The sequence below is a fragment of the Bradyrhizobium sp. ERR14 genome, assembly GCF_014198235.1.
In the GTDB taxonomy this organism is placed as follows: Bacteria; Pseudomonadota; Alphaproteobacteria; order Rhizobiales; family Xanthobacteraceae; genus Bradyrhizobium.
Map to the genome: position 1 here is coordinate 1 of NZ_JACIHD010000001.1, position 112,652 is coordinate 112,652.

Below are 112,652 nucleotides of genomic sequence, written 5' to 3' on the forward strand. Positions count from 1 at the left end.
GGGCGCCAACTACAGATCTCGGCCTGACGATCGGCGTCAACACAGCCCTCTCTCCTTACGTCTCCTGCCTCAAAAGGCCGTAGCGCAACAGGCCCCTTGTGGGAGAGGGCAGCTCCGTTCGTAGACAAAAGCTCACTTGGGTGAGGGGTATGTCTCCGCGCGCGAATCTCTAGTTTCGTGCGTGCGGATAGATACCCCTCATCCGGCGCTTCGCGCCACCTTCTCCCACAAGGGGAGAAGGAAGAAAGAGAGCGTCGCCCGGTGAGCTAGCCGTCTTCTTTCACGCGTTCGAATATTTCTTCAGCTCGAACCGGGCGATCTGGTTCCGGTGGACCTCATCCGGTCCATCGGCAAGCCGCAGCAGACGCGCGGTGGCATAGGCCTGGGTCAAACCGAAATCGTTCGAGGTGCCGCCGCCGCCATGGGCCTGGATCGCCCAGTCGATGATCTGGCAGGCCATGTTGGGCACGGCGACCTTGATCATCGCGATCTCGGCCTTCGCGACCTTGTTGCCGACCGTGTCCATCGCGTAGGCCGCGTTCAGCGTGAGCAGCCGGGCCTGCTCGATCATGATGCGGGATTCTGCAATGCGCTCTTGCGTCACCGTCTGTTCGGAGACCGGCTTGCCGAAGGCGACGCGGCTGCGCACGCGGCGGCACATCTTTTCCAGCGTGCGTTCGGCAAGGCCGATCAGCCGCATGCAGTGATGGATGCGGCCGGGCCCCAGGCGGCCCTGTGCGATCTCGAAGCCACGGCCTTCGCCGAGCAGCATGTTCTCCTTGGGGACCCGCACATTGGTGAAGACGACTTCCGACGCCCGGTCAGGCACGCCGTAGAAGCCGAACACGGGCAGGGGACGTTTCACCTCGATGCCAGGCGTGTCCATCGGCACCAGGATCATCGATTGCTGCTTGTGGCGGTCCGGATTGTCAGGATCGGTCTTACCCATGAAGATGCAGATCTTGCAGCGCGGGTCGGTCGCATTGGTCGTATACCATTTACGGCCGTTGATGACGTAATGGTCGCCATCGCGCAGGATCGAACTCTCGATGTTGGTCGCATCGGATGAGGCGACCGCAGGCTCCGTCATGGCGAAGCAGGAGCGGATTTCACCTGCGAGCAGCGGCTTCAGCCAACGCTCCTTGTCCTTCTCCGAACCGTAACGCTCCAGCACCTCCATGTTGCCGGTGTCGGGCGCGGAGCAGTTGAACACCTCCGGCGCCAGATGCGAGCGGCCCATCACCTCGCAGAGCGGGGCGTATTCGAGATTGGTCAGGCCTGCGCCATGGCCGGACTCCGGCAGGAACAGATTCCAGAGGCCTTCCGCACGCGCGAGCGGCTTCAACTCCTCGACGACGGGATAGACCTTCCAGGGTCCCAGCTCTTCCGCCTCGCGATAGAAACGCTCCTCGTTCGGGTAGATGTGCCGGTCCATGAAGCTCTCGAGCTTGCGCTTGAGCTCGACGACTTTTGGCGACATCGGGTAGAGCATCTCTGGTCTCCTTGATTGATCGGCGGCAGGATCAGCCGATTTCGAGATAATCCGGGCCGGGCAGTTTCGGGAAGAGCGCCGTCGGCAGGGTCTGATACCAGAACGCGACGGAGGCGATATCGTCCTGCAGCGGAAGGTATTTGGCCTCCTTGGTGCCCGGCAACCAGCCCAGCGCCTGGATCGTCACGCGCAGATCGGAGCGGAAGCGCACGGGATCGGGGATGTGCCAGCGATACATGCCGAAGCGTTGCTGCGATTTGTAGACGCCGTCGGGGCGGATCACCTGGGCAGGCCGGCATAGGGCGTGGTGAATTCCTGGTAGCGCGATTGCTGGCCCTGGCCGGAACGGGCGACATAGGGATCGAAATTATAGGCACCGCAGAAATAGTCCTCGGTGTCGGTGCCGCAGATCGTCGGGAAGTCACCGTCGCCGTCGATGAAGAACTTGATTTCGCCTTCGCCCCACCAGCCGTTGTTGTTGACGCCCCAGGCCATGTATACGGAACGGCCCGCATGTGATCGCGTGCCGTTCATGCGACGCGATACTCCCTGAACTTCTCGCGCAGAGCCGATTTCAACACCTTGCCGGTCCCCGTCATCGGGAACTCGTCGAGGAATTCGACGGCGTCCGGCATCCACCAGCTCGCGACCTTCGGGCGCATGTGGTCGAGCAGCGTCTTGCCGTCGACGGTCGCGCCCTTCTTGCGGACGACGAGGAGCAGGGGACGCTCCTGCCATTTCTCGTGGTTGATTGCGACCACGGCTGCCTGAAGCACATCGGGGTGAGACAAGGCAACGTCCTCGAGCTGGATCGAGGAGATCCATTCGCCGCCCGACTTGATCACGTCCTTGGAGCGGTCGGTGAGCGTGACGTGGCCCTGCGGGTCGATCACGGCCATGTCGCCGGTGATCAGCCAGCCGTCGCGGTCGAGGCCTTCCTCCAACTTCATGTAGCCGGAGGCGACCCAGGGACCGCGGGCGCGCAAATGGCCGACGGACTTGCCGTCGCGTGGCAGCTCGACGCCGCTGTCGTCGACGATGCGAAGAGCTGTACCGAAACAGGCGCGGCCAGACACCTGGCGCCGGTCGAACTTCTCCTTGTCGGTGAGGTGCTCCGAGCCCGGCCGCAAGCCCGGCATGGAGCAGCCCAGGGCCTCGGTCATGCCCCAGGCCTGGATGTAGTCGATATTGTAGTCGCGCTTCAGCTTCTCGACCATCGCGCGCGGCGGCGCCGAGCCCGACGACAGCGTTGCCCGCAGCGTGGAGAATTTGTTGCCGGTGCGCCCGAGCCAGTCGAGCAGGATCAGCCAGAAGCTCGGCACGCCCGCCGACAGCGTCACCTTCTCGCCTTCGAGCAATTCGTAGAGCTTGTCGGGCTCGTAATTGCGGCCCGGCAGCACCAGCTTCGAGCCGGTATAGGGCGCTGTGAACGGCATGTTCCAGCCATTGCCGTGGAAGAGCGGCGCCATTGGCATCATCACCTCGCGCACGCCTTCGACATGCCCCGGCAGGAAGTCGAAATTGCAGCACGTCATGGTCTGCAGGATCGCGGCGCGGTGCGAATAGATCACGCCCTTGGGATTGCCCGTCGTGCCTGAGGTGTAGCAGATGGTCGAGGCGGACTTTTCGTCGAACTCCGGCCAGACGAAGCCGGCGTCGTTCTCTTGTTCCAGAAGCTCCTCGTAGCAATGCACGTTGGCGAGCTTGGTTTCGGGCATCCGCTCGCGCGACGACATCACGACATAGGCTTCGATCGTCTTGAGCTGCGGCGCGATCGCCTCGACCAGCGGCAGCGTGGCGCGGTCGATGAACAGCAGGCGGTCTTCGGCGTGATTGATGATGTAGATGAGCTGCTCGGGAAACAGACGCGGATTGACGGTGTGCAGCACATAGCCCATGCCCGGCGCGGCATAGAACATCTCGAAATGACGATGCGTATTCCAGGCCAGCGTGCCGACGCGATCGCCGGGATTCATGCCGAGCCGCTTTAGCGCCAGCGCCATGCGCTTGATGCGCGGATGGGCGTCGGCATAGGTGTAGCGATGGATGTCGCCTTCGATCTCGCGCGCGACGATCTCGGCCTCGCCGTGATAGTCCGCGGCATACTGGATCAGGCCGCTGATCAGAAGCGGCATGTCCATCATCAATCCCTGCATGGTCTCCTCCACGGCCACGTCGTTGCGTGGCGTTGCGCTTGTGATTTGCGCGTGAGGTTAGCGGAACGTCACGCGGCGTTCACGCAAAAAACATTGGACGCGATTGCATGCGTCACTTTTTCAGGGCTAACTGATCCGAGCTGCCGGCGAAGCAGCGTTCTCCTTGGAGGAAATGCATGTCAGCGGAAAGACACAAGACCGGTGCAGCCGGCGAACCTACCGTCGATATTGCAGCCCTCCGCGCGCGCTATCGCGACGAGCGCGACCGCCGTCTGCGTGCCGAAGGCAAGGCCCAGTATGTCGAGGTAACAGGGGAATTCGGCCGCTACCTCGACGACCCCTGGGCCGATCCCGGATTTGCGCGCGCAGCTGTCAGTGAAGTGACTGAAGTGCTCGTCGTTGGTGGCGGCTTTGGCGGGCTTCTCTGCGCCGCGCGTTTGCGCGAAGCCGGCATCGATGATTTCCGCATCGTGGAAAAGGCTGCCGACTTCGGCGGCACCTGGTACTGGAATCGCTATCCTGGCGCCGCCTGCGATACCGAGAGCTACATCTATCTGCCGCTGCTGGAAGAGACCGGCTACATGCCGGTGCGCAAATATGCTCGCGCGCCGGAGATCTACGAGCACTCCCGCCGCATCGGCCGCCATTTCGGCCTCTACGACCGCGCGCTGTTTCAGACCGTCATCTCGCGGATGGCATGGCAGGAGCAGGAGGCGCGTTGGCTGGTCGAGACCGATCGGGGCGATCGCATCCGTGCGCGCTTCGTCATTCTCGCCGGAGGTCCGCTCAGCAGACCGAAGCTGCCGGGCATTCCCGGCATCGAGACCTTCAAGGGCCACAGCTTCCATACCAGTCGGTGGGACTACGGCTACACCGGCGGCAATGCGGATGGTGGTCTGACCGGACTTGCCGACAAGCGCGTCGGCATCATCGGCACCGGCGCCACCGCCGTGCAATGCGTGCCGCATCTCGGACGCGCTGCGAAGGAGCTTTATGTCTTCCAGCGCACACCGTCAGCGATCGGCGTGCGGGACGACCGGTCGACGGATCAAAACTGGGCGCAGAGCCTCAGGCCCGGCTGGCAGCGCGAGCGCATGGACAATTTCACCGCCGTGATCTCCGGCGAGCCGGTCGAACGGGACCTGGTGCAGGATGGCTGGACCGGCCTGCTCGGCGAGATCCTGCTGGCGCCGCGCCGTCAGCCGCAGCCGGTGACCTCGATGGAAGAGGCGCTGAAAGTCATCGAGCAGGCCGATTACCGCAAGATGGAGGAGATCCGCGCCCGCGTCGATGCGGTGGTCAAGGACACGGCGACCGCGGACGCGCTCAAGCCCTGGTACAAGGCGTTCTGCAAGCGGCCGTGCTTCCACGACGAATATCTCGATGTCTTCAATCGTCCCAACGTGCATCTCGTCGACACCAAAGGGCAGGGCGTCGAGCGCATCACCGAGAACGCCGTCGTGGCTGGCGGCAAGGCTTACGAGCTCGACTGCCTGATCTATGCCAGCGGCTTCGAGGTCGGCACCGATTACGCCCGCCGCATGGGCTTCGAGGTCTACGGCCGCGACGGCATGAGCCTGACCGAGCGCTGGCAGGGCGGCGTCAAGACGATGCATGGGTTCTACAGCCGCGGCTTTCCGAACTGCTTCCTGATCGTTACGGTGCAGGCTGGCCAGAGCGCCAACTTCCCGCACATCATCGACGAGCAGTCACAGCACATCGCCTATGTGATCGCCGAAGCGCGCAAGCGCAAAGCCCGAACGCTGGAGCCGACGCTGGCCGCGGAAAACGCCTGGGTCGAGGAGGTCGTCAAGGCCGCGCTCGGCCGCCAGACCTATCTCGCCGAATGCACGCCCGGTTACTACAACAACGAGGGCGTGTTCGATCCGATCGCGGCGAGAAACAGCCAATATTGGCGCGGACCGGTGGCGTTCCTGCGGCTGCTCGACAAATGGCGGAAGGAAGGCAATCTGGACGGCCTGGAGTTGACCTATGGGACCGCGGCGGAGGCAGGCGGCTCTCCGTTGTCGGCTTAAGCGGCATGATCCCGCCACCCACGGGCGCCACGCGCCTCTATGTCATCGTCGGCGATCCCATCGCCCAGGTGCGCTCGCCCGCAGGCGTGACCGCAGCCTTCGCGGCCCGCGGCCATGACGGCATTCTCGTTCCGGTTCAGGTCTCGGTCGCGGATCTGCCGGATTTCCTCTCATTGGCACCGCGCCTGAAGAATCTCGACGGCCTCGTCGTGACCATCCCGCACAAATTAACCTGCTACCAGGCTTGCATGAGTGCGACGGAGCGCGCTCACTTCCTGCGCAGCGTCAACCTCATGCGCCGGCGCGCCGACGGCGCATGGCATGGCGACATGGTCGACGGCCTTGGCTTCGTCGGTGCGGCGCGGGCGAAAGGGGTCAACCCTGCGGGCCTGCGGGCGCTGCTCATCGGCGCTGGCGGCGCGGGCTCGGCCATCGCGCTCGCGCTGGTGGAGGCCGGCGTGAGCGAGCTCGCCATTCACGATAGCGCAACTGAGCGCCGCGACGCGCTGATCGGGCAACTCAACGGGCTCGGCAAGGCGCTAGTGCGGGCCGGCAGCACGGATCCCACCGGCTTTGAATTTGTCGCCAATGCGACACCGGCAGGGATGAAAGAAGGCGATCCGCTGCCGGTCGATGTGGCGCGGCTTGCGCCCTTGGCCTATTGCGGCTGTGTCATCACCAAGCCCGAAATCTCGCCCTTCATCGCGGCGGCCCGAAAGGCCGGCTGCGTGACCGGGACCGGCACGGACATGTACGAGCAGCACCAGGGGATCATGGTGGATTTCCTGCTCGGCCGTGGCGAAGGGCGGTGATCCGCCCGGATGTCAAGGCGCCCGTTGCGCTCCGCGGGGCTTGAGCGATCAAAGCCGACGTAGGATCATGCGCTCGCGCGAGCCGGTCGCGTATTTGAGGAGAGGATAAGAGGAATGACCAAGGGCAGGACCGTTGCGACGGCCATGATCGGCGCCACAGCGCTGGTGCTCTCTCTGGCGCCCCGCGCCGAGGCCGCCACCTGCGGCAACGGGCCGGGCGGGTTCGAGGCCTGGAAGCGCGAGTTCAGCGCGGAGGCGCAGGGCAAGGGCATCGGCCAGACCGCGCTCTCGGCGCTGATGCAGACCAACTACGCCAGTGCCACCATTGCGGCCGACCGCGGCCAGCGCAGCTTTTCGCTGACGCTCGACCAGTTTCTCGCCAAGCGCGGCGCCACCACTATCGTCGCCAAGGGGCGGCAGCTCAAGCAGTCGCAGGCTGCCTTGTTCGCCTCCATCCAGCAGCGCTATGGCGTCCCGCCCGGCCCGCTGATCGCGATCTGGGGCATGGAGACCGGTTTCGGCAGCCAGCGCGGCAACCAGAACATGCTGTCGTCGATCGCAACCCTGGCCTATGACTGCCGGCGTCCTGAATTCTTCACCGACCAGCTCTACGCGGCCTTGAAGCTGGTCGACCGCGGCACGCTGTCGGGGGCGACCCGCGGCTCCATGCATGGCGAGGTCGGCCAGACCCAGTTCATGCCCAAGAACATCCTGGCCTATGGCACCGGCAACCTCGAGGTGGCCGCCAACGCGCTGAACTCGACGGCGAATTTCCTCAAAGGTCATGGCTGGAAAGCAGGAGCCGGTTACCAGCCGGGCGAGCCGAATTTCGCCGCCATCGAGGCCTGGAATGCGGCCGGTGTTTATCAGAAGGCGATCGCGCTGATGGGCCGGCAGATCGACGAGGGCGGCGGAGCGGCGGCCTCGCGCTGACGAAAACCCGTCCACTTCGCTCGAAAACGCTCCTGCTCAGCAAGGCGTGATGGGCCGGCATGAGAAAGTTGTTGCCATCAGGAACCGAGGGCACGAGGTTTGCTTTGATCAGATTCAGGGCTGGGCATGAGGAGACTCAACATGGCAACCCAGATCGTGATGGACCAGACTGGCGATACGCGCCACGAGTTTGATCCTGGCAATGCCGAAGCGCTGGCGCGAGCCGAACGGCGCTTTCGGGAGCTGACCGGAGCCGGCTTCACCGCGGCCCTTCGCAACGGACCCGGCGAAGTCACTCGTATCAGATCGTTCGACCCGACCGCGCAGGAAACGCTGTTCTATCCCCGCCTAGTCGGCGGTTGATCTGAGCTGCTCATGATTACGGCGGTTTGGCTCCGCGCGCCGGCGCGTGCGCGTCTGCATGCGCTGCGTGAACTGTACCGGCGCTTCTTCGGCGAGAACACGCCGGATGCCCGTGGTCGCCGGCTGCTCTTCGATTGGCTCTCGCCCGCACAGCGCGCCCAATTCGAAGAGCACCGGTATTTCGACGTCATCGGATGCGACACCGGCAAGACCTACCGCATTCACTACGGCACCGCCGCCAATGTCCACGAAATCGACGGCGAAGGCCGCGCGACGATGGGATGGTGCTTCGTCCCGTCAGGCTTCCTGGTGCCGGGCGACGTCATGCTGGCGCAGAAGATCGCACTCGAGACGGATGAGACAGGCGCGCTCTCTCTCGCCAACCGGTTTCCGCCGGCAACGCATTCGGAGCACTTCTACCGGCGGCCTTTCTAGCGGCTGAAATGGCGAAGCGGTCGGTGGTTAGTGGTGCGTAGTGCGGTAGGCGTCCAGCGCGTGCGCCGCGAAGACACCGGCGCTGCAAAGGGCGAGCAGGCCCGAGATCAGCTCGATCATAGCTCGTCCTCCCGTAGTGAATGGGCAACGAGGTTGCGACAGCAGGAATAGTCGTAGATCAGGTCGAGAAGGAATTGCATGGTAGCCGTCCCTGTATTTATTTTGACAACGACTTAAGCGGCGATCTGTTTCAGCGGTGTTTCGTCGCCTCGGGAAAGGGGTTTCGCGGGGAACCTCGGGGCTGGTTTTGTGCGCTGCGGTCCCGCTATTGCTGGAGCCCTTTGGCCGCCTCTTCGAAGGCGGCGCAAGACATTGCGAGGCAAAATCATGGCGCAGGTCGAATGGTTCGATGATCTGGCGATCGGAATGCGGTTTAGGTCCCCCGAGGTCGTGGTCACCGAAGCCGACATCAAGCGCTTCGCGGCCGAGTTCGATCCCCAGCCGATGCATCTCGACCACGAGGCGGCCAAGGCGACCCTGTTCAAGGGCCTTGCTGCATCGGGATGGCACACCGCGGCGATTGCCATGAACCTCGCGATCCAGACCCGCCCATTCGGCCCGCACCCGCTGATCGGCGCCGGCGTCGACGGCCTGCGCTGGACGATGCCGGTACGGCCCAATGACCGCCTGCATCTGGTTGGGGAGGTCATGAGCCTGACGCCCTCGAAGTCGAAGCCGCAGGGTATCGCGCTGGTGAAATGGACCATGTTCAACCAGAGCGGCGAGGAGGTTTACACCTTCACCCCCATCGCGATCGTGCCGCGGCGAGGATAGGCACAAGCGCCGCCGTTCTGCCGGGGTAAGCCCTTGCGGCCCTCCCGCGGAGGTGGTCATCTCGGCCCGGGGAACGCGCTGGAGGCTGACATGAAACGATTCCTTCTTGCCGCTTTGCTGATCGCGACGGGCGCCTTAAGCGCCGGGCCGGCGCATGCGCAACAATCCAGGGTCGGCGACTGGACCATCGAAAAGCGCACGCAGGACACGCATTGCAATGCAAGCCGCGGCTACAAGGACAAGGATGACGAGAACCGCGACTACGTCATCGTGATCACCTATTCCGAGAAGGCGATCGTGATCGTGATGATCTACGATGGCTGGGAATGGGAGAATGTCGGCGAGATCCTTCGGGCCGATGTCGGCACTGACGATGCGGACATCATGAAGAAGGCGAAGTGGGAGGTCATGGACAAGACCACCGTGCGTGGCATCTTCGAGTACGACCAGTCGATGATGGACCGCCTGTCGAAGGCGAGGCGCCTGACGCTCGATTTCGAGGACGATGACGACGACAGTATCGAGATGCAGATACCGCGTGCCGGCGAAGCGCTGGCGGCGTTGAAGTTCTGCGAGGAGAACCGGAAATAAGTTGCCGCTGCCGGCCGTGAAAGCGGCAGGACGTCGGCAACGAAGTGGGTGGCAGCGAACCGGCGCGTGACTCAACGCACACAGTCCACGCGCTGTTCGCATTTATCCTAGTCTTTGGCGAAACAGTCCAAGCCGCACCCTGCGGTTGACGTTACGCAAGGACGATGTTCGATATTCCAGCATCTGGCTGCAACGTTTTTTCCTCGTCGAAGGCGGCAATTGACCGGCCCGTCTTCTCCGTCAGTTCCCGGATCGCGGGCTCTCCGTCCCGGACGGGCCGCACGCAGATGGCGTCGCCCGTCCGATGACGACCCACCAGGCAAATCGGTTCTCGTCTCTGATCGGCGAGATCTACGACGCGGCGGTTGACCCCGCCTTGCGCAGCGGCGCGTTGGAGCAGGTTTCGCAGTTCGTCGGTGGTTGCGCCGCGATGATCCTGTCCAGGGACTCAGCGCGGCTTTCGATCGAGATTCACCAGCATTTTGGAACCGACGCCCGCTTCCGTCAGCTTTATCGCGACCGGTATGTGGAGCTCGATCCTCTGCTCGACCGTCATCTCACCCTCGCGCCCGAACAGACGATCGGCGTGACCGACATCATGCCCCATGCGGACTTCCTCGAGACGAGCTTCCACCGCGAGTGGGTGGAGCCACAAGGGGCGATAGACCTTGCGACCGTCGCGCTCGAGAAGACGGCCGCGCGCACCACGATCCTGCAGGTGCTGCGCCATCGCTCCCGCGGAACCGTTGACGAGGCGATGCGCGAGCGCATGCGGCTGCTCGCTCCGCACATCCATCGGTCGCAGATCATGGGCCGGCAGATCAGGGCACGCTCGCATACGGTGGACGACCTTGCCGACGTCCTCGACGGATTGAACACGGCGATCTGCCTGCTCGACGCGGACGGCCGGGTCGTCCATGCCAATGCGGCATGCCGTCAGTTGTTCGCCGATGCCAATCTGCTTGCGATCGTCGGCGACCGGATCGTGGCCCGCAACACCCGAACCGACAAAATATTCCGCGGCCTGTGCGAATTCGATGAAGGCACACATTCCGCCGCTCGTCGTCAGATCGAACTTGCGACATCGGCCGATGGGCAGCATTATCTGCTCCATGCTTTTCCGCTGAAGCGGGATCGCAGCCTGCCGCGGGACATTGCAGCTACGATGCTCTTCGTTCAAAGAGCTTCCATGCTGCCGCTGCTCGCAGCCGACGCGATCGCCGCAGCCTTCAGGCTGACGCCGTCCGAATTGCGCGTGCTGATGGCGATCATCGAGATCGGCGGTGTCCCCGACATCGCCGCAAAACTCGGCATCGCCGAGACGACGGTGAAGACGCATCTCGGTCGCCTGTTCGAGAAGACGGGCGCCGGCAGGCAGGCTGATCTGGTGAAGATCGCCGCCGGCTTTGCCGTGCCGTTCGCGCGGCGAACGAGCGGCGATGACGGCGCCGCGTGATTCATTTCACATGCCTCGATGTTACGTGCCGCGTTCTCAATCCATTGTGATGATCGGCGCTCGCGGGTCATCCGAATGCAGGACGCGAGTCATTCAGGACTTTCGTATATCGCGCTTCGGATAATTGAAGAGCAGCGAGCGCCGCGAAGCTTGCCACAACGGCACCGAACGCGCGTCTGAGGAAACGACAGCGTGTGGCGGGTCTGCTCGTCGGCTGGAGAGATTGCAGTGAGCAGCATGGTTGATTTTTCCGTTCTCAATGTTTCAACGAACGAAATTCCCGAAAACGAGCGCATCCCGTTGCTCCGCGATTTCTACTGCCGCGGGGTGCTGAAGGCGGAGGTCGAGGCAAGGGAAGGAAAGCCGGCCGCGGCGAGCTTCACCTCTCATGTCTTGCCCGAAGCCCAGTTGTTGATCGGGGGCCTGTGCGGAGCGCGGGTCATTCGCACCAAGCAACTGGTGGCCGACGGCGACGACAGCCTCGCCCTGATCGTGAACAGGTCCGGCGTTCTCGGCATATCCGAGCGGGGGCACGATCTAAGGCTTCATGCAGGGGAGGCGGTGTTGACGAGCGCGGAGGACGTCACGACGTTCGAGCGGCTGTCGCTGGGAAGCTGCTTCTCGCTGCGCGTGCCGAGGCGCGTGCTGGCGCCGATGATCGTGGACGTCGACGATGCCGTGATGCGTGTCATGCCGGAAAGCTCCGCCGGACTGAGGCTGCTGGTCGACTACGCGGTGACGCTGGTGCGGGAGAAGGCGTTCGCGACACCCGTGCTGCGGCAGCTCGGGGTCGGGCATCTGCACGATCTACTGGCGCTCGTCCTCGGTGCCACCGGTGAAGCGCGGGAGCTGGCCGGACGGCGTGGCGTCAAGGCGGCGCGGCTCCAGAAGGCGAAAGTCTCCATCGCCAACAATTGCTGGCGGCAGGATCTGTCGGTGGCCTCGGTCGCCCAGGAACTCGGCGTGACGCCGCGCTATCTCCAGCGCCTGTTCGAGGCCGACGGCAAGACGTTCTCCTCATTCCTGATCGAACAACGCGTCAAGCGCGCGCATCGCATGCTGCGGGAGCCCGGATACGCCGAGCGAACGGTGAGTTCGATCGCCTACGATGTCGGCTTCGGCGATCTCTCTTATTTCAACCGCTGCTTCCGGCGCACCTATAACGCGACGCCGAGCGACATCAGGAGCGGCGAGATGCCGTGACCGCGCGCGACTGAATTTCTGCCAACTGCCGATTTCAGCCAATAGACAGGGATCCGACGTGATCCCTGATTGCGAAGCCATGACCCAAGCGTTGCGTGCGGCATCCGCAGCCGGAGTATTGAATGCGCCGTTTCTTTTTCGACCTCCTGGTCGGCAACATCGTGAAGATCGACCCGGGCGGCATGGTGTTCGAATGTGCGGAAGCGACATTCGTGGTGGCCAACGAGATGGCAAGCCATCTCTTCGTCTGGCGTGATGATCTGCGTGACCGCGACGCCTGGATCCGCGTCAGGGACAACAGCGGCCGCGAAATCTATCGCGCCCCGGTCTGGTCGGAATGCGCGGAGAAGCAGGGCTGGGACCAGGCGTGAGCGCCGCTTCGGTGCAGCAACTCTGCACCAGTTCGACGCGGGGCGCATTCATCGGCGCGGTGGCCGGCCTCGGCTTCGACTACCGCACCGGGGCCAATTTGTCCGTGTTCGGCGCGGTCGAGGGCATGATGATGTCCGACCAGAGCCGCACCGGCACGGCCAAGGGTGGCGTTCGCGTCGCGTTCTGAGCCGGCATCAGCCCTGGCGGCTCGAACGCGATGCCCGCCGGCCGGGCTCCATCCGCCCGGCCGGCACCTCCTCCGATCGGAGGATGTCGCATGCTACGGTTGTGTTAGGCTCGCCGGCATTGATCATTCAGTGCCATTTTGAGCCATGCACGGATCGCAAAAGCTGCCAGATCTCGTCGAGTCCATCTACGATGCCGGGCTCGATCCCTCGCTGTGGAATAACGCGGTGGCCGGCATCCGGGATTTCGTCGGCGGCCAGGCCTGCGGGCTGTTCTCGAAGGATTCGATCAGCAAATCCGGTGTCACGCACTACTATTGCGGAGCGGACCCGCACTACATCCAGCTCTATGCCGAGACCCATTCGAAGTTCGATCCGCTGACGGTGCTGCCGCCACACGGCAAGATTGTGAGCATTCCGGATCTCGTCAATTTCGAAGAATACCGGCGCGGGCGCTTCTACCAGGAATGGATGCAGCCGCAGGGGTGCAGCGATGCGGCCAATGTCGTGCTCGAGATATCGAATGCGAGCTGCCCGGTGATGATGACCGTGCTGTCAGGCCGCCGCATGGTCGATCGCGGCATGAAGCAGCGCCTCTCGCTGCTGGTGCCGCACGCCAGCCGCGCGCTGCTGATCAACCGCGCCATGACCGCGCAACTGACGCTGGCGACGGCACTTGCTGATGTCCTCGACAGTTTGACGGTCGGGATCTTCCTGCTCGACGGCCTCTGCCGCCTGGTGCATGCGAATTCGGCCGGTCAGGTCCTGCTCGCGGCCGATGACGTGGTCCGGTCCGTTGCCGGGCAACTCGTGACCGGCAGCGCTGAAGCCAATCAGACCCTGCGCAAGGCGTTTGCGGACCATCGCGACGGTGCAATGCTTGCGGCGAGCGGTCATGCGATTCCGCTGTCGTCCGCCACCGGCGAGCGTTATGTCGCTCACATGCTGCCGTTGTCGTCCCTGCTGCGCAACGGCAGCGAGCGCGTGGCCGACGCCGCCGGTGCGCTGCTTGTGCGCAAGGTCTCGCTCGGCGGACAGTCCTGTGGCGAATTGATCGCGCGGACTTTCGAGCTGACGCCGGCGGAGCTCCGCGTGTTCCTGTCGATCGTCGAGGTCGGCGGCATCCCCGAGACGGCGGCAGCGCTCGGTATCGCGGAGACGACTGCGAAAACGCATCTGCATCGCGTCTTTGCCAAGACCGGCGTGTCCCGGCAGGCCGATCTCGTCAAGCTCGCCGCGGGTTTTGCCAATCCGCTCGTCCACTGAAGCTCGCCGTCGGCGTTGAACCTTTTTCTCCCGCGACAGACTCACAGGAGCCGCCGGGCACGAAGAAATCCGCAAATCTTCGAATTTGACCATTGGCTCTTCCGATGCCCCGACTTCCAAGACATTCCGAACTGATCGAGAGCATCTATGATGCCGGGCTCCACCCTGAGTTGTGGACCGAGGTCGTCGTCATGCTCAATGCCTTCATCGGCAGCCAGGCCTGCGGCCTGATTTCGAAGGATACGGTCAGCAAGTCCGGCGCGACCCATTATTATTGCGGGGTCGATCCGCACTACATCCAGCTCTATTCAGAAACCTACTCCCGGTACGATCCGCTCGCCCGGCTTCCCGGATATGGCGAGGTGCGCAACATCCCGGACCTCGTGAATTTCGACGAGTACCGCCGCGGGCGATTCTACCAGGAATGGCTGCAGCCCCAGGGCTGCGTCGACGTCGCCAACGTGGTGCTGGAGCAATCGAAGTCGCCGTGCCCGATGTTACTGACCGTCATCCCGGGCAGGGAGATGCTCGATGCCGAGCAGCGCGCGCGAATGCAGTTCCTGGTCCCGCATGCCAGTCGGGCGCTGATGATCAACCGCGCGATCGAGCGGAAGCAGCAACGCGCGACCGCACTGGCCGACGTCGTGGATCGCCTGAATGCCGGCGTCATCCTGCTCGATGCGGCCTGTCGGATCGTCCACAGCAATCCGGCGGCCGAGACGATCCTGGCCGCGGACGACGTCCTGCGCTCGATCTCGGGCCGGCTGGTGACGAGATCCTCCGAGGCCAATCTGGCCCTCCGCAATATCTTCCGCGATCCGGGAGAGGTGGCTCTGGCTGCGGCCGAAGGTCGAAAGATCCCTGTGACGTCGCACGACGGTTCGCACTACGTCGCGCATGTGATTGCGCTGCCCTCGCTGCTGCGCGATGGCGCGGCCGAGCGCACCTCAGCCGTTGGAGCCTTGCTGGTCTGGAAGGCGGAACTCGACAGCCGCTCATGTGCCGGCCTGATCGACCGCACGTTCGAACTGACGCCCGCGGAACTGAGGGTTCTGCAATCGATCGTCGAGGTCGGCGGTGTGCCGGAGACCGCGGCCGCCCTCGGGATCGCCGAGACCACGGTGAAGACGCATCTGCATCGTGTCTTCGCCAAGACCGGCGTGTCCCGTCAGGCCGATCTGGTCAAGCTTGCGGCGGGATTTTCCAATCCGCTTCTGAACTGACGCGCACGCGCCTCGCGTCGCTCTTCGCGGCAGCACGCGGATAGGTTCAAACAGAGACATCATTAGAAAGTTATCGCGCGTCATTCGATCGAATGACGCGTTTTTTTGCGTTTCCTTCTACAGACGCGTCACACGATTTCTTGTTCGACGTATCAGACTTCTTTGTGAAGCAACTCACAGCAGGCTGGGGTGAATCTCACCATTCTCGCGCACAGGTTGAGAGGAGGTCGTCATGCGAAGGACGTCACTTGCGATGGCCGACAGGTTCCGCGACATCGTCGCTCACGTCGGCGCCGTTTTCCGTGAGCAGCGCAAGATCGACGCGCAACGCGCATTGCAACGCTATCACCACTTGCTGTCCCAGCCCGGCGAAACATTGCCTTTGAACGAAATCATTCCGGTCAGCAAGCAAGAGGATGTTCCAGGAAATGCCCACGGATCTGATGCGCGCGAGCGCGCCGCCGGCGAGCCCGCCTACGAGCGCGCGTAATTTCAACATCGTCGCGATTGCGCTGACCGGGGCGCTCGTCACCCTTCAACTGGTCGGGCTGGCGCTTCTGGAACGATCCCGCGCCCATGCGATGCAAATGTCGTTTCCGCGCGAGGCGGCCGCCTGCACCGAGAACCCGGATGCTGTCGTTCCGCAGATCCCCTATGATTGACCGGAGGACGGTCCGTGCCTGACGTCACGACTCTGATTCTGCTTAGCGTTGCCGTATTCGCCGGCGCCTTCGTATCAGGACTCTCGGGTTTCGCGTTTTCGGCCGTCGCAGGCGCGATCCTGCTGCGGGTGTTTCAGCCGCTCGAAGCCGTGCCGCTGATGATGGCGTGCAGCATCGGCGTGCAGGCGACCAATCTGTGGGCGCTCCGGCGCAGCATCCGCTGGGAAGGCAGTCTGCTGCTGATCGTCGGCGGATTGATCGGTGTGCCCATCGCGGTGTCGCTGTTGCAGAGCGCGGATACGCATCTGCTCAGGCGCGGCTTCGGCATCATCGTCGCGCTCTATGCGGCCTATATGCTGCTGCGGCCGACGCTGGTGACGGCAGGCGAGGCGGTCGGCCGGCACTGGGTGGCGCTGATCGGATTTGGGGGAGGGCTCGTCGGCGGACTCACCGCGATGCCGGGCGCGATCCCGACGATCTGGTGCGACATGCGCGGCATGCCCAAGAGCGAGCAGCGCGGCCTGGTGCAGCCCTTCATCGCGGCAATGCAGCTGTTTGCCATCGCACTGTTGGTCGGGCATCAGGACCTGTCGTCGAAGGTCTTCGTCGACCTTGCCGTCAGCCTGCCGGCGTTGTTCGCCGGCTCGGCGCTCGGCGTGATCGCTTTCCACCGGGTCAACGAGACGGTCTTTCGCAAGACCGTGCTCGTTCTGTTGCTCGTGTCGGGGATATCCCTGATCTAGTGTCCTTGGACTTCGTGAAGTCCCTGGACCGGCGCCGCGCTGATGTCGCTGCCGTGATGCACCAGCGGCTTGTTACCGGTCACGGTCCGCAGCAGCACATAGAACACCGGCGTCAGGAACAGGCCGAAAACGGTGACGCCGATCATGCCGGAGAACACGGCCACGCCCATGGCTCGCCGCATCTCCGAGCCCGCGCCGGTCGACAGCACCAGCGGCAGCACGCCCATGATGAAGGCCATCGACGTCATCAGGATCGGGCGAAGCCTTAAGCGGCTCGCCTCGATCGCGGCGCGGATCGGCGTGCGCCCGGCGAATTCGAGCTCACGCGCGAACTCGACGATCAGGATCGCGTTCTTGGCCGAGAGTCCCACGAGAACGATCAGGCCGATCTGGGTGAAGACGTTGTTGTCGCCCTTGGAGATCCAGACGCCGAACATGGCGGCAAGCAGGCCCATCGGCACGATCATGATGATCGAAAGCGGCAGGGTCAGGCTCTCGTAGAGCGCGGCCAGCACCAGGAACACCAGCAGGATCGCCAGCGGAAACACCCAGAGACCGGAATTGCCCGCGATGAACTCCTGATAGGTCAGGTCGGTCCACTCGAAGGCAAAGCCGGGTGGCAACGTCTCCGCCGCGATCCGGGTTGCCGCCTCCTGCGCCTGGCCCGACGAGAAGCCGGGCGCGGCGGCGGCGTTGATGTCGGACGACAGGAATCCGTTGTAGCGGATCGCACGCTCCGGTCCCGCGCTCTGGCGGATATTGAGCAGCGCCGACAACGGCACCATGTCGCCCGAGGACGAGCGCACCTTCAACTGCCTGATGTCGTCGGCGCGTGCACGGAACGGCGCGTCGGCCTGCACATAGACCGAATAGGTGCGGCCGAACTTGTTGAAGTCGTTGACGTAGTAGGATCCGAGATAAATCTGGAGCGTGTTGAAGACTTCAGTGACGGGCACGCCAAGCTGCAGCGCCTTGGTGCGGTCGATGTCGGCGAAAAGCTGGGGCACGTTGACTTGGAAGCTCGAGAACACGCCCGCGATCTCCGGCGCCTTCTGCATCGCCGCCATGAACGCTTTCGTCGCTTCGTTCAGCGCCTCATAGCCGAGGCCGGCGCGGTCCTCGATCTGGAGCTTGAAGCCGCCGATGGTGCCGAGGCCGTTGACCGGCGGCGGCGGGAACATGGCGATGAAGGCCTCCTGGATGCCGGCATATTTCTTGTTCAGGTCGGCCGCGATGGCATTCCCGCTCAGGGCCGGGCCCTTGCGCTCGTCGAATGGCTTCAGCGTCGAGAACACGATGCCGGCATTGGACGAGTTGGTGAATCCGGAGATCGACAGGCCGGGGAAGGCCACGGAGCTCTCGACGCCAGGCTGGGTCAGCGCGACGTCGCTCATCTTGCGGATGACCTCTTCGGTGCGGTCGAGCGTTGCGCCATCGGGCAGGCGCGCAAAGCCGACCAGATATTGCTTGTCCTGGCCCGGCACGAAGCCGCTCGGCACCTGCTGGAACAAGAGGGCGGTGAGGCCGACCAGGACCACGTAGAGCCCCATCACCGCGGCCTTGCCCGAGATCACCTTGGTGACGGTGCCGCTGTAATTGTCCGAGGAGCGCGTGAAGGCCTTGTTGAAGCCGCGGAAGAACCAGCCAAGGCTCTTTTCCATGATAAGCGTCAGCCGGTCCTTCGGCTCGTTGTGGCCCTTGAGCAGCAGCGCCGACAGCGCCGGCGACAGTGTCAGCGAGTTGACCGCCGAGATCACGGTCGAGATCGCGATTGTCAGTGCGAACTGCTTGTAGAACTGCCCGGTGAGGCCGGAGATGAACGCCAGCGGCACGAACACCGCGATCAGCACCATGGCGATGGCGATGATCGGGCCCGACACCTCGCGCATCGCCTGATAGGTGGCGTCGCGCGGCGACAGCCCGGCTTCGATGTTGCGCTCGACATTCTCGACCACGACGATGGCGTCGTCGACGACGATGCCGATCGCGAGCACGAGACCGAACAGGCTAAGCGCGTTGATGGAGAAGCCGAACACGTGCATCACCGCGAACGTGCCGACGATCGACACCGGCACGGCCAGCAGCGGGATAATCGAGGCCCGCCAGGTCTGGAGGAACAGGATCACCACCAGCACCACCAGCGCGATCGCTTCGAGCAGCGTGTGGATGACGGCCTCGATCGAGGAGCGTACGAACTGGGTGGGGTCGTAGACGATCTGGTAGGACACGCCTTCCGGCATGTTCTTCTTGATCTCGGCCATGGTGGCGCGGACGTTGTCGGAAATCTGCAGCGCATTGGAGCCCGGCGCCTGGAAGATCGGAATCGCGACCGCCTGCTTGTTGTCGAGCAGCGAGCGCAGGCCATATTGCGAGGCTCCGAGCTCGATCCGCGCGACGTCGCGCAGCCGAACGACCTCGCCGCGCGTGCCGGTCTTGACCACGATGTCGCCGAACTGCTCTTCGCTGGACAGCCGGCCTTCCGCATTGACGGACAGTTGCAGGTCGATGCCCTGCACGTTCGGGGAGGAGCCGACGACTCCGGCGGCGGCCTCGACGTTCTGCGCCTGGATCGATTTGACGATGTCGCTCGCAGTCAGGCCGTGCTCGGCCGCCTTCTGCGGATCGACCCAGACCCGCATCGAATAGTCGCCGGCGCCGTAGAGCTGGACGTCGCCGACGCCGTCGATCCGCGCCAGCCGGTCCTTGACGTTGAGCACCGCGTAGTTGCGCAAGTACGTCATGTCGTAGCGGCCGTTTGGTGACAACAGATGCACGACCATGGTGAGGTCGGGCGAGGACTTCTTGGTGACGATGCCGAGCTGGCGCACCACGGCCGGGAGGCGCGGCTCGGCCTGCTGCACGCGGTTCTGCACCAGCTGTGTCGCCTTGTCGGGGTCGGTGCCGAGCCGGAACGTCACCGTCAGCGTCATCGCGCCGTCGGTGGTCGCCTGGCTCGACATGTAGAGCATGTTCTCGACGCCGTTGATCTGCTCCTCGATCGGGGTCGCGACCGTCTCCGCGATCACCTTGGGATTGGCGCCGGGATAGGTGGCGCGCACCAGGACCGATGGCGGCACCACGTCCGGATATTCCGAGATCGGCATTGCGAACAGCGAGATCAGGCCGGCAAGGAAAATCAGGACCGACAGCACGCCGGCAAAAATCGGACGATCGATGAAGAACTTTGAGAGATTCATGGCTTTGCCCTGGGCAATATCCTGCGTGTCTCCGCCAACTCATCCCGTCATTCCGGGGCGCGCACTCAGCGCGCGAACCCGGAATTCGGAGGTGAGATGGATCGGAGTTTCCAAACTGCTGGATTCCGGGTTCGCGCTACGCGCGCCGCGGGATGACGGAAAACATTAGCGTTGCACCACGTCTTGGTTGCTGTGGTTCGATGCCTGTTGCGGTCCACGCGCGCCCATCGCTGCGACCTCCGTCTTGAGGAGGGCGCCGGGACGCACGCGCTGCAGGCCGTTGACGACGATACGATCGCCGGACTTCAGGCCCGAGGTGACGATGCGAAGCCCGTCGACGGCGCTGCCGAGCGTGATCGGACGGTAGACCGCGCGGCTGTCGTCGCCGACCGCCATCACGAACTTCTTGTCCTGATCGGTGCCGATCGCGCGCTCATCGATCATGACCAGCGTCTGCTGCTTCGGCTGGCCCATGCGCACGCGGGCGAACTGGCCGGGGATCAGACGCCCGTCCTCGTTCCGGAACACCGCGCGCACCCGGATGGTGCCGCTCTGGCCGTTGACCTGGTTGTCGATGAGCTGGATGTGGCCTTTCGCCGAGAGGCCGCCGGAGGTCGCCATCTCCACGGGGATCTGGTCGAGCTTGCCGCGTCCGCCCTTGGCGTCCGCGATCGAGTTCAGCGCACGCAGCACGACCTCTTCGTCCGCATCGAACGACGCATAGATCGGATTGACCGAGACCAGCGAGGTCAGCACCGGGGAGGCGGTGCCGGCAGCGACGAGATTGCCGACGGTGATCTCGATCTTGCCGACGCGGCCGTCCACGGGCGCGCGCACCTCGGTGTAGTCGAGATTGAGCTTTGCGGTCTGGAGCGTTGCCTCGGCCGCCTTCACGCTGGCGATCGCTTCGCGGTTGGCGTTCTCGCGCTGGTCGAAATCGCGGCGTGTCACGACGGCGTTGCCGACCAGCTGCGCGCCGCGTTCGACCTCGCTGGTGGTGAACACCACGCGCGCCTTTGCGGCCTCGAGTTGGGCGTTGGCCTTGTCGACCTCGGCGGCGTAAGGCGCCGGATCGATCTTGAACAGCACGTCGCCAGCCTTAACCAGCGCGCCTTCGGTGAAGTTGGTGGAAAGGATCGCACCGGCAACGCGCGGGCGAAGCTCGACACGGTTGATGGCTTCCAACCGGCCGGAGAAGTCGTCCCACAGCGCCGTCTGCCGCGGCTCGATCATGGCGACGGTGACGGGCACCGCCTGTTCAGCCGCGGCGGCGGTTGCGGTTGCCTGGGCGGAACGAAGATAGTGGCCGGTCGCGATCGTACCGGCTACGGCGAGGGCGCCCACGATGGCGACGCCGCCAAGAAGGCGGCCAAGGCGGCCGGCGCGGGAGGTATTTTGGGAGGGGGGCATTTGCGCGCTCCAGATATGTAGTGTTCACTACAGATGTGGAGCTGGATGTCGCGGTGCAAGATACTTATGTACCATTCACTAAGAAAAATGTACGTCAATACCGCGACGATTGGAAGACACAAGAAAAAGAAAGCCAGAACAAATAGATAGGACCGGCGTTAAGCTGACACAGGCCGCCGATTCCGAGGAGACAGGCACATGCGCATGGGACGCCCCCGCGAATTCAACGCCGAAACGGCGTTGGACCAGGCGATGGAAGTGTTTTGGCGCCATGGCTATGAGGGCGCCACGATCGCGCAGCTGACCGAGGCCATGGGCATCAATCCGCCGAGCCTCTACGCCTGTTTCGGCAACAAGGAAGGTCTGCTGAAGGCTGCGCTCGACCGCTACACCAAGCTGCGCGGCGTCTGGATGGACGAGGTGGTGGCCGCATCCACCGCCCGCGACGTCGCCGAACGGATGCTGATGGGCATCGCCGAGAAGCAGACCGATCCCGCCAATCCGCCCGGCTGCCTGCTCGTGCAGGGCGGCATCGCCTGCGGCACCGGCTCCGAAAACGTCCCCTTCGAGCTCGCCGCCCGCCGCGCCCAGAACGAGGACCAGCTCCGCGACCGCTTTGTCCGTGCCAAGGCCGATGGCGATCTCAAGGAGAGCGCCGATCCCGCCGCGCTCGCGCGCTACGTCTCGGCCGTCGCGGTCGGCATGGGCGTGATGGCATCCTCGGGCGCAGATCGCGAAGCGCTGCGGCAGGTGGCGAGCGTCGCCGTGCAGGCGGTCGAGGCGCAGTCGGCCGACCGAACGTGATGGCCGTAAGCGCCGCCCGCGTCATCCCGCAGCTTATGCAGACAGCGCCGGCGGCGGCACGAAGCCGCCGAACTCGCGTTCGATCAGGTCGGCCAGCGCGATCGTCGTACGATCCTCCAGATAGGGCCCGATGATCTGGACGCCGACCGGCAGGCCCGACGACGTACGCTCGATCGGAACGGCGGTCGCAGGTAACCCGCAGGTGGACGCGGGGTCGGCCCAGATGAAGCACGCATCGGAGTAATTATAGAGCTTGCCATCGATGTCGAGCTGCCGTGCGTCGAACGGTTCGGAATGGTCATGCGGAAAGGCCGGCACGGCGGCGGCCGGGTAGATCACGGCGTCGAACTCACGGAATAGCTGCTGCCACCGTCGTTGCAGCTGCAAGCGCGCCGCATCGGTCGCAAGCCATTCGCGATGGATCATGCCCCAGCCGCGGGCGCGCTCGGCCTGCAGGCTGCGGTCGTCGGGGGAGAGTGCGGCGGCAGCTTCTTGCGCCTCGGCGAGGGCGGCCGGTGTCAGGCGCGGGCTTCGCGCGGCGTTGAGCAGCTTCATGTAGAGCCGCGCAGACTCGGCGAGATCGGGCAGCAGCGTGCTCGAGCGCGCCACCTGTGCGCCCGATCTGCCGAACCGCTCGGCCAATCGTCCAATGGCTGAACGCACGGCCTCGCCCGTCGGCATCAACGGGTGCGTGTCGACCACGAGGATCCTGAAATCCCCAAGATGATCATGGCGCGGGGCGGGCAGCGCAAGCCGATAGCCGATCCCGTCGCGCGTCTCGTCCGGGCCGGCGATCACGTCGAGCGCCAGTGCAAGGTCCGAAGCTGTACGCGCCATTGGCCCAACGACCGCGAGGTCGCCCTGGCTGGGGACGGGCGGTGCCGGCGGCAGGCCGTATCCGCGGAGCGGGACCAGGCCGAGGCTCGGCTTGTGGCCGAACACGCCGCAGAAATGCGAGGGGACCCGGATCGAGCCGCCGATATCCGACCCGATCGAGAGTGGACCGAAGCCTGCGGCCAGCGCCGCGCCGCATCCGCCGGAGGAGCCGCCGGGCGACCGGCCGAGGTCCCACGGGTTGTTAGTCGTCCCGTAGATCTCGTTGTAGCTCTGGAAATCCCTGAGGCCGATCGGAATGTTGGTCTTGCCGATGACGATGGCGCCGGCCGCCTTCAACCGCGAGACGACGAGGGCATCCTCTGCCGGCTGGAAATCCCTGAAATGCGGAAAGCCCCAATTCGTCGGCAGGCCCGCGACGTTGAAGGGCTCTTTCAAGGTCACGGGGATGCCGAGCAATGGCCGTTGCTCGCCGCCGCCAAGCGCGGCATCGGCGGCGCGCGCCGCCGCTCTCGCGCGGTCGAAATCGCGCACGATGACCGCGTTGATCCGCCCGTCCAGTTCCTCGATGCGCGCGATGGTGTGCTCGAGCAATTCCGACGCAGATATCTTGCGGGCGTGCAGGGCGCTCGCCAGTGCTCTGATCGAGCCGTAGTTCAAGTCAGCAGCATCTGCGGTCATCACGAACTCCAATGTATCTCATCGCGGTGTCGACGCTACCCCGCTGCAGATCGCTCGGGGCACCGAACATGCGATTTTGAAAGGGGGATGAGGAGGCGGCGCAACGGACATCAGATCTGCTTGCCGGGGGCACCGATGCGGAGGCTGGGCTTCGAAGCAGCTATGCCTTCCGACCCGTTAACGGACCGGCGCGCTGGCGGGATTCGCAATCGGCCATCAGGCGAGTCAGCGCCTTCTTTGCCCGACGTGTCAAACGTCCGCGGCGGCAGGCCTTGGCGGCGTGCGGCGCGAAATTCTTCAATGATTTGTACTTTGCATGGGGTTGTTTTCGCGTTTTTTGTTTGGGCGTCCCCCGGGCCAGGGCATCAGCCGTCAAAGGCCGTATCGATACGGGCGCTCCTAAGAATTCTTACACACAGTTCTGGCACGCTCCCGCGCGTCAAAGTTCCCGCAACCTGCATCGTCGCGTCTCATTGCGCGCACGAAAAGATGGGGCCCGCGGAGATCAAAGGGGCGTTGCTCATGACCGCATTTGCTTCGGACGCCGGTTGCGCGAAGCGGGGGATCGTGCCGATCCTGCTGTGCGTCGTGCCGTTCAGCCAAATTCCGCTCGATGCCTATACGCCCGGCCTGCCGCAGATGGTGGTGGATCTCGCCGCCGATCCCGCCTCGATGCAGAACACCGTCACCGCCTACATGCTCGGCATGAGTCTGGCGCTGGTGCCGGTCGGCATCGCCTCCGACACGCTGGGCCGCCGCAACGTCCTCCTCGCGGGCCTTTCGGTGCTGATCGCGATGAGCATCGCCTGCGCGCTAGCCACCAGCGCCTCGCTGCTGCTCGGCTTGCGTTTCCTGCAAGGGATCGGCGGCTGCACCTGCCTTGTCGTGGCCTATGCGGTTGCGGCCGATTGCTATCGCGGCCGTGAGCTCACGGCGATCTCCGGCCTGCTGGGCGCTGCCTGGGGACTCGCGCCGGTGCTTGCGCCCGCGGCCGGCGGCTTCATCGTCGAGCTGACGTCATGGCGTGGTGTCTTCGTCATCATTGCGATCGCCGCGGCCATCGTCGCTGCGATCGTCGTGTTTCTTCTGCCCGAGACATTGCCGGCCGAGCGGCGCGCGCCGTTCGATCCGCGCCGCACCGCCGGCATCTTGCGCGAGGCGGTGGTCCGCCCGGGCTTCCTGGCTTTCGTGCTGGTGTTCGCTGCGGCCGCGAGCGCGCAGCTGGCATTCGGCGTCGTCGCACCGTTCTTCTACCAGACCGGCCTCGGTTACTCGGCGGCGATCTACGGCCTCGTCGCGCTCGGCCTCGGCGGGGTCAACCTCGCCGGCGAGCTCGGCTGCGCGCATTTTGCGCGCGTCATGCCGGCCCGCATGCTGGGCTTCGGCGCCTTCGCGCTGTTTCTCGCAGGCTCCGCGGTGCTGACCGTGACAGGCATGGTCGTCGGTCTCGATTTCGCGTCGATCACGATCGGCGGCGCGCTGGTGCTCGGCGGCTGCGGCGTGCTGTGTCCGATGATGTACGGCATGGCGCTCGGCCTGTTCGAACGCGACCACGGCCTGATCGGCGGCCTCATCAGCGCGCTCTGCTATCTCGCCGTGAGCGGCGCCATGGCGATCGCGGCGGTGTTGCCTGAAGCAACGCAGGCGCCGATCGGATGGCTCTATCTCGGCCTCTGCGCCATCGCGGGCACGCTGCTCGCGATCTCCTTGCCGTCAGTGCGCCAAGCTACACAGTCTTAAGGAAGGGACCCAATCATGACCACGGTCGGTATTCGCGGCACGTTCTTCGACTTCGTCGACGATCCCTGGAAGCACGTCGGCAACGAGCAGGCCGCCGCGCGCTTTCATCAGGACGGCCTCATGATCGTCACTGACGGCGTCATCAAGGCGTTCGGTCCTTACGAGACGATCGCCGCCCGCCATCCGGGCGTTGAGATCACCCGTATCAAGGACCGCATCATCGTCCCCGGCTTCATCGACGGCCACATCCATCTGCCGCAGACCCGCGTGCTCGGGGCCTATGGCGAGCAGCTGTTGCCGTGGCTGCAGAAATGGGTCTATCCGGAAGAGCTCAAATACCGGGATCGCAACTACGCGCGCGAGGGCGTCAAGCGTTTCCTCGACGCGCTGCTGGCCTCCGGCACCACCACCTGCCAGGCCTTCACGAGCTCCTCGCCAGTTTCAACCGAGGAGTTGTTCGAGGAAGCGGCCCGCCGCAACATGCGCGTGATCGCGGGCCTCACCGGCATCGATCGCAACGCGCCGGCGGACTTCATTGATACCCCGGAGAACTTCTATCGCGACAGCAAGCGGCTGATCGCAGAGTATCACAACAAGGGCCGTAACCTCTACGCTATCACGCCGCGCTTCGCCTTCGGCGCCTCGCCGGAATTGCTCAAGGCGTGCCAGCGCCTTAAGCACGAGCATCCGGATTGCTGGGTCAACACCCACATCTCCGAGAATCCGGCTGAATGCAGTGGCGTGCTGGTCGAGCACCCGGACTGCCAGGACTATCTTGGCGTCTACGAGAAGTTCGACCTTGTCGGGCCGAAGTTCTCAGGCGGTCACGGCGTCTATCTCTCGAACAACGAATTCCGGCGCATGTCGAAGAAGGGCGCGGCGGTGGTGTTCTGCCCGTGCTCTAACTTGTTCCTCGGCAGTGGCCTGTTCCGCCTCGGCCGCGCCACTGATCCGGAGCATCGCGTGAAGATGTCGTTCGGCACCGATGTCGGCGGCGGCAATCGCTTCTCGATGATCTCCGTACTCGACGACGCCTACAAGGTCGGCATGTGCAACAACACGCTGCTCGACGGCAGCATCGATCCCACGCGGAAGGACCTTGCGGAGGCCGAGCGCAACAAGCTCTCGCCCTATCGCGGTTTCTGGTCGATCACGCTCGGCGGCGCCGAGGGCCTCTACATCGACGACAAGCTCGGCAATTTCGAGCCCGGCAAGGAAGCTGATTTCGTCGCGCTTGATCCGAACGGCGGGCAGATCGCCCAAGCGTGGCATCAATCGCTGATCGCCGAGGGCGCCGGCCCGCGCACGATGGACGAGGCCGCGAGCATGCTGTTCGCGGTGATGATGGTCGGCGACGATCGCTGCGTCGACGAGACCTGGGTGATGGGCAAGCGGCTCTACAAGAAGAGCTGAAGCGGACCGCGATGATGAGCACGTCTCCGGATACAGCCGGCAAGCCGGTCGCCGTCGTCATCCAGCGCCGCATCGCTGATGACGGCTTTGCCGCGTTCGCGCGGTGGAACGGCGAGGTGGGCGAGGCGCTCAAGGCCTGGCCCGGTTTCCTGGGGCAGGACGTGGTGCCGCCGCAGCCGCCGGCGCATGTCGACTGGGTGACGATCCTGCGCTTCGCCAGCCCGGCCGCCGCGCGCGCCTGGCTCCAGAGCGAGGTGCGAGCGAAGCTGATCGGAGAGGTGCAGCGCTTCTTCGTCGGTTCGGAGGATGTTCATATCCTGCCCGACACCGGCGTCCAGCGCGACAGCGCGGTGTCGGCCGTCATCTCCTTCAAGGTGCCGGATGGACTCGAGGACGCGTTTCTGAAATGGCAGCAGCGCATCCAGGCTGCCGAGGCCGAGTTCAAGGGGTTCTTGCGCCACAAGATCGAGCGGCCGATTCCGGGCTTGCGCGACGAATGGATCGTCATCCTGTCGTTCGACAGCGATGCCAACCTCAATGCGTGGCTGGGCTCGCCCGTCCGGCAGACCCTGCTGAAGGAGGGCGAGCGCTTCAACGCCGGCATGAACGTGAAGCGCGCGAGCTACGGCTTCAATTTCTGGTTCCCGGCCGGCAAGAGGGGGGCTCCCGAGCAGGGCCCGGCCCTGATCTGGAAGAGCAACCTCATCGTCCTCCTGGTGCTCTATCCCGTGGTCTATCTCTGGGGCACTTTCATCAGCCGGCCGCTGATCGACAGTCATGGCGCGCCGATCTGGCTGTCGCTGTTCGTCGGCAATCTCGTCAGCACCCAGTTGCTCGGCTGGTGGCTGGTGCCCGCCGCCTTCAAGGCACTCGACTGGTGGGTCGCGCCGAAGGCCGCGATCAGTCGCCAGATCGCGGGCTACGCACTTCTTGCCGCACTCTACGCCGCGTCGATGGGGCTGTACGCGCTGTTGCTCGCGTGGCATTGGGGACGGTGAGACCGTTCACCGTACCGTCGCGGAGAGGGGCGGTCGCTGGATAGCGACGACCATGTTTGCCCTGACATTCCTCGGCACCTCGGCGAGCGTTCCTTCCGCGGAGCGCAACCATCCGGCCCTGCTGATCGAGGCCGCCGGACAGCGCATGCTGGTCGATTGCGGCGAGGGCACGCAGCGCCAGTTGCTGCGCAGTGGCGCAGGTTTTCGACGGCTCGACCGCATTCTGCTGACGCATGCGCATCTCGATCATGTGCTCGGCATCCCCGGCCTGTTCTCGACGCTGCGCTTGCGGCAGAGCGCCGAGGTGATGATGGTTCATGGCGGTCCAGCGACGCTCGAGACGGTCATCCAGATGCTGGCCGGGTTGTGGGGTGCGGGCAGGGCGCCGCTTCCGGTGGAATTCGCTCCCTTGGCCGCAGGACGGTTCGTCGACGCCGGCGACTTCACCATCGACTGTTTTCCGGTCCGCCATCGCGACACCGACAGTTTTGGATTCGTCTTCCAAAGCCCCGCTCGCCGCCACCTTCAGCCAAATCTGCTGGCGGCGCTGGACGTTCCCGACGGTCCCTTGCGCGGCGAGTTGGCCGCAGGCCGGGCGATCGTGATCGACGGCGATCGAACGATCGATCCGGAATATGTCCTGGGACCGCCGAGCGGCGGCAGGAAACTTGTCGTGATCGGCGACACCGAAACCACCGAGGGGCTGGCGCAACACGTCGTCGACGCCGACATGCTGGTGATCGAGGCAACGTTCCTCGATCGTGACGCCTCGACCGCGCGGGATTACGGCCATCTCACCGCGGCAGAAGCGGCGTCGTTTGCGGCAGCGAGCAATGTGAAGCAGCTCGTGCTGACCCATATGTCGGGACGCTATGAGGACGAAGAGATTCTCGCCGAGGCGGCGAGGATCTTTCCGAACACCCGGATCGCCGCCGACTTCGATCACATCGTGGTCTAGCCGTCGCGACGAAACATCGCCAGTCGCGGTCTCGTCCGGCTCTACAGACCGGCGGCAACACCGAGGCGGCCGATGCCCGGCAGCTTGACGGCGGGCCGGCGGATGTCGAGGCCGAGCACGGCACCGAAGAAGTTGATCTCGAGGCCTTCGACCCAGCCGAGGGTCAGGCCGAGATAGCCGAAGAGCGAGGCATAGAAGCCGGTGCGCGAGGCGGTCAGCCCAATCCATTCCCCGGAATAGGGATAATCCTTGCCGATCGCGGTCGGTGGCAGAACCGCGCGAAGTTCCGGCACGGCATCAAGAGCGGCTTGAACGAAGGTGTTTGAATTCGGTCCCGGCCAGGCGCTGTAGTCGCCGTAGGTTCGAAACTTGTAAGTCTCGATCACAGTCCTAATCCTGGGAATGAGGAGCTCGGCCCGTGACCCATCTACGGCGACGACGGTTTCCGGCAGGGCGCCGAACCACCTTCCATCGGGAGCAAAGCCGTTGCTCCGGATCGGTTCGCCCCACGCGGTGTAGTCGTATCGGCTGTAGCTGGTCGCATCCTTTTCCTTGACGACGATCCACGTGTGGACGGCGAAGATGCTTCGCCACCGGACCGTTCGGGCCGCATAAACCCGGATCAGGGCATCGGGATGGGAAGAAGCCGGCGGCAGCAGGCCTGCGCTGGAACGGTCAGCCGTCTGCCAATTGCCGCGGCCATCTCCAAGCCAATAGTACCGCGCGGCCGATAGGCCGATCGGCACGAACAGGAGCAGGAAGAAAATGAGCACGGCTCTTCGCAAGGGGAAATCGGGTTTCGGAAGGAAGCCTTGACGATATAGGTCGCGAAAGCGTTTTCACAATGATCTTCGAATGCAGATCGTCAGCTGTGACGTCGCACGGGACACGTCCGCGAAGAGATCGCTCAGCTCGTCAATCCCGACTTGATCGCGAGATCCTGTACCTGGCTGGTCAGCTCCATCAGCCGCGGCAGTGCCTGGTCGCGGAAGGCCGCCATGTCCATGCGCATGGCATCGACCGTGATGCTCAATCCCCCGATCACCGAGCCCTGGGCGTCGAAGATCGGCGTTGCCAGCGTGCGCAGGCCGTAGGCGTTCTCGCCGTCGGAGACGGCATGGCCTTTTCTCTTCACCTGATCGAGCCGGGCGAGCAAGGCATCGAGATCGGTCAGCGTCCGCTCCGACAGTTTGACGCGAGGGCGCGATTCCAGTCGCTCGATCTGCTCGTCCCGCGCCAGATGCGCCAGCATGACGTGACCGAGCGCGGCGCTGTAGGCGGGAATGCGCGTGCCCGGCCGGCGATCCATCTTGTGGCGGTCGAGGCCCGCGCCGACGCGCGCGAGATAGACCACGTCGCCGCCGTCGAGGATGCCGAGCGAAGCCGCATCGCCGACATCGGGCACGAGATCGCGCAGCAACGGCTCGACCATTGGGCGCAACGATCCATGCGATAGCACGGTGTAACCGAGGTCGAGGCAGGCAACACCGAGGCGGAACCGGCGGCTCTGCGGCACGGTCTGGAGATAGCCGATCTCGGTCAGGGTCTGAATCAACCGGAACGCCGTTCCGCGATCGAGATCGGCCCGTGCGGCAATCTCACTCAGGGTGAGCTCGAAGGCCTCGCTGCTGAAGCTCTTGAGCACGGCAAAGGCCTTGCCGACGGACGCCACATGATTCTTGGGGTTTTTCGGGGGCGATTCCGATTTGCGCTTTGTGGCCTTCTTTTCGACCTTGGCCATGCCCGAATGCCTTGCCATGACAGCCACCGCCCTTGACGCGGCGGCAAGCTGATTTTACGACTGGTCAAGCCAATAACAAATGTTCGCATTCCGAACAACTGATTTGACGATCGGAGGAAGTTTGTCGACACCATCGCTGCACCCTCATGGCGTGTTTTCCGCCGCGCTGACCCCGCTCGACTCCCAGCTCGCTCCGGATCATGCGCGCTTCATCGCGCATTGCCGCTATCTCCTCGATGAGGGCTGCGACGGTATCGCGCTGCTCGGCACGACGGGCGAGGCGAACTCCTTCTCCGCGGCGGAGCGCATGGCGCTGCTCGAGGCGGTGGTGGCTGCCGGCATCGCGCCGCAACGTCTTCTGCCGGGCACCGGCGTGGCCGCGCTCAGCGAGACCATCGCCCTGACGCGCCACGCACTCTCGGTCGGCGTCGACACCGTCGTGATGCTGCCGCCGTTTTATTACAAGGGTGTCACGGACGACGGCGTTTACGCGTCCTATAGCGAAATCGTGCAGCGCATTGGCGATGCCAGGCTCAAGGTCGTGCTCTATCACATCCCGCAGATGTCGGCGCAGCCGATCTCGCATGCGCTGATCGAGCGGGTGCGAACGGCTTATCCGGCAACGTTCGTGGGTATCAAGGATTCCTCCGGTGACTTTGCGAACATGACCGCGATGGTCGAGCGCTTCCCCGGCTTTTCGGTCTTGGTCGGAGCCGATCCGTTGCTGCTGCCGCTGCTGCGCAAGGGCGGCGCCGGCTGCATCACGGCGACCTCCAATCTGGTCGCGCGGGACCTTGCCTATGTCTACAAGCATTTTCGCGATAGCGACGACGACGCGGCGCTCAAGACGGCGCAGGCGCGCATCGTGAAAGCGCGCGAGCTGGTTTCGCGCTTCCCGCAGATGGCCTCGCTGAAGACATTGGTGGCAGAGCGCACTGGCCACGCCGGATGGCAGCGCCTGCGACCGCCGCTGGAGTCGTTGCCGCCCGAGCAGGTGAAAGAGCTGCTCGCGAATGCTGCGGCATTCGCAGCCGCTTTGTAGCCGGCGCGACGACGAGGCGATCAGATGTCGGACTCCTTCCAGGGCGCGCTTTCCGGGCTTGCCGCGATCGTCGGGGACAAGCAAATCATCGCGGTTGGACCCGACCAGGAGCCTTATGTGGTGGACTGGCGCGGGCGTTATCACGGCCGCGCGGTTGCGGTGGTGAAGCCCGGCTCCACCGCCGAGGTCGCCGCCGTCGTCAGATTCTGCGCGGCCCTGCGGCTCGCGATCGTGCCGCAGGGCGGCAACACCGGCATGTGCGGGGCGGCAACGCCGGACGATCGCACGGGCAATATCGTGATCCGGCTCGACCGGATGCGGGCCGTGCGCGACGTCAGCCCGCTCGCGAACACGATCACAGTCGAGGCCGGCTGCATCCTCGCGGAGGTGCAGAATGCGGCGCGCGAGGTCGATCGCTACTTTCCCTTGAGCCTGGGTGCCGAAGGCTCCTGCCAGATCGGCGGCAATATCTCGACCAATGCCGGCGGCACAGCGGTGCTGCGCTACGGGCCGACGCGCGATCTCGTCCTCGGGCTGGAGGTCGTGCTGCCCGACGGGCGAATCTTCAACGGCCTGCGCGCACTGCGCAAGGACAATACCGGCTACGCGCTCAAGCAGCTGTTCATCGGGGCGGAGGGGACACTCGGCATCGTCACCGCGGCGGTGTTGAAGCTGTTCGCGCCGCCGCGCAGCTCGGCGCTGGCGCTGCTGAAATTGCAGGGCGTGGAGCAGGCGCTCGAGATCATGCAGCGCCTGCGCGGCGCGGTCGGCGACCGGCTCGGCAGCCTCGAGATCATGTCGCGCGCGCAGATCGAGGCGATCGCAGAGTCCGTGCCGCATGTCACGATCCCCTTCGAGCTGACGACGCCGTGGTATCTGATCGTCGAACTGACCGACACGCTCGCCGGCGTCGACCTTGATGAGCCGCTCGCCACGGTGCTGGCGGATGCGATGGAAGCCCACCTTGCCGAGGACGTGATCCTGGCCTCCAACCTCGCGCAGGCGAAGGCGATCTGGGCTGTCAGGCACAGCGTGTCCGAAGGCAACAAGCGTAGCGGCTATGTCGTCTCGCACGACAGTGTCGTTCCGCTGGAGCGCCAGGCCGCCTTCGTCACCAATGTCGAGGCCCGGATCAACGCCGCGGTACCGCACGCGCGGGTCGTGATGCATGGCCATATCGGCGACGGCAACATCCACGTCATCGCCCTGATCGACCGCGCGCGTTGCCAGGACCCGGCGGCGACCGCTGCGCTCGTGGCTGAAATCAACGAGATCGTTGACGACGAGACCGCAGCGCAGGGCGGTGCGATCAGTGCCGAGCACGGCATCGGCATCACCAATCGCGGCCGGCTTGCCCGTGTGGCCGATCCTCTCGACATCGAGCTGATGCGCGATATCAAGAAATTGCTCGATCCGAAGGGCTTGATGAATCCCGGCAAGATTTTTGGTGCGGGAGCGGCATAACCATGACGAGCGTCCGCCTGCTTGCCGACGATCTCACCGGTGCGCTCGACACCGCGGCGGAGTTCGTCGGCCTGTGCGGTCCGTTCGATGTCGTCTGGTCGGGCGCGCTTGCGCCGCTGGAGTCCGGGAGCCTGGCAATCGATAGCGGCACCCGTGAGCGGTCGAAGGCCGAGAGCGTCGAAATCGTTGGGCGACTGGCGCCCCACCTTCAGGGCGGGACGATCGCCTACAAGAAGGTCGATAGCCTCCTTCGGGGCGCGTGGGCGGCTGAGCTCGACGCCTGCCTGCGCAGCGGCCATTGGGCTTCTTGCGTGGTCGCGCCGGCGTTCGATTATCAGGGACGCCGCACTGTCGGTGGCCAGCAATTCGCCCGCACCGTGCATGGCGATTGGCACAGGGTCGGCGACAATTTGCTGGATCAGTTGCGGCAAGACGGCATCGAAGCACGACAGGGCACGGCCGAAACGCTCTCGCAAGGCGGCGTTCAGGTGTTCGATGCCGAGAGCGACCTCGACCTCGATCGCGTCGTCGAAATGGCGCAGCGCATGCCGGGGCCCGTGTTGTGGTGTGGCAGCGGCGGCCTCGCCGGTGCGCTTGCCCGGGGTCAAGGCTCCTCTGCGTCCTCGCAACTGAAGCGGCCGGTGCTGGGGCTGTTCGGCTCCGACCAGGCCGCCACCGCATCCCAGCTGGCGGCATGTGGTCACGCCACCATCGCGCTGGCCGAGGGGGAGGGCGGCGCGGGCGTTCGACGCAAGCTGGCCGACGAGGGCGTGGCGCTGGTCAAATTCGCCCTCGCTGACGGCTTGACGCGAGCCGAGGCGGCGCGGCGGATCGCGCACGAGATGACCCGGCTGATCACAGCACTCGAACCACCGGGCACGCTGGTTGTTGCCGGTGGAGAAACACTGAAGGCCGCATGCCTTGCCCTTGGCGCGCATGCGCTCGAGGTGACAGGACGTATCGTGCCGGGATTGCCGCGCTCGACGTTGCAAGGCGGCCGCTGGGCCGGCGTCGATGTCATCTCGAAGTCCGGCGCCTTCGGTCTCAGCGAGCTGTGGCGCGACCTGCTTCGGGATAATCATTTGCTCAGCAAGGGGAGTCCGACATGACCTCTCGTCATCTTGCCATCACCATGGGTGATCCCGCCGGGATCGGGCCGGAGATCATCGTCAAGGCCTGCGTCGGGCTGAAGGACCGGATCGCGAACGGCGATCTGCGGATCCTGATCATCGGCAGCGGCGCGGCGCTCGATGGTGCGAAAGCCGCGCTCGGTGCCGGCATTGCGATTCCCGAAGTGCGCAGCGAGGATCGTGACTGGCCGAACCTCTGCTTCCTCCAGGCCGACATCGAGGGCGACCCGATCAAGCCCGGCGTGCTCAGCGCCGATGGCGGCCGCTTTGCCTACAAGGCGATCGAGCAGGGCGTGCGCCTGACGCAGGCGGGCCGGACCGCGGCGATCGTCACGGCGCCGCTCAATAAGGAAGCGCTCAACAAGGCCGGCTATCATTTCCCTGGTCATACCGAGATGCTGGCGCATCTCACCGGCGTGCGCGGCTCGGTGATGCTGCTCGCCCATGGCAATATGCGCGTCAGCCATGTCTCGACCCATGTGGCGCTGGAGGACGTGCCGAAGCGCCTGACGCCGGAGCGTCTGCGCATGGTGATCGACCTCACCAACGATGCCCTGCTGCGGCTCGGAATCGCCAAACCGAAGATCGCGATCGCGGCGCTCAATCCGCATGCCGGCGAGGGCGGCCTGTTCGGCCGGCAGGACATCGACGTGTCTGCACCGACGATCGCGAAAGCGGTCGCCGACGGCCTCGACGTCGTCGGGCCCGTGCCCGGCGATACCATCTTCGTCAAGCTGCGCGCCGGCCAGTACGATGCCGCGGTCGCGATGTATCACGACCAGGGGCACATTCCAGTCAAGCTGCTCGGCTTCCAGGTCGATCCCGCGACCGGCCGCTGGCAGGAATTGTCCGGCGTCAACATCACGCTGGGCTTGCCGATCATCCGCACTTCCGTCGATCACGGCACCGCCTTCGACATCGCCGGCAAGGGCATCGCCAACGAGCACAGCCTGATCGAGGCCATCGACTATGCCGAGCGGCTCGCCGCTGGCGCCTCCGTATCCAAATCATGAGTTCGAACGCACGATGACCAACGCCTTCACGCCCATCGAAATCCAGCGTCCCACCATCCTCGAGTTCGGCAACGGCACGATCGGCGCTGCGGCGCGCTTCGTCGAGAGGACCGGCGCCATGCGGCCGCTGGTGATCTCGGATCCGTTCAACGCACGCCGCGTCGACATGCTGGCGCTGCCGGGTACGGTGAAGGTGTTCGGTGACGTCAAGCCCGAGCCGGACCTGCCCAATCTCGAGAAGGCCGTGGCGATGGCGAAGGACGTCAAGCCCGATCTCGTCGTCGGATTCGGCGGCGGCAGTGCGATGGATCTCGCCAAGCTGGTCGCGGTGATGTGCACGAGCGACGTGCCCTTTGCCGACATCGTCGGACCGGAGAAGGTGGCCGGCCGCAGCGTCGCGCTGATGCAGATTCCGACCACGTCGGGCACCGGCAGCGAGGCCGGCACCCGCGCGCTCGTGACCGATCCCGTCAGCCAGAACAAGCAGGCGGTGCAGAGCCGCTTCATGCTGGCCGACATCGCCATCGTCGATCCGGATCTGACGATGACCGTGCCGAAGGAGGTCACCGCGGCGACCGGGGTCGATGCGCTGGCGCATTGCGTCGAGGCCTATACCAGCCGCAAGGCGCATCCGGCGATCGACCTCTACGCGCTCGAAGGCGCGCGGCTGGTCGGACGTTATCTCAAACGCGCGGTGGCCGATGGCGGCGATCGCGAGGCGCGTGCGGGTCTCGCGCTGGCCTCGCTCTATGGCGGCTATTGCCTGGGACCGGTGAACACGACTGCCGGCCACGCGGTGGCGTATCCGCTCGGCACGCGGCACCACGTGGCACATGGCCTCGCCTGTGCGGTGATCTTCCCGCATACGCTGGCGTTCAACATGCCGGCGGTGGAAGCGAAGACGATCGCGGTGCTCCAGGCGCTCGGTCTGCCGGAGGAGGGCGATCCAAAGCTCGCGTTCGAGGCAAGCTACAAGTTCTGCAGCGATCTCGGCATCGAGATGCGGCTGTCCGCGCTCGGCGTGCCCCGGGACGATTTCGGCGTGATGGCCGACGAGGCGCACGCCATCCGCCGCCTGCTCGACAACAATCCGCGCGACCTCGGCCGGGATGCGATCCTGAACATGTACGAGGTCGCGTTCTAACCGTCTCCGCGGCTCGCGCGCGGCAGCCAATCAACAACACGGAAAACAGAGGAAACTTCTATGAGATCGATGTGGCTTGTCCTTGCCTCAGCCTTGGTGCTGGCGGCCTCACCCGCAAAGGCGCAGGACGGCTATCCGTCCAAGCAGGTGACGGTGGTCGTTCCCTTCGCCGCCGGCGGCACCGCGGACATCTTCGCGCGCATGGTCTCCAACCATTTGCAGGCGAAGTTCGGCAAGCCCTTCGTGGTCGAGAATGTCGGCGGTGCCGGCTCGATCCTCGGCGTGACGCGGGTGGCGAAATCGGCGCCGGATGGCATCACGCTCGGCCTTGCCAGCACGTCCGCGCTTGCGATCAACCCGTCGCTCTACGGGCCGAAGCTCAGCTACCAGCCGGACAAGGATCTGGTGCCGGTCGCCCAGATCAGCGTCGTGCCCAATGTTCTCGTCGTCAATCCCAACAAGATCAAGGCGCGTACCGTGCCGGAGCTGATTGCCTATCTGAAGGCGAATCCGGACAAGGTCTCGTTCGGCTCGGCCGGCGTCGGCACCTCGCAGCACCTTGCCAGCGAGCTATTCCAGCAGATGACGGGCACCAAGATGGTGCACGTGCCCTACAAGGGCTCCAGCCAGATGCTGACGGATCTGCTGAGCGGACAGATTGATCTCGCCTTCGACAACGTCCCCCTGCTGCTGCCGCAGGTGAAGACCGGCCAGCTCGCGCTGCTCGCGACCGCAACGCCGAAGCGCGCCGCCTTCGATCCCGAAGCTCCGGCCGTGGCCGAATTCCTGCCCGGCTTCGAGGCGGTGGCCTGGCACGGTTTCATTGTGCCCGCGGGCACGCCCAAGCCGATCGTCGAAAAGCTCTCGGCCGAGATTCGCGCCTTCATGGCGCAGCCGGAGACGGTGCAGAAGATGGCCGAACTCGGTGCCACCGCTGTCGCCGTGGATTCCGAACCGTTCGCGGCCTACATCAACGCCGAGACGGCGCGCTGGAAGAAGGTGATCGAGGCCGCCAACATCAAGCTGGAGTAGGGCGGCACGCGAACAGATGAGCCGGCCGCCGCATGCAGATGGGGCGGCCGCTTGTTCAGCGCCGGTCGCCGGTCTAAGTTCGCATCAGCCAACGGGTGCGGGGCTGATGGGGACTGTTCGTTTTCTGCTGGCGGCGATCGTCGTTGGATTTCATTGCCAATTTGGCGTCATTCACCAGACAATCGGAGGTTTGGCCGCTGTAGAAGTCTTCTACATCATCAGTGGCTTCTACATGGCCGCCGCCTATGAGCGGCACTATCCGGGACGGCCTGCTGCATTCTTCGCCAGCCGCTTCGCGAGGCTTTATCCGTTCTACCTAGCTGTTCTGGTAGCTACGTTCGCGCTACACCTGTGGAACCCGGCGAACGAGAGCGGCATCTTCAATTCCCTCCGAACGGAAGAGCGGCCCTATGTGATCAACCTGTCGCTGCTGGGTCTCGATCTCTATTCGGCCATGCACAGCACCACGTATCTCCTGGTTCCGCAGGCGTGGTCGATCAGCGCGGAGATCGTCTTCTACGCGTTGCTGCCTGCCTTGCTTCTCCTGAACAGAAAATGGCTCGCCGGGTTGGTGGTCGCCGCCTTCGCGATCAAGATGACCATTCTGCACGTCTACGAATGGAAATGGGCTTACTTCCCGTTTTACAGCCAGATCGGCTATTTCGGCACCGGCGTTGTGCTCTTCTCGTTGCGAGATCGCCTGACATGGTCGACGCGTGCGGGCTACTGGCTCGCGGCCCTCTACTGCCTCTATCTCCTCGCCGACGTCTATGCCGACGTCGACTATCACGGGGGCATCGTTCAGGGCGTGCCGCTGGTTATCGCAACCTGCATCGTTATTCCGACGCTCTTCTCAAGGATCAACGGACCGCTGTCGACCGCGTTGGGCGATGCCTCCTATGGCGTCTATCTCTCGCATTTTCTCTTCATCCAGATCGCGATCAATCTGCAGGTATTTGATCCGATCACGCTGACCAATCCGCACATTGTGAGCCATTGGCGAATTCTGTTTCAGACCTTGGGCATCCTGCTCGCATCCACGGTCGTCGCGCTCGCCTTCGAGTTCACGGTGCAGCGATGGATCGATCGGGCGCGCCGATCGCTGTTCTACAACCGCAAAGGGCCGCAGGATTCCTTCGGGAAGGCTTGAGATAGTCCGTCCTGTCGGTGCGAACGCAGCCAGAACAAGCCGAGATGTTCACAGAAGGGCTGGACCGCGAAGGTCAGCGCGGCTATATGAGCGGCCTGCGAGCCGCTGATTTGCAAAGCTGTCAGCCCGCCCTCGCAGAACTTCCGAAGAAAGCTTAGCGATTTCAAGCGCTTCGGTGGGGAATGGTGTAACGGTAGCACAACAGACTCTGACTCTGTTTGTCTTGGTTCGAATCCAGGTTCCCCAGCCAGTTCCGGGCACGCCCAAAGTCCAGATCTTCAGGTCCTTCGGTGCCAGTGAACGGTCCATGGGCCGCGCCGCTGGTCGCGACCGTTTGCCTCATCTGAAATCGCATTTCCCCGGTCGGATCGCCGTGCTCTGCATCGTCCTTGGGTCACACAACTCAAGGAGATTCCTGATGCCCTATGTCGATGGTTTCGTTCTGGCCGTGCCGAAGGACAAGATCGAGGCCTACAAGACGCTGTCGACGACCGCCTGCGCGCTCTGGATGGAGCACGGCGCGCTCGATTATGTCGAATGCGTCGCTGACGATGTCCCCTATGGCGAGCTCACCTCGTTTCCGCGCGCGGTGATGGCGAAGGAGGACGAGGTCGTGGTGTTCGCCTGGATCGTCTACCGCGACCGGGAGACCCGCGATGCCGTCAACAAGAAGGTGATGGAGGACCCGCGGCTGAAGATGGAGGGCATGCCGTTCGACGGCAAGCGCATGATCTATGGCGGGTTCACGACCTTGCTCCGGGCGAGCGACGTCGTCAGCTGACAGGCGGGGGAGAAAGGCTATCTCGGAGGCGCGCGGTCGACTTCGGCCTGCAGCAGCAGCAACAGGCAGCCGGCGAGCCGCGCCTCCATCACCGAATACACGCTGCTGATCGACGGGGCTGCTGCACGCCGTCACCATCACAATGACCAGCGGCTCGACGGCGATGCCGTCGGCAACGCGCAGATGGCGCGGCAGTAACGGGGACTTGCGTTACTTGATCTTGTCGTAGGCGGAAGCGAAATCGCCCAGCGGCATCGGAATCGCGATCGTCTCCTTGGCCATGTTCTGGAAGGAGACCTTGAGCTGCTTGCCCGACCGCAACGCGGCGAGCAGATCCGGCGCGATCGGCGCCGAGGCGTAGCAGCCGCGGTTCTCGCAGGTCTGGATCTGGAGATCGACCGTCTTGCCCTCGTCGACCTGGAGCTTGGCGCCGATGGGAAGGTTGAGGCCGAGCGGCAATTGCAGCAGCGCCACCGGCGTGCGGGTGTCGGGCGCGATGCGGATGTTGATCAGCACGATGGTCTGGCCGGTCTTGGTCAGCACCGCGTTCTGCTCCATCGCACATTCGAGCGGCGCGTCACGGCTGGCGCTGGTGCAGCGCACGATCCAGCCGGGCTGTTGCGCCGGCGCGCCGTCAGCCTGTGGCTGCGTCGGAGCCGGTGCCGGCTGCGCCGCCGGAGCGGGGGCGTTCTTCTTGGCGGCTTGTTGGGCATACGCGGCGCCCAAGGGCAACAGGACAGCTGCGGCGAGGGCGACAAGTCTGGATTGCATGAGCATGGCGAAACCGCGTTGGCGTGAACCGGGGCCTCGCTGTAGCGTCGCCGGAAGCGCCGTGCAAGCCGCTACTCGGCAGCTTCCTTAACGGTGCCGTGCTCCACCGCCTCGCCGCCTTCGCCGTCACCCGAACGGCCCCAGCCCGAGAACCAGTTGTTGAGCTCGTCGAGATAGAGATAGACCACCGGCGTGGTGAACAGCGTCAGCGCCTGGCTGACGATCAGGCCGCCGACCATGGCGTAGCCGAGCGGCTGGCGGATCTCGGCGCCGGTGCCGTGACCGAGCATCAGCGGCACGCCGCCGAGCAGCGCGGCCATCGTCGTCATCATGATCGGGCGGAAGCGGAGCAGGGCGGCCTGGCGGATCGATTCCGCCGGCGTCTTGTGCTCGTCGCGCTCGGCGGCGATGGCGAAGTCGACCATCATGATGCCGTTCTTCTTCACGATGCCGATCAGGAGAATGATTCCGATCAAGGCAATGAGGCTGAAGTCGAACCCGGCCGCCATCAGGATCGCGAGCGCGCCGACGCCGGCCGAGGGCAGCGTCGACAGAATCGTGATCGGATGGATATAGCTCTCGTAGAGGATGCCGAGGATCAGGTAGACCACGACCAGCGCCGCAAGGATCAGCAGCGGCACGGTGCCGAGCGATTGCTGGAACGCCTGCGCCGTGCCCTGGAAGCTCGAGTTCAGCGTCGGCGGCGCGCCGAGCTCGGCCATCGCCTTCTGCACGGCTTCCGTCGCCTGGCCGAGCGCGACGCCCTGGCCGAGGTTGAAGCTGATGGTGATCGCCGGGAATTGGCCCTGGTGGCTGATCGAAAGCGGACGGACCGGATCAGTGGTCCAGGTCGCGAAGGTCGACAGCGGCACCTGGTCGCCGGTCAGCGGCGACTTCAGATAGAGCTTGTTCAGGCTGTCGAGATTGCCCTGCATCTCCGGCAGGATCTCCAGGATCACCTTGTAGGTGTTGAGCTGGGTGAAATACTGCGTGACCTGTCGTTGTCCGAAGGCATCATACAGCGTGTCGTCGATCAGCTGCGGCTGGATGCCGTAGCGCGCGGCGGTGTCGCGGTTGATCTTGAGCTGGACCGTGGTGCCCTGGGTCTGCTGGTCGGTCGCGACGTCGCGCAGCTCCGGCAGCGTCTGCATCTTGGCGAGGATTTTGGGCGCCCACTCGTTGAGCTCGGCGAGGTCGGCGTCCTGCAAGGTGAACTCGAATTGGGTGCGCGTCGGCCGGCCGCCGAGCCGGACGTCCTGGGCCGCCTGCATGTAGACGCGGGCGCCCTCGACCTTGTCGAACTGCGGACGCAGTCGCGCGATGATCTGCTGAGCCGAGGCATCGCGCTTGTCGCGAGCCTTCAGCGTGATGAATATGTTGCCGTTGTTGCCGGCGCGGCCGCTGCCGCCGATCGACATGGCGACGCTGGCGACGTCGGGATCGGCGAGGATGATCTTGCCGAGCTGTTCCTGACGCCGGGTCATCTCCTTGAACGAAATGTCCTGCGAGGCTTCCGAGGTGGCGGTGATCAGGCCGACATCCTGCTGCGGGAAGAAACCCTTCGGGATCAGGACGAACAAATAGATCGACAGTCCGAGCGTGGCGAAGAAGATCGCCAGCGTGGTGCGCCGCCAGGCCAGGGCGTGATCGAGAACGTATTCGTAGCCGCGCAACATCGCATCGAAGGCGCGCTCGCTCCATTGATAGAAGCGGCCGTGGCGCACCTCGCCATGGGCGCGCAGGAAGCGCGAAGCCATCATCGGCGTCAGGGTCAACGACACGAACATCGAGACGAAGATGGTCATCGCCAGCACGACGGCGAATTCGCGGAACAGGCGTCCGATGATGCCGCCCATCAAGAGCAGCGGAATCAGCACCGCGACCAGCGAGATGCTGATCGACACGATGGTGAAGCCGATTTCCTTCGAGCCGCGGAAGGCGGCCGCCATCGGCGATTCGCCTTCCTCGATGTATCGCGTGATGTTCTCGAGCATCACGATGGCATCGTCGACGACGAATCCGACCGCGATGGTGAGCGCCATCAGCGACAGATTGTCGAGTGAATAGCCGACGACCCACATCAGCGCGCAGGCGCCGAGCAGCGCCAGTGGAACCGTGATGGCGGGAATGACGGTGGCCCAGAAGCTGCGCAGGAAGATGAAGATGACCATGACCACGAGCGCGATGGTCAGCAGCAACGTGAACTGGACGTCCTCGACCGCGGCGCGGATGGTCGTGGTACGGTCGCTGATGAGCTCGATCTTGATGGCGGGCGGGATCGCCGCCACGAGGCGGGGCAGGGTCGCCTTGATCCGATCGACGGTCTCGATGACGTTGGCGCCCGGCTGCTTGAAGATCACCAGGAACACGCCGCGCTTGCCGTTGGCCCAGGCCGCCTGCTTGGCGTCTTCAGCGGCGCTGACCGCCTGGCCGATGTCGCGGATTCGCAACGGAGCGCCGTTGCGATAGGCGATGATGACGTCGTTCCAGTCCTTCGCGTGCGTGAGCTGGTCGTTGGCGTAGATCGTGTAGGCGCGCTTCTCGCCGTCGATATTGCCCTTCGGACTGTCGACCGTGGTGATCGCGATCTGGCTGCGTACGTCCTCCATCGACAGGCCCTTGGCGACCAGCTTCGCGGGATCGACCTGGACGCGGATGGAGGGTTTCTGCTGGCCGCCGATGAAGACCTGGGCGACGCCGGAGAGCTGGCTGATCTGCTGGGCGAGCTGGGCGTCGACCGCGTCGCTGACGCTGGTCAGAGGCAACGTCTCCGATGTCGCCGACAGCAGCAGGATCGGCGCATCGGCCGGGTTGACCTTGCGGTAGGTTGGCGGCGAGGGAAGATTCTTCGGCAACTGGCCGCTGGCGGCGTTGATGGCACCCTGCACGTCATTGGCAGCGCCGTCGATGCTGCGGTTGAGATCGAACTGGATGGTGATCGACGCGGTGCCCAGATAGCTCGTCGAGGTCATCTGCGCGATGCCGGGAATCTGGGCGAACTGCCGCTCCAACGGCTGCGCCACCGACGAAGCCATCGTCTCGGGACTGCCGCCCGGCAAATTGGCGGTGATCTGGATGGTCGGGAAGTCGACCTGCGGCAGCGGTGCGACCGGGAGCAGGGGATAGGCGACGAGACCGACGAAGAGGATGCCGGCCATCAGCAGCGAGGTGCCGATGGGATAACGGATGAAAGGTGCCGAAATCCCGCCCTCGGTCATTCCTGTCGTACCTTGTTCTGGGCGTTCTGGGCCGGGTTCGAACTCGCCACCGCCGTCGAGACGAGGCTGCCGGGCTGCACCTTGAACTGGCCGCCGGTGATCACCTGCTGACCGGGGCTCAGCCCTTCTTCGATGACCGAATGTCCATCGATAGCGTAGGTGACCTTGACCTTGTGCACCTCGGCCTTGTTGTCCTGATTGACGGTATAAGCGTAGAGACCGTTGGTCGAATGCTGAACCGCGTCATCCGGAACCACGGTCGCATCCTTCAGCGTCCGCACCAGAAGCCGCGTCGAGACCGACTGGCCCGGCCACAGCGTGTGGTCCTTGTTGTCGAACACCGCCTTGAGCCGGATCGTTCCGCTGCTGGTGTCGACCTGATTGTTGATGACCGCAAGCTTGCCCTCGGCCAGCGTCTTCTTGCCGTCGGTGGTGAAGGCGATCACCTTGAGCGCGCCGCTCTTCTGGCCTTCGGTGATATAGGGCAGCTGGTCTTCCGGCGCGGTGAAGATCACCGAGATCGGCTCGACCTGCGAGATCGTGACGATGCCCGTCTGCGTCGAGGCGTTGACGATGTTGCCGATGTCGACCTGGCGCAGGCCGGCGACGCCGGTGATCGGCGCCTTGACCTGGGTGTAGTCGAGCTGGGTCTGGGCGTTGGCGATCGCGGCGTCATCGGCGGCGATCTGGGCGGTGAGCTGGGCGACGGTCGTGCGCTGGGTGTCGACCCGCTGGGCGGTCGCGAATTCGCCGAGCTTCGTGGCGCGCTGAAGCTCGAGATTGGCGTTGGCCAGACTAGCCTCGTCCTGCGCCTTCTTGGCCTTGGCCTGGTCGAGCGTGGCTTGATAGGGACGGGGATCGATCGAGACCAGAAGCTCGCCCTGCTGGACGATCTGGCCTTCGCGGAAGGCGAGCTTGTCGATCTGGCCATCCACGCGGGTGCGGACTTGCACGGTGTTGAACCCCTGAACCGTGCCGAGACCGGTCAGATAGACCGGGAAATCGACCTTCTGAACCGGGGCAACGCTGACGGGGACGGCGGTCGGGCGGGGTGGACCCTTCTGGGCGGTCTGGGTTTTTCCAGCCTGGGAGGCGTCGAATTTCTGCCAACCATAGTAACCCGCGGAGGCCACGGCCGCGATGATCAGAATCCAGAGGATCGGCCGGGACTTTTTCATATCGTCTCGTGTCGGCTCTTGTGCCCTCAGCTACGAATTATGGGGCAATCGTAGGGTTCCAGAGCGTTTGTATAATACACGCCAAGTTCCAGTGTAAACAGCACTATCAGTTGAGAATCCTAAACAATTGGAAAGCTTTGCACCGTCTGGGCAGTGGTCTGGCGCGGCGGTGTGCAGTGCTGCATTTTCCCGGCAGGCGCGATCGGCGAACACACCTCAAGCAGCACTCCCGGACGGTGTGCTCGGGCCGAATGGCGCCGGGTCGAGCCGCCGGTCGGTATCGGTAACAAGAATGGTTCTAAGTCGGGCGGAAGCCGTTTCGGTTGTCAGGAATTTCAGCATCGTCCATATCGGCGCCGCCACAACGGGAGCGCAGGATGGACGAGCTGAACGGCAAGCTGATCGCGTGTCAGATTCTGATCACGGGATTGATCGCGCGTGTCGCCAATGAGCAGCGTGATCCCTTGCGCTTCCTCACCGACTTCCGGGACGAGATCAAAGCGGTCGTGAACGGCGTCAACATCGCCGGCATGGACTCAACCGATCGCGTGCGCGCTGTTGCGCTGAAAACCGTCGACGAATTGTTTTCGCTGATGAAGCCGCCGAGCAGCGATTGATGCTGTGAGCGAGCCATCGATTGCCCGGCATTCGGCGCGCGGTCTTTTAGAACGAGTCCAATATCAGTTTAGAACGATTTCAAACTGTAGTTTAGAATTGTTTTGAACTGGACCGATTCAAGGGTTCTTGCGAGGCGCTCGCATTGACCCGCTATTTTGCGGCCGATACCAACAACTCATCGTTCGTCAAAGTGAGTGAGCGAACAGGAAGATGGGGCGTTTGGTAATGGGGCAGGTGGTCGCACCGAGGTCGTTGCGTTCGGTCGCAGCATTCGGTCTGGTGGATGAAAAGTTCGCAGGTGTTTCCGGCAAGAAGGTCTCGGCAGTTGCGAGCTTGATCGCGGTGGCGTCGGTGTCGAGTGGCGCGCAGGCGCAGCAGTCCAACCTGCCGCCGGTAACGGTCGATGCTCCCGTCGAACGTCCGCGTCCAACCTCGTCGAAGCCTTCGCCGGAGCAGGTCCGCGCCCGCAATGCGATTCGTCGCGCCGCGCAGCGCGAGCAGGCGGCACAGCAGACGGCGCCGACCACGCCGTCAGGCGCTCCCGACGGCAATCCCTATGCCGATCCGGCCGCGCCCTACAAGGTCGACCACGTCCAGGCCAGCGGCAAGTTTCCCGAGAAGATGCTGAACACGCCCAAGTCGATCACGGTGCTCAGCAAGGAAGTGCTCGAAGACAAGAACGCGACGACGTTGAAGGAGATCGGGCGCTCGACCGCGGGCGTGACGCTCGGCTCGGGCGAGGGCGGCAACGCGTTCGGCGACCGTTTCTTCATCCGCGGCTTCGATGCGCGCAACGACGTGTTCATCGACGGCATCCGTGATCCCGCGGTTTCCATCCGCGAAAACTTCTTCACCGAGCAGATCGAGATCCTGCGCGGGCCGGCATCCTCCTACGCCGGCCGTGGCACTGCCGGCGGTGCCATCAACATCGTCACCAAGCAGGCTGGCGACGTCAACTTCAAGCGCATGGACTCCGAGTTCGGCACCGATCAGACCAAGCGCGTCACGCTCGACGTCAACCAGGTCATCGACCCGACCTTCTCGGTGCGCACCGGCGGCCTGTTCCAGGATGCCAATGTCGCCGGCCGCGATTATGTGACCGACAATCGCTGGGGCACCTTCATCTCGACCAAGTACACCCCGACCAACGACATCAAGATCACCACGAACTACGTCCACACCGACCTCAGCGGCCTACCGGATTTCGGCGTGCCCTATTACAAGCAGGGCAATGTGCCGGTGACCTCGGCCGGCATTCCGCGCGGCAATTGGTACGGCTTCCTTAATCGCGACTTCCAGACGGCGCGGCAGGATTTCGGTACCGGCACGATCGAGTACAAGGTCAACGAGGCCATCACGCTGACCAGCAAGGTGCGCGGCGAGCACTCGGTGCTCAACTATATCGGCACGCTGCCGCAGAATCCGAATACGACCAGCCCCAATCCGCTGCTCTGGACCACGACGGCGAGCGCGCAGAGCCGCTACCAGACCGTGGACGTCTGGGCCAACCAGAACGAGGCCACGTTCAAGCTCGACACCGGCGGGGTCAAGCACACCGCCGTGTTCGGCGTCGAATATTCGAACGAGAACATCTCGATCGACCGCTACGCCGGCCTCGCGTCGGAGCTGTCCGGCTCGCCCTTCACGAGCAACGGTGCCGTGACAGGGGTCAATCTCTACTCCCCGCAATACACCAACATTCCCTTCGGCATTCCGTCACTCCTCGGAAACCCGACGCGCTACGGCGTCAACACCAGCAGCGTCTATGTCATGGACACCGCGAACTGGCAGGACACGATCATCGTCAATGGCGGCGTGCGCTACGACGGCTACAGCCAGAGCGCGTCGAACAATTCGAGCTTCGTGAAGCAGAACGCGGATCTCGTGAACTACAACGTCGGCCTGGTCTACAAGCCGATGTCGATCGGCAGCATCTATGCAGCCTATGCGACCTCGGCCAATCCGTTCGGCTCGGAGCTTGACGCGACCGGCACCGATTACGGCGGCGTTCCGCCCAACTCGACCCTCTTGCTCGGGCCCGAGCGCAACAAGGCGGTCGAGCTCGGCACCAAATGGGAACTCGCCGACCGCCACCTGCTGGTGACCGGCGCGCTGTTCCAGACCACCAAGGACAACGCGCGCGAGACCGTCAACGGCCTGCTGACCTCGGGCGCTGCCTACAGGATCCAGGGCATCGACATCGAAGCCGAGGGCAAGATCACCGATCGTTGGAGCATCTTCGGTGGCCTGGTGCTGATGCAGTCCAAGGTCACCCAGAGCGGGGTTGCCTCCAATCTCGGCCTGCAGCTCGCCAACGTTGCCCACCAGTCGTTCAGCATGCTGACCAAGTACAAGTTCGATGACGGCTGGGAGCTCGGCGGGCAGGCGGTGTACCGCTCGAAGGTTTACGGCGGCACGTTTGCGGCCAACACCAACGAGCTGCCGAGCTATTGGCGCTTCGATGCCTTCGTCGAGAAGAAGATCGACAAGAACTGGACCATGAAGTTCTACGCTCAGAACCTGACCAACAAGCTCTATTACGACTCGTTCTATCGCAGCAACGTACCGTTCGTGGCGGTCGCGCCCGGGCGCGCGTTTTACGTCGTGACGACAGCGAAGTTCTGATCATGTTGACGTGCCTGCCAGGCGTTCTCAGCAAGGATGATGTGGCGGATTTCCGCCGCATCATGGACGCCAGCGAATGGGAGGATGGCCGGTCCACCGCCGGCGCGCAGTCGGCGATGGTCAAGCGCAACGAGCAATTGCCGCCCGATAGCGAAGTCGCGCGAAAACTCGGCAACCGCATCATCTCGGCGCTGACATCGAACCCGCGCTTCATCGCGGCGGCTATACCGCTCCAGATCTTCCCGCCGCTGTTCAACCGCTATGCGGCGGATAGCGGCCACCATTTCGGCCTGCATATCGACAATGCGATCCGCGGCGACCGTCTGACCGGCCTTCGCATCCGCACGGACCTCTCGGTGACGCTGTTCCTCGCCGAGCCGGAAGAGTACGACGGTGGCGAACTTGTGATCGAGGACACTTACGGCTCGCACGAAGTCAAGTTGCCAGCCGGCGACTGCGTGCTCTATCCCTCGACCAGCCTCCACCTCGTCACGCCGGTGACCAGGGGAACACGGGTTGCGTCTTTCTTCTGGCTTCAGAGCATGATACGGGACGATCAAGCCCGGAGCATGATCTTCGACCTCGACACCGCGATTCAGGCGCTGGTGGACCGGCTCGGGCGTGACGATCCCGAAACGGTCAAATTGACGGGTATCTATCACAATCTCATTCGCTACTGGGCCGAAGTATGAAGACCATGACCTTCCAAGCAAGCCTTGCCGCAGCCTTGATGCTGGCGGCCGCCTGGCTCGCATCCCCCGTTTCCGCCCAGACACAACCCCCCTCGGCACCGACGCAGTCGACGGCTCAGCCGGCCCCGGTCGTTCCGGCTCCGGCGGCGCCCGCGGCCACCACGCCAGCGGCCCCGGCGCCTTCGGCTTCGACGGCAGCCACCCCGGTTGCTCCGACGACGCCCTCCGCGGCCGCCGTTTCGACCACCGCCAAGCCTGATGCCAAGTCCGATGCCAGGTCCGATGCCGCGGCTGGCATCGCGCCGGCGATGAAGGAATTGTCGCCCTGGGTGATGTTCATGTCGGCGGACGTCATCGTGAAGGCGGTGATGATCGGGCTCGCCTTCGCATCGCTGATGACCTGGACCGTCTTCATCGCCAAGTCGATCGAGCTGTCGGTCGCATCCTCCAAGCTTCGTTCGGCGCTGAAGAAGGTTGCGGAGACGCGCTCCCTCGCCGAAGCGCAGATGGCGCTCGGAGCCAAGGAAGGTATCCTGCCGTCGTTCCTGACGGCGGCCCTGCGCGAGGCGCGGATGTCGGCCGGCCTGTCCAGCGACGCCGGCATCAAGGAGCGCGCAGCCTCCAGCTTCTCCGAGATCGTGCGCGCCGAGGCGCGGCGCATCCGGATCGGCATGGGCGTGCTCGCGACCATCGGCTCGACCTCGCCCTTCGTCGGCCTGTTCGGCACGGTCTGGGGTATCATGAACAGCTTCATCGGCATCTCGAAGTCGCAGACCACGAACCTCGCCGTCGTCGCGCCCGGCATCGCCGAAGCGCTGCTCGCCACCGCGATCGGCCTCGTCGCCGCCATTCCCGCCGTCATCATCTACAATCACTTCTCGCGCGTGACGAAGGGCTATCTCGAGCTCGTCAGCCGCGCCTCGGGTGCAGCGGCGCGGCTGCTCTCGCGCGATCTCGACCGCAGCCACGGCAGCGTGCATTCGCGCGCAGCGGAGTGAGCCATGGGCGTTTCGCTCGCAGACAACGACGGCGACGACGACGATTTCTCGGAAACGCATGACATCAACGTCACGCCGTTCATCGACGTCATCCTGGTGCTGCTGATCATCTTCATGGTCGCAGCTCCGCTCTCCACGGTCGACCTGCCGATCGACCTGCCGACGTCGAGCGCGACGCCGCAGAAGAAGCCGGACAAGCCGACCTATCTCAGCATCAAGCCCGATCTGACGCTTGCCCTCGGGGAGAACCCCGTTCACCGGGCCGAGCTGATCGGGACGCTCGACGGACTGTCCGACATGAGCAAGGACAAGTACGTCTTCCTGCGCGCCGATCGTTCGGTGCCGTACGGGGAGTTGATGGGCGTCATGGAGCTCCTGCGCTCAGGCGGCTATACGCGGGTGAAACTGGTGGCGCTGGAAGGCGCACCGGGAGCGCCTGCGGCAGGCGCCGCTCAGCCTTAGAGGCCCGCTATGTCGGACGAACACAGACCATCCCGGAAGCTCTGGATCCTGGCGGCGGTGGCCGCGCTCGTGCTCCATCTGGGCGGTGCTGCGCTCGCGCTGGCTCATTTGCGTGCTGACGAGGACGGCGACGGCCTAGGTGCGAACGGTGCGGAATTCGCCGTGGAGATGGCATCGCCCAAGGCGCCCGAAACCGATCTGCCGCCCGGGCCCGACAGCGAAGCGATGCAGGAGCAGCAGGCGCTTCCCGAGCAAAAGGCCGAGACCAAGGAGACGGAGCTTCCAAAGGACCAGTCGCAGCAGGTCGAGGATCCCGATCGCGTCGTGACCGAGAACAACGCGAAGAAGCCGACGGAAGACGATCCGAAGATTCAGGCGGTCGAAACGCCGGCCGCCGAGGCCTCGCCGAAATCGGTTGCGACGGCACGGCAGACGCTCGAGGAGGACGCGCGCGAGGCCGAGAAGGCGCTGGCGCCTGTCATCGGCATCGGCAAGGACATCCTGAGGCTGACCGCCGACTGGAACCGCAAGATCAGCGCGCATTTGTCGCTGCACAAGATCAATCCGGAAGGCAAGCAGCCCAATAACCAGAAGGTCAAGGTGAGCTTCGCGATCAACCGGAAGGGCAACGTGCTGTCGGTGGATGTCGTGGAGTCATCCGGGGATTCAGCCTACGACGCGGCCGCGGTCTCGATTGTCCGCAAGTCCGATCCGATCCCGCAGCCGCCTGCCGGGCTGACCGAGGATCGGTTCGAGCGGACCGTCGATATCATCTTCACGCCGGCCGACGCGAAAAAGAAGAAGACGGCTCAGCGCCAGTAGAGCCGGATCCCGACATAGACGACGACGAGGCAGGCGAAGATCAGCGCCACCGGGAGCGGCCGTTTCTGGGTTCCAGCTGCCGCGCCAGCTCCGAAAAAGCTGGTCGTCTTTGGCTTCGGCGCCGGGCGGCGGAAAGCGGTAACATTGTCCGCCGCTGCTTCAGGCGGGCGAGGGCGGACGTCGGGTGCCGTTCCCGCGCCGCCCATCTCGGCATAATAGGCCTTGTAGATCGCACCGATGGTCGCCTCGGTGGCCTCGCCCTCGCTCATCTGCGCCAGCAGGTTCTGGTAGCTCGCCAGAAACTCCTGGGCCTCCGGTGGGAGCGCGGACGCCCCATTGAGCTTGGCCATCATCTTCCAGGTGGCAAAATCGGCGCGGGCGCGGGTGTCCGCGCGTCGCGCGATCAGCATATCGGCAGCTTTGACCAAGTCGGCCTCTGGCCCTTCGGCTTAAAGTTCGGGTGCGGTTGTTCAACTACGCATTGCCGGTCAGGAACAGAACAGCCTGAATCACATAACCGGTCAACGTTCGCAGTATTACTGAAATAACATCAAGATTTAGACCGAACTGGGAACCTGCAAGGGGCAGCAGGATCAACAGGCCGATCAGGATCAGCATCCCGAACGGCTCGAGCCGGGCCAGCGGCATGGCGAGCGGGCGCGGCAACAGCCCGACCGCGACGCGCCCGCCATCGAGCGGCGGGATCGGCATCATGTTGAAGACCGCGAGGATGGCGTTGATGATGAGCGCATTCTTGAGGTTGTCGGCGACCCATTTCGCCGAGCTTGCGGGGACAAGGGGCAGGGCGTGGAAGGCGAGGGCCACTGCAAGCGCCAGCAGGATGTTGGTGACAGGCCCGGCCAGCGCCACCCAGACCATGTCCAGCTTGGGGTTGTTCAGCTTGCGGAAGTTGACCGGCACCGGCTTGGCGTAGCCGAACAGGAACGGCGAGTGCGCGAACAGCAGCATCGCCGGTAGGATCAGGGTGCCGAACGGGTCAATATGCCTGATCGGGTTGAAGCTGACGCGGCCGAGCTGTGCGGCTGTGTTGTCGCCAAGCCGGTCGGCGACGAAGGCGTGCGCGGCCTCGTGGAAGGTGATGGCGAGCACCAGCGGCAGCACCCAGACGGAAAGGTCATAAAAGGAAATGTTCACGGCTCGTCCGTCCTGGTTTGCCTGCGCGCTTCGCAAAGCAGGCCGTATAGGGCCACAATCCTTCACGATCTAGCGTTATATGGCGCCCAATTCCGAAATTGCCCGTTGCAAATGATCCGCCAGGTGGGCGCCTGCGGTCGACAGGTCGTTCGCGCGGTGGAGGCGGATCTCCGCCGCCGGCAACGGCGGCATGCCGTCACGATCGGACAGCGCACGAAGGCTCGGCGGCAAGGTCCCGGCCTTTACCACCGTCACTGCGAGACCTTGAGCCGCGATCGTCTCGACCGCAGCGAGCGTCCGGCTGACATAGGCGAGACGCCAGGGCAGGTCCGCGGCGTCGAGCGCTTCCGCAGCCCACTGGCGAAACAGACAGCCCGGCGGGTAGAGCGCCATGGGAAGGGGACACTGCGCCGCGGTCCGATAGGATGGGGCGGCTGCCCAGACCGCCTGTTCGCGCCTCAATAACTCGCCATCGCCGCATCCTTGCGGATGCATGGCGATGACGAGGTCGTAGGCATCGCCGAGCCGCGCCGGCATCGTCGCGGTCAGTCCCGTCTCGATCTCGACCCGGACCAGAGGATGGTGCCTGGCAAAGCTCGCCAGCAGCGGCGGAATGACGATGGTGCCGTAATCGTCCATCACGCCGAGACGGACGACGGCGTCGGCCTTGCGTGCGCGGAGCGCCCCGACGGCCTCCGCGTTGAGTGCGAGAATGCGCCGCGCATAAGCGCGCAACTCTTCGCCCGTCGCGCTCGGCACGACGCCAGCCCTGGTGCGCTGAAACAGCTTGGTGCCAAGCCGCTCCTCCAGCCGCCTGATCTGGACGCTCACCGCCGATTGCGTGCGATTGAGCACATCGGCCGCGCGCGTGAACGAACGATGCTCGTCGACCGCGAGAAACGCCTTCAGCAGCTCGGGATCGAGATCGGGTGCGCTCATGACGAAAACTTATCCCAGCATTACGGAAATTCCATTCCCTGTTTCGGCGTGCCTCGTATGCTGCCTTCCGAAGTATCGACGGGAGGAAGCGTGGGCGAAATCTCCGGCGTTCTGGCGGCCGTGCTGTCGAGCGGTCTTGGCGGCACCTCGATCGGCGCCACGCGCTATCTCGTGAGCAACCTCGATCCGCTGGCGATCGGTTCGTTCCGCTTCGGCATCGGCTTTCTCCTGCTGCTGCCACTGACGCTGCTGCGCGCAGATCGCTGGCCACTGCGAGCGGACTGGGCCGCCGCAATCGGGCTCGGCATGCTGTTCTTCGCTTTGTTTCCGATCCTGTTCAATGCATCGTTGATCTTCACGACTGCCGCGCGCGGGGCGCTCGCCTTATCCACGCTGCCGCTGTTGTCCCTCGTGATCGGCGCCGCGCTCGGTGCCGAAGCGCTGACCTGGCGCAAATCGATCGGCGTGGTGATTGCGACATTGGGTGTTGCTGTAGCGCTTCTCTCCGACCTGACCTCGGCACCGCCGGGCGCCTGGCGCGGTGACCTCCTGATGATGGCGGCCGCACTGTGCATGGCACTGTATGGTATCTGGTCGAAGCCACTGATCCGGCGCTCCAGCCCGATCGCCTTCACCACCATGAGCATGGCGGCGGGCGCTGCCTGCCTCATCCTGCTCTCCTGGATCCGCGGTAGCTTTGCGCCGGTCGCGGGCTTCGGTGCACCGCAATGGCTGGCGGCTCTCTATCTCGGTGCATTCGGCGCGGCGCTGACCTTCTATCTCTGGGCTTTCGCGCTGGAGCGGACGACGCCGACGCGTGTCGCGATCTCGGTGACGGTCAACCCGATCACGGCGTCGCTGGTCGGCGCTTGGCTGCTGAACGAGCCGTTGCGCTGGAATCTGGCGGCCGGCATCGTCGCGGTGTTTGGCGGGATCTGGATCGCGACGACAACGGGCCGGCGGGCGCCGGCGGCAAGCGCGTCTGCGTCAGGCCAAGCCTGACATCACGCCGGGATCGTTCCCGGATATTGCACCAGGCCGTCGTCGAGCTTGAGCCAGGCGGGCTTTTCCGAGACCCAGATGTGCTCGGTCGGCGTGAAGGCATTGCGATCGTCGAAAACGGAGAGGGACACGCCCGCCAGCGTGCCGTTGCGCCGCCAGGCGAACAGGCGGGTGCCGCAGCGTTTGCAGAACACGCGGTCGATCGCCTCGGACGATGCATAACGCTCGGTCTCGCCTTCGACGCTCAGCGCGCCCTGGTCGAACTGCGCGCGGGCGAAGAAGGGCGAGCCCATCGCCTTCTGACAGTTGCGGCAATGGCAGACGCGAACGTTGAGCGGCTCGCCCTCCGCCTTGAACCGGACCGCGCCGCACAGGCATCCGCCTTCCCGGATCATGCTGCCCTCAATAGGTTGCGCGTCCGCCCGAGATGTCGAACACCGCGCCGGTCGAGAAGGCGCAGTCCTCGGACGCGAGCCAGGCCACCATCGCGGCGAGCTCTTCGACCAGCACGAAGCGTCCCTTTGGAATTTTCGACAGCATGAAGTCGATATGCTGCTGCGTCATCTGGTCGAAGATCGCGGTCTTGGCCGCGGCCGGCGTCACAGCATTGACGAGGATGTCATGCGCGGCGAGCTCCTTGCCAAGCGACTTTGTCAGCGCGATCAGGCCGGCCTTGGACGCCGAATAGTGCGAGGCGTTCGGGTTGCCTTCCTTGCCGGCGATCGAGGCGATGTTCACGATGCGCCCGTATTTCTGCTTGAGCATCGCAGGCACGATGGCCTTGCAGACGATGAAGGGACCGTCGAGGTTGATGCGCAGCACCTTGCGCCATTCATCGAGGTCGGTTTCCCAGACCGGCTTGTTGACGCCGGCGATGCCGGCATTGTTGACGAGGATGTCGATCTTGCCGAACGCGGCGAGCGTCGCATCGCGCGCCTGCTCGACGGCCGCGGTGTCGGTGACATCGACCTTGAAGACCTTGGTCTCGCCGCCGATCTCTTTCGCCGTCTTCTCGGCCAGCACGGAATCAAAATCCCAGATCGCGACCTTGGCGCCGGAGGCGGTGAGGCGCTCGGTGATGGCGCGGCCAAAGCCCTGCGCGCCGCCGGTGACGATGGCGACGCGGCCGTTGAGGTCGATCTTGTTCATGCCGGGTGCCTCTGGGATCAGAGCATGTAGCCGCCGTCGACGACGAGGTCGACGCCGGTGGTGAAGGCGCTCTCGTCGCTGCCGAGATAGACCGCCATGGATGCGATCTCCTCGGCGGTGCCGAGCCGGCCCATCTTCTGGCGGGAGATGAACATCTCCTTGCCTTGCGGTCCCTGCGCGGCGGCGCGGTCGAGCATCGAGGGCGTCTCGACGGTGCCGGGGCAGATCGAGTTGCAGCGGATGCCCTTGGTGATGAAATCGAGCGCGACCGCACGCGATAGCAGCGACACCGCCGCCTTCGAGGAGCTGTAGACGTAGCGGTTCGCCGGCGGCCTCAAGGCCGCGCAGGAGGAGATGTTGACGATGCTGCCGCCGCCGCCCGCGATCATGTCGGGCAGGAAGGCCCTGATGGTCCGGTGCATCGACTTGACGTTGAGGTCGAACGAGAAATCGAAATCCTCTTCCGAGCATTCCAGGATGGTGCCGTGGTGCACGAAGCCGGCCGCGTTGAGCAGGATGTCGATGTTGCCGATACGCTTGGCGAAGGCGTTGACGTCGGCGGTGTTGCGGACGTCGAGCTTTGCGACCTCGGCGATGCCTTCCTTGGTCAGGCCGGCGATGCCGGCTTCATTGATGTCGGTGGCGATGACGGTTGCGCCTTCACGCGCGAATGCGAGGGCGCATGCGCGCCCGATGCCGGCGGCTGCAGCCGTGACGACGGCGCGTTTGCCCTTGAGGCGGTCTGCCATTTTCTTGTTCTCCTCGATTTCCTCATTGCCGTGACGCCGTAGCCCGGATGGAGCGCCAGCGTAATCCGGGATCCTGCGCTCGCGGATGGTGAACCCGGATTTCGCTACGCTCCATCCGGGCTATGGGTGCCCAGTTCAGTGATTATCCCGCGCCACACCAAAGGTGCCGGCGACGTTCTGGTAGCGCGTGGCGAGCTCCATGCATGCGCCGGTCGATTGCTGGCCGACGGTGTTGCGATAGATCTCCTGCCACGGCGTCTGGTTCTGCGGATGCTTGAAGCCGCCATTGGCCTTGAGCTCGGCGTGACGCTTCTTCAGCTCCTCGTCCGAGATCAGGATGTTGGCGCTGCCCTTGTTGAGGTCGACGCGGACCTTGTCGCCGGTCTTGAGGACCGCAAGCCCGCCATTGGCGGCAGCTTCCGGCGAGGCGTTCAGGATCGAGGGCGAGCCCGAGGTGCCGGACTGGCGGCCGTCGCCGATGCAGGGCAGGGACAGGATACCGCGTTTGATCAGCGCTGCCGGGGGCTGCATGTTCACGACCTCGGCACCACCAGGATAGCCGATCGGCCCGGTGCCGCGGATGAACAGCACGCAGTGCTCGTCGATGTCGAGCGAGGCGTCGTCGATCCGCTCGTGATAGTCCTCCGGACCCTCGAACACGATGGCGCGGCCCTCGAATGCGTTGGGGTCTTTCGGATTGCTGAGATAGCGATCGCGGAATTCCTTGGAGATCACTGAGGTCTTCATGATCGCGGAATCGAACAGATTGCCCTTCAGCACCAGGAAGCCGGCGTCCTTCACCAGCGGCTTGTCGTAGGCCCAGATCACGTCGTTGTCGGGGACCGGCGCGTCCTTGCAGTTCTCGCCGATGCCGCGGCCGTTGACGGTGACGGCGTCCTCATGGATGCGCTTGTGCTTCATCAATTCGCGCACCACGGCAGGCACGCCGCCGGCGCGGTGGAATTCCTCGCCGAGATAGAAGCCGGCGGGCTGCATGTTGACCAGCAGCGGCACGTCGTGGCCGACCTTCTGCCAGTCCTCGATGGTGAGCTCGACGCCGATGTGGCGGGCCAGCGCGTTGATGTGGATCGGCGCGTTGGTCGAGCCGCCGATCGCCGAATTGATCACGATGCAGTTCTCGAACGCCTTGCGGGTCAGGATGTCCGAGGGCTTGAGGTCTTCCCAGACCATCTCGACGGCGCGCTTACCGGTCTCGTAGGCGATCTGGCCGCGCTCGCGGTAGGGCGCGGGGATCGCCGCGCAGCCCGGCAGCGAGAAGCCGAGCGCTTCGGCAAGACCGTTCATGGTCGAGGCGGTGCCCATGGTGTTGCAATGGCCGACCGAGGGTGCCGACGAGGCCACGATCTCCATGAACTCTTCATAGTCGATCTCGCCCGCGGCGAGCCGCTCGCGCGACTTCCAGACGATGGTGCCCGAACCGGTGCGCTCGCCGGCATGCCAGCCGTTGAGCATCGGGCCGCCCGACAGCACGATCGCGGGCAGGTTGACGGTCGCAGCCGCCATCATGCAGGCCGGCGTAGTCTTGTCGCAGCCGGTGGTGAGCACGACGCCGTCGAGCGGATAGCCGTAGAGGATCTCGACCAGGCCGAGATAGGCGAGGTTGCGGTCGAGCGCGGCGGTCGGGCGCTTGCCGGTCTCCTGGATCGGATGGGTCGGGAATTCCATCGCGATGCCGCCGGCCTCGCGGATGCCCTCGCGGACGCGATGGGCAAGCTCGATATGGTGGCGGTTGCAGGGAGAGAGGTCGTTGCCGGTCTGGGCGATGCCGATGATCGGCTTGCCGGACTGAAGCTCGGCACGGGTGAGGCCGTAATTGAGGTAGCGCTCCATGTAGAGCGCCGTCATGCCCGGATTATGCGGGTTGTTGAACCATTCCTGGGAACGAAGGTGGCGTCGGGAGCCGTTGCCGGCGGGCGCATGCCCATTGGTCGGTTTTTTTGTCATTGGTTTCTCCTGCAATGCAAACGCACTGGCGTCCGTCCTAGGGTGTCGGCTTGTGCGATGCCCAACGGCGCGAATGACCGATCGCTGGCCCGCTGGCGGGTCGTTTCCTCACAAATGCGATACTAGTCATGGCTACTTGGTAACGCTACCATTTTGTTCGCCGTGCCCACGCCTGAGACAGTCGGCCGGCTGTCTGAATGGCGCGGCGACGAGCTTTGCCGCTCGATCACCCGAAAGCCGAGATCGAGCACTGGCTGCTCCGGGCGCCGTCCGTCGATCGCCTCGATCAGCATGGTGGCGGCCGTTTTGCCCATCTCGTAGCGGTTGGTGCGCACGCTGGTAAGGGTGGGGACGGCGGAGGCCATGAATTCGAGGTCGTTGAAGCCGACGATCGCGATCTGCTCGGGGACAGCGATCTCCCGGCGCCGGCATTCGAACAGCACGCCGAGCGCAAGGTCGTCATTGGCGCAGAACACCGCATCGAGATTCGGCTCGCGCGCCAGGAGATCGGTGAACAGCGCGCCGCCCAGCGTCACCGAGGTCGGTGTCGCCGTGGTGACGACGAGGCGCTGCTCGAACAGTGCGGCATCCTTCATCGCCGAGACATATCCGTCCAGCCGCCGCTGCACCCGCGGGTCCATGCGCGCACCGACGAAGCCGATCTTGCGGCGGCCCTGCTCGAACAGGTGCGCAACCGCTGCGCGGGCTGCATCATAGTGCGAAAAGCCAATCATCATGTCGACCGGGTCGGGGCCGATCTCCATGATCTGCACGATCGGGCAATCGGCGGCCTCCAGCATGGCGCGCGATTCCGTGGTCTGGTCGATGCCGGTGACGATCAGCCCGGCCGGCTTCTGCGCCAGAAACAGTCGCAGCAGCTTCTCTTCCTGGAGGATGCTGTAGCGCGTGTTGGACAGCTGGATCGAGTAACGGCTGCCTTCGGACGCGTCGTAGATGCCGCGCAGCACGTCCGAGAACACGTTGTTGGTGAGGGAGGGGATCAAGACACCGATCACCTCGGTGCGTTGCGAGGCCAGCGCGCGGGCCGCAAGGTTCGGCACATAGCCGAGCTCCTTGGCGGCGCTCTCGACCCGTGTCCGCTTGGCAACCGAGAGGGCCTCCGGATTACGGAAGAAGCGGGACGCCGTAATCGGGCTGACGCCGGCAAGCTCGGCGACTTCCGCCAGCCGGATCTTGCCTGACTTGGTGCGTTTTCGACCCATTTGCTGCTCTTAACACAGTCAGTCCCGCAAACAAAGGAACGTTGACAGCGCTACCAGCAACGACTAACCAAAGACAAATTGCCAAAACCGCACAAACTGCCGACAATGTTGCCCGCTAAGATCGGGCCGAGTTCGGTGAAGTCTGAAAAAACAAGACGGTCGCGGCGCTAGAGGCGCTGTGGACTTTCGAGGAGGGAGCTAGATGTCGTCTGTGCAAATCCGCGACGTGCGGAAATCGTTCGGCAATTTTGAAGTTCTGCACGGCGTGACTGTACCGATTGAGGACGGCCAGTTCGTCGTTCTGGTCGGCCCCTCCGGCTGCGGCAAGTCGACGCTTCTGCGCATGCTCGCCGGTCTCGAGAACATCACCTCCGGCACGATCTCGATCGGCGACCGCGTCGTCAACAATGTCCAGCCCAAGGAGCGGGACATTGCGATGGTATTCCAGAACTACGCGCTCTATCCGCACATGACGGTCGCCGACAACATGGGCTTCTCGCTGAAGCTGCGGAATGCGGGTGCCGACGAGATCAACAAGCGCGTCAAGCGCGCCGCCGAGATCCTCGCGCTGTCGCCGCTGCTCGATCGCTATCCGCGCCAGCTCTCCGGCGGCCAGCGCCAGCGCGTCGCGATGGGCCGCGCCATCGTGCGCGACCCGCAGGTCTTCCTGTTCGACGAGCCCTTGTCCAACCTCGACGCCAAGCTGCGCGTCGCCATGCGCACCGAGATCAAGGAGCTGCACCAGCGGCTGAAGACGACGACCGTCTACGTCACCCACGACCAGATCGAAGCCATGACCATGGCCGACAAGATCGTCGTCATGCATGACGGCATCGTCGAGCAGATGGGCACGCCGCTCGAGCTCTATGACAAGCCCGACAACCAGTTCGTCGCCGGCTTCATCGGCTCGCCCGCGATGAACTTCCTGAAGGGGCATGTGCGCGTCAACGGCGTTGCGACCTTCGAGGGACCGAACGGCGTCAAGCTGCCGCTCAAGACCGCGCCCGCGGCGTCCGACGGCCGTCCCGCAGTCTACGGCGTGCGGCCCGAACATTTCACCATTGCCGACGACGGCGCCGAAGCCGAGATCATCGTGGTCGAGCCGACCGGCTCGGAGACGCAGGTGTTTGCCAAGATCGGCGGCGAGCAGGTCGTCGCGGTCTTCCGCGAACGCCACCAGTTCAACCCGGGCGACAAGGTCCGGCTGAAGCCGGACCCGTCACTGGTGCATCTGTTCGACGAGGCGACGGGAAAGCGCCTGAACGCGTAGCGTAAGTTTAAGTCAAGACAATAAAAAGCATCACAGGGAGGACGACATGCAAGACTTTACCCGCCGGACTCTGCTTCAAGGCGGAACGGCACTGGCTGCGACCGGCATGCTGACCGGGCCGGCACTGTTCGATTTCGCCAAGGCCTGGGCGCAGAGCGCGCCCTGGAAGGCGGAGCCTGGCGCCAAGCTGACCGTGATGCGGTGGAAGCGCTTCGTGCCGGCTGAGGACGATGCGTTCAACGCGATGGTCGCGGCGTTCAAGGCTGCCACCGGCACCGAGATGAACGTGTTCAGCGAATCCTTCGAGGACGTGCAGCCGAAGGCTTCGGTTGCGGCCAATACCGGCTCCGGGCTCGATCTCGCCTGGGGCCTGCACACGCTGCCGCAGCTGTTCCCCACCAAAGTGCTGAAGATGAACGACGTCGCCGATTATCTCGGCAAGAAATACGGCGGCTGGACCGATGCGGCCGCCAAGACCTGCAAGCAGGGCAACGACTGGCTCGGTATTCCCGTCGCCACCAACGGCGGTTACATGACGTACCGCAAGTCGGCGCTCGACAAGGCGGGGTTCAAGGAATTCCCGAAGGACTTCCCCAGCTTCCTCGAGATGTGCAAGGCGCTGAAGGCGAACAACACGCCGGCCGGCTTCGCTCTCGGGCACGCCTCGGGCGACGGCAATTCGTGGCTGCACTGGGTGCTGTGGGGCCACGGCGCCTACACGGTCGACCAGAACGACAAGATCATCATCAATTCGCCGGAGACGGCAAAGGCGCTTGAATATTGCAAGTCGCTGTACGATGCCTTCATCCCGGGCACCGCGTCCTGGAACGATTCCTCCAACAACAAGGCGTTCCTCGCCGGCGAGCTCTATTGCACGGCGAACGGCATCTCGATCTACGTCGCCGCCAAGACCGATGCGAGCAAGAAGGAGCTCGCCGAGGACACCTATCACGCGCTCTGGCCGGTCGGACCGGTCGGCAAGCCGACCGAGCTGCAGCTTGCGCTGCCGATCCTCGCCTTCAACTTCACCAAATATCCGAACGCGGCGAAGGCCTTCGTCGCCTTCATGCTGGAGAAGGAGAACTACGAGAAGTGGCTGGACGGCGCGCAGGGCTATCTGACGCAGACCTTGAACGCTTATGAGTCGGCGCCGATCTGGACGGCGGATCCCAAGAATGCCGTGTTCTCGCAGGCCTCCAAGCGCACTTTGCCGGCGGCCGGTATCGGTTCGGTCGGCGAAAAGGCGGCGACGGCCATCGCCGACTTCATCGTCGTCGACATGTTCGCCAACTACTGCACCGGCACCAAGGATGCGAAGGGCGCGATGGCGGAAGCCGAGCGCCAGCTGAAGCGCATCTACCGCTGAGCGTCACGGGGCGGGCGGCCATTCGGCCGCCCGCTCGTCAACATTTCGATCAGGGATATCGGGCATGGCTGATGTCGCAATTCCCCGGGCCAAGCCTCAGATGAGCGAGGACAGCGCCTGGACCCAGCTCAAACACAATCGCAACTGGCTCGGCTTCTGGTTCATGGTGCCGGCCATGGCCTTCCTGATCTTTTTCCTGGCTTATCCGCTGGGCCTAGGCATCTGGTTGTCCTTCACCGACACCCGCATCGGCAGGGTCGGGCATTTCGTCGCCACCGAGAACTATGAGTGGCTGTGGGACGATTCCATCTTCTGGCTGTCGGTGTTCAACACGCTGCTCTACACCTTCGTCGCCAGCGCCCTCAAATTCGCGATCGGGCTTTATCTCGCGTTGCTGCTGAACGAGAACATGCCGTTCAAGGCGATGCTGCGCGCGATGGTCCTGATCCCCTTCATCGTGCCGACGGTGCTCTCGGCGCTGGCGTTCTGGTGGATCTTCGATTCGCAATTCTCCATCATCTCCTGGTCGCTGAGGCATCTCGGCCTGATCGACCAGAACATCAACTTCCTCGGCGACACGACCTGGGCACGCATTTGCGTGATATTCGCCAATATCTGGCGCGGCGTGCCGTTCGTCGCGATCACGCTGCTGGCCGGCCTGCAGACGGTGTCGCCCTCGCTCTATGAAGCCGCAACGCTCGACGGCGCCACGCGCTGGCAGAATTTCCGCTTCATCACCTATCCGCTGCTGACGCCGATCATCGCCGTCGTGATGACCTTCTCGGTGCTGTTCACCTTCACCGACTTCCAGCTGATCTGGGCGATGACGCGCGGCGGACCGGTCAACGCCACCCATCTGATGGCGACGCTGTCCTACCAGCGCGCGATCATCGCCGGGCAGCTGGGCGAGGGTGCCGCGATCTCGAGCGCCATGATCCCGTTCCTGCTCGCCGCAATCATGGTGTCGTGGTTCGGCCTCCAGCGCAGGAAATGGCAGCAGGGAGAGAACAATGACTGATCTGCCCACCAGGTCCGTTGATCTCAAGGCCGTGCTATCGGGATCCTCTCCGACGGTGGCGAAGGACGATCACAGCGAGGGCATGAGCTATCTGCAGTCGGTGCCGCGCCGGATGGTGACGCTGTACCTGCCGCTCGCGATCATCGTCATCGTTCTGCTGTTCCCGTTCTACTGGATGGCGCTGACCTCGGTGAAGCCGGACGAGCAATTGCTCGATCTCGACAGGTACAACCCGTTCTGGACCTGGAATCCGACCTTCAAGCATTTCCACAAGCTGCTGTTCGAGAGCTACTACCCGTACTGGCTCTGGAACACGATGTACGTGGCCGTCTGCGCGACGGTGCTTTCGATCATCGCGTCGGTGCTGGCTGCCTACGCCATCGTGCGCTTGCGCTACAAGGGCGCCAATCTCGTCGGCGGGCTGATCTTCCTTGCTTATCTGGTGCCGCCGTCGATCCTGTTCATCCCGCTCGCCACCGTCGTGTTCCAGTACGGGCTGTTCGACTCGCCGCTGGCGTTGATCCTGACCTATCCGACCATCCTGATCCCGTTCTCGACCTGGCTGCTGATGGGCTATTTCAAGACCATCCCGTTCGAGCTCGAGGAATGCGCGTTGATCGACGGGGCGAGCCGCTGGCAGATCCTGGTCAAGATCGTTCTGCCGCTCGCAATCCCCGGCCTGATCTCGGCCTTCATCTTCTGCTTCACGCTATGCTGGAACGAGTTCATCTACGCGTTGACCTTCCTGCAGTCGACCAGCAACAAGACGGTGCCGGTCGCGATCGTCAACGAGTTCGTGGACGGTGACATCTACCGCTGGGGTTCGCTGATGGCCGGAGCCTTGGCCGGCTCGCTGCCGCTCGTCATCCTTTACGCCTTCTTCGTGGAGCATTATGTGTCCGCGATGACCGGCGCCGTGAAGGAATAATCGCGGAGTCTGCCACGGGAGCGCGCCGGAGGCTGCGCGCTCCGGCCAATAACCAAGGAGTTAAGCTCTTGCACGTTCTGGTTCTGGGCGCCGCCGGCATGGTCGGCCGCAAATTGTGTGAACGGCTGTTGCGTGACGGCCGGCTCGGCAAGAGCGACATCACCAAGCTCACCATGCATGACGTGGTCGAGCCGAAGAAGCCCGAGAAGGCTGGTTTCCCCGTCGAGACGGTGTCGGGCGATTTCGCCGTGCCGGGCGCTGCCGAAAAGCTGATCGCCGGCCGCCCGGACGTGATCTTCCATCTCGCCGCGATCGTCTCGGGCGAGGCCGAGCTCGATTTCGACAAGGGTTACCGCATCAATCTCGATGGCACGCGAATGCTGCTCGATGCCATTCGGTTGGTCGGTGGCGGCTACAAGCCGCGCGTGGTGTTCACGTCCTCGATCGCGGTGTTCGGCGCGCCGTTCCCGGATGCGATCGGCGACGAGTTCTTCCACACCCCGCTGCTCAGCTACGGCGCCCAGAAGGCGATCGGCGAATTGCTGCTGGCCGACTATTCGCGCCGCGGCTTCCTCGACGGCATCGGCATCCGGCTGCCGACCATCTGCATCCGGCCCGGCCTGCCCAACAAGGCGGCATCGGGCTTCTTCTCCAACATCCTGCGCGAGCCGCTGGCCGGCAAGGAAGCGGTGCTCCCGGTTTCCGAGGATGTCCGCCACTGGCACGCCACGCCGCGCTCGGCGGTCGGATTCCTGCTGCACGCCGGCACCATGGATCTCGCCGCGGTGGGCCCGCGCCGCAATTTGACCATGCCGGGCCTGTCGGCGACGGTCGGCGAGCAGATCGCTGCCCTGAAGCGGGTTGCGGGCGAGAAGGTCGCCGCGCGCATCAAGCGCGAGCCCGATCCCTTCATCGTCGGCATCGTCGGCGGCTGGCCGCGCAATTTCAATGCGAAGCGGTCGCTCGAGCTCGGCTTCACCACTGCCGAGAAGACCTTCGACGACATCATCCGCATTCACATCGAAGACGAGCTCGGCGGCAACTTCGTCGCATGATCTCCGACTGAGCGGGCCCTGGTGATGGCGAGCGTTGCTTGCATCGGCGAATGCATGGTCGAGCTCAGGCAGGCGCAAGGCGGCGCGTCTGCCGGGCAAGGGCAGGGCGGCGGGTTGTATTCGCGCGGCTTCGGCGGTGACACCCTCAACACCGCCGTCTATCTGGCGCGGCTCGAGGTCAAGGTCGATTATTTCACCGCGCTCGGCGATGACGGCCTCAGCGACGAGATGATCGCGGCCTGGAACGCGGAGAATGTCGGCACAAGGCGCGTCGCGCGGCTGGCCGGCAAGCTGCCCGGCCTCTACATGATCCAGCTGGATGCGAAGGGCGAGCGCCAGTTCTTTCACTGGCGCGACAGCGCGGCGGCGCGGCAGCTGATGAGCCTGCCAGAGACCGATGAGCTCCTCAACTCGCTGATGAGCTACGACATCGTCTATCTCTCCGCGATCACGCTCTCGATCTACGATGCGCCCGGCCGCGAGCGCCTGTTCGCGGCAATCAAGCGCGCACGCCTGCTCGGCACCCGCTTCGTGTTCGACACCAATTTTCGCGCGCGGGGGTGGCCGGACCGCGACGTCGCGCGCGAGGTTTTTGCGGCTGCTTTCACCGCCGCCGACATCGTGCTGACCTCCACCGAGGATCTGCTCGCGCTCTATCCCGGCGAGAGCAACGATCAGCTGATGGCACGTATCCCGACGCCCGAGCTGGTGTTCCGGCTCGCCGAGCCCGTGAGCCTGCTGCGCTTCCCCGGCGGAACGAGCGAGGTCCGTGCCGAACCCATGACCAAGCCCGTCGTCGACACCACGGCGGCCGGAGACAGCTTTGCCGCGGCCTATATCGCGGCCCGGCTCGCCGGTTCCGATCCGGTCGAGGCCGCTCAGGCTGGGCATCGCCTCGCCAGCCTCGTGATCTGCTATTCCGGCGCCATTATTCCGGGCTATGCCATGCCGCCGAAGAAACGACACCGGCCGGCGACCTCCCGCCAGGCGACCAAGTAAAGATCGAGACCTATGACCACGACTGCCCAACAGAACCATCTCGCCGCGCTGTTCAAGGCGGCGACCGTCATTCCCGTGCTCACCATCGAGCGTATCCAGGATGCCGTGCCGCTGGCGCGCGCGCTGGTTGCCGGCGGCGTCCGCACGCTGGAGGTGACGATGCGCACCCCGGTTGCGATCGAGGCGGCGAGGGCGATGATGGCCGAAGTCCCGGAGGCCGTCGTCGGCATCGGCACGATCCTCAATCCGGCCGACTTCACCCGTGTCGAGAAGCTCGGCGTCGCCTTCGGCATCAGCCCCGGCCTGACCCCCGATCTCCTGAGGGCCGCAGCCCATAGCTCTCTGCCGTTCGCGCCGGGCATCGCCACGGCGTCCGAACTGATGCTGGCGCTTTCGCACGGCCTCGACGTTGCAAAATTCTTCCCGGCCGAGCAAGCCGGCGGCATCAAGGGCCTGCGTTCGCTCGCCGGCCCGTTCCCGAACGTGCGGTTCTGCCCGACGGGCGGCATCGGTGAGGCCAATGCGGCGAGCTGGCTCGCCGAGCCCAACGTGGTCGCAGTCGGCGGTTCCTGGCTGTGCCCGACGGCCGAGATCAAGTCCGGGAACTGGGCTGGCATAACTGCCATCTGCCAGCGCACCCTCAAGGCCCTGAAACCCGCGTGAAGTCTTGCCATCCCTGCGCTAAGACTTAGCTCAGGAAGAGAGACCCCAGGGAGACATGACCATGACCGCCAGCATCGTCGGATGGGCGCATACGCCGTTCGGCAAGTTCGACACCGAAACCGTCGAAAGCCTCGTCACCCGCGTCGCCAATGAGGCGATGGCCGATGCCGGCATTTCGGCCGGCGATGTCGACGAGATCGTGCTCGGCCATTTCAATGCCGGCTTCTCGGCGCAGGATTTTACCGCCTCGCTGGTGCTCCAGGCCGACCCGAAGCTGCGCTTCAAGCCGGCGACCCGGGTCGAGAACGCCTGCGCCACCGGTTCTGCCGCCGTGCACCAGGGCCTGCGCGCGATTGCCGCAGGCGCCGCCAAGATCGTCCTGGTCGTCGGCGTCGAGCAGATGACCCGCACCCCGGGGCCCGAGATCGGCAAGAACCTGCTGAAGGCCTCCTACCTGCCCGAGGACGGTGACACCGTCGGCGGCTTTGCCGGCGTGTTCGGCAAGATCGCCAGCTCCTACTTCCAGAAATACGGCGACCAGTCCGACGCGCTGGCGCTGATCGCGGCCAAGAACCACAAGAACGGCGTCGCCAATCCCTTCGCCCAGATGCGCAAGGATTTCGGCTTCGACTTCTGCCGCGCCGAGAGCGAGAAGAACCCCTACGTCGCCGGCCCCCTGAAGCGCACCGATTGCTCGTTGGTCTCCGACGGCGCCGCCGCGCTGGTGCTGGCCGACGCCGAGACCGCCAAGGGCATGGCCAAGTCGATCGGCTTCCGCGCCACCGCGCACGCCCAGGATTTCCTGCCCATGAGCAAGCGCGACATCCTCCAGTTCGAGGGCTGCACCGTCGCCTGGCAGCGTGCGCTGGAGAAGGCGGGGGTCACGCTGTCCGATCTCTCCTTCGTCGAGACCCATGACTGCTTCACCGTGGCCGAGCTGATCGAATACGAAGCGATGGGCCTGACGCCGCGGGGGCAGGGCGCCCGCGCCATCAAGGAAGGCTGGACGCTGAAGGACGGCAAGCTGCCGGTCAATCCGTCCGGCGGCCTCAAGGCCAAGGGCCATCCGATCGGCGCCACCGGCGTCTCCATGCACGTGATGACCGCGATGCAGCTCGCAGGCCAGGCGCCCGAGGGCATGCAGCTCAAGAACGCCAAGCTCGGCGGCATCTTCAACATGGGCGGCGCCGCTGTCGCCAACTACGTCTCGGTGCTGGAGCCGCTGAAGTAGGCTCTCGTAGGGTGGGCAAAGGCGCGAAGGCGCCGTGCCCACCATCTTCCTTGCGTTAGATCATGGTGGGCCCGCTTCGCCTGGCCCACCCTATGGCTCCTGATTGATTGGCGGAAGAGCATCATGAGCACTGACTACGAAGACTCGCTGTCGATGGACGCACTCAACGGTCGGATTGCGATCCTCGAGGACAATATAAGGCAGCTCATCGAGCAGGCCGCGGCCGCCTCAGGCGAGCAGAACGAGTCACGCATCGCCGACCGGATCAACCAGCAGAACGAAGAGCTCGACCGGCTCCTCAAGATCCGCGAATCCCGCCAGAAGAAATAGCCGCCGATATCACCGCGCGGCGCATGCGGCCATACGCCGGCCGCCCTTGTGCGCGCGGCTTTGCTGCCTTTAGCTGGACCGAAATCGCGGGGCCGCGCCTGGCCCCCGCGCAATCGGGAGCGAATGATGGGGCCGCTGAAGGGCATCAAGGTCATCGACATGACCACCGTGCTGATGGGGCCTTATGCGACCCAGATGCTCGGTGATTACGGCGCCGACGTCATCAAGGTGGAATCGCTCGATGGCGACGTCACCCGCCTGATCGGCCCGATGCGCCACGCCGGCATGGGCCCGGTGTTCCTCAACACCAACCGCAGCAAGCGCTCGATCTGCCTCGATCTGAAAAAGCCGGCGGGCCGCGAGGCCGTGTTGCGACTGCTGAAGGACGCCGACGTTCTCGTCTACAACGTCCGCCCGCAGGCGATGGCGCGGCTTCAGCTCGGCTACGACGTCGTCTCGAAAATCAACCCGCGCCTCGTCTATGCCGGCGTGTTCGGCTTTGGCCAGGATGGCCCGTATGCCGCAAAGCCCGCCTATGACGATCTGATCCAGGGCGCCACCGCGCTGCCGGCGCTGATGGCGCAGACCGGGGACGGCGTGCCGCGCTATGTGCCGAACGCGCTGGTCGACCGCATCGTCGGCCTTACCGCCGTCGGCGCGATCTGCGCCAGTCTCGTGCATCGCGACCGCACCGGACGCGGCCAGCGGGTCGATATCCCGATGTTCGAGACCATGGCCGGCTTCGTCATGGGCGATCACATGGGCGGGCTCACCTATGAGCCGCCGCTCGACAAGGGCGGCTATGCCCGCCACCTCTCGCGCGATCGCAGGCCCTACAAGACCTCGGACGGCTATCTCAGCGTCATCGTCTACAACGACAAGCAGTGGGACAATTTCTTCAAGGCGACCGCGCGCGACGAGCTCCGCGCCGATCCCAGATTTGCGACCTTCGCCGGCCGCGCCGCCAATATCGATGTCGTCTATGCCGAGCTCGCGCGCATCTTCGAGACGCGCCCCACCGCCGAATGGATCGAGCTGCTGACCAAGGCGGATGTGCCGGTCATGCCGATGCACGACCTTGCCTCGATCCTGCACGATGAGCATCTGGAAGCGACGAATTTCTTCCCCGTCGTGACCCATCCGACCGAGGGGCCGATCCGCAGCATGAAGGTGACGGCGACCTGGTCGGAGACGGAGGCAGAGCCGGTGCGGCTGGCCCCGCGTCTCAACGAGCACGGCGCGGAGATTCTTCGCGAGATCGGATACTCCGCCGACGAGATAGCCGCCATGGTGCACGACGGCATCACGCGCTCGCCGCCAGAGTAGGGGAGGCACCATGAGCTTCATCAACGGCGTCGGCCTCACGTCTTTCGGCAAGCATGAAGGCTCGTCCTCGCTCGACCTGATGAGCCAGGCGGCGCAAGCCGCGCTCGACGATGCCGGGCTGACGCGCGCGGACATCGACGGCATTCTTTGCGGCTATTCCACCGTCTCGCCGCACATCATGCTGGCGACCGTGTTCGCAGAGCACTTTGGAATCCGCCCGAGTTACGCTCACGCCGTGCAGGTCGGCGGCGCCACGGGGCTCGCGATGACGATGCTGGCGCATCACCTCGTCACCTCGGGCGTCGCGCGCAACGTGCTCGTCGTTGCCGGCGAGAACCGGCTCACCGGGCAGAGCCGTGATGCCTCGATCCAGGCGCTGGCGCAGGTCGGCCATCCCGACTACGAGGTGCCGCTGGGGCCGACCATTCCCGCCTATTACGGCCTCGTCGCCAGCAGGTACATGCACGAATATGGCGTAACCGAACAGGATCTCGCCGAATTCGCGGTGCTGATGCGCGCCCACGCCTGCACCCATCCCGGTGCGCAATTCCACGACCCCATTACCGTCGCCGACGTCATGGCCTCGAAGCCGGTGGCGATGCCGCTCAAGCTGCTCGACTGCTGCCCGGTGTCCGACGGCGGCGCCGCCTTCGTCATCAGCCGCGAGCGGACCGGGGAGGCGGGCGTGCGCATCCGCGGCTGCGCGCAGGCGCATACCCATCAGCATGTCACGGCCGCGCCCGCGCTCAGTGAACTCGGCGCCGAGATCTCCATCGCCCGCGCCAAGAAGGCCACGGGCCTTGCGATCTCCGACGTGCGCTACGCCGCGATCTACGACAGTTTTACCATCACGCTCGCGATGCTGCTGGAAGACCTCGGCCTTGCCGGCCGCGGCGAGGCCGCAGCCCGCGTGCGATCAGGCCATTTCAGCCGCGACGGCGCGATGCCGCTGAACACCCATGGCGGGCTGCTCAGCTACGGCCATTGCGGCGTCGGCGGCGCCATGGCGCATCTGGTCGAGGCGCATTTGCAGATGACGGGGCGGGCGGCGAGCCGCCAGGTGCGCGACGCCTCGATTGCGCTGCTGCATGGCGACGGCGGCGTGCTGTCGTCGCATGTGAGCATGTTCCTGGAGCAGGTGCGATGAGCGGGCGTCTGGCAGACTGGACCAAGGGCGAACCGGCCATCACCTACCAGACCTGCAACTCATGCGGGCATGTGCAGTATTTCCACCGCGCCTTCTGCGCGGCTTGTGGCGAATCGGATTCGCGCGAGCAGCGCGCCAGCGGCAAGGGCAGGGTCTACGCCACCTCGCTGGTCTGCCGCGCCGCGACGCCCGAGACGCGCGCGCACGTGCCCTACAACATCCTGCTGGTCGATTGCGCCGAGGGCTTTCGCATGATGGCGCATGGCGACAACGGACTCGCGATCGGCGATTCGGTCGTCGCGAGCTTCAAACCGTTCGCCGGGGAGATCGTGCCGTTCTTCACGAAGGAAATGTAACGGGATTCGTCATTCGGGGGCGGTCATGGACCGAGCCTGGAACGGGTATTCTGGGCCTGGCCTGTGCGAGGGGCCACCCCGGAATGACGAAAACTCTAGAACTCCAACTAACGCCCGTAGAACAAGATGCTGGCGATGACGAGCATCGCCGTCACCGCCAGCATATGCGCGAGCGCTCCCGAGGCCGCCCCCTTGGTGGCTTCCTTCATGCCTTTTTCTCCCTAGACTTGGGCGTGACTCATCGTTGTGCGGCTAGCGCACCCGATGGCCAATTGTTTTACTCGGAACACCCCATTTGCGAGTACTCACCGCGATTTGTCCCCACGCGGCGAATATCGACTGTGTCAGGGTCGATCAGCAATGCGGCGGCAATTTGACTCGATAATGTTGCTCCTGCGTCCTCGCGCGAATAGAGTCTTTGGGAACTTGCGCGGACGACGACAAAAAGCATCAAAAAATCAGGGAAAACTTCAGGAAAATCATGGCCCGCATCAGCTACAGCGACCCGTCCAAGGCATCCGACCGCACCCGCGAAATTCTCGACAAGAACCGCAACGCCAACATCTTCCGCATGATGGCGCACTCGCCGAGCTATTTCGAGCAGTACTGCCGCTTGGGGGGCGCCATCCGTCACAAGGGCGAGCTCGATCCGGTCGTGCGCGAGCTTGCGATCACCCGCACCGGAATCTTGTGCGAGGCGCCGTACGAGATCGTCGCGCACAAGCGGATCGGCAAGAATGTCGGCGTCACCGACGCGCAGAACGAGGCGCTGGAAAACTGGCAGGCGGCGCCGTGCTTCAACGAGGTGCAGCGCGCCGCGCTCGCCTTCACCGACGAGATCGTGAAGCTCAGGAAGCCGACGGATGCGACCTTCAAGGCGATCGCAGCGAAGCTGACGCCGGCCGCGCTGGTCGAGCTCCAGCTCTCGGTCGGCTTCTACATCATGACCTCGAAATTCCTGGAGACGTTCGAGATCGATCTCCAGCCCGTCACCGAAGTGGTGGGCTGATCGAAGCACCGCGGCGAGGGATGCCAATGACGATCGATGAATATGCGGCCTGGGCCGCGAGCGTTGCGAAAGTCGATGAACATCCGTCCAACGAGCGGCTCTCCTATCTCGGTCTCGGCCTCGCGGGCGAGGCCGGCGAGGTGGCCGAGCACATCAAGAAGCTGTTGCGCGATGACTGGCTCGACAAGGCTGGCCTCGTCGATGAGCTCGGCGACGTCATCTATTATTGGGCCTGCCTCTGCGCGACGACCGGCCAGAAACCGTCCGAGCTGCTCGAAAGGAGCGCGGCAAAGATCAAGCGGCGGCTGAGCGAGGCGGCGAGCCGGTAGGCTCGCTCACGTCGACGTCAAAATATCCACCTTCGCGTTCGCCACGATCAGGCGATCGGCGAGGAGCTGGGCGAGGTTGCGCATGATGCGCTCGCTGGCGTGCGGGTGCTGCTGGCGGAAGCGTTCGAAATCCTGCAGCGGAGCCTCATAGGCGGTCGCCGCCATGTCGGCGAAGACGTCGGCCGAGCGCGTGGACTCCAGTAGCGCCATCTCGCCGAACGCCATGCCCGCGGTCAGCGTCGCGAGCCGCACGCCGTCGGGCAGCGTGACGTGCACGGCGCCGCTGCGCAGGAAGAACAGGGAATCGGCGCGATCGCCCGTGGTGAGAATCTTGGCGCCGGACTGATAGGTGCGGATGGTGCAGATCGAGGCGAGATCCGCCAGCTCGTCCTCGCCGAGGCCCTCGAGCAGCGGCTGCTCGGCAAGCTCGGTGGTCTCATGAAAGTCGATCGAGCCGCCGTAGCGGTAGACGATCTGGTCTTCGGCCCATTCGATCGCGGTGTCGAGCAGGTAGAAGTCGCGGACGTTCTTCAGCTCGGCCGTCCATTCCCGCAACGTGTCCCATTCCTTGGATGCGCGCCTGACGCCGGACAGCACGACGGTCACGTTCAGCGCCGCGAGCTCCTCGAACGCTTCGGCGACCAGCCGCGCGCCGGCGCGCGTGGTGGAGGTGACGCGGTGCAGATCGAAGATCACGAATTGGGGGCGGGGTCGGGCAGCGAGCCGCCGGGAGACGTAGTCGACCGCGGACAGCGACAGCGTGCCGACCAGCTCGATGATCCGCACTTCCTGCTCATGCGCGGCGAGAATCTCGCGCTCCTGCGGCCGGCGCACGCGGCGTGACGGGCTCTTGCCGATATCGTAGTCGGCGATGACGGCGTTGCGGGCATCGTCGCTGCGGTTGAGCATGTGCAGATCGTAGTGCGAGGACAGCGCCTCGCAGACCTTGATGCCGCGCACGCTGTTGCCGTGCTTGTCGAGCTTCGGCGAATAGCTGCCGAGCCCGAGGCGGGCGGGGAGCGCGGCGAGGATGCCGCCGCCGACGCCGCTCTTGGCGGGAATGCCGATCCGGTAGATCCATTCGCCGGCATAGTCGTACATGCCCGACGAGGTCATCACCGACAGCGTGCGGGAGATGGCGTAAGGCGTCAGCACCTGCTCGCCCGTGACCGGATTGACGCCGCGATTGGCAAGGGTCGCCGCCATCACCGCGATGTCGCGCGCGGTGACTAGCACCGCGCATTGCCGGAAATAGACGTCGAGCACGGCTGCAACGTTGTCGGAGATCACCGCGTTGGTCTTGAGCAGATAACCGATCGCGCGGTTGCGGTCGCCGGTCTGGCTCTCCGAGCCGTAGACGGCCTCGTCCACGGCGAGATCGCGGCCCGCGAAGCGGCTCAGCGCGAGCCGAATCTGCTCGAAGGCATCTGCGCCCTTGCTGTCGTAAATCAGCCCGGTGCAGGCGATCGCGCCGGCATTGACCATCGGGTTGAACGGGTGGTTATCGGAATTAAGCCGGATCGAGTTGAAGGGATCGCCCGACGGTTCGACGCCGATCGCGCTCTCGACCCGGCCTGCGCCCAGAAGGTCCAGCGCCAGCGCGAACACGAACGGTTTTGACATCGACTGGATGGTGAAGGGCACCCTGGAGTCGCCGACCTCGTAGACGTGGCCATCCAGTGTCGCGAGGCTGATGCCAAAATAGGCAGGATCAGCCTTGCTCAGTTCGGGAATGTAGTCGGCGACGCTGCCCGAGGTTTCGGCGGAGAATTCGTTGAGGCAATTGTCCAGAAACCGCAGCAAGGGCGGCTTCGAGCGGGTCCAGGCGGCGGCGAGAGGCGAGAGCGGGGTCATCGCCTCTCTTGTGCAACGCAATCAGGGCACGCGCAACCCGTTCGGAACCACGGTCTGCCGCCGGACCAGCAGCAGGGCGAGCAACGCCGTGGGCACAAGGATGGCAAGGCCCAGCAGCGTCACCTGCATCTGCGACAGCGGCATGATCCCGCCGCCCGGTGTCGCCACCACGAAGCCGCCGATCACCAGCAGCACGCGGATCGGCCATTCCAGCGCGCCGGCGCGGCGGAGGTCACCGACGAAGGGCTGATAGCCCTGGATGCCGCCGCAGATGAACAGCGTGCCGAACGCCGCAAGTCCCATCAGGCCGAGACCGGCGAGATACGGGCTCGGCCCTTGCAGCACCAGCGCCGGATTGAGCACGAAGAAGAACGGGATGAAATAGATGATGCTGCCGACCCACATCGATTCCCAGCCCGTCTTCATCGCCGGCGAGCCGGCAATGCCTGCGGCTGCGAAGGACGCGATCGCGACCGGCGGGGTGATCGAGGACAGCATGCCCCAATAGAAGATGAACATGTGCACGGCCATCTTGTTCAGCCCGAGCTTCTCCAGCGCGGGCGCGACCAGGATGGCGAGGAAGATGTAGCAGGCCGTCGTCGTCAGCCCGAGGCCGAGGATCAGGCTGGTGAGCGCACACATGCCGAGCAGCAGGAAGGGATTGTCTCCGGCAATATGCAGGAGGTCGTTGGCGAGGCTCGACACCACGCCTGTCATCGAGAACGCGCCGATCAGGAGACCGCAGCCGGCGAGGATGCCGACCAGCTCGACGAAGGTGCGGCCGTTGACCTCCAGGAATTTGCCGATCGTCGCAAAGGTCCAGCGCGTGTCCTTGGAGAAGAACTGGTTGAGCACCAGCAGCAGCGCGGTCGCGTAGAATGGCGCATGGCTCTCGCGCTTGAAGTAGAGCAGCATCACGATCAGCAGGGCGATGACGAAGACGTAGTACCAGCCGTCCTTGATCGTATCCATGATCCGCGGCAGCTCGGCGCGCGGAATTCCCTTCAGCCCGTGGCGCGCGGCGTAGGAGTCGACCTGCATGAACAGGCCGACATAATAGAGCGCGGCCGGGATGATGGCGGCGACCGCGACCTCGGCGTAGCTGACATTGAGGAACTGCGCGATCACGAAGGCGGTCGCGCCCATCACCGGCGGCGCCAGCACCGCACCGGTCGAGGCGCAGGCCTCGATCGCGCCGGCATAGGAGGCGCGAAAGCCGCTCTTCTTCATCACGGGAATGGTCATGGTGCCGGCGGTCAGCACGTTGGAGATAATCGAGCCCGACATCATGCCGAGCAGGCCGCTGGCGAAGATGCAGACCTTGGCCGCGCCGCCGCGGAAGGTGCCGCACAGCGCGAAGGCAAGGTTGATGAAGAATTTTCCGGCGCCGGTCATCATCAGCGCGGTGCCGAACACGAGGAAGCCGATCACGGTGTCGGCGAAGGCCTGGATCGGAATGCCGAGCAGGCTCTCGCCCGACAGCACGTGATAGGCGGTCGCCTGCTCCAGCGTCGATTGCGTGCCGCGGAACGGGCCGAGCCAGCTGGATTCGGCAAATAGCGGATAGACCGTGAAGGGGAGCACGCTCAACAGCAGGCTCCAGCCGCCGGTGCGCCGCAACGCCTCCATCAGCATCGCCCACATCACGAGCCCCGCCGCGATCACGTTGTTCGGCGCGCCGCCGAACTCCCAGCCGGCCTCCGCCGCCTTGCGCACGTTCGACATCAGCAGCAGCGCTGCGGCGAAAGTCGCGACGAACAAGACGAGGTCGTACCAGGGGATCCGGTCGAGCGGCGCGCGCTCGGTGCCGGGAAAGATCAGGAAGGTGAAGGGCAGCATCAACGCGATCAGGAGATAGAAATACTCCGTGTTGAGCTGGGTGTAGCCGATGAAGAAGCGCAGCGAGAACTGCTGGTTGATGCAGAGCAGGATCGTTGCCGCGGTCGCTGCGACCAGCGTCCAGCGCCAGGCGCCGCGCAAGGTGCGCACGCGCGTGACTTCGGCCTCCTGCATGTTGCCGGCCGCGCCATGGGGGTCGTCGAACACGATCCGCTTGGTCTCGTCTTGCGGGGCAGTGGAGGTAAAAAAAGAAGACATCGTCGACCCCGCGCGTGGGCTGGTAACTAACTAAGCGAATGGCCGTTGGTTGAATCGATCAAGCCGCGGGCTCCTCAACCTCTCCCGCTTGCGGGAGAGGTCGGCGCGCAGCGCCGGGTGAGGGCTGTCTCCTCTGGGGGAATCCCACTGCGGAGATACCCTCTCCCCAACCCTCTCCCGCAAGCGGGAGAGGGAGCGCACTTCTCGCGCGGCGGCCATCAAGCCCAACAACATCGTGCGCTAATCCTCGAACCCGTTCGGCATGTCGGCTTTCGCAAGCGCTGTTGCGCGCGCCTTCATCCAGCCATCGAGGAACGCCTTGTCGTCCGACGGCGGGTTGGACTTGCCGTAATCGGCCCACGCGGCTGCCAGCACCTCCTGCCGCTTGATCAGCTTGTTGTTGTGCGCCTCCTGCGCGTCGCTCCACTGTCCGGCTTCCTTCAGTGCCTTCACCGAGCCGGGATGCACCGGCACCACCCAGTTCTTGGTCTGGCGGTCGGCCGCGAGCCCGCCGGCACCGGGCGCCGAATCCTTGTAAGCGTCGTAGTTCGTGATCATCGCCTTGGTGATCGCATAGACCTGGTCGGCCGGCTGCGAGGCATAGGCGACGAAGATCGGGTAGGGGTAGTTGCCGAGCTCGACCGGCTTGTCCGGCGAGATGCCGGCCCCACAGGTCGCCACTTGCGGGAAGAAGAACGATCCGACCTTCTGCATTCGCGCCCAGCCTTCCTTGTCCTTGGCAGGCAGCGGCGGCCAGATCAGGCCGCGCGGCGAGGTCTCGGCTTCCTTGGCGGGGCCGGTGATGGTGGTGCCGAATGCGGCATCGACGTCGTTGTTGATCAGCCCTTTCCACATCGCGCCGTAGCTTGCGAATTCGACGGCCTTGATGTCTTTTTGCGTCAGCCCGGCGAAAGCGAGCACGGCGAGCGAGTTCTGGTTCAGCGCGGGTGAGCCGACCACGAAGCCGACACGCTTGCCCTTGAGGTCCTTCAGCTCCTTCACGCCGGTGTCGGCGGCGACGCCGAGCGAACCGCAATTGCAGTCGACGCTCGAAAGCAGGATCTGAAGCGGCTGCGGACCCCATTCCTTCGCGCCGAACTCGAACATGCCTTCCTGCGCGAAGTAGGTGCCGGATCCCATCGCCGAGGATGCCGCGCGCTTGGCGCGCAGCGGCGCGAGACGGGCAACGTCGTTGCCTGCGGGCAGCACGCGCACGTCGGTGCCGTATTTGTCCTTCATCATCTTGCCGACGCCGACCGCGATGTTGAAGCCGGCGGTTCCGGTGTCATAGGCGGTGAACGTCAACGTCGCCGGCAGCTTGATGTCTTCGGCGAACGAATAGCGTGTAGACGCAAAAGAGATGCCCGCCACCAAGGCAGGCGCGAGCACGAGCAGCCCACGAAGCATGTTTCCCTCCAATGATCTTTCGCGTTTGCCGCGAAGATTTTCGTTCTTTGTTTGAAACAGAGTTTTGTTTGCGACGGATCATGTCACCCGCGTCGGGCGATGGCAACGCCGTACCGCGCATGCGGGAACGAGACTGACAGATTGCCGCGGAAGCGACGGATAACGCCGTCAACACGCGACAATCGCGACCGCCTGTCCCTCCGCAACGACGTCGTCGAGCTTGACGAGAAGCGATGTGATCGTGCCGCTTGCAGGCGAGAGCACCGGTATTTCCATCTTCATGGCTTCGACGATTACAATTTCATCGCCATCCGCAATGGTTCCTCCAACTTGCACGGGAGTTGCGCAGACGCGCCCGGCGACCTCCGTGACGATCTTAATTTCTGGCATGCCATCCCTTTTTGTTGTCGTCGCAAAATGCCTGAGGTAGCGTCGTCTGCAAGTGGAATTTAATTCCGCAGAGCGGAACAACGGTAGGGAACACATGGGACGACGATCGGAGCGGTTGAGTAGGCAAGGCGTGCTCGCTGGCGATGCCGGTGAGGGTGATGTCATCCAGGTGGTCTCGCGCGCGTTCGACGTGTTGCGATGCTTCGAGGGCCACGAGGCAAGGCTCGGCAATCTCGAGATTTCAAATCGCTGCGGCCTGCCGCGCTCGACGGTGTCGCGGCTCACGCATACGCTGACGCGGATGGGCCAGCTCGTCTATCTGCCGCGCGATCAGAAATATCGCATCGGCCCGAGCGCGGTTGCGATGAGCGCTTCGATGATGAAGGGCGCGCAGCTGCGCAGCATGATCCGCCAGCGGCTCCAGGAAGTCGCCGAGCAGCTGCCGGGCACGGTGGGATTCGTCGTGCCCGACCGCTTTCATCTGGTCTATCTCCAGTTCGCACGCTCGCCCTCTGCGCTGGGCCTGCATGAGGGCACCGGCAGTCGCATCTCGATGGCCTCGACCGCCGCGGGCGCGGCCTACACCGCAGCGCTGGCGCCGGAGATCGGCGATGCCTTCATCGCGGACTTCGAACGGGAGGCGCCCGAGGCCGCGAAGATCCTGAAGCCCCGCATCGAGGCCAACCGGCAGATGTTGCGAGAGCGCGGCTATGTCGTGGCCTGCGGCTTGTGGAGCCCGCACATCAACGGCCTCGCGGTGCCGATCTGGTCGCCGCAATACCAGACTTTCGTGGTCATCACGATCGGCCTGCTCTCGGCGATGTATGACGAGCAGCGTCTGCATGACGAAGTCGCGCCGCTGATGCTTACGCTCGGTCGCTCGCTCGGCAGCCTGATGGAAGGCTCCGAGGGCGATGCCTTCGCCAACCGTATCCCGCGTAAACCGGTCGCAATGGCCGTGCATAACAATAACAAGCCGATCCATTCGGAGGGAGTGAATGAACTGGAAGCCGGAACTCGACGAGCTCGCCCGGCGCGAAGCCTTCGCGCGGGAGATGGGCGGCGTTGACAAGGTCAAGCGACAGCATGACCAGGGCCGGCTGACTGTTCGGGAGCGTATCGACAAGCTGATCGACAAAGGCAGCTTTCACGAGATCGGTGCCGTCTCCGGCATCGGCGAGTACGATTCCAGCGGCGATTTGAAAAAGCTCACGCCGGCGAATTGCGTGTTCGGCCGTGCGCGCGTCGACGGCCGCACCGTGGTCGTGGTCGGCGATGATTTCACGGTGCGCGGCGGTTCGGCTGATGCGTCGATCTCGGCAAAGCCGTTGATGGCGGAGGAGATGGCGCACGATTTCCGTCTGCCCATCGTCCGCATCATCGAAGGCTCCGGCGGCGGCGGCTCGGTCAAGACCATCGAGACCAAGGGCGCGGCGAATCTGCCTGGAGGCATCGGCGGCACGCGCTGGTATCGGTTCACGACGGAGAATTTGTCGCGCATGCCGGTGGTCGCACTCGGCCTCGGCTCGGTCGCAGGCCTTGGCGCCGCGCGGCTTGCCGCCAGCCACTATTCCATCATGACCCGGAAGTCCGCGATGTTCGTCGCGGGGCCGCCGGTGGTGAAGGCGCTCGGGCAGGACCTCTCGAAGGACGAGCTCGGCGGCGCCGACATCCAGACCCGCGCCGGCGCGGTCGATCATGCCGTCGACACGGAAGAAGAGGCCTTTGCCTGCGCGCGGCGTTTCCTGTCTTATCTGCCGTCGTCGGTCTACGAGCTGCCGCCGACCTTGCCCTGCACCGACAATCCGGAGCGGAGCGAAGAGGCGCTGATGAATGCGGTGCCGCGCAACCGCAAGCAGGTCTACAAGATGCGCCCGATCATCGAGTCCGTCGTGGACAAGGGCTCGTTCTTCGAGGTCGGCAAGAATTTCGGCAAGCCTGTCATCGTCGGTCTGGCGCGGCTCGAGGGCAGGGCGGTGCTGGTGCTCGCCAGCGACAGCTTTCACTATGGCGGCTCCTGGACGGCGGATGCCTGCCAGAAGGTGGTGCGCTGGGTCGACTTCGCCGAGACCTTCCATCTGCCGGTCGTCTATCTCATGGATTGCCCGGGCTTCATGATCGGCCTCGATGCCGAGAAGGCGGCGACCATCCGCCACGGCGTTCGTGCCATGGCTGCTGTGAACCAGACCACCGTGCCCTGGTGCACCGTGATCCTGCGCAACGCGTTTGGCGTTGCGGGTGTCGTGCATCAGCCGGCCGACCGCTTCTCGATCCGCTACGCTTGGCCGTCGGCCTATTGGGGCTCGCTGCCGCTCGAAGGCGGCATCGAGGCCGCCTATCGCGCCGACATCGACGCGGCCGAGGACAAGGCGGAGAAGCTGAAGGAGATCGAGGCGCGCCTCAACAAGCTGCGCTCTCCGTTCCGTTCGGCCGAAAAGTTCTGGGTCGAGGAGATCATCGATCCCCGGAAGACGAGGTCGCTGCTGTGCGAGTTCGCGCGCCTCGCCGAGCCGCTGCGAAAGCCGGGGCCGCCTGAGAACTTTTCGATCAGGCCTTGATATTGGCCATCGCTGCCGCGCGACAATCCTGTCGCGGCTGCGATGGCGTGACCTCAAAACAATTACGCGCTACGTTCCCCGAACAAGAGCAAGAGGACGCGCCAATCGTGTATGACTTCATTATCGTGGGCGGCGGCTCGGCGGGGTCCGTGCTGGCCCACCGGCTCTCCGCGAAGAGTGCCAACAAGGTCCTGCTGTGCGAAGCCGGCCAGGACACGCCGCCCGGTAACGAGCCGGCCGAGATCAGGGACAGCTATCCGGGCACGGCCTATTTCGATCCGCGCTTCCACTGGACCGAGCTCAAGGTCACGACGCAGGTCGTCAGCCACAACAACCCACACGTGGGCCGGCCTCCCTTGCGCAAATACGAGCAAGCGCGCGTGCTCGGCGGCGGCTCGTCGATCAACGGCCAGATGGCCAACCGCGGCGCCCCCACCGATTACGACGAATGGGACGCGCGCGGCGCCGAAGGGTGGACCTGGAACGACGTGCTGCCCTTCTTCAAGAAAGTCGAGCGCGACCTCGATTTCGACGGACCGTACCATGGCAAGGATGGCCGGATCCCGGTCCGCCGCATCCCCAGGGAGCACTGGACGCGGCATTCGCAGGCGTTCGCCGATGCTTTCCAGCAGGCCGGCCACCGATTCCTGCCGGACCAGAACGGCGAGTTCGTCGACGGCTTCTTCCCCGTGACGCATTCGAACCAGGCCGAACAACGCGTCTCCGCCGCGATGGGCTATCTCGATCGCGACACCCGCCAGCGCGCCAATCTCACCATCTCCACCAACACGCAAGTGCGCGAGCTGCTGTTCGAGGGCACGCGCTGCGTCGGCGTCAAGGCGATGGTTGACGGACGCGAGCAGGAATTCCGCGGACGCGAGATCATTCTGTCCAGCGGCGCCATCCATTCGCCGGCGCATCTGTTGCGCGCCGGGATCGGGCCGGTCGGCCACCTCAAGGATCTCGGCATTCCTGTGCTGATGGGACTGCCGGGCGTCGGCCAGCGCCTGATGGATCATCCCTCGATCTCGCTGTCGTCCTTTGTCCGCCGCGGCGCGCGCATGAACGAGCACACCAGGCGCCACATGCAGCTGGGCCTGCGCTATTCCTCCGATCTCGCAGGCGTGCCGAAGGGCGACATGTTCGTCGTCCTGCTCTCCAAGTCGGCCTGGCATGCGGTCGGCGAGCAGATCGGCTCGCTGCTGACCTTCGTCAACAAGACCTATTCCGAGACCGGACAGGTCAAGCTCGCCTCGCGCGATCCGTCGGCAGAGCCGATCGTCGAGTTCAACCTGTTGTCCGACCGGCGCGATCTCGATCGCCTGATGAGCGGCTTCCGCAAGATGGCGGCGGTGCAGATGAGCGACGTGGTCAAGGCGGTGACGGACAAGCCGTTCCCGGCCGCCTATACGGACAAGGTCCGCAAGATCGGCGTGGTCAACACCAAGAACAGGATCTTGACCAAGATCGCCGCGACGCTGATGGACGGGCCGGCGGCGCTGCGCCACTACATGATCGACAATTTCGTGGTCGAAGGTTTCACCTTCGATCAGGTGATGAACGACGACGACGCGCTGGAGGCCTTCGTGCGCAAGGCGACGATCGGCGTGTGGCACGCCTCCTGCTCATGCCGCATGGGCCGCGCCGACGATCCGATGGCGGTGGTCGACAATCAGGGCCGCGTCAAGGGCATCCAGGGCCTGCGCGTCGTCGACGCCTCGATCTTTCCGGTGGTGCCATGCGCCAACACCAACTTTCCCGTGTTGATGTCGGCGGAGAAGATCGCAGCAGCGATGATGCAGTGAATAGCGGCGTCGCGCCGATCAGGGGCAGCGCAGTGACGAGGAGAGCTTGCCGCAAAATCCACGACGAATACGAACCGGACTTGATTGCATGCGGTGCGTTGGACCCGCCGAGCGTTCATTCGTTCTCTGCGAGTTAATCATTTCGGGCGCTATTTGTAGGCTATGATGATTGCAGACAGCGTCGCGCAGATGCAGCCATTTTCAGCCGCTCTTTAGGCCCATTTCAGCCAAACTGTTATTGGTTTCTCGTTGCCTGGGGCAGGACCACTCTATTTTGGAGTCCTGCAATGTACAGGCTAGTAATTTCTGCGTACCTCTTCGTTGCCTTGAGCTCTATCCCTTCGGAAGCGCGACCTTATCGCATTCATCATGCTTCCGAATGCAATGTCACCATGCCCTGCGACTTCTCGTATTCGCAGATGCAGCGCGAGCGGACCTCCAGGTCCTCACTAACTTCCAGATACTCACTAGCTTCCAGATCCTCACTGAATTCCACGCCGTCACTGCAAGCGTACCGCTCGACGCAGCTGACAGTGACTGACGCAGGGGGCGCCGCCACGCCGGCGACCGTCTCCGGTGTTTCCGGGGCTCGCGTTGTCGGCGGTCGTCCGGCAGGCTGCCCTTCGTCCTTCTGCGGCTGCGGCGCGGCTCTGCGCGTGTTCGGTCGTATCGTGCCGGAATTGAATCTTGCGGCCAATTGGCTGCGCTTTCCGCGGACATCACCCGCGCCGGGAATGGTTGCTGCGCGCCGAGGACACGTTTTCGTTCTGGAGCAGCACCTCGGAGGCGATGTCTGGATGGCCTATGACGCCAACTCGGGCGGACACGCTACGCGAATCCACGCACGTTCATTGCGAGGGTACGCGATCGTGAATCCGCGCGGCGGTTCGGCGGCTTGAGGGTCGCGGACACCACTCTCGACAAGACCGCGGACGGGTCGCAACTTCGTTGCGACCTGCCCACGCTCGATCGATCGTTGACGCGGGGCGCAGCGTCGGTCACAGCCGCAGCACCTTGCCGGGATTCATGATGTTCTGCGGATCGAGCGCGCGCTTGATGGTCCGCATGATGTCGAGCTCGGTCTTCGAGCGGTAATGGCTGAGCTCGTCGAGCTTGTCGATGCCGATGCCATGTTCCGCCGAGATCGAGCCGCCCATCGAGGTGACGAGATCGTTCACGGCCCGCGTGATGGCGCCCTTGTATTGGGTCAGCGTCTGCTGATCCATGCCGGTCGGCCCCATGAACGAAAAATGCAGATTGCCATCGCCGATGTGCCCCAAAGGATAGGGCCGGATGGTCGGGAGAATGTCGAGCACCGCCGTGGTGCCCTTGGCGATGAACTCCGGAATCCCTGAGATCGCCACCGACACATCGAAGCTGAGCCCCGGACCTTCGGCCCGGGAGGCCTCGGCGACACTTTCGCGGATGCGCCACATGTTGCGCGATTGACTGACCGTGTGGGCGATCACCGCATCGAGCACGCGGCCGGCCTCGAGTTGATCGGCGAGAAACTGCTCCATTTTCCCGGACATGCCCTCGGTGCCGTCCTGGCGCGCCCGCGAGGACGACCATTCCAGCAGCAGGTACCACGGCGTGTCGGCCTTGAGAGGATCCTGGGTGCCGGGAATATGGCGCAGCACCATGTCGATCGCGCTGCGGCTCATCAGCTCGCAAGAGCCGACATTGTCTCCGGATGCCGCGTGCGCTTCCGACAGGATCTCAAGGGCCGCGCGTGGATCGCGGATCGCCAGCCATGATGTAGAGACGTCCTTCGGCGCCGGCCACAGCTTGAGCACGGCCTTGGTGATGACGCCCAGCGTGCCTTCGGCGCCCATGAAGAGGTGCTTGAGGTCATAGCCGGTGTTGTCCTTCTTGAGCGCGCGCAATCCGTCCCAGACCTCGCCGTTTGCCAGGACGACTTCAAGCCCCAACACGAGATTGCGGGCATTGCCATAGCGCAGCACCTGCACGCCGCCGGCGTTGGTCGACAGATTGCCGCCGATCATGCACGAGCCCTGGGCGCCGAGGCTGAGCGGCAAGAACCTGTCGTGCCGGCTTGCCGTCTCCTGAAGCGTCTGCAGCACGCAGCCGGCCTCGACCGTCATCGCGTAGCCGACGGGATCGACGGCCAGCACGCGGTTCATGCGGCCGAGCGACAACACGATGCCGGTGTGCGCAGGCCAGGGCGTCGCCCCACCCATCAGGCCGGTGTTGCCGCCCTGCGGCACGATGGCGACGCCGTGCTCATGGCAAAGCCGGACCACCTTCGCGACCTCCTCGGTGCTGCCAGGACGGACGACGGCGCCGGCACCGCCAACCAGCAATCCCCGCCAATCCGTCACGAACGGTTGCTTGCCGTGCTCATCTTCGATGAGGCCCTTGTCACCCACGATCGCGCGCAACGCATCGCGCATCTCGGCAGTCAAGGGAGCGGTTGGAATAGCGGGTTCGGACGACGGGAAGGCAGCCGGCATTTTCGTTTCCCCTGGCGCATCTTGGTGTGCACTGCGCACGTGACGTGCCCGGGTATTGTCCACGTTTGGCGCAGGGAGTCTAACGGCAAGATGTCTCGAACTGCAGCCGGTGACGAAGGCGGTCCGCGGGAGATCTGAGCCTTGCGAGGAAGAGGGGTTGATTTGACAAGACGATCGGTCTAATAAACCTTCATGAACAGAGCAGCCTCGGTATCAGAGCCGCGCCGACGGGGCCGTCCTCCCAGGGACCAGTCGCAGCCGAACGCGCCGCGCGCGCGTCTGTTGCGCACGGGCGTTGCGATTCTGACCGAGAAGGGATTCAGCGCCGTCGGCGTCGAGGAGATCCTGGACTCCGCCGACGTGCCGAAGGGATCGTTCTATCACTACTTCGGCAGCAAGGAGGCTTTCGGCCTCGAGCTGATCGATGCCTACGCCGCCTATTTCGCCCGCAAGCTGGATCGATGGTTCGACGATGCAGCGCGGGCTCCGCTGGACCGCCTGCGCGATTTCATCGCGGACGCGCGGTCGGGCATGGCTCGCTACGGCTATCGGCGTGGCTGTCTCGTCGGCAATCTCGGGCAGGAGATGGGGGCGCTGCCGGAGCCGTTCCGAAAGCGCCTCGCTGCCGTTCTCAGGGATTGGGAAGCCCGGACCGCCCGCTGCCTCCAAGCGGCGCAGCAGGCAGGCCACATTCCGGAAGACGCCGATTGCGACAGCCTCGCGCATTTCTTCTGGATCGGCTGGGAGGGCGCGGTGCTGCGGGCGAAGCTGGAAAGACGCCCCGACGCGCTCGACGTCTTCGCGCGAGGATTTCTCGCGATGATCCAGGCCAAGGAACGCGTGATCGTACCAACTTCCATCGACGAGTACCGAGGATAACGCCATGACCCAGGCACTTGCAGTCAGCCGCTTCCCTGTCCCTGATCTGGCCGACATGCCAGAGGACATCCGCGCCCGCGTCGTCGCCGTCCAGGAGAAGTCCGGATTCATCCCGAACGTCTTTCTCGTGCTGGCGCACCGGCCGGACGAGTTTCGCGCGTTCTTTGCCTATCACGACGCGCTGATGGACAAGCCCGGCAACCTCAGCAAGGCCGAGCGGGAAATGATCGTGGTTGCGACCAGCAACCTCAATCAATGCCAGTATTGCGTCATCGCGCATGGCGCGATCCTGCGCATCCGCGCCAAGGATCCGCTGATTGCCGATCAGGTCGCGGTCAATTACCGCAAGGCGGATATCACCGACCGGCAGAAGGCGATGCTCGACTTCGCCGTGCGCGTCTCGACCGAGGCCTACAAGGTTTCCGAATCCGATTTCGCCACGCTGAAATCGCACGGGTTCACGGAAGACGACATCTGGGACATCGCCGCGATCTCGGCCTTCTTCGGCCTCTCCAACCGGCTTGCCAACGTCACCAGCATGCGTCCGAACCCGGAATTCTATAACATGGGACGCGGCTGATCGGGCTGACTGACCTGTTCGGCAAGTACGCTCGTCCGCGGACATGGAGAACGGACATGGAGCTCTCATCCCAGCAGCTGGCGCTGAAGGAGAGGGCTGCTGCGCTCTCCAACGAGACGATCCGCAAACGTGCCGCCGACATCGACCGGTCGCGTGAATATCCATGGGACGTCGTCGAGGCGCTGAAGGCCGAGCGCTTCATGGGAATGACCATTCCGGTCGAATATGGCGGCCAGGGTCGGAGCTTCCTCGACACGGTGCTGGTCATCGAGGAGATCGCCCGGTCCTGCACCGTGTCTGCGCGCATCGTGGTCGAGGCCAACATGGGCGCCATCTCGACCGTGATGGCCTACGGCACCGACGCGCAGAAAAAGCGCGCGGCCGATCTCGTCCTGGATGGCGACAAGCCGGCCATCTGCATCACCGAGCCCGACGCGGGGAGCGACGCGAGCGGAATGACGACGCGAGCCGACAAGCGCGGCAACCGCTATGTGCTCAACGGCAGGAAGCACTGGATCACCGGCGCCGGAGTGTCTCGTCTCCATTTGATCTTTGCGCGCGTGTTCGACGAGAGCGGCGAGGAGCTGGGCGTCGGCGGCTTCCTGGCGGTGCGCGGCGAGGCGGAAGGGCTCCGCGTCAGCAAGCGCGAGACGACGATGGGGCTGTGCGGCATGCCCGAAGGCGAGCTCGTGTTCGAGGACCTCGAGATCACGCCGGACATGGTGCTGCTGCCGCCCTCAGGCTTCAAGCGCGGCTTCGCCGACCTCATCAATGCCTACAACAGCCAGCGCGTCGGCGCCGGCACGGTTGCCATGGGGATTGCGGCCGGCGCACTGGAGCACGCCATCGCATGGGCCAAGACGCGCGAGCAGTTCGGCCGGCCGATCGGCGAATTTCAGGGGCTGCACTGGATGCTCGCCGATATGCAGACGCAACTGACCGCATCGCGCCTGATGCTGCACGCGGCGGCGGCTTCACGGGGGCCGGGCGGCAGCGCATTCCCCGATCCCATGCTTGCCGCTCAGGCGAAGATCTTCGCCTCGGAAGCCGCCATCAAGATCGTCAACGACGCGCTGCAGGTGTTCGGAGCCCGCGGCTATTCGCGCGACTTTCCGCTCGAACGGATGGCGCGCGATGTCCGCATGTTCACGATCGGCGGCGGCACGGCCCAGGTGCTGCGCACCTTGGTTGCCAGCAAGGTCCTGGGCTGGAAGCTGCCGCAGACGCGCGATGGCTACGTCGTGTCAAGGGACCTTGCGGCAAAGGACTAGGGCGCTATCGTGCGCGACACGGCGTGTTGATGGGAACCCGAGGAAGAGGTGAAGAGATGACAGACTTCGTAACGCCGCGAGAGATGGCGGAGATGATACCGTCGGGGTGCAAGCTCGGCCTGGCGCCGGACGATTACGCCGCGGCCCCCGGATTGGTTCGGATGCTGATCGATCGCGGCATTCGCGATCTCCATGTGGTCTGCGCACCGATCGGCGGCATGCAGGTCGATATGCTCATCGGCGCCGGCGCCGTGGCGACGCTGGAGACGAGCGCCGTCAGTCTCGGCGAAGCGGGCGGCGCGCCTTGTTTCAGCCGGGCTGTGCGCGACGGATCCATTCGCCTGCGTGATGCCACTTGTCCGGCGGTGTTCGCAGGGTTAACGGCCGCGGAGAAGGGGGTGCCGTTCATGCCGATCCGCGGCATTATCGGCAGCGACGTCCTGGAGAAGCGCGACGATTGGAAGGTGACGTCCAATCCGTTCGATGACGCTGAGAAGATCGTCGTGGTCTCGGCGATCCAGCCCGACATCGCCTTGTTTCACGCGCCTGAAGCGGACCGGTTCGGCAACGTCAGGCTTGGGCGCCGGCGCGAAACAATGCTGCTGGCCCACGCGTCGAAGAAGGCCTTCGTGACCGTCGAGCGCATCTCCGAGGTATCGCTGCTCGACGACGAGAACATGGCCGCGGGCGTGCTGCCCGCAATCTACGTGAGCGCGGTGGCCCAGCTCGAGAAGGGTGGTTGGCCGACGGGGCTTTACGCCGAATATCCCAGGGACGGGCAGGAAATCGAGAAATACGCGCGCGCAGCGCGCTCGCCGGAAGGCTTCCAGGCCTACGTTCGGGGCCTGGGGAGCGCGGCATGAGCGAGGCGTGCACCAGCCGTGAGTTGATGATCTACACGATCTCGCGGCTGCTGAAAGGCGTGCGGCATGTTGCGGTCGGTCAATCCTCGCCGATGCCGGCGGCGGGAGCGATGCTGTTGCGTGCGCTCAACCAGCGTGACGGGCTGGAGCGCGTGCAGGTCTCGATCCTCGGGTCGGTCAAGCACAATTCCTTCACCGGCGGTGCCGAGGAGCTGTTCGATTGCGCCGCGCAGGGACGCCTCGACGCCTTCTTTCTCGGCGGTGGCCAGATCGACGGCCAGGGCAACGTCAATCTCGTTGGCACCGGCGACTATCCGAACAATCCGGTCAGATGGCCCGGCTCGTTCGGCTCCGCCTATCTGTATTTCCTGGTGCCGCGGGTCATTCTGTTCCGTGAAGAGCACAGCCTGCGATCCCTGGTGGAGCGCGTGGACTTCGTCTCCGCACCTGGAGTTACCGACGAGACGGTCTATCGGCGAGGCGGCCCTCATGCGCTGCTGACCAATGCGGCGTTGTTTTCCTTTGACCGGGAGGCGGGACGTTTTCGCCTCGAGAGCACGCATCCGGGATATGGTTGGCGCGACATTCGAGGCACGACGGGCTTCTCGTATGACAACGAGCAATGCGAGGTCACGACGCCCTTGCCGGACGAGGCAACGTTGTCCTTGATCCGGGGCCGAATTCGCGAGGAGCTGCGCGAGTGCTATCCGCAGTTCGCGGGCAATATGCCCGGTCCGGGGTGAGGCGGGTTTCGTTCCGATCTGCCGCGACTCTCTCCCGCTTGCAGGCAGGGCAAGCGCATTTGGCGACTTCTCTGTGGCCATCCTTCGAGACGCCCGCCGTTGGCGGGCCCTCAGGATGAGGACGGAGTGTGCGGCAGCACTCTCAACGAGCTCCGATGCCGCTTAGCCTCATCCTGAGGAGACCGCTGAAAGCGGTCGTCTCGAAGGGAGAGGCGCGCGCTCAAGTCGCCAAGTACCAAAATGCGATTGCGGCAACGTTCGGACAATCTCTGCAACGTTTCTAAACATCTTCGACAACTTCCCGCGACTGTTCGGGCGTAGAACGCGCTCGGACTTTTCAGATCGGGATTGATGGAATGTCATTGAAGATTTCGGCGGCGCGCATGGGCATCGGCGCGGTCTGCCTCGTGCTTGGCGGCGTCAGCCCATTGTGCGCAGAGCCGGTGTTCGACAGCTTGGCCGGTGCCTGGTCGGGCATCGGCACCATGAAGCCGTCGGACGGTCCGCGTGAGAAGGTTCGCTGCAAGGTGGCGTACAACGTGACCAGGCCGGGGCGGTCGTTGACACTCGACCTGCGCTGCGCGAGCGATGCGTACAAGATGGTCCTGTCCGCGAACATCGAGCAGAGCGGGACGGAGCTTTCCGGCAACTGGTTCGAGAGCGAGTACCGGCAGGGCGGCAAGGTCTACGGCACCAACAAGGACGGCCTCATCGAGGCGCGAATAGAGGGAAATACGGTGGCCGCGCTGGTGACGATCCAGACCAGGAGCAACCATCAGTCCTTCCTGATGGAGGCACCGGGCTCCTGGATGGCGGAAGTCGCGATCGAATTGAACAAGGATGTGAAGTAGCCAAACACTAAATCAAAGCGCGATGACGATTCATCCTGATCTCATCGTGCCTTTAGTGGATGATCTGGTTCAGAAAGCCCTTCGCTCGTTCCGTGCGAGGGGCCCGAAAGAAGGTTTCCGGATCTGCCTCCTCGACGATGCTTCCGCGATCCATGAAGACCACACGGTCGGCAACCTCGCGGGCGAAGCCCATCTCGTGTGTCACGCAGACCATGGTCATTCCGTCCCGCGCCAACTCGACCATGGTGTCCAGCACTTCCTTGACCATCTCGGGATCGAGCGCGGATGTCGGTTCGTCGAACAGCATGATCTTGGGCTGCATGCACAGCGCTCGGGCGATGGCAACGCGTTGCTGCTGGCCGCCTGACAATTGTGCAGGATATTTGTCCGCCTGATCCTGAATGCGAACCTTCCGCAGCAAGCCCAGTGCGCGATCGCGGGCTTCTGCTTGCGAAACGCCGCGAACCTTCATCGGGGCCAGCATGCAGTTCTCGGCGACCGTGAGGTGCGGAAACAGGTTGAAACTCTGAAACACCATCCCGGTTTCGCAGCGCACGCTGTTGATGTCGGCGAGGCGGTTGCTCAGTTCGGTGCCGTCGACGATGATCCGGCCTCCGTCGTGCTTCTCGATATGGTTGATGCAGCGGATCAGCGTCGACTTGCCGGAGCCCGAAGGTCCGCACAGCACGATCTTCTCGCCTTTGCCGACCCTGAGATTGACGTCGTTCAGCGCGGTGAATGCGCCGAACCGCTTCACCAAGCTCTCGACGACGACGATCGCACCGGGCTGTGCGGCATTGCTGGAGGCCTCTCGATGCATGTTCGTCTCCCGGATTCGAGGCGTTATCGCGATGTGGCGAGCGCGTATCGTTTGCGAAGGACAGCGACACACTGGGAAGCTGCCGAGCTGATGGCGAGATAGGCCACTGCGACGACGAGGTACATTTCGACGAGGCGGCCGTTGAGCTGTGCAAGCTTGGAAGCGGCGCCCAGAAGATCCGTCAGGGAAAGGACGTAAACGAGTGAGGTGTCCTGAAAGAGGATGATCGTCTGGCTGAGGATGATCGGACTGGCCACGCGCAGGACCTGCGGGAGGACGATATGGCGGTAGGTGTCGTAGGTGGACAGCGCGAGCGCCTGGCAAGCCTCGAACTGGCCCTTGTTCACCGCTCGCAGCCCGACACGGATGATCTCGGAGTAGTAGGCGGCCTCGAACAGGCCGAAGGTGATGAAGGCCGTATAGGTGGCGCCGATCGGAATCGGGCGGCCGTTGCCGCTGAGATGCCCAAGCACGATCGGCACCAGGAAGAAGAACCAGAACAGGACGAGGATCAGCGGAATCGATCGGATGACCGCAACGTAGCCGCGGATGATCTGGGCGAACACTGGAATCTCGAAATGCTGAACGAGCGCCAGGCAGGTTCCGAGAACCATGCCGATGACGAATGCGGCGGCCGTGAGCGCAAGCGAGAAGAGCAGGCCCGACCAGAGATAGGGCCACGATTGCGTTACGATCGAGAAATCGAGGGTGTTCATTTCACGACCTCCATGGCGTTGGGCAGGGCGCCGCCTTGCCGCATCTCAGTGGCCAGATCCTCGTCAGTCCCGGGCTTGACGGGAGCGCTGCCCGGAATGCGGACGGCTTTGTCGATGAGGGTCATGGCCTGATAGGCAACCAGCGCCAGACAAAGGTAGATGATCGTCGCTGCGCCAAATGCCGTAAATGTCTGGAACGTGGCCTCGCTGATCTGGCGCGCCTGGGCGGTCAGCTCCATCAAGCCGATCGTGAGGGCGACGGAGGTGTTCTTGTAGATGCCCATCACCTCGCTGGTGAGGCTCGGCACGATGAGGCGCAAGGCCTGCGGCACGATGACGTATCGATAAGTGAGATAGCCATTGAGGCCGAGAGCGTTGGCCGCTTCGATCTGTCCCCTTGGGAGCGCTTCGATGCCCGCCCGGACCTGCTCGGCTATTCGGGACGCGGTGTAGAGTCCCAGGCAGAGGAGCGCCGGGAAAAACGACGCCCAGGGTGGCGGGATCTGCTTGATGGCATCGCCCAGCGCGCTGGGCACGACCTCCGGGAAGACGAAGTACCAGAGGAACATCTGCACCAGGACAGGGATGTTCCGGAATATCTCGACATAGAGCCGGGCCGGGACGGAGAAGAAGCGATTCTGGACCGTGCGGCCTACGCCGACGACCACACCGATGCCGAAGGCGATCCACCAACCGAAGAAGGCCAGGGCCAACGTCCAACCGAGACCCGACAGAAGCCAGTCGATATAGCGCTGGCCGTCCGCCGTCTGTTCAAAAAGCACTCCGAACATCGCGAGCCCTCAGGTTGCAGGTGCGAACGAGGATTTCCGTGCGGGACGGTCAGCTCCGTCAATCAGTCGACAGCATCGCTGGGATGCGCGATCCGCGCCATCAACTCGTCCGTGAGCGGGAATGCGAGGTTCTCACCCTTGGGCGGAATCGGCTTGGTGAACCATTTCGCGTAGGTCTTCTCGAACTGGCCGGATGCCATTTGCTTGGAGAGGACGTCGTCGACGAGGCCCTTGAAGCCGGCATCACCCTTCGTGAACATCAATCCATAGTAGATCTTTGCGTAGCCCTCGGGAAGGAACAGGAGCGCGTCCGGATTTGGCGCGGCAGCCTTGAGCCCGGCGAGGAGGATATCGTCCTCCATGAAGGCGGCCGCACGGCCGGTGTTCAACATCAGGAAGGATTCCGCATGGTCCTTGGCCTGGACGATGTTGAGGCCGAGTTGCTCCCTGGCGTTGACGCTCTGCGCGAAACCGACTGCGTTGGAGCCTTGGGTGACGACAATCGTCTTGCCTTTCAGGTCGCCGGCGGTCTTCACGCCGCTGGTGGCCTTGACGAGCCATCGCGGTTGGCTGACGAACGTCGCGACCGAAAACGAGACTTGTTCCTGCCGCTTCTTGTCGTTCGCGGTGCCGCCGCACTCGATGTCGACGGTCCCGCTCTGGATCAGCGGAATCCGGTTTGAGGAGTTCACTGGCGTGTAGTTGACTTTGAGGTTGGGCAACTTCAGCTCCTCCTTGATGCGATCGACGATCGCCGCGCAGAGATCGAGCGAGAAGCCGATGGGCTTCTGATCGGGCCCGAGGTACGAGAACGGTATGGAAGCCTCGCGGTGGCCGACTGCGATTGCGCCGCTGGATTTGATCTTATCGAGCGTCGGGCTGTCGGCTGCCGCGGAGGGACTTGGGCTGGCGGCCAGGAGTACGGCCAGGAGTCCTGAGAGGCGTCCGAGCATCTGAACAAGCGTCTTCATGGTTTTTCCCTTCCCATCGGTTCTCGAGGTCAAGCTGCGGCGGACGGGCGTCCGAGCCCTCGCCGGCGGATGACGTCGATCAGGCGATCGATGTCGGTGGCGGTGTTGAACATGCCGAGTGAGACGCGAATGCCATCCCGTTCGGGCGACACGCGCACACCGTTCTCCTCGAAATGGCCAAGCCAGTCCGATGCCGGCAGGGCGATGACGTAGATGTGCGGAGCGCGATGCTTGCGCTCGCGCGGGCCAACGAGACGGACGCCCAGCTCGTCCAGGCGCGTGATCAGGTGATCGCCGAGGTCGAAGCAGTGGTTCTGGATGTTCTGGACCCCGATCTGCTCGATCATGTCGAGCGAAGCACTCAGCGCATGGACCGCGGGCAGATTGAAGTTGCCGAGCTCAAAGCGCTTGGCGGCGGGCGAGGGCGCCATTCTGTCGGTACGCGCGATGAGATCATCAGGGACCTCGGCGAGGCTCGCGGCCGCCAGATAGGCCGGCTCCAGCTCTTTGAGCGTCTTGTCCCAATAGAGAAGCCCGAGTCCTTGCGGAACCAGCAATCCCTTATGGCTGCCGGAGCCGATGAAGCTGGCGCCAATCGCCGCCGCGTTGATCGGCACCACGCCGATTGCCTGCATCACGTCCACCACGAAATAGACCTTCTTCCTGCTGCACATCGCGCCAACGCTCTCGATGTCAAAGCGGTGACCGGCGTGGAAGGTCACGTGCGACATCGAGATCGCACGCGTGTTCTCGTCGATGAAAGGCGCAAAGCTGTCGGCATCGACGACGTCAGTCATCGGGATGAAGCGGACCTCGACGCCCTTCCGTTGCAGATGGAGGAATGCGTAGGCGTTGTTCGGATGATCGCCGTGGATCATCAGGACATTGTCACCGGCCCGAAGCGGCAGTGCGTTTGCCGCGACGTTCATGCTTTCCGACGTGTTTTTCGTGAAGGCGATTTCATCCGCCGTCACGCCGAGAAAGCGAGCGACCTTGGCGCGGGTCTGCTCCACCCGGTCGAGCCAGACGCTCTTCGGTCCGGCCGTCTCGAAGCCCTCGCGAAGGAAGAGTTCGATCGCGGCCTTCACCGGGCGTGCAAGCGGGGTTTGAAACCCGGAGTCCAGATAGACCATCCGCTCGACAGCGGGGAATTCCTTCCTCACGGCGTCCACGTCGTAGTGACGAGACATGCACATCTCCTGTTGGCGCCCCGCCAGCGACTTGGCTCTCGACCAAGCGGCGGAGCGAGATTCTGGGAACGGCGAGACTGCGTTGCACAATTTCTGGTCAGTCACCGGCCGCGCCGAGAATATGAGCTTTAGGAGTTTCGACAAACATATTTTTCGTTTTTCAATATGTTTTATTCCGAAAAATGATAATATATGGCGTTGATCTTGATCTCGCAAGCGAATTTGGCCGGGAGGGGAGAATGACGAAGCGCATTCAGAAGGACGGGCCATTGGATCGTGCCTTCGCGATCGTTCGGCACGTTGCCGACCAACGCAAAGCCGTCTCGGCGGCAGAGATCGCAAAGGCTCTCTCGCTGCCGCTGCCGACGGCGCACAGGTTGATCGGAAATCTCGAGGACCGCGGACTGCTTCAAAAGGCGTTGGGGACCAAGCGTTACGTTGTCGGAAACCAGCTCGTCACACTGTCCGCGACCGTCATCGGAGCGGCCTTCCGCACCGCGCGACGGCACGCGGTGCTTCGGGCGGTTGCGGGAGAGATCGGCGAACAGTGCGAGATTGGCGTCGTCCGCGACAATGTCGTTGCCTATGTCGACAGCGTTCGCGTTTCGGAGCCGCAAGGCCTTCAGTTCAATCCGGGAGAAGCGGCGCCGCTACACTGCACGTCGACCGGAAAGATCTACATGAGCAGACTGCCTGAGCGGACGAGGGCGAATTTGTGCCGCGCGCTCCCTCTGACCAGATACACGGACACGACGATCGTCGATGTCCACGGACTGATGAAGACCCTCGAGGACACGCGGCAGAAGGGCTGGGCCAAGACAAACGAAGAATACGTCAAGGGCGTTGTGGGGTGCGCCGTCCCCATTCTGTCACCCGATCGAGAATTGATCGCTTGCCTGGGCGTCTCGGTGCCGGTGGCGCGCGTGAGCTTCGTCGAACTGGATCGGTTCATCGCGCCGCTTCAAAAGGCAGCCGCCCTGCTGTCGGAGACCATTCTGCAGGTTGAGGACGATGATGGCGCAAGTGCCCAATGATGGTATCAGCGGTCTCGCTGGCGCGCTGGTTCTCCTCATGATCTGGCTGGGCCAGCACGAACGGCCGCGCGCCAATCGACCGCTCGAGCGACGGGAGATTCGGCCCCTGTCTGAGCGCTAAAGCAGAGCCGGAAAAGTGCGCAGCGGTTTTCCGAAAAGATCATGCTCAAACAACAACCTAAAGCGCGATGACGATTCATCCTAATCGCATCGCGCTTTAGCGGCGACATCACCACGGTCGAGCACGTCACCACCGCCGGTTTCAGCGGCGGCAGCGACGTGAGTATTGATGATCAACGCTTGGGGAGCGACGCCATCACCTCGCCCGCGTCTCCGTCCTCAAGGCAGGGCGTGACGGTCAACGGGAGCAGGTCAGACCATTGCGCGAGCCAACGATACATGGCTTTTGGATCACTCGATTCAGAGATCGCAAATCCCTGTCCGTTCATGCCATGCCAGCGACCCAGCATCTTGACGCCCTCGGGTGGTGCGCCACCGGTCTCGAGAAAGCGGGCGACGGCTGCATTGAAGGTGCCTTGAGGTACGCTCCAGGTGGTTATGAATTTCATGCGATTCTCCCATGACTAGAATTATCGGATGAATGTCGCGGCTGCGCCGCATGCGCACGATAGCGCCTGCGTATCGAATGACAACGGCGAATGAACACGCGTGTCGGTTTGATTGCTCCTGCTTCCTGCCCAAGCGCTGGCTTGGAGGTAAGACGGCTACTTGCCGTCGTTCCAGATGTCGGTGGCGAGCTTCCAGTCGTTTCCGACCTTCTCCCAGACGACGACATACTTTCCGGTCACTTCCTGCGGTGTCGATCCCTTGGTCTTCAGGACGAACGTGCCGATCTCACGGGCCGCGGAAGAACCGAGTGACTTGACATCCACCGTTGTGAGCTTCGGATCGCTCACTTGTTCAGCCATGCTTTTCCACATGACCTCGATGGCTGGTCGGCCCTGCACCATCGCGGAGCCGGGCGGGAGCGCGGTCGCATCGGCACTGTAGAGGGACGCAATCCCGGAAAAATCTCCCTTGTTGAACATCTCTATCCATTTCGCATTGTTTGCTTCGATCTCGGCCTTCTGGGCCAAAGCCGGCGCGCTCAACGAGATCACGATTGCAATCGCCGATGCAATGTTGCGCATGATCATCTCCAGACTCAATGTACGATACAGATACAGGGGCAGTCGTCTTGTCTCGAAGTGGATGCATTGAATGGCCCATCCCAGACCGGGGAAGACGCAACGGCAATTCCGGAGAATTACCGTCAGCCCCATTGACGAAGCTGCGCAGTGGAGATTGACGGGCAATTGACCTGACGAGCACTCCATGTCGCGGCTCGAACGCTTGACCAGGCGCGCGCCCGCCGCCCGTCGGGCAAAACACCCTGTCAATCCCTCGACGCAAAAACATTCCTATTTACCGAATTTCGGATATGTCGTATCAATGGCCCATCCCGCCCGCCACAAGGGGCGTTTCGCGATCGTCACGAGACGCGGGCCGGGAGGCGGTGGCCGCGACGGCGTCGGCGCGCTGGGCTGGCTGCAGGGCGGGAATCCCGTGAGCAGCAGCACGCGCGATACGACACGGCGCTGACGGCGTCCTCGGTTCGGCCTCGATGGTGAGCGCACGCAAGCCATCGGGGACAGGAACGGGGATGTGCGCGGACGGCAAAATCGTGTGGTCCTGACGCCCGGGGTCTGTGCGTCAAGTGTTGCGGTGATGTTGCGGCCCAACCGGGTTCGTACATCAGTCATCTGCAAGGCGACGGGGGCAATAGTGCATCGCTCCCCGGGGAGAGCGCGACATAAGCCGTAAAGCCATTCGCGCAGGGAAGGCCGGTCGTCCGGCTACACCTGTAGTCCACCCCGTGCGCGTCTTGTTCGCACACGGGACCGCGGGTGCCAGCCGGCGCCCGGCCTTCCCTGCGCCCTTTCTGAACAAGAAGGGCAACGAAGAGAGTCAAAGCTCGGGCGAAATGAGCCGCGAGAATGCGACAGTGTGTCTTCTGAATGGATCATGTTTTATGGGCAGTCTCGTGCCCCGGACGTAGCGCGGCGTCCCCCTGGCGATGCAAAGCATCGTCCAGAACGACGATGCGGCTGCAGAGCCGGGGCCTATGTTGCGACGGATCGCGCAGTGTCTGGGTCCCGGCTCTGCGCAGCAATGCTACGCATTGCAGCGCGTCCGGGACACGAGCTCTCCTACGCGCTCTCGGTCTCCCGGTGCACGTCGTGCACGACGAGGCCCATGCCTTCCTCCGGCATCTTGATCCAGTCGCGGCGCTTCAGGGTGCGCTTGGTGTCCTCATAGCCGCTGGTCCAGTGCTCTCGCATCGAGGTGCCCGAGAATTCGTGGTCCTTGGCGTCGCCCTCATAGGCCTTCTGCTGGTAGATCAGATGCAGGATCGCGATCTCCGGCATGTGGCACAGGCTCGCCTTCAGCTTGCGCTCCTCGTCGGACAGCTGCTCGTCCGGCAGCTTCGCCAGCGCCTTGTGGAGCAGGACCTTGAGATTGTGGGTGCGGCGATAGACGTCCGTGTTGTGGCGCGTGCGCGAGGAATACATGATGTCCTTGTGGCGGGCCATCACGTCCTGGATCGAGCGCGGCAGCACGCCGCGCGCGCTGAACAGGTCGACCTGGAACACCAGCGAGTTGAGCGCATCCTCCTGGTCGAGCAGATGCTGCAGCGGTGTGTTGGAGACGATGCCGCCGTCCCAGAAATGATCGGTGCCGATCCGCACCATCGGCAGCGCCGGGGGCAGGGCGCCGGAGGCCATGATGTGCTCCGGCTCGATCTCGTCATGGGAATTGTCGAAATAGATGAAATTGCCCGAGAGCACGTTGACTGCGCCGACCGCGAAGCGAACCCTTTTCTCGTTGATGAGATCGAAGTCGATCAGCTCGAGCAAGCTCTCCTTCAGCGGCATCGTGTCGTAATAGCTGGTCGCGGTGCGCGCGCCGACCGGACTGAACCAGGGATTGACCTGGTGCGGGGTGAAGAAGCCGGGCTGGCCCATCGCCGAGGTCATCCAGGCGCTCGTGAGATTGCGCCACTGGCGGAAGACGTCGCCGTCAGGGGTGTAGTGCCAGATCTTGCGGTTGGTGATGCGCTCCCAGAAGATGCGCAGCGCCTCGAGCCGCTTCTCCGGCTTGTTGCCGGCGATGATGGCGGAGTTGATCGCGCCGATCGAGACGCCGCAGACCCAGTCGGGCTCGATGCCCGCCTCGTGCAGCGCCTGATAGACGCCGGCCTGGTAGGCGCCGAGCGCGCCGCCGCCCTGCAGCACCAGCGCGACGCGATCGCAGCGCTCGGGCCGCCAGCCCCGCGAGGGCGCCTGATGTGTCTGATATGTCGGTTGCGACGTGCGGGCGTCCATGGCGATGCCTCCTGCTTGCGCCAGACGATTGCGTCCCGTGGTGACGGCGTGATGACAAGGCGGCACCGATGCAGCGCCGGCAACGCAGACCGACCACGCTGCAACGGCAGGGGTCGTGCGGATGACGGAAAAGCTTCACATCGCAGTCAATGAGGATCGCTAGCAATTGCCGCCGATCAGGATCACAGGAGACCTGCGATGCGTAGCGAAGACGTGCTGAGACTTCCGTCAATGCCGGCGGCGGGGCCGAGCTATCCGGCCGGGCCGTATCGGTTCGTCAACCGCGAATTCCTTGTCATCACCTACGAGACCGATCCGGAGCTGATCCGCGCCGGCCTGCCCGAGCCGCTGCAGCCGATCGACCAGCCGATCGTGCATTACGAATGGATCAAAATGCCTGACTCCTCCGGCTTCGGCAGCTACACCGAATCCGGCCTCGTCATCCCCGCGCGCCTCAACGGCGAGGACGTCAACTTCGTCTCGCAGATGTATCTGGACGACGATCCGCCGATCGCCGCCGGCCGCGAGATCTGGGGCTTTCCCAAGAAGTACGCACATCCCAAGCTCGAGATCGTCAAGGACACGCTGACGGGCACGCTGGAATATGCCGGCCAGCTCGTCGCCATGGGCACCATGGGCTACAAGCACGAGAGCATGGCCGGCAACGGCGATCTCACGCGCGCCACGCTGTCGAAGACGCAGATCAATCTGAAGATGATCCCGGGCGTCGACGGCCGTCTCGAGGTCTGCCAGCTGGTCGCGATCAATCTCGTCGACATCGTGCCGAAGGGCTCCTGGATGGGGCCGGGCCGGCTGCATCTGGTGCCGCATGTCAACGCGCCGGTCGCGGATTTCCCGGTGCGCCGCTGCCTCGGCGCGCATCACTACATCGCCGATCTGACGCTGCCGTTCGGCCGCGTCGTGCACGACTACATCAGGCAAGCCGAGGCGGCCGCGACCGGGCTGGCGGCGGAATAGGGCGGCATCATCAAACTGTAACACTGGCGTAATTGAGTACCCGTCTGGGTCCGGAAGATGCCGTCAGCCATCGTCCGGAATGGGGCAGTTGTTGATGGTTGGGGTTGGCCATGGCTGAGCCGGCAAAGCTTGTCAGCGCCTTATCGAGCACTGATCCCGCCATTCCCGGCCTGGTCTGGGCCTTTCGCCTGCACAGCGACGGCAGTGCCGAGGCACTGCCGATCGACCAGCCGATCGAGTTCAGCCATGACGGCCGGCTCTGGCTGCATTTCAACCTGACTGACGCGCGGGCACGGCCCTGGATCGGAGCGTCGCAGCTGCCGCCGCTGGCGCGCGAGCTGCTGCTGTCGAGCGACACCTTCCAGCAGCTTCACGTCATCGACCACTGCGTCTACGGCGTATTCTCCGATCTCGTGCGCGAGATCGACAGCGCAACGGAGGAGACCGCGTTCCTGCGCTTCGCCATGACCGAGCGGCTGCTGGTCTCCGGTCGCCACCAGGCGCTGTGCTCGGCGGACGCCACGCGGCGGGTGCTCGAAGGCGGCTACCGCGTCGACAACGTCGCCCATCTGCTCGAAAAGATCGTCGACGAGGTCGCCGACACGCTGGACCCGATGGCCGACAAGCTCGGCCAGGAGATCGACGATATCGAGGAGCGCATCCTCGCCGATGACGCCAGGCCCGAGATGCGCCGCAACCTCGGCCGTCTGCGCCGCACCTGCGTGCGGCTGCATCGGCAGCTCACGGGATTGCGCACGCTGTTTCACCGTCTCGATCAGAAGAACACCGATCATTTGTCGCCGGCGTTGCGGATCCAGGCCGGCAAGCTCGCGCAGCGGCTCGATGGCCTCGATCACGACATCGTCGAGCTGCGCGAACGCAGCCGCCTGCTCGAGGAGGAGCTGCGGTTCAAGAACGAGGAGGAGAGCAATCGCCATCTCCACACCCTCTCGATCGTGACCTCGCTGTTGCTGCCGCCGACGCTGATCACCGGCATCTTCGGCATGAACACCAAGGGCCTGCCGTTGACCGACGTCGAGAGCGGATTCATCTGGGCAGCGGTGCTGATGGCCTCCTCGGTTGCTGCGGCCTATCTCTTCATGAGGCGCACCGGTATCTTCAAGTAGCGTGTGTCGATCGTGAGTTGGGCGACCCAAATATCCGTAGCGGCCGCGATTGCGATGGCCTGCACGGCGACGAGCGCGCGCGCCGGCGCCAAGGACGAGAGCGCGGCCGCATGGCTGTTTCCGAAATGGTTCAACGCGTGGCATGACGGCCTTGCCGGCAAGGGCCTGAATTTCGGCGCCACCTATATCGCAGACAATATCGCCAATGCCGCCGGCGGCGTGAAGCGCGGCGCCATCCATTTCGGCCGGCTCGATCTGTCGGTCGATGCCGACCTCGGCAAGCTGGTCGGCTGGACCGGTGGCCGCTTTTACGCCAATGCCTTCATCATCTACGGCCAGGGCCTTTCCCGCAACTACGTGATGAACCTCGCCACCATCAGCGAGATCGAGGCGCTGCCGGATCAGCGGCTCTACAATGCCTATTTCGAGCAGAGCTTTTTCAATGACCGCCTGAACATCCGGGCCGGCCAGCAGGCCGCCGATGTCGAGTTCTTCGACAGCCAGACCGACGACCTCTTCGTCAACGGCACCTTCGGCTGGCCCGCGATCAAGGCCAGCAACCTTCCGGCCGGCGGCCCGGCGCCGCCGATCGCCGTACCCGGCATTCGCATCAAGGCTGCGCTAACCGACAAGATCACCGCGTATGGTGCGGTGTTCAACGGCGATCCGTCAGGGCCCGGCGATGTCGATCCGCAACTGCGCGATCATCATGGCCTGGCATTCCGCATCAACGATCCGCCGTGGGTGATCGGGCAGGTTCGCTTCAACTACGCCATCGATATCGGCGGCCGCCCGCTCGCCGGCAATTTCACGCCGGGCGCGTGGAAGCATTACGGCTCGTTCGACAGCCAGCGCTTGACGGCGGAGGGGATGTCGATCGCCGATCCCGGCGGCAGCGGTATTCCTGCAAGGCTCAAAGGCAATTACGGCATCTTCGCCGTGATCGAGCAGGTGCTCTATCGCCCGCCTGAGGTTACCGAGACCAGCACGTCGGCCTCGCTCCCCGGCATCACCGCGTTCGGCCGCATCGCCTACAGCCCGCCGGACCGCAATCTGATCGATCTCTATATGGACGGCGGTATCGGCTTCGTCGGCTTCACGCCGGGCCGTCCGCTCGACCGCTTCGGCGTGGCGATGGCCTACATGCGGATCTCTAACACTGCGCGCAATCTCGACGTCGATACGCAGGCCTTCACCGGCATCCGCAGTCCGGTGCGCAGCAACGAGACGCTGATCGAGATGATCTACGAGGCGCACGTCAAGCCGGGCTGGTTGATCGCGCCATATTTCCAATATGTGTTCCGCCCCTCGGGCGGAATTCAGAACCCGAACGATCCCAGCGGCGTTTCGCGGATCGGTGACGCCGCGGTGTTCGGCGTCACCTCCACGCTCCGGTACTAGGCCGAGGCCGCCGCCGGCTGTAGTTTTGGCTGCCGCGACAGCGCCAGCACGATCAGCGAGGCGAACACGCAGAGCGCGCCGGCGATGAAGAACGCGGGCAGGTAGCTCTCATAGACCGTCCGCGAGAGACCAGCGCCGAAGGCGGCGGTCCCGGCGCCGAGCTGGTGGCCCGCAAAGATCCAGCCGAACACCAGATTGGCGCGCTCGGGCCCGAACTTTTGCGCGGTGAGGCGCACCGTCGGCGGTACGGTTGCGATCCAGTCGAGACCGTAGAACATCGCGAAGATTGACAGGCCGTAGAACGAGAAGTCGCTGAAGGGAAGGAAGATCAGCGAGAGCCCGCGCAGGCCGTAATACCAGAACAGGAGATAGCGATTGTCATAGCGGTCCGACAGCCAGCCCGACATTATGGTGCCGAAGAAGTCGAAGATGCCCATGGCCGCAAGCAGGCTCGCGGCCTGCACTTGCGGGATGCCGAAATCGAGGCACATCGGGATCAGGTGCACCTGGACGAGGCCATTGGTCGAGGCGCCGCAGACGAAGAAGGTCGCAAACAGGATCCAGAATGCAGTCGACTTCGAGGCGTCGCGCAGCGTGCCGAGCGCCACGCCCGTGATCGAGCCGTGGCTCACGGGCGGGGCGGGCAGGGGCTCGGTGCCCTCGTCGCCGAACGGACGCAGGCCGACGTCGCTCGGCCGGTCGCGCATCGCTAGCAGGACGGCCAGCGCGGAGACGGCGAGCATGATGCAGACGAAGCCGAGCGCGAGTCGCCAGCCATAGCGTTCGGTGAGGCTTGCGAGCAGCGGCAGGAACACGAGCTGGCCGGTGGCGACGCTCGCGGTCATGATGCCGACGACGAGGCCGCGCCGTGCCGCGAACCAGCGCGTGGCAATGGTTGCGCCGAGCACCAGCGCGGTCATGCCGGTGCCGATGCCGATCACCACGCCCCACAGCGCGACGAGCTGCCAGACCTCGGTCATGCCGAGCGAGAGCACGAGCGCCGAGACGACGATGAGCTGTGCCGCCAGCGTGACGTTGCGCAGGCCGTAGCGGTTGAGCAGGGCGGCCGCGAATGGCGCCATCAGTCCGAACAGAATGAAACGGATCGACAGTGCGGAGGAGATCTGCGCCGTGCTCCAGCCGAACTCCTTTTGAAGCGGAACGATGAACACCCCGGGCGCGCCGACCGTGCCGGCGCTGATCAGCGCGGCGAGGAAGGTCACGCCGACCATCACCCAGCCGTAATGAATGTTGCGGCGGGACAATGCTGCCGCGAGCCAGTTCGAGATCATTGGGCCTCAATGTGGTTTGGCGAGCCCGGTGGGACTCGCGTCATGGTTCCAGTCTGGCACGGGGAAGGGAAGTCTGAAATGACAGACTTCCCTCTATTTCGGACACCCGCGCGTCAGCGCGCCAGCCGCTCCACCGCGATCGCCGTGGCTTCGCCGCCGCCGATGCAGAGCGCGGCGATACCGCGCTTGAGGTTGTTCGCCTCGAGCGCATGCAGCAGGGTCACGATCAGCCGCGCGCCGGTGGCGCCGATGGGATGCCCGAGCGCGCAGGCGCCGCCATTGATGTTCAGCTTATCTCGGGGAATGCCGAGATCGCGCTGTGCCGCCATTGCCACCACGGCAAAGGCCTCGTTGATCTCGAACAGATCGACGTCGGAGGCGGCCCAGCCGACCTTGTCGAGCAGCTTGCGGATCGCGGGGATCGGCGCCGTGGTGAACCATTGCGGCTCCTGGCTGTGGGTGGCGTGGCCCTTGATCTCCGCGAGAACGGGCAAGCCGCCCCGATCGGCGAGCGAGCGCTTCGCCAGCACCAGCGCCGCGGCGCCGTCGGCATTGGCGGAGGAGGCGGCCGGCGTGATGGTGCCGTTGGCACGGAATGCCGGCTTCAGGCCTGGGATCTTGGCCGGATCGACCTTCAGCGGATGCTCATCATTGGCGACGATTCGGGGGCCGGCCTTTTCCGCGAGCGTGATCGGCGCAATCTCAGCCTTGAACGCGCCGCCCTCGACCGCCTTGCGGGCGCGGCTCAGCGTCTCCATCGCATAGGCGTCCTGGTCCTTGCGGGTGAACTGGTACGTCTCCGCGGTGGCCTCGCCGAAATCGCCCATGGAACGGCCGGTCTCGTAGGCGTCCTCAAGGCCATCCATCATCATGTGGTCGATGATGCGGTCGTGGCCGACGCGGTAGCCGCCGCGCGCCTTGGCGAGGAGATAGGGCGCGTTGCTCATGCTCTCCATGCCGCCGGAGACGACGATGTCGGCCGAGCCGGCGCGAATGATGTCGTGCGCCAGCATGGTTGCCTTCATGCCGGAACCGCAGACCTTGTTGACCGTGGTCGCGCCGGTGGCGTCGGGCAGCCCGGCCGCGCGCGCCGCCTGCCGCGCGGGTGCCTGTCCCTGGCCGGCCGGCAGCACGCAGCCCATGAAGACCTCGTCGACTTTCTCGGGTGCAAGGCTTGCGCGCTCCAGCGCCGCGCCGATCACGTGTGACCCGAGCTTGTGCGCGGGAAGAGGCGAGAGCTCGCCCATGAAGCGGCCGAGCGGGGTGCGGGCGGCGGAGACGATGACGACGGGATCGGCGGCTTCGGCCATGATGGGACTCCCTGGCGATGATGTGTAGGATTATGATCATCATATGATGCGCCGCAAAAAATGCAACCGCGACAGGGATGAGAAAATCTTGCGGTTCGCATGAGATTTGGTCGTGTGAGACGGGCAGGGAGGTTGGGCCGGGTGGGGATGAAGCTTGGTCGTTCCACACACACCGCTGTCATCGCCCGGCTTGACCGGGCGATCCAGTATTCCAGAGGGCGCTATGATTGAGCCGAGAGGCTGCGGCGTACTGGATGCCCCGGTCAAGCCGGGGCATGACGCCTTTTAAAATGGAGAGAGTCTAACCCATCACAGCGCGCCTACCGCTTCCTGTTCACGAACGCCTGCATCAGCCGCGTCGGCTCGTCCGTGAGGAACGACTCGCCGAACACCTTGACACTCAGATTCACCGACTCCGTTAGCGGCAGCTCCTCCCATTGCCGAAGCAGCGCCTTCTGCGACCGCAGTGCCTCGGGGCCGCATGCGAGCAGTGCGTTCACGAGATGCTCGATCTCGGCATCCAGTCCGCCCTCAAGTGCCACCTTGTCGACCAGCCCCCAGGCGAGCGCCGTCGGCGCGTCGATGTTCTCCGCCGTCATCACCAGCCAGCGCGCCCGGGCCCAGCCGATCAGGCGCGGCAAGAGCGCTGCGTGGATCACCGAGGGGATGCCGACGCGTACCTCCGGCATGCCGAAATGCGCATCATGCGCGGCAATCCGGAAATCGCAGGCGGCCGCCACTTCGAGGCCGCCGCCGAGGCACCAGCCGGGCATGCGGGCGATCACCGGTGCCGGGAATTGGCGCACCGCTTCGCAGAGATCGCGCAGGCGGCTGATGAAAGCCTCCGCCGATTTCTGCTCGAGCTTGGCCATCTCCTTGATGTCGGCGCCGCCGATCATGCTCTTCTCGCTCTGGCCGCGCAGCACCACGACGCGGATGCTGCGGTCGGATGCAAGCCGCTGCAGGCCTTCGCGCAGGGCGTCGGTCACCGGCGAGCCGAGAATATTGAGCGGGCCGGCGTTGCAGATCGCGACATGAACGACCCCGCGCGTATCGCGCGTCACGCCGCAGTGGTGGTTGAGCATTTCCATCGTGGCATCTCGAAGGTTTCGTGGACCGGCGCGAGGCGCGCGGGTCGGTGCCACTTCCGGGCCGAAACGTCCTTGTTGTCAAGCGGGGGTGGGGGCGAGTTGCAAGTGCGAAGTCCGTCGCATAGTATGACATATATCATACAAAAGGGATCCCATGACTGAAGCCGACCAACTCGAACTGTTTTCGCCCGCGCAGCGGCGCGAGCGCGTGGTGGACTGGCAGGTGCCGGCGCCGGTCGCGAAAGTCGCGATGGGCCTGTCGGGCATGGACGCCATGCTGGGCATTCGCGACGGCCGGCTGCCGCCGCCGCCTTTTGCAAAACTGATCGGCTTCAATGTGGGGGTGGTCGAGCCGGGTCGGATCGTCATGGAACTGGAGCCGCGCGAGGATCTCGAAAACACCATCGGACTGATCCACGGCGCGACCGCAGCTGCGCTGCTCGATACCGCGATGGGATGCGCGATCTCGACCCGGTTGGAAGCCGGGCAGAGCTCCGTGACGCTCGACCTGAAAATGACCTTCCTGCGTCCGCTCTCGGTTCGCTCGGGCCTGATCTCGGCCGAAGGCAGGGTGATCAAGCTGGGGCGGCAGACCAGCTACACCGAAGGCTTCGTCCGGGACGGCAAGGGCGCCCTTGCGGTGCACGCAACTGCAACGTTTTCCATGATCGGAAGCAACTTAACATGAATTAATGCACCCTTTTCGTCATTTGCGTGTTATGAGATGACCATCGACATTCAATGAGAACCGCATGCGCTACTCCCGGGAACACAAGCAGGAAACCCACGACCGCATCGTGAGGAAGGCCTCCGTGCGGCTGCGCGAAAAGGGCGCCCATGGCATCGGCGTCGCCGACCTCATGAAGGAGGCAGGCCTGACCCATGGCGGCTTCTACGCGCATTTCGATTCCCGCGAGGCGCTGGTGATCGAGGCGTTCGGTTATGCGATGGACCGCTCGATGGAGCACTGGCGCAAGATCACCGACGAGGTTTCGCCGGACAAGCGGCTGGCGATGATCGCGGAGGCCTACCTGTCGGCGCTGCATCGCGACAATCCCGGCCATGGCTGCTCGATTCCCGCTCTCGGTGCCGAGATCGCCCGCGAGAGCCCGAAGGCGCGAAAGGCATTTGCCGGCAAGCTCGACGAGATGATCGAGCAGCTGGCGGACAACATTCCGAGCATGCCGCGCAAGGCCGCACGCAAGCAGGCGGTCGCGACGCTGGCGACGATGGCCGGCACCATGCTGCTGGCCCGCATTGCCGGGTCGAGCGAGCTGTCCGACGAGGTGTTGAAGGTAGGCCGGGACAGTGCGCTGGAGGGCACGAAGCGCGAGCCGAAGGCGGCGGCGGTGAAGAAGGCGAAGACCTAGGCGAGGTGCCGTAGGGTGGGCAAAGCGCAGCGTGCCCACGACTTCGTCGCTATCGAAGAGAGATGGTGGGCACGGCGCTTTGCGCCTTTGCCCACCCTACGGGACCGGTGCTACCGCCCCGCAAACAGCGCCCGTTCGCGCTCGACGATCTCGCCGATGTAATCCGCCACCGCTCTGATCCGCGCCAGATCCTTGCTGTCGGCGTGCATCAGCATCCAGAATGTCCGCGTGATCGAGATCTCCTCGGGCAGCACCGGAACGAGTTGCGGATAATCGCTCGCCATGAAATGCGGCAGCACCGCGATGCCAAAGCCCGAGAGCGTGGCATTGAGCTGCGCTATCAGATTGGCGCTGCGGAAGCGCGCCGAGATCCGCGGCGACACCTGCGGCAGATAATCGAGTTCCGGCGTGAACAAGAGCTCTTCGATGTAGCCGACGAAGCGGTGCTGCGGCAGATCCTGCCGCGAGGTGATCGCAGGGAAGCGGTCGAGATAGGCGGGTGCGGCGTAGAGGCCGAGGCGGTAGTCGAGCAGCTTGCGGCCGACGATGCGACCTTCCTTCGGCATGGTCAGGCTGATGGCGATGTCGGCCTCGCGCTTGGAGAGACTGAACAGCCGCGCGGTGGCCACAAGTTGCAGATCGAGATCGGGATACCGGTCGGCGAAGGGGGCCAGCCGCGGTGCCAGGAAGGCCGTGCCGAACCCGTCGGGCGCGCCGATCCGCACCGTCCCCGTCAGACGCGCCACGGAGCCGCCGACCTGCTCCTGGTTGGCGACGATGGTCGATTCCATCGCTTCCGCGCTGTCGGCGACGCGCTGGCCGGCCTCGGTGAGGAGGTAGCCGGTCTTGCGCCGGTCGAACAGCTTAGCCGAGAGGTGCTTTTCCAGCCGGTCGACGCGGCGGATCACCGTGGCATGGTCCACTCCGAGCTGTTTTGCCGCAGCCGACACCGAGCCGCCCCGCACGATGGCCAGCACGAAGCGAAAGTCGTCCCAATCGATAGCGCCTTGATCCAGCATTTTCGCACATCTATGGTGCATTATCTCAGACTTGAATCCTATAAAATGCAGGTCGATAGGATTTGTCAAAGCGATCAAGCTCGGCCTCAAGGAGATCATTCCATGCGTTCAGTCGGACATTTCATCGGTGGCAAGGAAGTAAAGGGCACCTCTGGCCGCACCGCCGACGTTTTCGAGCCGATGACCGGTGACGTCCAGGCCAAGGTGGCGCTGGCGTCCAAGGCGGAGGTCCGCGCCGCCGTCGAGAACGCCCGCGCGGCACAGCCCGAATGGGCCGCGACCAACCCGCAGCGCCGCGCCCGGGTCATGATGAGATTCGTCGAGCTGGTGCAGCGCGACTACGACAAGCTGGCCGAGCTGCTGGCCCGCGAGCACGGCAAGACCGTGCCGGACGCCAAGGGCGACATCCAGCGCGGCCTCGAGGTCGCCGAGTTCGCCTGCGGCATCCCGCATCTGATGAAGGGCGAATACACCGAAGGCGCCGGCCCCGGCATCGACATCTATTCGATGCGCCAGGCACTCGGTGTCGTCGCCGGTATCACGCCGTTCAACTTCCCGGCAATGATCCCGATGTGGAAGTTCGCGCCCGCGATCGCCTGCGGCAACGCCTTCATCCTCAAGCCCTCCGAGCGCGATCCCGGCGTGCCGATGCTGCTCGCCGAGCTCATGATCGAGGCAGGCCTGCCGGCCGGCATCCTCAACGTCGTCAACGGCGACAAGGAGGCAGTCGACGCCATCCTGGACGATCCCGATATCAAGGCCGTCGGCTTCGTCGGCTCCACGCCGATCGCGCAGTACATCTATGAGCGCGCCGCCCAAACCGGCAAGCGCTGCCAGTGCTTTGGCGGCGCCAAGAACCACGCCATCATCATGCCGGATGCCGACATGGACCAGGCGGTCGACGCGCTGATCGGTGCGGGCTATGGCTCGGCGGGCGAGCGCTGCATGGCGGTCTCGGTCGCGGTCCCCGTCGGCAAGTCCACCGCCGACCGTCTCATGGAAAAGCTGATCCCGCGGGTCGAGAGCCTCAAGATCGGCACCTCGATCGATCCGTCCGCCGATTACGGCCCGCTGGTCACGCGCGAGGCGGTCGAGAAGGTCAAGGGCTACATCGACATCGGCATCAAGGAAGGCGCGACGCTCGCAGTCGATGGCCGCGGCTTCAAGATGCAGGGCTACGAGAACGGCTTTTATCTCGGCGGCTCGCTGTTCGACAACGTCACCAAGGACATGCGGATCTACAAGGAAGAGATCTTCGGCCCCGTGCTCTCGGTCGTGCGTGCGCACGACTACAAGGAGGCGCTGGCGCTGCCGTCGGATCACGACTACGGCAACGGCGTTGCGATCTTCACCCGCGACGGCGACGCCGCCCGCGACTTCGCGGCCAAGGTCAATGTCGGCATGGTCGGCATCAACGTGCCGATCCCGGTGCCGATCGCCTATTACACCTTTGGCGGCTGGAAGAAGTCGGGTTTTGGCGATCTCAACCAGCACGGTCCGGACTCGGTCCGCTTCTACACCAAGACCAAGACGGTGACCTCGCGCTGGCCGTCCGGCGTCAAGGAAGGCGCGGAGTTCTCGATCCCGCTGATGAAGTGATCCCCTTGAGAGCGAGGCTCATATGCAGTTCGCTCTGAACGAGGATCAGATCGCGGTTCGCGACATGGCGTTGGCGTTTGCGGCGGAGAAGATCGCGCCGCACGCGCTGCGCTGGGACGAGGAGAAGCATTTCCCCGTCGACGTGATGCGCGAGGCCGCGACGCTGGGCATGGGCGGCATCTACATCCGCGAGGATGTCGGGGGATCCGCGATGACACGGTTCGACGCGGCGCTGATCTTCGAGGCGCTGGCGACGGGCTGTCCGACCACCTCCGCCTTCATCTCGATCCACAACATGGCGAGCTGGATGATCGATGCCTTCGGCAGCGACACCCAGCGCCACACATGGCTGCCAAAACTCTGCACCATGGAGCTGATCGCCAGCTACTGCCTGACCGAGCCGGGCGCGGGCTCGGATGCCGCGGCGCTGCGTACGCGCGCCGTGCGCGATGGCGATCATTACGTTCTCAACGGCCAGAAGCAGTTCATCTCCGGCGCCGGCGGCACCGATCTCCTGGTCGCGATGGTGCGCACCGGCGGCGATGGCCCGGGCGGCATCTCGACCCTCGTCATCGACGGCAAGACGCCGGGCGTCTCCTTCGGCGCCAATGAGCGCAAGATGGGGTGGAACGCGCAGCCGACCCGCGCCGTGATGTTCGAGAACGCGCGCGTGCCTGTTACCAATCGCCTCGGCGAGGAGGGCATCGGCTTCAAGATCGCGATGGCGGGTCTCGATGGCGGCCGCCTCAACATCACCGCGTGCTCGCTGGGTGGTGCGCAGACCGCGCTCGACAAGGCGCGGGCCTACATGAAGGAGCGCAAGGCGTTCGGAAAGCGTCTCGACGAATTCCAGGCGCTGCAGTTTCGCCTCGCCGACATGGCGATCGAACTGGAAGCCGCGCGTACCTTCCTGTGGCGCGCCGCTGCGGCGCTGGACCGCAAAGACCCTGATGCCACCATGCTGTGTGCGATGGCAAAACGCTTCGGCACCGACGTCGGCTTCGAGGTCGCCAACCATGCGCTGCAGCTTCACGGTGGCTACGGGTACCTCAGCGAATACGGCATTGAGAAGATCGTGCGCGATTTGCGTGTGCACCAGATCCTCGAAGGCACCAATGAAATCATGCGGCTCATCGTGGCGCGCAAACTGATCGAGGGCGCGCGATGAGTTCAGTGGAAGAGGGCGATCTCGTTGCCCGCGTCGAGGGCGCGGCCGGCGTGATCAGGCTCAATCGTCCGAAGGCCATCAACGCCGTCACGCTGGAGATGTTTCGCGACATCGACAAGGCGCTCGACCGCTTCGAGGCCGATCCGGCCGTCGCGGTGATCGTGCTGGAAGGCTCCGGCGAGCGCGGCCTCTGTGCCGGCGGCGACATCCGCACGCTCTGGGAGAGCTCGAAGGTCAACGGCGACCTCGGCAAGATCCTCTGGCGCGAGGAATACATCCTCAACGCCCGGATCAAGAAATTCCCAAAGCCGTATATCGCCTTCATGGACGGCATCGTGATGGGGGGCGGCGTCGGACTCTCCGCCCATGCCAGCCATCGCATCGTCACCGATCGCACGAAGCTGGCAATGCCCGAGGTTGGGCTCGGCTTCTTCCCCGACGTTGGCGGCACCTATCTGTTGTCGCGTTCGCCGGGCGAGGTCGGCACTTACTTCGGCCTGACCGGCCAGACCATGAACGGGCCCGACGCGATCCACGCCAAGTTCGCCGACGCCGTGGTGCCGGCGGCCAGATGGCCAGAGCTGCGCGAGGTGCTGACCAAGGTGGGCCCAGGCGCGAGCGCGGCCGATGTCGGCAAGCTCATCAATGGCTTTGCGACCGGCGAGACCTCGGGGCCGGTGGCCGCAAAAGAGCCTGCTATCGACGCATTGTTCGGCTTCGACCGGATGGAAGATATCTTTGCTGCCCTGAAACGGGACGGCTCCGAATTCGCGCTGGCGACGCTGAAGACGCTCAACGAGAAATCGCCGCGCGGCATGGTGGTGACGCTGAAACTGTTGCGACTGGCGCGCACCGCGTCGAGCCTGGAGGAATGCCTGGTGCGCGAATACCGCGCCGCGCTGGAGGTGTTCCGCAGCGATGATTTTCGCGAGGGCGTGCGCGCGGCCGTGATCGACAAAGACCGCAACCCGATCTGGTCGCCGCCACGAATTGAGGATGTGACGCCGCAAATGCTTGCACCGTATCTCGCCGAGATCGGCGCCGACGAGCTGAAGTTCAACTAATCAACGATTGAAGCGGAGGAAACGACAATGGCCACGATCGCATTCATCGGTCTCGGCAACATGGGCGGCCCTATGGCGGCCAACCTCGTCAAGGCCGGCCACAAGGTCGTCGCGTTCGACCTCGTCGAAGCCTCGCGCAATCAGGCCAAGGCCGACGGCGCCGGCATCGCCGACAGCGCCGCGGATGCAGTGAAGGGCGCCGATGTCGTCGTCACCATGCTGCCGGCCGGCAAGCATGTGCTCGGCGTCTGGAACGAAGTCCTTCCCGCGATGACCAAGGGCGCGCTGGTCATCGACAGCTCCACCATCGACGTCGAGAGTGCGCGGCAGGCGCATGCGCTCGCCGGCAAGCACGGTGTGCTCTCGGTGGATGCGCCGGTCTCCGGCGGCACCGGCGGCGCCAAGGGCGCGACGCTGACCTTCATGTGCGGTGGCGAGGAGAACGCATTCGCGGCGGCAAAGCCCGTGCTGGAGAACATGGGCAAGAAGATCGTGCATTGCGGCGGCGCCGGCGCAGGGCAGGCGGCCAAGATCTGCAACAACATGATCCTCGGCATTTCCATGATCGCGGTGAGTGAAGCTTTCGCGCTCGGCGAGAAGCTCGGCCTCTCGCACCAGGCGCTGTTCGACGTCGCCTCGACCTCGTCGGGCCAGTGCTGGTCGCTG

At 64.3% G+C, this 112,652-nt stretch carries 107 protein-coding genes and 1 tRNA gene (1 of these 108 running past the window's edge); 71 read left to right on the top strand and 37 right to left on the bottom strand.

Annotated features, from left to right (window positions below; all coding sequences use genetic code 11):
* Positions 1-280: 280 nt before the first annotated feature.
* Genes GGD62_RS00005 through GGD62_RS00015 form a run of 4 tightly spaced genes read right to left on the bottom strand, consistent with a single transcriptional unit; the run spans position 281 to position 3,648 of the window.
* Positions 281-1,492 carry an acyl-CoA dehydrogenase family protein gene (locus GGD62_RS00005; protein ID WP_018319777.1) on the bottom strand — a complete coding sequence of 404 codons (1,212 nt, stop codon included), beginning with the start codon at positions 1,490-1,492 and terminating at the stop codon, positions 281-283.
* 31 nt (positions 1,493-1,523) lie between these two features.
* Positions 1,524-1,775 (bottom strand): DUF2961 domain-containing protein, encoded by a 252-nt coding sequence (locus tag GGD62_RS41450; RefSeq protein WP_312014234.1) that lies wholly within the window; start codon positions 1,773-1,775, stop codon positions 1,524-1,526.
* Positions 1,772-2,026: a DUF2961 domain-containing protein gene (locus GGD62_RS41455; protein WP_283813252.1), complete on the bottom strand. Its 255-nt coding sequence runs from the start codon at positions 2,024-2,026 to the stop codon at positions 1,772-1,774. The genes GGD62_RS41450 and GGD62_RS41455 overlap by 4 nt, the downstream gene beginning before the upstream one ends.
* On the bottom strand, positions 2,023-3,648 hold the full coding sequence (locus tag GGD62_RS00015) for a long-chain fatty acid--CoA ligase (RefSeq protein WP_183706755.1): 1,626 nt from the start codon (positions 3,646-3,648) through the stop codon (positions 2,023-2,025). Before GGD62_RS00015 ends, GGD62_RS41455 begins: the two co-directional genes overlap by 4 nt.
* A 176-nt stretch (positions 3,649-3,824) precedes the next feature.
* Here GGD62_RS00015 and GGD62_RS00020 point away from each other — a divergent pair, with 176 nt between their 5' ends.
* The 16 genes from GGD62_RS00020 (at position 3,825) to GGD62_RS00095 (ending at position 16,762) form a co-directional block, all read left to right on the top strand.
* Positions 3,825-5,684, top strand: a complete 1,860-nt coding sequence (locus GGD62_RS00020; RefSeq protein ID WP_183706756.1) for an NAD(P)/FAD-dependent oxidoreductase — start codon at positions 3,825-3,827, stop codon at positions 5,682-5,684.
* 5 nt (positions 5,685-5,689) lie between these two features.
* On the top strand, positions 5,690-6,496 hold the full coding sequence (locus tag GGD62_RS00025) for a shikimate dehydrogenase (RefSeq protein ID WP_183706757.1): 807 nt from the start codon (positions 5,690-5,692) through the stop codon (positions 6,494-6,496).
* 114 nt (positions 6,497-6,610) lie between these two features.
* A complete protein-coding gene (locus GGD62_RS00030; protein ID WP_018319782.1) occupies positions 6,611-7,429 on the top strand; it encodes a lytic transglycosylase domain-containing protein in 819 nt (272 codons plus the stop codon).
* Positions 7,430-7,570: 141 nt separating this feature from the next.
* Positions 7,571-7,792 carry a hypothetical protein gene (locus GGD62_RS00035; protein WP_018319783.1) on the top strand — a complete coding sequence of 74 codons (222 nt, stop codon included), beginning with the start codon at positions 7,571-7,573 and terminating at the stop codon, positions 7,790-7,792.
* 12 nt (positions 7,793-7,804) lie between these two features.
* Positions 7,805-8,227 (top strand): hypothetical protein, encoded by a 423-nt coding sequence (locus GGD62_RS00040; protein ID WP_018319784.1) that lies wholly within the window; start codon positions 7,805-7,807, stop codon positions 8,225-8,227.
* A gap of 387 nt (positions 8,228-8,614) precedes the next feature.
* A complete protein-coding gene (locus GGD62_RS00045; RefSeq protein WP_018319786.1) occupies positions 8,615-9,061 on the top strand; it encodes a MaoC family dehydratase in 447 nt (148 codons plus the stop codon).
* Between the two features lie 90 nt (positions 9,062-9,151).
* Entirely contained in the window at positions 9,152-9,652 is a 501-nt protein-coding gene (locus tag GGD62_RS00050) for a hypothetical protein (RefSeq protein ID WP_018319787.1), read from the top strand.
* A 304-nt stretch (positions 9,653-9,956) separates the two neighbouring features.
* Positions 9,957-11,108: a LuxR C-terminal-related transcriptional regulator gene (locus GGD62_RS00055; protein ID WP_183706758.1), complete on the top strand. Its 1,152-nt coding sequence runs from the start codon at positions 9,957-9,959 to the stop codon at positions 11,106-11,108.
* A 237-nt stretch (positions 11,109-11,345) separates the two neighbouring features.
* Positions 11,346-12,311 (top strand): AraC family transcriptional regulator, encoded by a 966-nt coding sequence (locus GGD62_RS00060; protein WP_183707538.1) that lies wholly within the window; start codon positions 11,346-11,348, stop codon positions 12,309-12,311.
* A 122-nt stretch (positions 12,312-12,433) separates the two neighbouring features.
* On the top strand, positions 12,434-12,682 hold the full coding sequence (locus tag GGD62_RS00065; protein WP_018319790.1) for a DUF6894 family protein: 249 nt from the start codon (positions 12,434-12,436) through the stop codon (positions 12,680-12,682).
* Positions 12,679-12,870, top strand: coding sequence for a hypothetical protein (locus GGD62_RS00070; protein WP_179730888.1), 192 nt, complete (start codon positions 12,679-12,681; stop codon positions 12,868-12,870). The genes GGD62_RS00065 and GGD62_RS00070 overlap by 4 nt, the downstream gene beginning before the upstream one ends.
* Positions 12,871-13,015: 145 nt before the next feature.
* The gene (locus GGD62_RS00075; RefSeq protein ID WP_183706759.1) at positions 13,016-14,134 is read left to right on the top strand and encodes a helix-turn-helix transcriptional regulator; all 1,119 of its coding nucleotides are present in this window, start codon (positions 13,016-13,018) and stop codon (positions 14,132-14,134) included.
* A 104-nt stretch (positions 14,135-14,238) separates the two neighbouring features.
* On the top strand, positions 14,239-15,357 hold the full coding sequence (locus tag GGD62_RS00080; protein ID WP_183706760.1) for a helix-turn-helix transcriptional regulator: 1,119 nt from the start codon (positions 14,239-14,241) through the stop codon (positions 15,355-15,357).
* Between the two features lie 253 nt (positions 15,358-15,610).
* Entirely contained in the window at positions 15,611-15,847 is a 237-nt protein-coding gene (locus GGD62_RS00085; protein WP_246799959.1) for a hypothetical protein, read from the top strand.
* Positions 15,774-16,019 (top strand): hypothetical protein, encoded by a 246-nt coding sequence (locus GGD62_RS00090; RefSeq protein ID WP_246799960.1) that lies wholly within the window; start codon positions 15,774-15,776, stop codon positions 16,017-16,019. Before GGD62_RS00085 ends, GGD62_RS00090 begins: the two co-directional genes overlap by 74 nt.
* Positions 16,020-16,033: 14 nt before the next feature.
* Complete coding sequence (locus GGD62_RS00095) at positions 16,034-16,762, top strand: sulfite exporter TauE/SafE family protein (protein WP_018319795.1); 729 nt, start codon at positions 16,034-16,036, stop codon at positions 16,760-16,762.
* On the opposite strand, the gene GGD62_RS00100 is transcribed toward GGD62_RS00095, so the two are convergent.
* Both GGD62_RS00100 and GGD62_RS00105 read right to left on the bottom strand, forming a co-directional pair.
* Positions 16,759-19,959 (bottom strand): efflux RND transporter permease subunit, encoded by a 3,201-nt coding sequence (locus GGD62_RS00100; protein ID WP_183706763.1) that lies wholly within the window; start codon positions 19,957-19,959, stop codon positions 16,759-16,761. The genes GGD62_RS00095 and GGD62_RS00100 overlap by 4 nt on opposite strands.
* Before the next feature lie 165 nt (positions 19,960-20,124).
* The gene (locus tag GGD62_RS00105) at positions 20,125-21,369 is read right to left on the bottom strand and encodes an efflux RND transporter periplasmic adaptor subunit (protein WP_183706764.1); all 1,245 of its coding nucleotides are present in this window, start codon (positions 21,367-21,369) and stop codon (positions 20,125-20,127) included.
* A gap of 198 nt (positions 21,370-21,567) precedes the next feature.
* Here GGD62_RS00105 and GGD62_RS00110 point away from each other — a divergent pair, with 198 nt between their 5' ends.
* A complete protein-coding gene (locus GGD62_RS00110; protein ID WP_028145193.1) occupies positions 21,568-22,173 on the top strand; it encodes a TetR/AcrR family transcriptional regulator in 606 nt (201 codons plus the stop codon).
* Between the two features lie 33 nt (positions 22,174-22,206).
* Here the strand turns inward: GGD62_RS00110 and GGD62_RS00115 are convergent, their stop codons facing one another.
* Positions 22,207-23,688, bottom strand: coding sequence for an amidase (locus tag GGD62_RS00115; RefSeq protein ID WP_183237278.1), 1,482 nt, complete (start codon positions 23,686-23,688; stop codon positions 22,207-22,209).
* Positions 23,689-24,210: 522 nt separating this feature from the next.
* Between GGD62_RS00115 and GGD62_RS00120 the strand changes: the two genes are divergently transcribed.
* The 4 genes from GGD62_RS00120 to rnz are packed head-to-tail and all read left to right on the top strand — an operon-like array spanning position 24,211 to position 28,797.
* Entirely contained in the window at positions 24,211-25,428 is a 1,218-nt protein-coding gene (locus GGD62_RS00120) for a multidrug effflux MFS transporter (protein WP_183706765.1), read from the top strand.
* 15 nt (positions 25,429-25,443) lie between these two features.
* Entirely contained in the window at positions 25,444-26,841 is a 1,398-nt protein-coding gene (gene guaD, locus GGD62_RS00125) for a guanine deaminase (RefSeq protein WP_183706766.1), read from the top strand.
* A gap of 14 nt (positions 26,842-26,855) precedes the next feature.
* On the top strand, positions 26,856-27,839 hold the full coding sequence (locus GGD62_RS00130) for an antibiotic biosynthesis monooxygenase (protein ID WP_183707540.1): 984 nt from the start codon (positions 26,856-26,858) through the stop codon (positions 27,837-27,839).
* A 52-nt stretch (positions 27,840-27,891) separates the two neighbouring features.
* The gene (rnz, locus tag GGD62_RS00135) at positions 27,892-28,797 is read left to right on the top strand and encodes a ribonuclease Z (RefSeq protein WP_183706767.1); all 906 of its coding nucleotides are present in this window, start codon (positions 27,892-27,894) and stop codon (positions 28,795-28,797) included.
* A gap of 41 nt (positions 28,798-28,838) precedes the next feature.
* Here rnz and GGD62_RS00140 read toward each other — a convergent pair whose 3' ends face one another.
* Both GGD62_RS00140 and GGD62_RS00145 read right to left on the bottom strand, forming a co-directional pair.
* Positions 28,839-29,570: a DUF3750 domain-containing protein gene (locus tag GGD62_RS00140; RefSeq protein ID WP_018319804.1), complete on the bottom strand. Its 732-nt coding sequence runs from the start codon at positions 29,568-29,570 to the stop codon at positions 28,839-28,841.
* Positions 29,571-29,704: 134 nt separating this feature from the next.
* Positions 29,705-30,556 carry an IclR family transcriptional regulator gene (locus tag GGD62_RS00145; RefSeq protein WP_246799962.1) on the bottom strand — a complete coding sequence of 284 codons (852 nt, stop codon included), beginning with the start codon at positions 30,554-30,556 and terminating at the stop codon, positions 29,705-29,707.
* 103 nt (positions 30,557-30,659) lie between these two features.
* Between GGD62_RS00145 and GGD62_RS00150 the strand changes: the two genes are divergently transcribed.
* The 9 genes from GGD62_RS00150 to GGD62_RS00190 all read left to right on the top strand — a co-directional run bounded on the left by GGD62_RS00150 (position 30,660) and on the right by GGD62_RS00190 (position 39,294).
* On the top strand, positions 30,660-31,580 hold the full coding sequence (locus GGD62_RS00150; RefSeq protein ID WP_179730860.1) for a dihydrodipicolinate synthase family protein: 921 nt from the start codon (positions 30,660-30,662) through the stop codon (positions 31,578-31,580).
* A gap of 24 nt (positions 31,581-31,604) precedes the next feature.
* Positions 31,605-33,044, top strand: a complete 1,440-nt coding sequence (locus GGD62_RS00155; protein ID WP_183706768.1) for an FAD-binding oxidoreductase — start codon at positions 31,605-31,607, stop codon at positions 33,042-33,044.
* Between the two features lie 2 nt (positions 33,045-33,046).
* On the top strand, positions 33,047-34,153 hold the full coding sequence (locus tag GGD62_RS00160) for a four-carbon acid sugar kinase family protein (protein ID WP_183706769.1): 1,107 nt from the start codon (positions 33,047-33,049) through the stop codon (positions 34,151-34,153).
* Positions 34,150-35,187 (top strand): 4-hydroxythreonine-4-phosphate dehydrogenase PdxA, encoded by a 1,038-nt coding sequence (gene pdxA, locus GGD62_RS00165; protein ID WP_179730853.1) that lies wholly within the window; start codon positions 34,150-34,152, stop codon positions 35,185-35,187. Before GGD62_RS00160 ends, pdxA begins: the two co-directional genes overlap by 4 nt.
* A gap of 13 nt (positions 35,188-35,200) precedes the next feature.
* Positions 35,201-36,331 carry an iron-containing alcohol dehydrogenase gene (locus tag GGD62_RS00170; RefSeq protein ID WP_246799963.1) on the top strand — a complete coding sequence of 377 codons (1,131 nt, stop codon included), beginning with the start codon at positions 35,201-35,203 and terminating at the stop codon, positions 36,329-36,331.
* A 60-nt stretch (positions 36,332-36,391) separates the two neighbouring features.
* Positions 36,392-37,363, top strand: coding sequence for a tripartite tricarboxylate transporter substrate binding protein (locus GGD62_RS00175; protein WP_049814951.1), 972 nt, complete (start codon positions 36,392-36,394; stop codon positions 37,361-37,363).
* A gap of 16 nt (positions 37,364-37,379) precedes the next feature.
* Positions 37,380-38,513: an acyltransferase gene (locus tag GGD62_RS00180; protein WP_183706771.1), complete on the top strand. Its 1,134-nt coding sequence runs from the start codon at positions 37,380-37,382 to the stop codon at positions 38,511-38,513.
* 176 nt (positions 38,514-38,689) lie between these two features.
* Positions 38,690-38,763, top strand: a tRNA-Gln gene (locus tag GGD62_RS00185).
* Positions 38,764-38,931: 168 nt separating this feature from the next.
* Entirely contained in the window at positions 38,932-39,294 is a 363-nt protein-coding gene (locus GGD62_RS00190) for a DUF1428 domain-containing protein (RefSeq protein ID WP_026202257.1), read from the top strand.
* Positions 39,295-39,504: 210 nt separating this feature from the next.
* Here the strand turns inward: GGD62_RS00190 and GGD62_RS00195 are convergent, their stop codons facing one another.
* The 3 genes from GGD62_RS00195 to GGD62_RS00205 all read right to left on the bottom strand — a co-directional run bounded on the left by GGD62_RS00195 (position 39,505) and on the right by GGD62_RS00205 (position 44,461).
* The gene (locus tag GGD62_RS00195) at positions 39,505-40,071 is read right to left on the bottom strand and encodes an invasion associated locus B family protein (protein ID WP_018319814.1); all 567 of its coding nucleotides are present in this window, start codon (positions 40,069-40,071) and stop codon (positions 39,505-39,507) included.
* A gap of 65 nt (positions 40,072-40,136) precedes the next feature.
* Positions 40,137-43,283: a multidrug efflux RND transporter permease subunit gene (locus GGD62_RS00200; RefSeq protein ID WP_092252580.1), complete on the bottom strand. Its 3,147-nt coding sequence runs from the start codon at positions 43,281-43,283 to the stop codon at positions 40,137-40,139.
* Positions 43,280-44,461 carry an efflux RND transporter periplasmic adaptor subunit gene (locus tag GGD62_RS00205; protein WP_183706772.1) on the bottom strand — a complete coding sequence of 394 codons (1,182 nt, stop codon included), beginning with the start codon at positions 44,459-44,461 and terminating at the stop codon, positions 43,280-43,282. The genes GGD62_RS00200 and GGD62_RS00205 overlap by 4 nt, the downstream gene beginning before the upstream one ends.
* Before the next feature lie 377 nt (positions 44,462-44,838).
* Here GGD62_RS00205 and GGD62_RS00210 point away from each other — a divergent pair, with 377 nt between their 5' ends.
* From GGD62_RS00210 to GGD62_RS00235, 6 genes are all read left to right on the top strand, one after another.
* Positions 44,839-45,078: a hypothetical protein gene (locus GGD62_RS00210; RefSeq protein ID WP_018319817.1), complete on the top strand. Its 240-nt coding sequence runs from the start codon at positions 44,839-44,841 to the stop codon at positions 45,076-45,078.
* A 226-nt stretch (positions 45,079-45,304) separates the two neighbouring features.
* Positions 45,305-47,704, top strand: coding sequence for a TonB-dependent siderophore receptor (locus GGD62_RS00215; protein WP_183707544.1), 2,400 nt, complete (start codon positions 45,305-45,307; stop codon positions 47,702-47,704).
* Positions 47,705-47,706: 2 nt separating this feature from the next.
* Positions 47,707-48,396 carry a Fe2+-dependent dioxygenase gene (locus GGD62_RS00220; RefSeq protein WP_183706773.1) on the top strand — a complete coding sequence of 230 codons (690 nt, stop codon included), beginning with the start codon at positions 47,707-47,709 and terminating at the stop codon, positions 48,394-48,396.
* Positions 48,393-49,394 carry a tonB-system energizer ExbB gene (gene exbB / locus GGD62_RS00225; protein ID WP_183706774.1) on the top strand — a complete coding sequence of 334 codons (1,002 nt, stop codon included), beginning with the start codon at positions 48,393-48,395 and terminating at the stop codon, positions 49,392-49,394. Before GGD62_RS00220 ends, exbB begins: the two co-directional genes overlap by 4 nt.
* Positions 49,395-49,397: 3 nt before the next feature.
* Positions 49,398-49,856 (top strand): TonB system transport protein ExbD, encoded by a 459-nt coding sequence (gene exbD / locus GGD62_RS00230; RefSeq protein WP_018319821.1) that lies wholly within the window; start codon positions 49,398-49,400, stop codon positions 49,854-49,856.
* 9 nt (positions 49,857-49,865) lie between these two features.
* Complete coding sequence (locus GGD62_RS00235; RefSeq protein WP_018319822.1) at positions 49,866-50,678, top strand: energy transducer TonB; 813 nt, start codon at positions 49,866-49,868, stop codon at positions 50,676-50,678.
* Here GGD62_RS00235 and GGD62_RS00240 read toward each other — a convergent pair.
* The 3 genes from GGD62_RS00240 to GGD62_RS00250 form a co-directional block, all read right to left on the bottom strand.
* A complete protein-coding gene (locus GGD62_RS00240) occupies positions 50,666-51,088 on the bottom strand; it encodes a hypothetical protein (RefSeq protein WP_092253054.1) in 423 nt (140 codons plus the stop codon). The genes GGD62_RS00235 and GGD62_RS00240 overlap by 13 nt on opposite strands.
* A 64-nt stretch (positions 51,089-51,152) precedes the next feature.
* Positions 51,153-51,833, bottom strand: a complete 681-nt coding sequence (locus GGD62_RS00245) for a site-2 protease family protein (protein ID WP_026202259.1) — start codon at positions 51,831-51,833, stop codon at positions 51,153-51,155.
* 75 nt (positions 51,834-51,908) lie between these two features.
* Entirely contained in the window at positions 51,909-52,772 is an 864-nt protein-coding gene (locus tag GGD62_RS00250; protein WP_183706775.1) for a LysR family transcriptional regulator, read from the bottom strand.
* A gap of 90 nt (positions 52,773-52,862) precedes the next feature.
* Here GGD62_RS00250 and GGD62_RS00255 point away from each other — a divergent pair, with 90 nt between their 5' ends.
* On the top strand, positions 52,863-53,774 hold the full coding sequence (locus GGD62_RS00255; protein ID WP_183706776.1) for a DMT family transporter: 912 nt from the start codon (positions 52,863-52,865) through the stop codon (positions 53,772-53,774).
* A 2-nt stretch (positions 53,775-53,776) separates the two neighbouring features.
* Here GGD62_RS00255 and GGD62_RS00260 read toward each other — a convergent pair whose 3' ends face one another.
* The 5 genes from GGD62_RS00260 to GGD62_RS00280 form a co-directional block, all read right to left on the bottom strand.
* Positions 53,777-54,169, bottom strand: a complete 393-nt coding sequence (locus tag GGD62_RS00260) for a GFA family protein (protein WP_183706777.1) — start codon at positions 54,167-54,169, stop codon at positions 53,777-53,779.
* A 7-nt stretch (positions 54,170-54,176) separates the two neighbouring features.
* A complete protein-coding gene (locus GGD62_RS00265; protein WP_179730836.1) occupies positions 54,177-54,923 on the bottom strand; it encodes an SDR family NAD(P)-dependent oxidoreductase in 747 nt (248 codons plus the stop codon).
* Between the two features lie 17 nt (positions 54,924-54,940).
* Entirely contained in the window at positions 54,941-55,672 is a 732-nt protein-coding gene (locus GGD62_RS00270) for an SDR family oxidoreductase (RefSeq protein ID WP_183237262.1), read from the bottom strand.
* Between the two features lie 135 nt (positions 55,673-55,807).
* On the bottom strand, positions 55,808-57,637 hold the full coding sequence (locus GGD62_RS00275) for an IlvD/Edd family dehydratase (RefSeq protein WP_018319830.1): 1,830 nt from the start codon (positions 57,635-57,637) through the stop codon (positions 55,808-55,810).
* 122 nt (positions 57,638-57,759) lie between these two features.
* Positions 57,760-58,860, bottom strand: a complete 1,101-nt coding sequence (locus GGD62_RS00280; RefSeq protein ID WP_092252602.1) for a LacI family DNA-binding transcriptional regulator — start codon at positions 58,858-58,860, stop codon at positions 57,760-57,762.
* 202 nt (positions 58,861-59,062) lie between these two features.
* Between GGD62_RS00280 and GGD62_RS00285 the strand changes: the two genes are divergently transcribed.
* From GGD62_RS00285 to GGD62_RS00350, 14 genes are all read left to right on the top strand, one after another.
* The gene (locus tag GGD62_RS00285; protein ID WP_091954325.1) at positions 59,063-60,130 is read left to right on the top strand and encodes an ABC transporter ATP-binding protein; all 1,068 of its coding nucleotides are present in this window, start codon (positions 59,063-59,065) and stop codon (positions 60,128-60,130) included.
* Positions 60,131-60,176: 46 nt separating this feature from the next.
* On the top strand, positions 60,177-61,496 hold the full coding sequence (locus GGD62_RS00290; RefSeq protein ID WP_018319833.1) for an ABC transporter substrate-binding protein: 1,320 nt from the start codon (positions 60,177-60,179) through the stop codon (positions 61,494-61,496).
* A 100-nt stretch (positions 61,497-61,596) separates the two neighbouring features.
* Positions 61,597-62,514, top strand: coding sequence for an ABC transporter permease subunit (locus tag GGD62_RS00295; RefSeq protein ID WP_018319834.1), 918 nt, complete (start codon positions 61,597-61,599; stop codon positions 62,512-62,514).
* Positions 62,507-63,442 (top strand): carbohydrate ABC transporter permease, encoded by a 936-nt coding sequence (locus tag GGD62_RS00300; protein ID WP_018319835.1) that lies wholly within the window; start codon positions 62,507-62,509, stop codon positions 63,440-63,442. Before GGD62_RS00295 ends, GGD62_RS00300 begins: the two co-directional genes overlap by 8 nt.
* Before the next feature lie 68 nt (positions 63,443-63,510).
* A complete protein-coding gene (gene denD, locus GGD62_RS00305) occupies positions 63,511-64,497 on the top strand; it encodes a D-erythronate dehydrogenase (RefSeq protein WP_018319836.1) in 987 nt (328 codons plus the stop codon).
* 24 nt (positions 64,498-64,521) lie between these two features.
* Positions 64,522-65,496, top strand: a complete 975-nt coding sequence (locus GGD62_RS00310; RefSeq protein WP_179730832.1) for a sugar kinase — start codon at positions 64,522-64,524, stop codon at positions 65,494-65,496.
* 12 nt (positions 65,497-65,508) lie between these two features.
* Positions 65,509-66,159, top strand: a complete 651-nt coding sequence (gene eda, locus GGD62_RS00315) for a bifunctional 4-hydroxy-2-oxoglutarate aldolase/2-dehydro-3-deoxy-phosphogluconate aldolase (RefSeq protein WP_183706778.1) — start codon at positions 65,509-65,511, stop codon at positions 66,157-66,159.
* A gap of 61 nt (positions 66,160-66,220) precedes the next feature.
* A complete protein-coding gene (locus tag GGD62_RS00320; protein ID WP_183706779.1) occupies positions 66,221-67,390 on the top strand; it encodes an acetyl-CoA acetyltransferase in 1,170 nt (389 codons plus the stop codon).
* A 123-nt stretch (positions 67,391-67,513) separates the two neighbouring features.
* Positions 67,514-67,720 (top strand): hypothetical protein, encoded by a 207-nt coding sequence (locus tag GGD62_RS00325; RefSeq protein WP_018319840.1) that lies wholly within the window; start codon positions 67,514-67,516, stop codon positions 67,718-67,720.
* Between the two features lie 126 nt (positions 67,721-67,846).
* Positions 67,847-69,046, top strand: a complete 1,200-nt coding sequence (locus tag GGD62_RS00330) for a CaiB/BaiF CoA-transferase family protein (RefSeq protein ID WP_183707546.1) — start codon at positions 67,847-67,849, stop codon at positions 69,044-69,046.
* A gap of 10 nt (positions 69,047-69,056) precedes the next feature.
* On the top strand, positions 69,057-70,193 hold the full coding sequence (locus GGD62_RS00335) for a thiolase family protein (protein WP_183706780.1): 1,137 nt from the start codon (positions 69,057-69,059) through the stop codon (positions 70,191-70,193).
* A complete protein-coding gene (locus GGD62_RS00340) occupies positions 70,190-70,549 on the top strand; it encodes a Zn-ribbon domain-containing OB-fold protein (protein WP_183706781.1) in 360 nt (119 codons plus the stop codon). The genes GGD62_RS00335 and GGD62_RS00340 overlap by 4 nt, the downstream gene beginning before the upstream one ends.
* 481 nt (positions 70,550-71,030) lie before the next feature.
* The gene (locus GGD62_RS00345) at positions 71,031-71,558 is read left to right on the top strand and encodes a carboxymuconolactone decarboxylase family protein (RefSeq protein ID WP_183256639.1); all 528 of its coding nucleotides are present in this window, start codon (positions 71,031-71,033) and stop codon (positions 71,556-71,558) included.
* A 26-nt stretch (positions 71,559-71,584) separates the two neighbouring features.
* Complete coding sequence (locus GGD62_RS00350) at positions 71,585-71,887, top strand: nucleoside triphosphate pyrophosphohydrolase family protein (RefSeq protein ID WP_028145149.1); 303 nt, start codon at positions 71,585-71,587, stop codon at positions 71,885-71,887.
* A 6-nt stretch (positions 71,888-71,893) separates the two neighbouring features.
* On the opposite strand, the gene glsA is transcribed toward GGD62_RS00350, so the two are convergent.
* The 4 genes from glsA to GGD62_RS00370 form a co-directional block, all read right to left on the bottom strand.
* Positions 71,894-73,741, bottom strand: a complete 1,848-nt coding sequence (gene glsA, locus GGD62_RS00355; RefSeq protein ID WP_183706782.1) for a glutaminase A — start codon at positions 73,739-73,741, stop codon at positions 71,894-71,896.
* 21 nt (positions 73,742-73,762) lie between these two features.
* Positions 73,763-75,838, bottom strand: coding sequence for a TRAP transporter permease (locus GGD62_RS00360; protein ID WP_183237254.1), 2,076 nt, complete (start codon positions 75,836-75,838; stop codon positions 73,763-73,765).
* A gap of 240 nt (positions 75,839-76,078) precedes the next feature.
* Entirely contained in the window at positions 76,079-77,245 is a 1,167-nt protein-coding gene (locus GGD62_RS00365) for a TAXI family TRAP transporter solute-binding subunit (RefSeq protein ID WP_183256642.1), read from the bottom strand.
* A 168-nt stretch (positions 77,246-77,413) separates the two neighbouring features.
* Positions 77,414-77,635, bottom strand: a complete 222-nt coding sequence (locus tag GGD62_RS00370; RefSeq protein ID WP_091954359.1) for an acetyl-CoA carboxylase biotin carboxyl carrier protein subunit — start codon at positions 77,633-77,635, stop codon at positions 77,414-77,416.
* Between the two features lie 94 nt (positions 77,636-77,729).
* Between GGD62_RS00370 and GGD62_RS00375 the strand changes: the two genes are divergently transcribed.
* From GGD62_RS00375 to GGD62_RS00385, 3 genes are all read left to right on the top strand, one after another.
* A complete protein-coding gene (locus GGD62_RS00375) occupies positions 77,730-78,704 on the top strand; it encodes an IclR family transcriptional regulator (RefSeq protein WP_092252623.1) in 975 nt (324 codons plus the stop codon).
* Entirely contained in the window at positions 78,634-80,193 is a 1,560-nt protein-coding gene (locus tag GGD62_RS00380) for an acyl-CoA carboxylase subunit beta (protein ID WP_183706783.1), read from the top strand. The genes GGD62_RS00375 and GGD62_RS00380 overlap by 71 nt, the downstream gene beginning before the upstream one ends.
* 107 nt (positions 80,194-80,300) lie before the next feature.
* A complete protein-coding gene (locus GGD62_RS00385) occupies positions 80,301-81,998 on the top strand; it encodes a GMC family oxidoreductase (RefSeq protein WP_018319853.1) in 1,698 nt (565 codons plus the stop codon).
* A gap of 998 nt (positions 81,999-82,996) precedes the next feature.
* Here GGD62_RS00385 and GGD62_RS00390 read toward each other — a convergent pair.
* The gene (locus GGD62_RS00390) at positions 82,997-84,472 is read right to left on the bottom strand and encodes an FAD-binding oxidoreductase (protein ID WP_183706784.1); all 1,476 of its coding nucleotides are present in this window, start codon (positions 84,470-84,472) and stop codon (positions 82,997-82,999) included.
* 192 nt (positions 84,473-84,664) lie between these two features.
* Between GGD62_RS00390 and GGD62_RS00395 the strand changes: the two genes are divergently transcribed.
* From GGD62_RS00395 to GGD62_RS00420, 6 genes are all read left to right on the top strand, one after another.
* The gene (locus tag GGD62_RS00395; protein WP_183237248.1) at positions 84,665-85,351 is read left to right on the top strand and encodes a TetR/AcrR family transcriptional regulator; all 687 of its coding nucleotides are present in this window, start codon (positions 84,665-84,667) and stop codon (positions 85,349-85,351) included.
* Positions 85,352-85,355: 4 nt separating this feature from the next.
* The gene (locus tag GGD62_RS00400) at positions 85,356-85,931 is read left to right on the top strand and encodes a peroxidase-related enzyme (RefSeq protein WP_183706785.1); all 576 of its coding nucleotides are present in this window, start codon (positions 85,356-85,358) and stop codon (positions 85,929-85,931) included.
* A 56-nt stretch (positions 85,932-85,987) separates the two neighbouring features.
* Complete coding sequence (acdA, locus tag GGD62_RS00405; protein WP_183706786.1) at positions 85,988-87,202, top strand: 3-sulfinopropanoyl-CoA desulfinase; 1,215 nt, start codon at positions 85,988-85,990, stop codon at positions 87,200-87,202.
* A gap of 56 nt (positions 87,203-87,258) precedes the next feature.
* Positions 87,259-88,065, top strand: a complete 807-nt coding sequence (locus GGD62_RS00410) for a CoA transferase subunit A (protein WP_183237245.1) — start codon at positions 87,259-87,261, stop codon at positions 88,063-88,065.
* Entirely contained in the window at positions 88,062-88,808 is a 747-nt protein-coding gene (locus GGD62_RS00415) for a CoA-transferase (protein WP_183237244.1), read from the top strand. The genes GGD62_RS00410 and GGD62_RS00415 overlap by 4 nt, the downstream gene beginning before the upstream one ends.
* Positions 88,809-89,164: 356 nt before the next feature.
* Positions 89,165-89,659, top strand: a complete 495-nt coding sequence (locus GGD62_RS00420) for a hypothetical protein (protein WP_179730806.1) — start codon at positions 89,165-89,167, stop codon at positions 89,657-89,659.
* A gap of 52 nt (positions 89,660-89,711) precedes the next feature.
* Here GGD62_RS00420 and GGD62_RS00425 read toward each other — a convergent pair whose 3' ends face one another.
* The 5 genes from GGD62_RS00425 to GGD62_RS00445 all read right to left on the bottom strand — a co-directional run bounded on the left by GGD62_RS00425 (position 89,712) and on the right by GGD62_RS00445 (position 94,147).
* On the bottom strand, positions 89,712-90,479 hold the full coding sequence (locus tag GGD62_RS00425) for an amino acid ABC transporter ATP-binding protein (protein ID WP_210317711.1): 768 nt from the start codon (positions 90,477-90,479) through the stop codon (positions 89,712-89,714).
* A gap of 23 nt (positions 90,480-90,502) precedes the next feature.
* The gene (locus GGD62_RS00430; protein WP_018319862.1) at positions 90,503-91,195 is read right to left on the bottom strand and encodes an amino acid ABC transporter permease; all 693 of its coding nucleotides are present in this window, start codon (positions 91,193-91,195) and stop codon (positions 90,503-90,505) included.
* Complete coding sequence (locus tag GGD62_RS00435) at positions 91,192-91,986, bottom strand: amino acid ABC transporter permease (RefSeq protein WP_183706787.1); 795 nt, start codon at positions 91,984-91,986, stop codon at positions 91,192-91,194. The genes GGD62_RS00430 and GGD62_RS00435 overlap by 4 nt, the downstream gene beginning before the upstream one ends.
* A 62-nt stretch (positions 91,987-92,048) precedes the next feature.
* Entirely contained in the window at positions 92,049-92,957 is a 909-nt protein-coding gene (locus GGD62_RS00440; protein WP_183706788.1) for an amino acid ABC transporter substrate-binding protein, read from the bottom strand.
* 29 nt (positions 92,958-92,986) lie between these two features.
* The gene (locus GGD62_RS00445) at positions 92,987-94,147 is read right to left on the bottom strand and encodes an aminotransferase class V-fold PLP-dependent enzyme (protein ID WP_183706789.1); all 1,161 of its coding nucleotides are present in this window, start codon (positions 94,145-94,147) and stop codon (positions 92,987-92,989) included.
* 239 nt (positions 94,148-94,386) lie between these two features.
* On the opposite strand from GGD62_RS00445, the gene GGD62_RS00450 reads away from it, so the two are divergent.
* Positions 94,387-95,181, top strand: a complete 795-nt coding sequence (locus GGD62_RS00450; protein WP_183237239.1) for an IclR family transcriptional regulator — start codon at positions 94,387-94,389, stop codon at positions 95,179-95,181.
* A gap of 293 nt (positions 95,182-95,474) precedes the next feature.
* Here the strand turns inward: GGD62_RS00450 and GGD62_RS00455 are convergent, their stop codons facing one another.
* A complete protein-coding gene (locus GGD62_RS00455) occupies positions 95,475-95,750 on the bottom strand; it encodes a DUF3303 domain-containing protein (protein WP_018319867.1) in 276 nt (91 codons plus the stop codon).
* Positions 95,751-95,906: 156 nt separating this feature from the next.
* Positions 95,907-96,332, bottom strand: coding sequence for a DUF4440 domain-containing protein (locus GGD62_RS00460; protein WP_246799964.1), 426 nt, complete (start codon positions 96,330-96,332; stop codon positions 95,907-95,909).
* A gap of 184 nt (positions 96,333-96,516) precedes the next feature.
* On the opposite strand from GGD62_RS00460, the gene GGD62_RS00465 reads away from it, so the two are divergent.
* The gene (locus tag GGD62_RS00465; RefSeq protein WP_157644352.1) at positions 96,517-96,783 is read left to right on the top strand and encodes a hypothetical protein; all 267 of its coding nucleotides are present in this window, start codon (positions 96,517-96,519) and stop codon (positions 96,781-96,783) included.
* A 608-nt stretch (positions 96,784-97,391) separates the two neighbouring features.
* Here GGD62_RS00465 and GGD62_RS00470 read toward each other — a convergent pair.
* A complete protein-coding gene (locus tag GGD62_RS00470) occupies positions 97,392-98,567 on the bottom strand; it encodes a patatin-like phospholipase family protein (protein WP_183237237.1) in 1,176 nt (391 codons plus the stop codon).
* 198 nt (positions 98,568-98,765) lie between these two features.
* On the opposite strand from GGD62_RS00470, the gene GGD62_RS00475 reads away from it, so the two are divergent.
* The 3 genes from GGD62_RS00475 (at position 98,766) to GGD62_RS00485 (ending at position 102,073) form a co-directional block, all read left to right on the top strand.
* On the top strand, positions 98,766-99,545 hold the full coding sequence (locus GGD62_RS00475) for an acetoacetate decarboxylase (protein WP_018319871.1): 780 nt from the start codon (positions 98,766-98,768) through the stop codon (positions 99,543-99,545).
* A 110-nt stretch (positions 99,546-99,655) separates the two neighbouring features.
* Positions 99,656-100,672, top strand: coding sequence for a transporter (locus tag GGD62_RS00480; RefSeq protein WP_183706791.1), 1,017 nt, complete (start codon positions 99,656-99,658; stop codon positions 100,670-100,672).
* Between the two features lie 54 nt (positions 100,673-100,726).
* On the top strand, positions 100,727-102,073 hold the full coding sequence (locus GGD62_RS00485; RefSeq protein ID WP_183707550.1) for a carbohydrate porin: 1,347 nt from the start codon (positions 100,727-100,729) through the stop codon (positions 102,071-102,073).
* On the opposite strand, the gene GGD62_RS00490 is transcribed toward GGD62_RS00485, so the two are convergent.
* The 3 genes from GGD62_RS00490 to GGD62_RS00500 form a co-directional block, all read right to left on the bottom strand.
* Complete coding sequence (locus tag GGD62_RS00490) at positions 102,070-103,365, bottom strand: MFS transporter (protein WP_092252663.1); 1,296 nt, start codon at positions 103,363-103,365, stop codon at positions 102,070-102,072. The two genes, GGD62_RS00485 and GGD62_RS00490, sit on opposite strands and share 4 nt — an antisense overlap.
* Before the next feature lie 113 nt (positions 103,366-103,478).
* Complete coding sequence (locus GGD62_RS00495; RefSeq protein WP_183706792.1) at positions 103,479-104,675, bottom strand: acetyl-CoA C-acyltransferase; 1,197 nt, start codon at positions 104,673-104,675, stop codon at positions 103,479-103,481.
* Between the two features lie 320 nt (positions 104,676-104,995).
* Complete coding sequence (locus GGD62_RS00500; protein WP_183237234.1) at positions 104,996-105,766, bottom strand: enoyl-CoA hydratase; 771 nt, start codon at positions 105,764-105,766, stop codon at positions 104,996-104,998.
* A gap of 154 nt (positions 105,767-105,920) precedes the next feature.
* On the opposite strand from GGD62_RS00500, the gene GGD62_RS00505 reads away from it, so the two are divergent.
* Both GGD62_RS00505 and GGD62_RS00510 read left to right on the top strand, forming a co-directional pair.
* Positions 105,921-106,454 carry a PaaI family thioesterase gene (locus tag GGD62_RS00505; protein ID WP_018319877.1) on the top strand — a complete coding sequence of 178 codons (534 nt, stop codon included), beginning with the start codon at positions 105,921-105,923 and terminating at the stop codon, positions 106,452-106,454.
* Positions 106,455-106,518: 64 nt separating this feature from the next.
* Entirely contained in the window at positions 106,519-107,136 is a 618-nt protein-coding gene (locus GGD62_RS00510) for a TetR/AcrR family transcriptional regulator (protein WP_183706793.1), read from the top strand.
* A gap of 110 nt (positions 107,137-107,246) precedes the next feature.
* Here the strand turns inward: GGD62_RS00510 and GGD62_RS00515 are convergent, their stop codons facing one another.
* Positions 107,247-108,155, bottom strand: a complete 909-nt coding sequence (locus tag GGD62_RS00515; RefSeq protein WP_018319879.1) for a LysR family transcriptional regulator — start codon at positions 108,153-108,155, stop codon at positions 107,247-107,249.
* Positions 108,156-108,257: 102 nt separating this feature from the next.
* Between GGD62_RS00515 and GGD62_RS00520 the strand changes: the two genes are divergently transcribed.
* The 4 genes in view from GGD62_RS00520 to mmsB are tightly spaced (at most 22 nt apart) and all read left to right on the top strand, a layout consistent with a single transcriptional unit that may run on beyond the window.
* The gene (locus GGD62_RS00520) at positions 108,258-109,754 is read left to right on the top strand and encodes a CoA-acylating methylmalonate-semialdehyde dehydrogenase (protein ID WP_018319880.1); all 1,497 of its coding nucleotides are present in this window, start codon (positions 108,258-108,260) and stop codon (positions 109,752-109,754) included.
* 22 nt (positions 109,755-109,776) lie between these two features.
* A complete protein-coding gene (locus GGD62_RS00525) occupies positions 109,777-110,922 on the top strand; it encodes an isobutyryl-CoA dehydrogenase (RefSeq protein WP_183237232.1) in 1,146 nt (381 codons plus the stop codon).
* Positions 110,919-111,986, top strand: coding sequence for an enoyl-CoA hydratase/isomerase family protein (locus GGD62_RS00530; protein WP_183706794.1), 1,068 nt, complete (start codon positions 110,919-110,921; stop codon positions 111,984-111,986). Before GGD62_RS00525 ends, GGD62_RS00530 begins: the two co-directional genes overlap by 4 nt.
* Before the next feature lie 6 nt (positions 111,987-111,992).
* A protein-coding gene (gene mmsB, locus GGD62_RS00535) for a 3-hydroxyisobutyrate dehydrogenase (RefSeq protein WP_312014246.1) crosses the window boundary here: on the top strand, positions 111,993-112,652 show its 5' portion. Its footprint extends 249 nt past the window's final position; the window shows 660 of its 909 coding nt (coding positions 1-660); the start codon lies at positions 111,993-111,995; the stop codon falls past the right edge of the window.

Bases quoted from the DNA above. Each gene is read 5' to 3' on its own strand.
- GGD62_RS00005 (WP_018319777.1), bottom strand. From the start codon at position 1,492: ATGCTCTACCCGATGTCGCCAAAAGTCGTCGAGCTCAAGCGCAAGCTC.
- GGD62_RS41455 (WP_283813252.1), bottom strand. From the start codon at position 2,026: ATGAACGGCACGCGATCACATGCGGGCCGTTCCGTATACATGGCCTGG.
- GGD62_RS00015 (WP_183706755.1), bottom strand. From the start codon at position 3,648: ATGCAGGGATTGATGATGGACATGCCGCTTCTGATCAGCGGCCTGATC.
- GGD62_RS00020 (WP_183706756.1), top strand. From the start codon at position 3,825: ATGTCAGCGGAAAGACACAAGACCGGTGCAGCCGGCGAACCTACCGTC.
- GGD62_RS00025 (WP_183706757.1), top strand. From the start codon at position 5,690: ATGATCCCGCCACCCACGGGCGCCACGCGCCTCTATGTCATCGTCGGC.
- GGD62_RS00030 (WP_018319782.1), top strand. From the start codon at position 6,611: ATGACCAAGGGCAGGACCGTTGCGACGGCCATGATCGGCGCCACAGCG.
- GGD62_RS00035 (WP_018319783.1), top strand. From the start codon at position 7,571: ATGGCAACCCAGATCGTGATGGACCAGACTGGCGATACGCGCCACGAG.
- GGD62_RS00040 (WP_018319784.1), top strand. From the start codon at position 7,805: ATGATTACGGCGGTTTGGCTCCGCGCGCCGGCGCGTGCGCGTCTGCAT.
- GGD62_RS00045 (WP_018319786.1), top strand. From the start codon at position 8,615: ATGGCGCAGGTCGAATGGTTCGATGATCTGGCGATCGGAATGCGGTTT.
- GGD62_RS00050 (WP_018319787.1), top strand. From the start codon at position 9,152: ATGAAACGATTCCTTCTTGCCGCTTTGCTGATCGCGACGGGCGCCTTA.
- GGD62_RS00055 (WP_183706758.1), top strand. From the start codon at position 9,957: ATGACGACCCACCAGGCAAATCGGTTCTCGTCTCTGATCGGCGAGATC.
- GGD62_RS00060 (WP_183707538.1), top strand. From the start codon at position 11,346: ATGGTTGATTTTTCCGTTCTCAATGTTTCAACGAACGAAATTCCCGAA.
- GGD62_RS00065 (WP_018319790.1), top strand. From the start codon at position 12,434: ATGCGCCGTTTCTTTTTCGACCTCCTGGTCGGCAACATCGTGAAGATC.
- GGD62_RS00075 (WP_183706759.1), top strand. From the start codon at position 13,016: ATGCACGGATCGCAAAAGCTGCCAGATCTCGTCGAGTCCATCTACGAT.
- GGD62_RS00080 (WP_183706760.1), top strand. From the start codon at position 14,239: ATGCCCCGACTTCCAAGACATTCCGAACTGATCGAGAGCATCTATGAT.
- GGD62_RS00085 (WP_246799959.1), top strand. From the start codon at position 15,611: ATGGCCGACAGGTTCCGCGACATCGTCGCTCACGTCGGCGCCGTTTTC.
- GGD62_RS00090 (WP_246799960.1), top strand. From the start codon at position 15,774: ATGTTCCAGGAAATGCCCACGGATCTGATGCGCGCGAGCGCGCCGCCG.
- GGD62_RS00100 (WP_183706763.1), bottom strand. From the start codon at position 19,959: ATGAATCTCTCAAAGTTCTTCATCGATCGTCCGATTTTTGCCGGCGTG.
- GGD62_RS00105 (WP_183706764.1), bottom strand. From the start codon at position 21,369: ATGCCCCCCTCCCAAAATACCTCCCGCGCCGGCCGCCTTGGCCGCCTT.
- GGD62_RS00110 (WP_028145193.1), top strand. From the start codon at position 21,568: ATGCGCATGGGACGCCCCCGCGAATTCAACGCCGAAACGGCGTTGGAC.
- GGD62_RS00115 (WP_183237278.1), bottom strand. From the start codon at position 23,688: ATGACCGCAGATGCTGCTGACTTGAACTACGGCTCGATCAGAGCACTG.
- GGD62_RS00120 (WP_183706765.1), top strand. From the start codon at position 24,211: ATGACCGCATTTGCTTCGGACGCCGGTTGCGCGAAGCGGGGGATCGTG.
- guaD (WP_183706766.1), top strand. From the start codon at position 25,444: ATGACCACGGTCGGTATTCGCGGCACGTTCTTCGACTTCGTCGACGAT.
- GGD62_RS00130 (WP_183707540.1), top strand. From the start codon at position 26,856: ATGAGCACGTCTCCGGATACAGCCGGCAAGCCGGTCGCCGTCGTCATC.
- rnz (WP_183706767.1), top strand. From the start codon at position 27,892: ATGTTTGCCCTGACATTCCTCGGCACCTCGGCGAGCGTTCCTTCCGCG.
- GGD62_RS00145 (WP_246799962.1), bottom strand. From the start codon at position 30,556: ATGGCAAGGCATTCGGGCATGGCCAAGGTCGAAAAGAAGGCCACAAAG.
- GGD62_RS00155 (WP_183706768.1), top strand. From the start codon at position 31,605: ATGTCGGACTCCTTCCAGGGCGCGCTTTCCGGGCTTGCCGCGATCGTC.
- GGD62_RS00160 (WP_183706769.1), top strand. From the start codon at position 33,047: ATGACGAGCGTCCGCCTGCTTGCCGACGATCTCACCGGTGCGCTCGAC.
- pdxA (WP_179730853.1), top strand. From the start codon at position 34,150: ATGACCTCTCGTCATCTTGCCATCACCATGGGTGATCCCGCCGGGATC.
- GGD62_RS00170 (WP_246799963.1), top strand. From the start codon at position 35,201: ATGACCAACGCCTTCACGCCCATCGAAATCCAGCGTCCCACCATCCTC.
- GGD62_RS00175 (WP_049814951.1), top strand. From the start codon at position 36,392: ATGAGATCGATGTGGCTTGTCCTTGCCTCAGCCTTGGTGCTGGCGGCC.
- GGD62_RS00180 (WP_183706771.1), top strand. From the start codon at position 37,380: ATGAGCCGGCCGCCGCATGCAGATGGGGCGGCCGCTTGTTCAGCGCCG.
- GGD62_RS00190 (WP_026202257.1), top strand. From the start codon at position 38,932: ATGCCCTATGTCGATGGTTTCGTTCTGGCCGTGCCGAAGGACAAGATC.
- GGD62_RS00195 (WP_018319814.1), bottom strand. From the start codon at position 40,071: ATGCTCATGCAATCCAGACTTGTCGCCCTCGCCGCAGCTGTCCTGTTG.
- GGD62_RS00200 (WP_092252580.1), bottom strand. From the start codon at position 43,283: ATGACCGAGGGCGGGATTTCGGCACCTTTCATCCGTTATCCCATCGGC.
- GGD62_RS00205 (WP_183706772.1), bottom strand. From the start codon at position 44,461: ATGAAAAAGTCCCGGCCGATCCTCTGGATTCTGATCATCGCGGCCGTG.
- GGD62_RS00210 (WP_018319817.1), top strand. From the start codon at position 44,839: ATGGACGAGCTGAACGGCAAGCTGATCGCGTGTCAGATTCTGATCACG.
- GGD62_RS00215 (WP_183707544.1), top strand. From the start codon at position 45,305: ATGGGGCAGGTGGTCGCACCGAGGTCGTTGCGTTCGGTCGCAGCATTC.
- GGD62_RS00220 (WP_183706773.1), top strand. From the start codon at position 47,707: ATGTTGACGTGCCTGCCAGGCGTTCTCAGCAAGGATGATGTGGCGGAT.
- exbB (WP_183706774.1), top strand. From the start codon at position 48,393: ATGAAGACCATGACCTTCCAAGCAAGCCTTGCCGCAGCCTTGATGCTG.
- exbD (WP_018319821.1), top strand. From the start codon at position 49,398: ATGGGCGTTTCGCTCGCAGACAACGACGGCGACGACGACGATTTCTCG.
- GGD62_RS00235 (WP_018319822.1), top strand. From the start codon at position 49,866: ATGTCGGACGAACACAGACCATCCCGGAAGCTCTGGATCCTGGCGGCG.
- GGD62_RS00240 (WP_092253054.1), bottom strand. From the start codon at position 51,088: ATGCTGATCGCGCGACGCGCGGACACCCGCGCCCGCGCCGATTTTGCC.
- GGD62_RS00250 (WP_183706775.1), bottom strand. From the start codon at position 52,772: ATGAGCGCACCCGATCTCGATCCCGAGCTGCTGAAGGCGTTTCTCGCG.
- GGD62_RS00260 (WP_183706777.1), bottom strand. From the start codon at position 54,169: ATGATCCGGGAAGGCGGATGCCTGTGCGGCGCGGTCCGGTTCAAGGCG.
- GGD62_RS00265 (WP_179730836.1), bottom strand. From the start codon at position 54,923: ATGAACAAGATCGACCTCAACGGCCGCGTCGCCATCGTCACCGGCGGC.
- GGD62_RS00270 (WP_183237262.1), bottom strand. From the start codon at position 55,672: ATGGCAGACCGCCTCAAGGGCAAACGCGCCGTCGTCACGGCTGCAGCC.
- GGD62_RS00275 (WP_018319830.1), bottom strand. From the start codon at position 57,637: ATGACAAAAAAACCGACCAATGGGCATGCGCCCGCCGGCAACGGCTCC.
- GGD62_RS00280 (WP_092252602.1), bottom strand. From the start codon at position 58,860: ATGGGTCGAAAACGCACCAAGTCAGGCAAGATCCGGCTGGCGGAAGTC.
- GGD62_RS00285 (WP_091954325.1), top strand. From the start codon at position 59,063: ATGTCGTCTGTGCAAATCCGCGACGTGCGGAAATCGTTCGGCAATTTT.
- GGD62_RS00290 (WP_018319833.1), top strand. From the start codon at position 60,177: ATGCAAGACTTTACCCGCCGGACTCTGCTTCAAGGCGGAACGGCACTG.
- GGD62_RS00295 (WP_018319834.1), top strand. From the start codon at position 61,597: ATGAGCGAGGACAGCGCCTGGACCCAGCTCAAACACAATCGCAACTGG.
- GGD62_RS00300 (WP_018319835.1), top strand. From the start codon at position 62,507: ATGACTGATCTGCCCACCAGGTCCGTTGATCTCAAGGCCGTGCTATCG.
- GGD62_RS00310 (WP_179730832.1), top strand. From the start codon at position 64,522: ATGGCGAGCGTTGCTTGCATCGGCGAATGCATGGTCGAGCTCAGGCAG.
- eda (WP_183706778.1), top strand. From the start codon at position 65,509: ATGACCACGACTGCCCAACAGAACCATCTCGCCGCGCTGTTCAAGGCG.
- GGD62_RS00320 (WP_183706779.1), top strand. From the start codon at position 66,221: ATGACCGCCAGCATCGTCGGATGGGCGCATACGCCGTTCGGCAAGTTC.
- GGD62_RS00325 (WP_018319840.1), top strand. From the start codon at position 67,514: ATGAGCACTGACTACGAAGACTCGCTGTCGATGGACGCACTCAACGGT.
- GGD62_RS00330 (WP_183707546.1), top strand. From the start codon at position 67,847: ATGGGGCCGCTGAAGGGCATCAAGGTCATCGACATGACCACCGTGCTG.
- GGD62_RS00335 (WP_183706780.1), top strand. From the start codon at position 69,057: ATGAGCTTCATCAACGGCGTCGGCCTCACGTCTTTCGGCAAGCATGAA.
- GGD62_RS00340 (WP_183706781.1), top strand. From the start codon at position 70,190: ATGAGCGGGCGTCTGGCAGACTGGACCAAGGGCGAACCGGCCATCACC.
- GGD62_RS00345 (WP_183256639.1), top strand. From the start codon at position 71,031: ATGGCCCGCATCAGCTACAGCGACCCGTCCAAGGCATCCGACCGCACC.
- GGD62_RS00350 (WP_028145149.1), top strand. From the start codon at position 71,585: ATGACGATCGATGAATATGCGGCCTGGGCCGCGAGCGTTGCGAAAGTC.
- glsA (WP_183706782.1), bottom strand. From the start codon at position 73,741: ATGACCCCGCTCTCGCCTCTCGCCGCCGCCTGGACCCGCTCGAAGCCG.
- GGD62_RS00360 (WP_183237254.1), bottom strand. From the start codon at position 75,838: ATGTCTTCTTTTTTTACCTCCACTGCCCCGCAAGACGAGACCAAGCGG.
- GGD62_RS00365 (WP_183256642.1), bottom strand. From the start codon at position 77,245: ATGCTTCGTGGGCTGCTCGTGCTCGCGCCTGCCTTGGTGGCGGGCATC.
- GGD62_RS00370 (WP_091954359.1), bottom strand. From the start codon at position 77,635: ATGCCAGAAATTAAGATCGTCACGGAGGTCGCCGGGCGCGTCTGCGCA.
- GGD62_RS00375 (WP_092252623.1), top strand. From the start codon at position 77,730: ATGGGACGACGATCGGAGCGGTTGAGTAGGCAAGGCGTGCTCGCTGGC.
- GGD62_RS00380 (WP_183706783.1), top strand. From the start codon at position 78,634: ATGAACTGGAAGCCGGAACTCGACGAGCTCGCCCGGCGCGAAGCCTTC.
- GGD62_RS00390 (WP_183706784.1), bottom strand. From the start codon at position 84,472: ATGCCGGCTGCCTTCCCGTCGTCCGAACCCGCTATTCCAACCGCTCCC.
- GGD62_RS00395 (WP_183237248.1), top strand. From the start codon at position 84,665: ATGAACAGAGCAGCCTCGGTATCAGAGCCGCGCCGACGGGGCCGTCCT.
- GGD62_RS00400 (WP_183706785.1), top strand. From the start codon at position 85,356: ATGACCCAGGCACTTGCAGTCAGCCGCTTCCCTGTCCCTGATCTGGCC.
- acdA (WP_183706786.1), top strand. From the start codon at position 85,988: ATGGAGCTCTCATCCCAGCAGCTGGCGCTGAAGGAGAGGGCTGCTGCG.
- GGD62_RS00410 (WP_183237245.1), top strand. From the start codon at position 87,259: ATGACAGACTTCGTAACGCCGCGAGAGATGGCGGAGATGATACCGTCG.
- GGD62_RS00415 (WP_183237244.1), top strand. From the start codon at position 88,062: ATGAGCGAGGCGTGCACCAGCCGTGAGTTGATGATCTACACGATCTCG.
- GGD62_RS00420 (WP_179730806.1), top strand. From the start codon at position 89,165: ATGTCATTGAAGATTTCGGCGGCGCGCATGGGCATCGGCGCGGTCTGC.
- GGD62_RS00425 (WP_210317711.1), bottom strand. From the start codon at position 90,479: ATGCATCGAGAGGCCTCCAGCAATGCCGCACAGCCCGGTGCGATCGTC.
- GGD62_RS00430 (WP_018319862.1), bottom strand. From the start codon at position 91,195: ATGAACACCCTCGATTTCTCGATCGTAACGCAATCGTGGCCCTATCTC.
- GGD62_RS00435 (WP_183706787.1), bottom strand. From the start codon at position 91,986: ATGTTCGGAGTGCTTTTTGAACAGACGGCGGACGGCCAGCGCTATATC.
- GGD62_RS00440 (WP_183706788.1), bottom strand. From the start codon at position 92,957: ATGAAGACGCTTGTTCAGATGCTCGGACGCCTCTCAGGACTCCTGGCC.
- GGD62_RS00445 (WP_183706789.1), bottom strand. From the start codon at position 94,147: ATGTCTCGTCACTACGACGTGGACGCCGTGAGGAAGGAATTCCCCGCT.
- GGD62_RS00450 (WP_183237239.1), top strand. From the start codon at position 94,387: ATGACGAAGCGCATTCAGAAGGACGGGCCATTGGATCGTGCCTTCGCG.
- GGD62_RS00455 (WP_018319867.1), bottom strand. From the start codon at position 95,750: ATGAAATTCATAACCACCTGGAGCGTACCTCAAGGCACCTTCAATGCA.
- GGD62_RS00460 (WP_246799964.1), bottom strand. From the start codon at position 96,332: ATGCGCAACATTGCATCGGCGATTGCAATCGTGATCTCGTTGAGCGCG.
- GGD62_RS00465 (WP_157644352.1), top strand. From the start codon at position 96,517: ATGTCGCGGCTCGAACGCTTGACCAGGCGCGCGCCCGCCGCCCGTCGG.
- GGD62_RS00470 (WP_183237237.1), bottom strand. From the start codon at position 98,567: ATGGACGCCCGCACGTCGCAACCGACATATCAGACACATCAGGCGCCC.
- GGD62_RS00475 (WP_018319871.1), top strand. From the start codon at position 98,766: ATGCGTAGCGAAGACGTGCTGAGACTTCCGTCAATGCCGGCGGCGGGG.
- GGD62_RS00480 (WP_183706791.1), top strand. From the start codon at position 99,656: ATGGCTGAGCCGGCAAAGCTTGTCAGCGCCTTATCGAGCACTGATCCC.
- GGD62_RS00485 (WP_183707550.1), top strand. From the start codon at position 100,727: ATGGCCTGCACGGCGACGAGCGCGCGCGCCGGCGCCAAGGACGAGAGC.
- GGD62_RS00490 (WP_092252663.1), bottom strand. From the start codon at position 103,365: ATGATCTCGAACTGGCTCGCGGCAGCATTGTCCCGCCGCAACATTCAT.
- GGD62_RS00495 (WP_183706792.1), bottom strand. From the start codon at position 104,675: ATGGCCGAAGCCGCCGATCCCGTCGTCATCGTCTCCGCCGCCCGCACC.
- GGD62_RS00500 (WP_183237234.1), bottom strand. From the start codon at position 105,766: ATGGAAATGCTCAACCACCACTGCGGCGTGACGCGCGATACGCGCGGG.
- GGD62_RS00505 (WP_018319877.1), top strand. From the start codon at position 105,921: ATGACTGAAGCCGACCAACTCGAACTGTTTTCGCCCGCGCAGCGGCGC.
- GGD62_RS00510 (WP_183706793.1), top strand. From the start codon at position 106,519: ATGCGCTACTCCCGGGAACACAAGCAGGAAACCCACGACCGCATCGTG.
- GGD62_RS00515 (WP_018319879.1), bottom strand. From the start codon at position 108,155: ATGCTGGATCAAGGCGCTATCGATTGGGACGACTTTCGCTTCGTGCTG.
- GGD62_RS00520 (WP_018319880.1), top strand. From the start codon at position 108,258: ATGCGTTCAGTCGGACATTTCATCGGTGGCAAGGAAGTAAAGGGCACC.
- GGD62_RS00525 (WP_183237232.1), top strand. From the start codon at position 109,777: ATGCAGTTCGCTCTGAACGAGGATCAGATCGCGGTTCGCGACATGGCG.
- GGD62_RS00530 (WP_183706794.1), top strand. From the start codon at position 110,919: ATGAGTTCAGTGGAAGAGGGCGATCTCGTTGCCCGCGTCGAGGGCGCG.